Origin of the sequence: Mesorhizobium sp. M0217 (genome assembly GCF_040321955.1) — a bacterium.
Lineage (GTDB): Bacteria > Pseudomonadota > Alphaproteobacteria > Rhizobiales > Rhizobiaceae > Mesorhizobium.
Genome location: NZ_JAMYSN010000012.1, coordinates 1 through 110,636, shown reverse-complemented (window position 1 = coordinate 110,636; position 110,636 = coordinate 1). Strand labels below are relative to the sequence as shown.

General features: G+C 62.1%; 114 protein-coding genes, 2 tRNA genes and 2 pseudogenes (1 of these 118 running past the window's edge). 57 read left to right on the top strand and 61 right to left on the bottom strand.

The genetic code is table 11. The annotated features are described in order from the left end of the window. The 3 genes in view from NKJ18_RS19805 to NKJ18_RS19795 are tightly spaced (at most 4 nt apart) and all read right to left on the bottom strand, a layout consistent with a single transcriptional unit that may run on beyond the window. A protein-coding gene (locus NKJ18_RS19805) for a vWA domain-containing protein (protein ID WP_023690177.1) crosses the window boundary here: on the bottom strand, window positions 1-187 show its 5' end (the start). 1,079 nt of this gene lie to the left of the window's left edge; only the first 187 of its 1,266 coding nucleotides appear in the window; its start codon is at window positions 185-187; its stop codon lies off the left edge, out of view. Between the two features lie 4 nt (window positions 188-191). Beyond that, on the bottom strand, window positions 192-1,121 hold the full coding sequence (locus NKJ18_RS19800) for an AAA family ATPase (protein ID WP_023690178.1): 930 nt from the start codon (window positions 1,119-1,121) through the stop codon (window positions 192-194). Then, window positions 1,118-1,645, bottom strand: coding sequence for a flavin reductase (locus tag NKJ18_RS19795; protein ID WP_023690179.1), 528 nt, complete (start codon window positions 1,643-1,645; stop codon window positions 1,118-1,120). The genes NKJ18_RS19800 and NKJ18_RS19795 overlap by 4 nt, the downstream gene beginning before the upstream one ends. 180 nt (window positions 1,646-1,825) lie before the next feature. On the opposite strand from NKJ18_RS19795, the gene NKJ18_RS19790 reads away from it, so the two are divergent. Both NKJ18_RS19790 and NKJ18_RS19785 read left to right on the top strand, forming a co-directional pair. Further along, window positions 1,826-2,896 carry a branched-chain amino acid ABC transporter substrate-binding protein gene (locus NKJ18_RS19790; RefSeq protein WP_023690180.1) on the top strand — a complete coding sequence of 357 codons (1,071 nt, stop codon included), beginning with the start codon at window positions 1,826-1,828 and terminating at the stop codon, window positions 2,894-2,896. Then, window positions 2,896-3,915: a P1 family peptidase gene (locus tag NKJ18_RS19785; RefSeq protein ID WP_023694138.1), complete on the top strand. Its 1,020-nt coding sequence runs from the start codon at window positions 2,896-2,898 to the stop codon at window positions 3,913-3,915. The genes NKJ18_RS19790 and NKJ18_RS19785 overlap by 1 nt, the downstream gene beginning before the upstream one ends. Before the next feature lie 7 nt (window positions 3,916-3,922). Here the strand turns inward: NKJ18_RS19785 and NKJ18_RS19780 are convergent, their stop codons facing one another. Beyond that, a complete protein-coding gene (locus NKJ18_RS19780) occupies window positions 3,923-4,177 on the bottom strand; it encodes a DUF2171 domain-containing protein (RefSeq protein WP_023669083.1) in 255 nt (84 codons plus the stop codon). A 137-nt stretch (window positions 4,178-4,314) separates the two neighbouring features. Here NKJ18_RS19780 and NKJ18_RS19775 point away from each other — a divergent pair, with 137 nt between their 5' ends. From NKJ18_RS19775 to NKJ18_RS19760, 4 genes are read left to right on the top strand one after another with little or no spacing between them, the layout of a single operon-like run. Next, complete coding sequence (locus NKJ18_RS19775) at window positions 4,315-5,040, top strand: DUF2259 domain-containing protein (protein WP_352759311.1); 726 nt, start codon at window positions 4,315-4,317, stop codon at window positions 5,038-5,040. 56 nt (window positions 5,041-5,096) lie between these two features. After that, window positions 5,097-5,561 carry a hypothetical protein gene (locus tag NKJ18_RS19770; RefSeq protein ID WP_352759359.1) on the top strand — a complete coding sequence of 155 codons (465 nt, stop codon included), beginning with the start codon at window positions 5,097-5,099 and terminating at the stop codon, window positions 5,559-5,561. 59 nt (window positions 5,562-5,620) lie between these two features. Further along, the gene (gene purB / locus NKJ18_RS19765) at window positions 5,621-6,922 is read left to right on the top strand and encodes an adenylosuccinate lyase (protein WP_023734535.1); all 1,302 of its coding nucleotides are present in this window, start codon (window positions 5,621-5,623) and stop codon (window positions 6,920-6,922) included. A gap of 8 nt (window positions 6,923-6,930) precedes the next feature. Continuing rightward, entirely contained in the window at window positions 6,931-7,659 is a 729-nt protein-coding gene (locus NKJ18_RS19760; protein ID WP_352759309.1) for a metallophosphoesterase family protein, read from the top strand. Between the two features lie 14 nt (window positions 7,660-7,673). Here NKJ18_RS19760 and NKJ18_RS19755 read toward each other — a convergent pair whose 3' ends face one another. Next, complete coding sequence (locus tag NKJ18_RS19755; RefSeq protein WP_352759307.1) at window positions 7,674-8,489, bottom strand: VOC family protein; 816 nt, start codon at window positions 8,487-8,489, stop codon at window positions 7,674-7,676. A 194-nt stretch (window positions 8,490-8,683) separates the two neighbouring features. On the opposite strand from NKJ18_RS19755, the gene NKJ18_RS19750 reads away from it, so the two are divergent. Next, window positions 8,684-9,238: an RBBP9/YdeN family alpha/beta hydrolase gene (locus NKJ18_RS19750; protein WP_023669089.1), complete on the top strand. Its 555-nt coding sequence runs from the start codon at window positions 8,684-8,686 to the stop codon at window positions 9,236-9,238. A gap of 19 nt (window positions 9,239-9,257) precedes the next feature. Here NKJ18_RS19750 and NKJ18_RS19745 read toward each other — a convergent pair whose 3' ends face one another. After that, the gene (locus NKJ18_RS19745) at window positions 9,258-10,031 is read right to left on the bottom strand and encodes an HpcH/HpaI aldolase family protein (RefSeq protein ID WP_352759305.1); all 774 of its coding nucleotides are present in this window, start codon (window positions 10,029-10,031) and stop codon (window positions 9,258-9,260) included. Window positions 10,032-10,158: 127 nt separating this feature from the next. Then, entirely contained in the window at window positions 10,159-10,479 is a 321-nt protein-coding gene (locus NKJ18_RS19740) for a DUF1476 domain-containing protein (protein WP_023669091.1), read from the bottom strand. Between the two features lie 275 nt (window positions 10,480-10,754). Here NKJ18_RS19740 and purC point away from each other — a divergent pair, with 275 nt between their 5' ends. The 5 genes from purC (at window position 10,755) to NKJ18_RS19715 (ending at window position 13,651) form a co-directional block, all read left to right on the top strand. Beyond that, window positions 10,755-11,549 (top strand): phosphoribosylaminoimidazolesuccinocarboxamide synthase, encoded by a 795-nt coding sequence (gene purC, locus NKJ18_RS19735; protein WP_013532127.1) that lies wholly within the window; start codon window positions 10,755-10,757, stop codon window positions 11,547-11,549. 88 nt (window positions 11,550-11,637) lie between these two features. Continuing rightward, window positions 11,638-11,880, top strand: a complete 243-nt coding sequence (purS, locus tag NKJ18_RS19730) for a phosphoribosylformylglycinamidine synthase subunit PurS (RefSeq protein WP_023669092.1) — start codon at window positions 11,638-11,640, stop codon at window positions 11,878-11,880. A 1-nt stretch (window position 11,881) separates the two neighbouring features. Then, a complete protein-coding gene (gene purQ, locus NKJ18_RS19725; protein ID WP_023684888.1) occupies window positions 11,882-12,550 on the top strand; it encodes a phosphoribosylformylglycinamidine synthase subunit PurQ in 669 nt (222 codons plus the stop codon). A gap of 41 nt (window positions 12,551-12,591) precedes the next feature. After that, window positions 12,592-13,002: a hypothetical protein gene (locus tag NKJ18_RS19720; protein WP_023669094.1), complete on the top strand. Its 411-nt coding sequence runs from the start codon at window positions 12,592-12,594 to the stop codon at window positions 13,000-13,002. A gap of 4 nt (window positions 13,003-13,006) precedes the next feature. Continuing rightward, the gene (locus NKJ18_RS19715; protein ID WP_352759358.1) at window positions 13,007-13,651 is read left to right on the top strand and encodes a Pr6Pr family membrane protein; all 645 of its coding nucleotides are present in this window, start codon (window positions 13,007-13,009) and stop codon (window positions 13,649-13,651) included. Between the two features lie 15 nt (window positions 13,652-13,666). Here NKJ18_RS19715 and NKJ18_RS19710 read toward each other — a convergent pair whose 3' ends face one another. Then, window positions 13,667-13,906 (bottom strand): DUF1127 domain-containing protein, encoded by a 240-nt coding sequence (locus NKJ18_RS19710; RefSeq protein WP_023706460.1) that lies wholly within the window; start codon window positions 13,904-13,906, stop codon window positions 13,667-13,669. 93 nt (window positions 13,907-13,999) lie between these two features. Here NKJ18_RS19710 and NKJ18_RS19705 point away from each other — a divergent pair, with 93 nt between their 5' ends. After that, a complete protein-coding gene (locus tag NKJ18_RS19705) occupies window positions 14,000-15,412 on the top strand; it encodes an aminotransferase-like domain-containing protein (RefSeq protein ID WP_023684885.1) in 1,413 nt (470 codons plus the stop codon). 42 nt (window positions 15,413-15,454) lie between these two features. Here the strand turns inward: NKJ18_RS19705 and NKJ18_RS19700 are convergent, their stop codons facing one another. Beyond that, the gene (locus NKJ18_RS19700) at window positions 15,455-15,619 is read right to left on the bottom strand and encodes a hypothetical protein (protein WP_023669098.1); all 165 of its coding nucleotides are present in this window, start codon (window positions 15,617-15,619) and stop codon (window positions 15,455-15,457) included. Window positions 15,620-15,808: 189 nt separating this feature from the next. Here NKJ18_RS19700 and purL point away from each other — a divergent pair, with 189 nt between their 5' ends. The 3 genes from purL to NKJ18_RS19685 all read left to right on the top strand — a co-directional run bounded on the left by purL (window position 15,809) and on the right by NKJ18_RS19685 (window position 19,003). Continuing rightward, entirely contained in the window at window positions 15,809-18,040 is a 2,232-nt protein-coding gene (gene purL, locus NKJ18_RS19695; protein ID WP_352759303.1) for a phosphoribosylformylglycinamidine synthase subunit PurL, read from the top strand. Continuing rightward, window positions 18,037-18,561, top strand: a complete 525-nt coding sequence (locus NKJ18_RS19690) for a hypothetical protein (RefSeq protein ID WP_352759300.1) — start codon at window positions 18,037-18,039, stop codon at window positions 18,559-18,561. Before purL ends, NKJ18_RS19690 begins: the two co-directional genes overlap by 4 nt. Window positions 18,562-18,769: 208 nt before the next feature. Continuing rightward, the gene (locus NKJ18_RS19685; protein ID WP_010909092.1) at window positions 18,770-19,003 is read left to right on the top strand and encodes a BolA/IbaG family iron-sulfur metabolism protein; all 234 of its coding nucleotides are present in this window, start codon (window positions 18,770-18,772) and stop codon (window positions 19,001-19,003) included. Window positions 19,004-19,015: 12 nt separating this feature from the next. Here the strand turns inward: NKJ18_RS19685 and NKJ18_RS19680 are convergent, their stop codons facing one another. Next, window positions 19,016-19,864, bottom strand: a complete 849-nt coding sequence (locus tag NKJ18_RS19680; protein WP_352759298.1) for a phosphodiester glycosidase family protein — start codon at window positions 19,862-19,864, stop codon at window positions 19,016-19,018. Window positions 19,865-20,008: 144 nt separating this feature from the next. Here NKJ18_RS19680 and grxD point away from each other — a divergent pair, with 144 nt between their 5' ends. Together grxD and NKJ18_RS19670 are read left to right on the top strand one after the other, a co-directional pair. Continuing rightward, complete coding sequence (grxD, locus tag NKJ18_RS19675) at window positions 20,009-20,344, top strand: Grx4 family monothiol glutaredoxin (protein ID WP_023669102.1); 336 nt, start codon at window positions 20,009-20,011, stop codon at window positions 20,342-20,344. Window positions 20,345-20,461: 117 nt separating this feature from the next. Further along, the gene (locus NKJ18_RS19670) at window positions 20,462-21,730 is read left to right on the top strand and encodes a multidrug effflux MFS transporter (protein ID WP_023684881.1); all 1,269 of its coding nucleotides are present in this window, start codon (window positions 20,462-20,464) and stop codon (window positions 21,728-21,730) included. 57 nt (window positions 21,731-21,787) lie between these two features. Here NKJ18_RS19670 and NKJ18_RS33030 read toward each other — a convergent pair whose 3' ends face one another. The 4 genes from NKJ18_RS33030 to rpsD form a co-directional block, all read right to left on the bottom strand. Next, a complete protein-coding gene (locus NKJ18_RS33030; protein ID WP_502906168.1) occupies window positions 21,788-22,198 on the bottom strand; it encodes a UCP034077 family protein in 411 nt (136 codons plus the stop codon). An 85-nt stretch (window positions 22,199-22,283) separates the two neighbouring features. Continuing rightward, complete coding sequence (locus NKJ18_RS19660) at window positions 22,284-23,111, bottom strand: inositol monophosphatase family protein (RefSeq protein WP_352759293.1); 828 nt, start codon at window positions 23,109-23,111, stop codon at window positions 22,284-22,286. Continuing rightward, a complete protein-coding gene (gene ttcA / locus NKJ18_RS19655; RefSeq protein WP_352759291.1) occupies window positions 23,101-23,988 on the bottom strand; it encodes a tRNA 2-thiocytidine(32) synthetase TtcA in 888 nt (295 codons plus the stop codon). Before ttcA ends, NKJ18_RS19660 begins: the two co-directional genes overlap by 11 nt. A 107-nt stretch (window positions 23,989-24,095) precedes the next feature. Beyond that, window positions 24,096-24,713 carry a 30S ribosomal protein S4 gene (gene rpsD / locus NKJ18_RS19650; RefSeq protein ID WP_023669107.1) on the bottom strand — a complete coding sequence of 206 codons (618 nt, stop codon included), beginning with the start codon at window positions 24,711-24,713 and terminating at the stop codon, window positions 24,096-24,098. 385 nt (window positions 24,714-25,098) lie between these two features. Between rpsD and NKJ18_RS19645 the strand changes: the two genes are divergently transcribed. Further along, on the top strand, window positions 25,099-25,299 hold the full coding sequence (locus NKJ18_RS19645) for a hypothetical protein (protein ID WP_023690200.1): 201 nt from the start codon (window positions 25,099-25,101) through the stop codon (window positions 25,297-25,299). Window positions 25,300-25,381: 82 nt separating this feature from the next. Here NKJ18_RS19645 and NKJ18_RS19640 read toward each other — a convergent pair whose 3' ends face one another. Then, entirely contained in the window at window positions 25,382-25,570 is a 189-nt protein-coding gene (locus NKJ18_RS19640) for a DUF3008 family protein (RefSeq protein ID WP_023684876.1), read from the bottom strand. Window positions 25,571-25,732: 162 nt separating this feature from the next. On the opposite strand from NKJ18_RS19640, the gene NKJ18_RS19635 reads away from it, so the two are divergent. Then, the gene (locus NKJ18_RS19635) at window positions 25,733-27,115 is read left to right on the top strand and encodes an RNB domain-containing ribonuclease (protein ID WP_352759288.1); all 1,383 of its coding nucleotides are present in this window, start codon (window positions 25,733-25,735) and stop codon (window positions 27,113-27,115) included. A gap of 82 nt (window positions 27,116-27,197) precedes the next feature. On the opposite strand, the gene murI is transcribed toward NKJ18_RS19635, so the two are convergent. The 3 genes from murI to NKJ18_RS19620 form a co-directional block, all read right to left on the bottom strand. After that, window positions 27,198-27,986 carry a glutamate racemase gene (gene murI / locus NKJ18_RS19630; RefSeq protein WP_352759286.1) on the bottom strand — a complete coding sequence of 263 codons (789 nt, stop codon included), beginning with the start codon at window positions 27,984-27,986 and terminating at the stop codon, window positions 27,198-27,200. A 146-nt stretch (window positions 27,987-28,132) separates the two neighbouring features. Next, on the bottom strand, window positions 28,133-28,741 hold the full coding sequence (locus NKJ18_RS19625; protein WP_352759283.1) for a DUF805 domain-containing protein: 609 nt from the start codon (window positions 28,739-28,741) through the stop codon (window positions 28,133-28,135). A gap of 81 nt (window positions 28,742-28,822) precedes the next feature. Then, window positions 28,823-29,671, bottom strand: coding sequence for an RNA methyltransferase (locus NKJ18_RS19620; protein WP_027049525.1), 849 nt, complete (start codon window positions 29,669-29,671; stop codon window positions 28,823-28,825). A 216-nt stretch (window positions 29,672-29,887) separates the two neighbouring features. On the opposite strand from NKJ18_RS19620, the gene NKJ18_RS19615 reads away from it, so the two are divergent. From NKJ18_RS19615 to NKJ18_RS19605, 3 genes are read left to right on the top strand one after another with little or no spacing between them, the layout of a single operon-like run. Next, entirely contained in the window at window positions 29,888-31,099 is a 1,212-nt protein-coding gene (locus tag NKJ18_RS19615; RefSeq protein ID WP_023669114.1) for an NADP-dependent isocitrate dehydrogenase, read from the top strand. 10 nt (window positions 31,100-31,109) lie between these two features. Next, on the top strand, window positions 31,110-31,724 hold the full coding sequence (locus NKJ18_RS19610; protein ID WP_352759280.1) for a glutathione S-transferase family protein: 615 nt from the start codon (window positions 31,110-31,112) through the stop codon (window positions 31,722-31,724). 14 nt (window positions 31,725-31,738) lie between these two features. Further along, window positions 31,739-32,320, top strand: coding sequence for a demethoxyubiquinone hydroxylase family protein (locus NKJ18_RS19605; RefSeq protein WP_023716003.1), 582 nt, complete (start codon window positions 31,739-31,741; stop codon window positions 32,318-32,320). 117 nt (window positions 32,321-32,437) lie between these two features. On the opposite strand, the gene alaS is transcribed toward NKJ18_RS19605, so the two are convergent. Together alaS and recA are read right to left on the bottom strand one after the other, a co-directional pair. Next, window positions 32,438-35,104 carry an alanine--tRNA ligase gene (gene alaS, locus NKJ18_RS19600; protein ID WP_352759355.1) on the bottom strand — a complete coding sequence of 889 codons (2,667 nt, stop codon included), beginning with the start codon at window positions 35,102-35,104 and terminating at the stop codon, window positions 32,438-32,440. 271 nt (window positions 35,105-35,375) lie between these two features. Continuing rightward, window positions 35,376-36,479: a recombinase RecA gene (gene recA, locus NKJ18_RS19595; protein ID WP_023669117.1), complete on the bottom strand. Its 1,104-nt coding sequence runs from the start codon at window positions 36,477-36,479 to the stop codon at window positions 35,376-35,378. Window positions 36,480-36,761: 282 nt separating this feature from the next. On the opposite strand from recA, the gene NKJ18_RS19590 reads away from it, so the two are divergent. Then, the gene (locus tag NKJ18_RS19590; RefSeq protein ID WP_023750770.1) at window positions 36,762-37,706 is read left to right on the top strand and encodes a carbohydrate kinase family protein; all 945 of its coding nucleotides are present in this window, start codon (window positions 36,762-36,764) and stop codon (window positions 37,704-37,706) included. Between the two features lie 70 nt (window positions 37,707-37,776). Continuing rightward, window positions 37,777-38,694 carry a pseudouridine-5'-phosphate glycosidase gene (locus tag NKJ18_RS19585; protein ID WP_352759276.1) on the top strand — a complete coding sequence of 306 codons (918 nt, stop codon included), beginning with the start codon at window positions 37,777-37,779 and terminating at the stop codon, window positions 38,692-38,694. A 203-nt stretch (window positions 38,695-38,897) separates the two neighbouring features. Here NKJ18_RS19585 and NKJ18_RS19580 read toward each other — a convergent pair whose 3' ends face one another. Further along, on the bottom strand, window positions 38,898-39,221 hold the full coding sequence (locus tag NKJ18_RS19580; RefSeq protein WP_023669120.1) for a TfoX/Sxy family protein: 324 nt from the start codon (window positions 39,219-39,221) through the stop codon (window positions 38,898-38,900). Between the two features lie 83 nt (window positions 39,222-39,304). Between NKJ18_RS19580 and NKJ18_RS19575 the strand changes: the two genes are divergently transcribed. Continuing rightward, complete coding sequence (locus NKJ18_RS19575; RefSeq protein ID WP_023697559.1) at window positions 39,305-39,802, top strand: GFA family protein; 498 nt, start codon at window positions 39,305-39,307, stop codon at window positions 39,800-39,802. A 149-nt stretch (window positions 39,803-39,951) separates the two neighbouring features. Here the strand turns inward: NKJ18_RS19575 and sufA are convergent, their stop codons facing one another. The 7 genes from sufA to NKJ18_RS19540 form a co-directional block, all read right to left on the bottom strand. Next, window positions 39,952-40,332 carry a Fe-S cluster assembly scaffold SufA gene (gene sufA / locus NKJ18_RS19570; protein WP_013532156.1) on the bottom strand — a complete coding sequence of 127 codons (381 nt, stop codon included), beginning with the start codon at window positions 40,330-40,332 and terminating at the stop codon, window positions 39,952-39,954. 105 nt (window positions 40,333-40,437) lie between these two features. Next, window positions 40,438-40,824 (bottom strand): SUF system Fe-S cluster assembly protein, encoded by a 387-nt coding sequence (locus NKJ18_RS19565; protein ID WP_023684865.1) that lies wholly within the window; start codon window positions 40,822-40,824, stop codon window positions 40,438-40,440. Between the two features lie 21 nt (window positions 40,825-40,845). Continuing rightward, window positions 40,846-42,087: a cysteine desulfurase gene (locus NKJ18_RS19560; RefSeq protein WP_352759275.1), complete on the bottom strand. Its 1,242-nt coding sequence runs from the start codon at window positions 42,085-42,087 to the stop codon at window positions 40,846-40,848. Window positions 42,088-42,215: 128 nt separating this feature from the next. Continuing rightward, the gene (sufD, locus tag NKJ18_RS19555) at window positions 42,216-43,484 is read right to left on the bottom strand and encodes a Fe-S cluster assembly protein SufD (protein WP_023734520.1); all 1,269 of its coding nucleotides are present in this window, start codon (window positions 43,482-43,484) and stop codon (window positions 42,216-42,218) included. A 40-nt stretch (window positions 43,485-43,524) separates the two neighbouring features. Next, a complete protein-coding gene (gene sufC / locus NKJ18_RS19550) occupies window positions 43,525-44,280 on the bottom strand; it encodes a Fe-S cluster assembly ATPase SufC (protein WP_023734519.1) in 756 nt (251 codons plus the stop codon). Window positions 44,281-44,309: 29 nt separating this feature from the next. Beyond that, window positions 44,310-45,827 (bottom strand): Fe-S cluster assembly protein SufB, encoded by a 1,518-nt coding sequence (gene sufB, locus NKJ18_RS19545; RefSeq protein ID WP_023706434.1) that lies wholly within the window; start codon window positions 45,825-45,827, stop codon window positions 44,310-44,312. 187 nt (window positions 45,828-46,014) lie between these two features. Continuing rightward, complete coding sequence (locus tag NKJ18_RS19540; RefSeq protein ID WP_352759270.1) at window positions 46,015-47,178, bottom strand: cysteine desulfurase family protein; 1,164 nt, start codon at window positions 47,176-47,178, stop codon at window positions 46,015-46,017. Between the two features lie 256 nt (window positions 47,179-47,434). Here NKJ18_RS19540 and NKJ18_RS19535 point away from each other — a divergent pair, with 256 nt between their 5' ends. Together NKJ18_RS19535 and NKJ18_RS19530 are read left to right on the top strand one after the other, a co-directional pair. Further along, a complete protein-coding gene (locus NKJ18_RS19535; RefSeq protein WP_023669128.1) occupies window positions 47,435-48,109 on the top strand; it encodes an alpha/beta hydrolase in 675 nt (224 codons plus the stop codon). Window positions 48,110-48,321: 212 nt separating this feature from the next. After that, window positions 48,322-48,969, top strand: coding sequence for an FMN-binding negative transcriptional regulator (locus NKJ18_RS19530; RefSeq protein WP_023697554.1), 648 nt, complete (start codon window positions 48,322-48,324; stop codon window positions 48,967-48,969). Between the two features lie 38 nt (window positions 48,970-49,007). On the opposite strand, the gene NKJ18_RS19525 is transcribed toward NKJ18_RS19530, so the two are convergent. From NKJ18_RS19525 to NKJ18_RS19510, 4 genes are all read right to left on the bottom strand, one after another. Next, window positions 49,008-49,739 (bottom strand): phosphatase PAP2 family protein, encoded by a 732-nt coding sequence (locus tag NKJ18_RS19525; protein ID WP_352518850.1) that lies wholly within the window; start codon window positions 49,737-49,739, stop codon window positions 49,008-49,010. A gap of 195 nt (window positions 49,740-49,934) precedes the next feature. After that, entirely contained in the window at window positions 49,935-51,578 is a 1,644-nt protein-coding gene (locus tag NKJ18_RS19520) for an ArnT family glycosyltransferase (protein ID WP_352518851.1), read from the bottom strand. A gap of 58 nt (window positions 51,579-51,636) precedes the next feature. After that, complete coding sequence (locus NKJ18_RS19515) at window positions 51,637-51,969, bottom strand: lipid-A-disaccharide synthase N-terminal domain-containing protein (protein WP_023669132.1); 333 nt, start codon at window positions 51,967-51,969, stop codon at window positions 51,637-51,639. Then, on the bottom strand, window positions 51,962-52,696 hold the full coding sequence (locus NKJ18_RS19510) for a glycosyltransferase family 2 protein (RefSeq protein ID WP_023669133.1): 735 nt from the start codon (window positions 52,694-52,696) through the stop codon (window positions 51,962-51,964). The genes NKJ18_RS19515 and NKJ18_RS19510 overlap by 8 nt, the downstream gene beginning before the upstream one ends. Window positions 52,697-52,950: 254 nt before the next feature. On the opposite strand from NKJ18_RS19510, the gene tyrS reads away from it, so the two are divergent. Then, window positions 52,951-54,204, top strand: a complete 1,254-nt coding sequence (tyrS, locus tag NKJ18_RS19505) for a tyrosine--tRNA ligase (protein ID WP_023669134.1) — start codon at window positions 52,951-52,953, stop codon at window positions 54,202-54,204. A 17-nt stretch (window positions 54,205-54,221) separates the two neighbouring features. On the opposite strand, the gene NKJ18_RS19500 is transcribed toward tyrS, so the two are convergent. After that, on the bottom strand, window positions 54,222-57,608 hold the full coding sequence (locus NKJ18_RS19500; protein WP_352759266.1) for a YhdP family protein: 3,387 nt from the start codon (window positions 57,606-57,608) through the stop codon (window positions 54,222-54,224). Between the two features lie 184 nt (window positions 57,609-57,792). Here NKJ18_RS19500 and NKJ18_RS19495 point away from each other — a divergent pair, with 184 nt between their 5' ends. Beyond that, on the top strand, window positions 57,793-58,260 hold the full coding sequence (locus tag NKJ18_RS19495; protein WP_023684851.1) for a peroxiredoxin: 468 nt from the start codon (window positions 57,793-57,795) through the stop codon (window positions 58,258-58,260). Window positions 58,261-58,422: 162 nt separating this feature from the next. Next, on the top strand, window positions 58,423-59,706 hold the full coding sequence (locus NKJ18_RS19490; protein ID WP_352759262.1) for a M23 family metallopeptidase: 1,284 nt from the start codon (window positions 58,423-58,425) through the stop codon (window positions 59,704-59,706). Between the two features lie 69 nt (window positions 59,707-59,775). Here NKJ18_RS19490 and NKJ18_RS19485 read toward each other — a convergent pair whose 3' ends face one another. Further along, a complete protein-coding gene (locus NKJ18_RS19485; RefSeq protein WP_031251405.1) occupies window positions 59,776-59,961 on the bottom strand; it encodes a hypothetical protein in 186 nt (61 codons plus the stop codon). A gap of 59 nt (window positions 59,962-60,020) precedes the next feature. Then, the gene (locus NKJ18_RS19480; protein WP_352759261.1) at window positions 60,021-61,202 is read right to left on the bottom strand and encodes a M24 family metallopeptidase; all 1,182 of its coding nucleotides are present in this window, start codon (window positions 61,200-61,202) and stop codon (window positions 60,021-60,023) included. Between the two features lie 212 nt (window positions 61,203-61,414). Between NKJ18_RS19480 and NKJ18_RS19475 the strand changes: the two genes are divergently transcribed. The 5 genes from NKJ18_RS19475 (at window position 61,415) to NKJ18_RS19455 (ending at window position 66,381) form a co-directional block, all read left to right on the top strand. Beyond that, window positions 61,415-62,581 carry an ROK family transcriptional regulator gene (locus tag NKJ18_RS19475; protein WP_352759259.1) on the top strand — a complete coding sequence of 389 codons (1,167 nt, stop codon included), beginning with the start codon at window positions 61,415-61,417 and terminating at the stop codon, window positions 62,579-62,581. Beyond that, window positions 62,578-63,342: an ATP-binding cassette domain-containing protein gene (locus NKJ18_RS19470; protein ID WP_352759257.1), complete on the top strand. Its 765-nt coding sequence runs from the start codon at window positions 62,578-62,580 to the stop codon at window positions 63,340-63,342. Before NKJ18_RS19475 ends, NKJ18_RS19470 begins: the two co-directional genes overlap by 4 nt. Window positions 63,343-63,383: 41 nt before the next feature. Further along, window positions 63,384-64,424, top strand: a complete 1,041-nt coding sequence (locus NKJ18_RS19465) for a sugar ABC transporter substrate-binding protein (RefSeq protein WP_023684845.1) — start codon at window positions 63,384-63,386, stop codon at window positions 64,422-64,424. 160 nt (window positions 64,425-64,584) lie between these two features. Then, the gene (locus tag NKJ18_RS19460) at window positions 64,585-65,580 is read left to right on the top strand and encodes an ABC transporter permease (protein WP_352624528.1); all 996 of its coding nucleotides are present in this window, start codon (window positions 64,585-64,587) and stop codon (window positions 65,578-65,580) included. A gap of 30 nt (window positions 65,581-65,610) precedes the next feature. Further along, window positions 65,611-66,381, top strand: a complete 771-nt coding sequence (locus tag NKJ18_RS19455; protein ID WP_352759254.1) for an SDR family oxidoreductase — start codon at window positions 65,611-65,613, stop codon at window positions 66,379-66,381. On the opposite strand, the gene NKJ18_RS19450 is transcribed toward NKJ18_RS19455, so the two are convergent. Then, window positions 66,382-67,203: a M15 family metallopeptidase gene (locus tag NKJ18_RS19450; RefSeq protein ID WP_198020703.1), complete on the bottom strand. Its 822-nt coding sequence runs from the start codon at window positions 67,201-67,203 to the stop codon at window positions 66,382-66,384. An 87-nt stretch (window positions 67,204-67,290) separates the two neighbouring features. Between NKJ18_RS19450 and NKJ18_RS19445 the strand changes: the two genes are divergently transcribed. Then, window positions 67,291-67,854 (top strand): hypothetical protein, encoded by a 564-nt coding sequence (locus NKJ18_RS19445; RefSeq protein ID WP_031203220.1) that lies wholly within the window; start codon window positions 67,291-67,293, stop codon window positions 67,852-67,854. A 530-nt stretch (window positions 67,855-68,384) separates the two neighbouring features. Further along, complete coding sequence (locus NKJ18_RS19440; RefSeq protein WP_352520240.1) at window positions 68,385-69,245, top strand: toll/interleukin-1 receptor domain-containing protein; 861 nt, start codon at window positions 68,385-68,387, stop codon at window positions 69,243-69,245. Between the two features lie 42 nt (window positions 69,246-69,287). On the opposite strand, the gene NKJ18_RS19435 is transcribed toward NKJ18_RS19440, so the two are convergent. Then, window positions 69,288-69,363 (bottom strand) — tRNA-Val (locus NKJ18_RS19435). Window positions 69,364-69,581: 218 nt separating this feature from the next. Between NKJ18_RS19435 and NKJ18_RS19430 the strand changes: the two genes are divergently transcribed. Next, window positions 69,582-69,658, top strand: a tRNA-Asp gene (locus NKJ18_RS19430). Window positions 69,659-69,703: 45 nt separating this feature from the next. Here NKJ18_RS19430 and NKJ18_RS19425 read toward each other — a convergent pair. Both NKJ18_RS19425 and NKJ18_RS19420 read right to left on the bottom strand, forming a co-directional pair. Next, window positions 69,704-70,891, bottom strand: a complete 1,188-nt coding sequence (locus tag NKJ18_RS19425) for a site-specific integrase (RefSeq protein ID WP_050589311.1) — start codon at window positions 70,889-70,891, stop codon at window positions 69,704-69,706. Further along, window positions 70,884-71,174: a hypothetical protein gene (locus NKJ18_RS19420; protein WP_023731498.1), complete on the bottom strand. Its 291-nt coding sequence runs from the start codon at window positions 71,172-71,174 to the stop codon at window positions 70,884-70,886. The genes NKJ18_RS19425 and NKJ18_RS19420 overlap by 8 nt, the downstream gene beginning before the upstream one ends. Before the next feature lie 1,388 nt (window positions 71,175-72,562). Here NKJ18_RS19420 and NKJ18_RS19415 point away from each other — a divergent pair. The 4 genes from NKJ18_RS19415 to NKJ18_RS19400 all read left to right on the top strand — a co-directional run bounded on the left by NKJ18_RS19415 (window position 72,563) and on the right by NKJ18_RS19400 (window position 75,000). After that, window positions 72,563-72,790 (top strand): hypothetical protein, encoded by a 228-nt coding sequence (locus NKJ18_RS19415; protein WP_023713545.1) that lies wholly within the window; start codon window positions 72,563-72,565, stop codon window positions 72,788-72,790. Between the two features lie 642 nt (window positions 72,791-73,432). After that, window positions 73,433-73,699 (top strand): hypothetical protein, encoded by a 267-nt coding sequence (locus tag NKJ18_RS19410; RefSeq protein ID WP_155923348.1) that lies wholly within the window; start codon window positions 73,433-73,435, stop codon window positions 73,697-73,699. Between the two features lie 383 nt (window positions 73,700-74,082). Continuing rightward, the gene (locus tag NKJ18_RS19405) at window positions 74,083-74,382 is read left to right on the top strand and encodes a DUF1236 domain-containing protein (protein ID WP_023669226.1); all 300 of its coding nucleotides are present in this window, start codon (window positions 74,083-74,085) and stop codon (window positions 74,380-74,382) included. 324 nt (window positions 74,383-74,706) lie between these two features. Continuing rightward, window positions 74,707-75,000: a helix-turn-helix domain-containing protein gene (locus NKJ18_RS19400; RefSeq protein ID WP_081726963.1), complete on the top strand. Its 294-nt coding sequence runs from the start codon at window positions 74,707-74,709 to the stop codon at window positions 74,998-75,000. Between the two features lie 1,243 nt (window positions 75,001-76,243). On the opposite strand, the gene NKJ18_RS19395 is transcribed toward NKJ18_RS19400, so the two are convergent. From NKJ18_RS19395 to NKJ18_RS19365, 6 genes and pseudogenes are all read right to left on the bottom strand, one after another. After that, window positions 76,244-76,489 carry a hypothetical protein gene (locus NKJ18_RS19395; RefSeq protein ID WP_023723634.1) on the bottom strand — a complete coding sequence of 82 codons (246 nt, stop codon included), beginning with the start codon at window positions 76,487-76,489 and terminating at the stop codon, window positions 76,244-76,246. Window positions 76,490-76,587: 98 nt separating this feature from the next. Next, entirely contained in the window at window positions 76,588-76,776 is a 189-nt protein-coding gene (locus NKJ18_RS19390) for a hypothetical protein (RefSeq protein WP_023699951.1), read from the bottom strand. A 134-nt stretch (window positions 76,777-76,910) separates the two neighbouring features. Continuing rightward, a pseudogene (locus NKJ18_RS33025) lies at window positions 76,911-77,623 on the bottom strand (HoxN/HupN/NixA family nickel/cobalt transporter). 39 nt (window positions 77,624-77,662) lie between these two features. Further along, window positions 77,663-78,694: a cation diffusion facilitator family transporter gene (locus NKJ18_RS19375; RefSeq protein WP_502906167.1), complete on the bottom strand. Its 1,032-nt coding sequence runs from the start codon at window positions 78,692-78,694 to the stop codon at window positions 77,663-77,665. Further along, window positions 78,691-78,951, bottom strand: a complete 261-nt coding sequence (locus NKJ18_RS19370) for a metal-sensing transcriptional repressor (RefSeq protein WP_023684828.1) — start codon at window positions 78,949-78,951, stop codon at window positions 78,691-78,693. Before NKJ18_RS19370 ends, NKJ18_RS19375 begins: the two co-directional genes overlap by 4 nt. Window positions 78,952-79,921: 970 nt before the next feature. Further along, window positions 79,922-80,860 carry a LysR family transcriptional regulator gene (locus NKJ18_RS19365; protein WP_023825138.1) on the bottom strand — a complete coding sequence of 313 codons (939 nt, stop codon included), beginning with the start codon at window positions 80,858-80,860 and terminating at the stop codon, window positions 79,922-79,924. 269 nt (window positions 80,861-81,129) lie between these two features. On the opposite strand from NKJ18_RS19365, the gene NKJ18_RS19360 reads away from it, so the two are divergent. From NKJ18_RS19360 to NKJ18_RS19345, 4 genes are all read left to right on the top strand, one after another. Further along, window positions 81,130-81,789, top strand: coding sequence for an ABC transporter permease (locus NKJ18_RS19360; RefSeq protein WP_023683618.1), 660 nt, complete (start codon window positions 81,130-81,132; stop codon window positions 81,787-81,789). A gap of 12 nt (window positions 81,790-81,801) precedes the next feature. Beyond that, a complete protein-coding gene (locus tag NKJ18_RS19355) occupies window positions 81,802-82,551 on the top strand; it encodes an ABC transporter permease (RefSeq protein WP_023825140.1) in 750 nt (249 codons plus the stop codon). Window positions 82,552-82,601: 50 nt separating this feature from the next. Further along, on the top strand, window positions 82,602-83,450 hold the full coding sequence (locus tag NKJ18_RS19350; protein WP_023829978.1) for a transporter substrate-binding domain-containing protein: 849 nt from the start codon (window positions 82,602-82,604) through the stop codon (window positions 83,448-83,450). Between the two features lie 74 nt (window positions 83,451-83,524). Next, window positions 83,525-84,778, top strand: coding sequence for a CapA family protein (locus NKJ18_RS19345; protein ID WP_023731779.1), 1,254 nt, complete (start codon window positions 83,525-83,527; stop codon window positions 84,776-84,778). Window positions 84,779-84,794: 16 nt separating this feature from the next. Here NKJ18_RS19345 and NKJ18_RS19340 read toward each other — a convergent pair whose 3' ends face one another. Beyond that, the gene (locus tag NKJ18_RS19340; protein ID WP_245260152.1) at window positions 84,795-85,307 is read right to left on the bottom strand and encodes a helix-turn-helix domain-containing protein; all 513 of its coding nucleotides are present in this window, start codon (window positions 85,305-85,307) and stop codon (window positions 84,795-84,797) included. A 165-nt stretch (window positions 85,308-85,472) separates the two neighbouring features. On the opposite strand from NKJ18_RS19340, the gene NKJ18_RS19335 reads away from it, so the two are divergent. Then, window positions 85,473-85,709, top strand: coding sequence for a helix-turn-helix domain-containing protein (locus NKJ18_RS19335; RefSeq protein ID WP_023716174.1), 237 nt, complete (start codon window positions 85,473-85,475; stop codon window positions 85,707-85,709). A gap of 276 nt (window positions 85,710-85,985) precedes the next feature. Next, window positions 85,986-86,231, top strand: coding sequence for a hypothetical protein (locus NKJ18_RS19330; protein ID WP_023804518.1), 246 nt, complete (start codon window positions 85,986-85,988; stop codon window positions 86,229-86,231). A 204-nt stretch (window positions 86,232-86,435) separates the two neighbouring features. On the opposite strand, the gene NKJ18_RS19325 is transcribed toward NKJ18_RS19330, so the two are convergent. Genes NKJ18_RS19325 through NKJ18_RS19290 form a run of 8 tightly spaced genes read right to left on the bottom strand, consistent with a single transcriptional unit; the run spans window position 86,436 to window position 95,189 of the window. Continuing rightward, window positions 86,436-87,512: an ABC transporter ATP-binding protein gene (locus NKJ18_RS19325; protein WP_023825142.1), complete on the bottom strand. Its 1,077-nt coding sequence runs from the start codon at window positions 87,510-87,512 to the stop codon at window positions 86,436-86,438. Beyond that, window positions 87,509-88,309 (bottom strand): ABC transporter permease, encoded by an 801-nt coding sequence (locus tag NKJ18_RS19320; protein ID WP_352759246.1) that lies wholly within the window; start codon window positions 88,307-88,309, stop codon window positions 87,509-87,511. Before NKJ18_RS19320 ends, NKJ18_RS19325 begins: the two co-directional genes overlap by 4 nt. Window position 88,310: 1 nt before the next feature. After that, a complete protein-coding gene (locus NKJ18_RS19315; protein WP_023825144.1) occupies window positions 88,311-89,171 on the bottom strand; it encodes an ABC transporter permease in 861 nt (286 codons plus the stop codon). Window positions 89,172-89,230: 59 nt separating this feature from the next. Further along, window positions 89,231-90,235 (bottom strand): ABC transporter substrate-binding protein, encoded by a 1,005-nt coding sequence (locus NKJ18_RS19310; RefSeq protein ID WP_023816752.1) that lies wholly within the window; start codon window positions 90,233-90,235, stop codon window positions 89,231-89,233. A 60-nt stretch (window positions 90,236-90,295) separates the two neighbouring features. After that, window positions 90,296-91,765: an aldehyde dehydrogenase gene (locus tag NKJ18_RS19305; RefSeq protein ID WP_023825145.1), complete on the bottom strand. Its 1,470-nt coding sequence runs from the start codon at window positions 91,763-91,765 to the stop codon at window positions 90,296-90,298. Between the two features lie 10 nt (window positions 91,766-91,775). Further along, window positions 91,776-92,813, bottom strand: a complete 1,038-nt coding sequence (locus tag NKJ18_RS19300; RefSeq protein ID WP_023697483.1) for an LLM class flavin-dependent oxidoreductase — start codon at window positions 92,811-92,813, stop codon at window positions 91,776-91,778. Next, entirely contained in the window at window positions 92,810-94,609 is a 1,800-nt protein-coding gene (locus NKJ18_RS19295) for an alpha/beta fold hydrolase (protein WP_023716180.1), read from the bottom strand. The genes NKJ18_RS19300 and NKJ18_RS19295 overlap by 4 nt, the downstream gene beginning before the upstream one ends. After that, entirely contained in the window at window positions 94,602-95,189 is a 588-nt protein-coding gene (locus NKJ18_RS19290) for an amino acid synthesis family protein (RefSeq protein ID WP_023716181.1), read from the bottom strand. Before NKJ18_RS19290 ends, NKJ18_RS19295 begins: the two co-directional genes overlap by 8 nt. A 133-nt stretch (window positions 95,190-95,322) precedes the next feature. On the opposite strand from NKJ18_RS19290, the gene NKJ18_RS19285 reads away from it, so the two are divergent. Beyond that, on the top strand, window positions 95,323-95,994 hold the full coding sequence (locus NKJ18_RS19285) for a GntR family transcriptional regulator (RefSeq protein ID WP_023816749.1): 672 nt from the start codon (window positions 95,323-95,325) through the stop codon (window positions 95,992-95,994). 460 nt (window positions 95,995-96,454) lie between these two features. Here the strand turns inward: NKJ18_RS19285 and NKJ18_RS19280 are convergent, their stop codons facing one another. Beyond that, window positions 96,455-96,829: a hypothetical protein gene (locus tag NKJ18_RS19280; RefSeq protein ID WP_155923349.1), complete on the bottom strand. Its 375-nt coding sequence runs from the start codon at window positions 96,827-96,829 to the stop codon at window positions 96,455-96,457. Window positions 96,830-97,020: 191 nt separating this feature from the next. On the opposite strand from NKJ18_RS19280, the gene NKJ18_RS19275 reads away from it, so the two are divergent. Then, window positions 97,021-98,463 carry a LuxR C-terminal-related transcriptional regulator gene (locus NKJ18_RS19275; protein WP_023716184.1) on the top strand — a complete coding sequence of 481 codons (1,443 nt, stop codon included), beginning with the start codon at window positions 97,021-97,023 and terminating at the stop codon, window positions 98,461-98,463. Window positions 98,464-98,646: 183 nt separating this feature from the next. Here the strand turns inward: NKJ18_RS19275 and NKJ18_RS19270 are convergent, their stop codons facing one another. After that, window positions 98,647-99,354: a winged helix-turn-helix transcriptional regulator gene (locus NKJ18_RS19270; protein WP_023825148.1), complete on the bottom strand. Its 708-nt coding sequence runs from the start codon at window positions 99,352-99,354 to the stop codon at window positions 98,647-98,649. Window positions 99,355-99,507: 153 nt separating this feature from the next. On the opposite strand from NKJ18_RS19270, the gene NKJ18_RS19265 reads away from it, so the two are divergent. Beyond that, window positions 99,508-99,786, top strand: a complete 279-nt coding sequence (locus NKJ18_RS19265; RefSeq protein WP_023716186.1) for a YjiS-like domain-containing protein — start codon at window positions 99,508-99,510, stop codon at window positions 99,784-99,786. Between the two features lie 279 nt (window positions 99,787-100,065). On the opposite strand, the gene NKJ18_RS19260 is transcribed toward NKJ18_RS19265, so the two are convergent. Both NKJ18_RS19260 and NKJ18_RS19255 read right to left on the bottom strand, forming a co-directional pair. Further along, on the bottom strand, window positions 100,066-101,838 hold the full coding sequence (locus tag NKJ18_RS19260) for an adenylate/guanylate cyclase domain-containing protein (protein WP_023716187.1): 1,773 nt from the start codon (window positions 101,836-101,838) through the stop codon (window positions 100,066-100,068). A 270-nt stretch (window positions 101,839-102,108) separates the two neighbouring features. Beyond that, window positions 102,109-102,306, bottom strand: coding sequence for an RraA family protein (locus NKJ18_RS19255; RefSeq protein WP_196813640.1), 198 nt, complete (start codon window positions 102,304-102,306; stop codon window positions 102,109-102,111). A 1,014-nt stretch (window positions 102,307-103,320) separates the two neighbouring features. Here NKJ18_RS19255 and NKJ18_RS19250 point away from each other — a divergent pair. Together NKJ18_RS19250 and NKJ18_RS19245 are read left to right on the top strand one after the other, a co-directional pair. Further along, a complete protein-coding gene (locus NKJ18_RS19250; RefSeq protein WP_023829984.1) occupies window positions 103,321-104,793 on the top strand; it encodes a winged helix-turn-helix domain-containing protein in 1,473 nt (490 codons plus the stop codon). Window positions 104,794-104,988: 195 nt separating this feature from the next. Then, the gene (locus NKJ18_RS19245; protein ID WP_023825152.1) at window positions 104,989-105,111 is read left to right on the top strand and encodes a hypothetical protein; all 123 of its coding nucleotides are present in this window, start codon (window positions 104,989-104,991) and stop codon (window positions 105,109-105,111) included. Window positions 105,112-105,408: 297 nt separating this feature from the next. Here NKJ18_RS19245 and NKJ18_RS19240 read toward each other — a convergent pair whose 3' ends face one another. Further along, window positions 105,409-106,413, bottom strand: coding sequence for a GlxA family transcriptional regulator (locus NKJ18_RS19240; protein WP_245260153.1), 1,005 nt, complete (start codon window positions 106,411-106,413; stop codon window positions 105,409-105,411). A 113-nt stretch (window positions 106,414-106,526) separates the two neighbouring features. On the opposite strand from NKJ18_RS19240, the gene NKJ18_RS19235 reads away from it, so the two are divergent. After that, window positions 106,527-107,933, top strand: a complete 1,407-nt coding sequence (locus NKJ18_RS19235; protein ID WP_352445470.1) for an FAD-binding oxidoreductase — start codon at window positions 106,527-106,529, stop codon at window positions 107,931-107,933. A gap of 263 nt (window positions 107,934-108,196) precedes the next feature. On the opposite strand, the gene NKJ18_RS19230 is transcribed toward NKJ18_RS19235, so the two are convergent. Together NKJ18_RS19230 and NKJ18_RS19225 are read right to left on the bottom strand one after the other, a co-directional pair. Further along, window positions 108,197-108,583 carry a hypothetical protein gene (locus NKJ18_RS19230; RefSeq protein WP_023825155.1) on the bottom strand — a complete coding sequence of 129 codons (387 nt, stop codon included), beginning with the start codon at window positions 108,581-108,583 and terminating at the stop codon, window positions 108,197-108,199. A 34-nt stretch (window positions 108,584-108,617) separates the two neighbouring features. Then, window positions 108,618-108,947: a MoaF-related domain-containing protein gene (locus NKJ18_RS19225; protein ID WP_023699226.1), complete on the bottom strand. Its 330-nt coding sequence runs from the start codon at window positions 108,945-108,947 to the stop codon at window positions 108,618-108,620. Between the two features lie 166 nt (window positions 108,948-109,113). Between NKJ18_RS19225 and NKJ18_RS19220 the strand changes: the two are divergent. Together NKJ18_RS19220 and NKJ18_RS19215 are read left to right on the top strand one after the other, a co-directional pair. Beyond that, window positions 109,114-109,251 (top strand): annotated as a pseudogene (locus NKJ18_RS19220) (LacI family DNA-binding transcriptional regulator); the annotation flags it as partial. 36 nt (window positions 109,252-109,287) lie between these two features. Then, complete coding sequence (locus NKJ18_RS19215) at window positions 109,288-110,169, top strand: substrate-binding domain-containing protein (protein WP_352624698.1); 882 nt, start codon at window positions 109,288-109,290, stop codon at window positions 110,167-110,169. Window positions 110,170-110,636: the final 467 nt, after the last annotated feature.

The window sequence follows — 110,636 nt, the reverse complement described above, 5'->3', positions numbered from 1 at the left end:
AATCGTCGCGCGAACCGATGCCGGCTGCCAGCACCGCCTCGATCCCATCCTTGACCGAAGCCGGCCCGACCCGCATGCCGGATTTGCGCAAGGTGCGGGCGAAATAGACGATGTTGTCGGCGATGCGCCCGTCTTCCGTCGCCTCTCTGGGGTCGGTCTCTTTGGGGTAAGCACCCGGCGCCTTCACTGCCCTACTCCGCAGCCGCCAGTTCGGCCTTGACCTCATCGAGGATGCGCCGGCCCTCGCCCGCGCCGATGCGGGCAATGTCGTCCTGGTATTTCAACAAAACGCCGATCGTGTCGGAGACGGTTTCGGGATCGAGCGCCACCTTGTCGAGTTCGGTCAGCGCGCCGGCCCAGTCGATGGTTTCGGCGACACCCGGCGCCTTGAACAGCTCGACCCGGCGCAGCTTCTGGATGAACGACACCACTTCCGCGGAAAGTCGGCTGTTGGCCTGCGGCACCTTGCGGCGCACGATCTCCAGCTCGCGCTCGGCATTGGGATAGTCGACCCAGTGATAGAGGCAGCGCCGCTTCAGCGCGTCGTGGATTTCGCGGGTGCGGTTGGTGGTGATGATGACGATCGGCGGCTCCTCCGCCTTGATGGTGCCGAGCTCAGGCACCGTCACCTGGAAGTCGGACAGGATTTCGAGCAGGAATGCTTCGAAAGCCTCGTCGGTGCGGTCGAGCTCATCGATCAGGAACACCGGGGCCGCACCCGCCATGCCGGTCAGCGCATCGAGCACCGGGCGGCGGATCAGGTATTTTTCGGAAAAGACATTGCGCTCCATGTCGGAGCGGTCGACCGAGCCTGCCGCCTCCTCCATGCGGATCTCTATCATCTGCGCGGCGTAATTCCACTCATAGACAGCGGACGAGACGTCGAGCCCTTCATAGCATTGCAGGCGGATCAGCCGGCGGCCGAGTGCCTGCGCCAGCACCTTGGCGATCTCGGTCTTGCCGACGCCGGCCTCCCCTTCAAGGAACAGCGGCCGCTGCATGCGCAGGGACAGGAACAGCACCGTTGCCAGCGAGCGGTCCGCGACGTAGTCCGCGCTGGTCAGGAGATCGAGCGTTTCGTCGATCGTCCGCGGCTCGGGGCGCGGTTTCAGCTCGGTCATTCTTTCTCCGTTGCCGCCTCTGCTCCGCTCTGCAGCACGTGGTAGTCGCGGGCGTGGTAGATCAGCGGCCGCAAATTATCGCCCATGCGCAGGCCTGTCACCTTGCCAAAAAGCACACGATGGGTGGCGAGATCCTTGGTGTCGATCAATTCGCAGTCGAAAACCGCAAGAGCGCCCTTCAGGGTAGGCGCGCCCGTCGATATGACATCCCACTCGCCAAGCGCGAAACGCTCATCGGCCGACAGCCCGGTCAGGCCTGAAAACGCCACCGATAGGGGCTGCTGGTGCGAAGCCAGCGTGTTCAGCGCAAACCGGCCGTTTTGCACGAACAGCTCGTTCTTGGCATTCTCGCGGTTGAGACAGACGAGAACCGTCGGCGGCGTGTCCGACACCGAACAGGCGGCAATCACCGTCGTGCCGCGTTTGCCGGCGGGCCCGTCGGTGGTAACCACATGGACGTGGCCGGCAAAATGCGCCATCGCGTCGCGATAGGCCTGAGGCCCTATGTCGTTCAACTTCAACACCGATGATTTTCCATAAGCGGGAATCCAAGCGTTATATATGGCGGCACACAATAGGCCACAAGCGAAGTGGTTGACGCCAATCCGCAAATTCCCGTGTTGCGCCTGGGGCGGGCAGCCTTTAGGTCTTGGCGGAAGAGACGCTGGAAGCATGCGACCGGCACGGAGGAATTCGTCGTCAGAATGCGACCCCCAACAGCTGTAATAGCGGCACTGCTCTGGCTGCTGCCGGCAAGCGCCGGCGCGCAGACTTTGCTTGTCGGCGTCGCCGCACCCCTGTCCGGTCCGTCGGCGATCCTGGGCAAGCAGATTGAGGCGGGTGCTGCCCTGGCAGCAGAAGCCAACGGCGCCGAGATCAGGACGGTCGACGATGCCTGCACAGCCGATGGCGGCGCCGCCGCCGCGAGGGAGTTCGCGGCGGCGAAGGTCAAGGTCGTCGTCGGCTTCCTCTGCACCGAGGCGATCCATGCGGCGCTGCCGATCCTCAAGGACGCTGACATACCGGTCATCACCGTTGGCGTGCGCACCGAAAGCCTGACCGATCGCCGCGCCAAAACCGGCTGGCCGGTCTATCGGCTGGGGCCGCGCGGCGATGACGAGCGCAATGCGGTGGCCGCCATCCTGACCCGGCTGTGGCAGAGCGAATTGTTCGCCATCGTCGATGACGGCACCATCTATGGCCGCGAAATCGCCGAGACGCTGCGCGCCGCAGCGGAGCAGGCAGCGCTGAAGCCGGTCTTCACAGACACGTTCCGGCCGCAGCTCGACAACCAGATCGGGCTGATCGGGCGGCTGAAGAAGGCGGGCGCCACGCATGTCTTTGCCGGTGGCGACGGCGACGACATCGCCATTATGGGCCGCGACGCCGGCCAGCTCGAGGCCGGCATTGTCTTTGCCGGCGGCGAGAATTTGCGCACGCCACCCGGCGATGTGCCTTACGCCGTCGGCACGCTGATGATCGCGCCGCCGGAATGGGCCGATGTCGCCGATCCCAAGGTGCTGGCGGCGTTTACGGCCAAAAACATCGCGCCGGATGGCTATGCCTTGCCGGCCTATGCGGCGGTGGAGATTGCCAAGGCGGCCTCGGCCGCGCCCGAGACCTCGGGCAAGGGGCTGGCCGACGCGCTAACCGGGAACGATTTCACCACCGCGATCGGCCCGCTGCGGTTCGACGACAAAGGCGATCTGAGCCAAAACCTCTATCGCGCCTTCCGCTTCGACGGGACGCGTTTCGTGCCGGCGGAGACGAACTGATGTTTCGCACCGGGCCGCGCAATCTGATCACCGATGTCGCCGGCCTGCGCGTCGGCAACGCGTCGGACGCCAGGCTGAAATCGGGCGTCACCACCGTATTGTGCGACGAACCGGCGGTCGGTGGCGTGCAGATCCTCGGCGGCGCGCCGGGCACGCGCGAGACCGACCTGCTCGAACCGCACAATTCCATCGAGGCGGTTCATGCCGTCGTGCTGTCGGGCGGCTCGGCCTTCGGCCTCGACGCCGCCTCCGGCGTTCAGGCAGCGCTGCGCGAAAAAGGCATTGGCGTCGATGTTGGCGGCTTTCGCGTGCCGATCGTGCCGGCGGCGATCCTGTTCGACCTGCGCAATGGCGGCGACAAGGATTGGGGCCGTTATCCTCCCTACCGCGACCTCGGCTACGAAGCCGCCCAGGCGGCAACAGTCGACTTTCCGCTCGGCACAATCGGCGCCGGCACCGGGGCGCTGAGTTCCGGGCTGAAGGGCGGCCTTGGCTCTGCCTCGACTGTGCTCGACAGCGGCGTCACCATCGGCGCACTCGCCGCCGCCAACCCGACCGGCTCGGTAACGATCGCGCGGACCCGCTATTTCTGGGCGGCGCCCTTCGAGATCGGCGATGAGTTCGGCGGGCTTGGCTATCCCTCGCCAATGCCGGACGATGCCAGGCGGATCCTGTTGAAATACCGCGACAAGCGTGTCGGTGGACAAGCCGAGGCCGGTGGCAACACCACCATCGCCGTCATCGCCACCGACGCCGTGCTGACCAAGGCGGCAGCCAAGCGGCTGGCCATTTCAGCGCATGACGGCTTCGTGCGCGCCATCTGGCCCGTGCACACGCCGGCTGACGGCGATCTGGTGTTCGCGCTGGCGACGGGGAAGAGCGGCATAGAACTCAGCGCCGACGATGCCGTCGATTTCTTTGCCGCCGCCGGCGCCACCATGGCGCGCGCCATCAGCCGCGGCATCCATGCCGCGACGCCGGCCGATGGCGATCTGTTTCCGGTGTGGTCGTCGCGCTGACTTTCAGTCAGGTCGGGTCGGACTCCTCTTCCTCGAAGCTGACCGCGACATCCGAATTCGCCGACAGCCACACTTTCTGGCCCTCGACCTCGGCAAGCAGGCTCAAGGGAATGTAGTGGTGATGCCCCTGATGGGCGCCCTCGCCGCTGTCGGCCTTGGTCAACTTGATCCGCTCGCCATCGACCCTGTCGACGGTGCCGATGTGAACGCCGTCGGCGCCGACCACTTCCATATGCTCGCGAATCTTGCTGGCCTCAGTCATGGGGTGTTCTCCTTTTGAAAACGATCGACGATAACAAACAGAGGCGAAATTGGATGCATCGCCTTTTGAATAGCACGATGTTTTGACTGTCTCGTGATAGGGAACGATCGAACCACGGCAGGCGGAGCGGAACCCCGATGCGAAATCTCGTCCTGATTGGCGTTTGCCTGCTGGTCCATCTGGCATCCGCCATGGCCGCCCGAGCGGGCGATGTCGCCGAGCTTGAAATCCTCGGCTTCAGCAAGGATGGCAGCGTCTTCGCCTTCGAGGAATATGGTGTGGCAGACGGTTCGGGCTTTCCCTATGCCAATCGCTACTACGTCAACACCGCCGACGACACGTTCCTGAAGGGCACGCCAATCCGGGTCCGGCTGGAGGATGAGACCGCCTCGCTCGAGACGGCCCGTCAGCAAGCCAGGCAGAAGGGCGAAGCCGTCGTTGTGCAGGCCGAACTCACCGCAAACCGCGGCATCACCGCCGGCTTCAACCCGGTGACCGAATTGTCGGCCGACCCGTTCCGCATGGTGGTGAACCCACGGCCGATCTTTTCGCCGGTCGACCCGCCGCTGGAATTCCGGCTGGACGAGATCGGCATGAATGACACCGAAAGCTGCCAGAGCCAGGGCGAGGTCAACGGTTTTCGCCTGCTGCGGATCGAGGCCAGGGATGGCGGCCGGACCCATCTGCTGCATGAGGATAAATCGATCCCGAAAAGCCGTGGCTGCCCGAACGGCTACAGGATCGGCGCGGTGCAGACGTTCTCGATGGACAGCATCAGCGCCTATGCGGTGCTGATCGCAGTGCGCCAATACGGCTTCGAAGGACCGGATTTTCGCTGGATCGCCGTGACCGGACGCCTGTGACATCGCTCGATCAATCCAGTTGGCGCAAGCGCGCCGGAAATCGCGTCAGCCGCGCCATACCATCGACGGGCGCGGCGCTTGTCGGCGCCTTGCTGTGGGCGATGGCCATGGGCGCCAGCGCGCTGACCGGCCTTTGGCTCGACAATTGGGAGACCCCGGAAAAGATCCGCTTCGTCGCCCTGCTGTTTGCGACCGGCGCGGCATTGGCCTTTCCCGTCGGGTTGTTCGCGGCGCGGCTGGTCTCGCCCGACCGGCACTGGGAGGTGGCTTTCGCCGCCGCCTTCGTCTGCCTGCTTGCCACGACGCTCGCCTTCACCGGCGGGTTGTTTGCGCTGCAATACCGCTCCTATTATGCCGAATGGCACGCGGAGGCCTTCACCGCCCGGTGGGCGTTCGAACTGGTCTTCACCTCGCTGACGGCGCTCTACCAGTTCGTGGTGCTGGGTATCAGGCTCTATTTTCCGCTCGGATTCATCGCGCTTGCCGCCGCCAGCGCGTGGTTTGCACGCCAGCAGCGTTGAGCATTCGGTCCGCCTCTGATAGGAGGCGCACTTAACCACCGACATATCAGGACTGACGGATGATCCCTCGCTATTCCCGGCCGGAAATGGTCGCCATCTGGTCGCCGGAAACCCGCTTCCGCATCTGGTTCGAAATCGAGGCCCATGCCTGCGATGCGCTGGCTGAGCTCGGCGTCATCCCCAGGGAAGCCGCCAAGACCATCTGGGAAAAGGGCAATGCGGCAAAATTTGACGTCGGCAAGATCGACGAGATCGAGGCCGTGACCAAGCACGACGTCATCGCCTTCCTCACCCATCTCGCCGAATTCGTCGGGCCGGATGCGCGTTTCATCCACCAGGGCATGACCTCGTCGGATGTTCTCGACACCTGCCTTGCGGTGCAACTCGGCCGCGCCAGCGATATCCTGCTGGCCGACCTCGACGGCCTGCTCGCCGCGCTGAAGCGCCGGGCCTTCGAGCACAAGGACACCGTCACAATCGGCCGCAGCCACGGCATTCATGCCGAGCCGACCACGTTCGGCGTCAAGCTGGCGCAGGCCTATGCCGAGTTCTCACGCTGCCGCGAGCGGCTGGTGCACGCGCGAGAGGATATTGCCACCTGCGCTATCTCGGGCGCGATCGGCACCTTCGCCAACATCGATCCCTATGTCGAAGAGCATGTGGCGAAAAAGCTTGGGCTGAAGCCGGAGCCGGTGTCGACGCAGGTCATCCCTCGCGACCGCCATGCCATGTTCTTTGCCACGCTCGGCGTCATCGCCTCGTCGGTCGAGCGGCTGGCGACCGAGATCCGCCATCTGCAGCGCACCGAGGTGCTGGAAGCGGAAGAGTATTTTTCGCCGGGCCAGAAGGGCTCGTCGGCAATGCCGCACAAGCGCAACCCGGTGCTGACCGAAAACCTCACCGGCCTTGCCCGCATGGTGCGCTCCATGGCGCTGCCGGCGATGGAGAATGTGGCGCTCTGGCACGAGCGCGACATTTCGCATTCCTCGGTCGAGCGCATGATCGGCCCGGACGCCACGATAACACTCGATTTCGCGCTGTCGCGGTTGACCGGCGTCATCGACAAATTGCTGGTCTATCCCGACAACATGCTGAAGAACATGAACAAGTTCCGTGGCCTTGTGCATTCGCAGCGCGTGCTTTTGGCGCTGACGCAAGCCGGCGTCAGCCGCGAGGACGCCTACCGCCTGGTGCAGCGCAACGCCATGAAGGTATGGGAACATGGCGCTGACTTCCTTGAGGAATTGTTGGCCGACAAGGAAGTCACCGCAGCGCTGCCCGAAGCCGAGATCCGCGAGAAATTCGACCTGGGCTATCACACCAAGCATGTCGATACGATCTTCAAGCGGGTTTTCGGATAGGATCTTCCATGCGGCTGGCTGTCCTTTCCGACATCCATGGGAATCTGTGCGCGCTTGAGGCGGTTCATGCGCAGATCAAAGACGCTTCTCCCGACATAATCGTCAATCTGGGCGATTGTCTTTCCGGGCCGCTATGGCCTGAAGAAACCGCGCAATATCTGATGGCGCAGAATTGGCCGACCGTGTGCGGCAATCACGACCGTGTGCTGATCGAGCCGCCTGCTTCCGGGTTGGAAGACGTCGATGCTTTCACCCACCAACGCCTCTCTGAGACATCCCTGACCTGGCTCTCGGCCTTGCCGGTCACCCTGTCGCCTGCCCCGGACATCCTGCTTTGCCATGGCAGCCCCAGTGACGACGACGTGTTCCTGCTCGAGGAAGGCGGAGGCAGCCACTTCCACCCCTCCAATGAAAAGCAGATCAGGCACAAGCTGGGCAGCGCCGGCGCCGGGCTGACCTTGTGCGGCCATACACATACGCCGCGCGTTGTGCGCTTGTCGGACAACCGGACAATCCTCAATCCGGGCAGCGTCGGCGTCCAGGCATTCCCCGGCCTGACCGTGACCGGCAGTCCGCATGCCCGCTACGCCCTCGCTACGCGCAAGGACGGACAATGGTCGTTCAGCCATCACGTTGTCAATTATGACTGGACCGAGGCGTCCACCCGCGCGACAGCCACCGGCTTCGACAGCTGGGCGCATGGGCTGCTGACGGGCTACGCCGCCAATTCCTTGTAAGACCGAGCAGACGCTCAGCCTGGGGCGCCTGGCAAGGTGCGGATCACCGTGCCCCACGGATCTTCCCGTGTGATGTCAGCGGTTGTCTTGTCCGAGCGCATCTCGACCCAGGCCAGCCCTGAGCGGGACGGATCGCGGCGCCCGGCGCCGGCGCTGTGCCACGAATTGCCACCGATATGATGGTGGTAGCCTCCCGACGACAGGAACACCGCCTGCCCCCCATGCTTAGCGACCGTGTCGAAGCCAAATTCGTCGTGCCACCAGGCCTCGGCATCTTCCGGCCGGCCGACGCGCAGATGGACATGGCCGATAATGCTGTTTTGCGGCGCGCCCTGCCAGCCGGCGTCACCGGCCGGCACGCTGCCAACCACGGCGGCCAGATTCAGCCGCTCGGTCGCCATGGCGATCTTGTCGCCGTTCCACTTCCACTCCTGCGGCAGACGGTCCCTATAGATTTCAATGCCGTTGCCTTCGGGGTCGGTCAGGTACAAAGCCTCGCTGACCAGATGGTCGGAGGCGCCCTCGATGCGGATCTTGTTGGCGGCGGCATGGTTTATCCAACGGCCGAGATCGGCGCGGCTGGGCAGAAGGAAAGCGGTGTGGAAAAGGCCGGCGCTACGCGGATCGTCGGGCTTGGCCGCTGCGTCAGGCTCGATGACCAGCAGCGGGCGCTCGGCAGCGCCCAGCGTGATGGCGCCATCGGCGCGGCTCAATTCCTGCAGGCCGACAACAGCCCGGTAGTAATCGGCAAGTCCTTCGGCGTCGCGCGCCTTCAGGCCCACGCGTGACACGCTGACGGGGGTCGTCGCGGCAAAAGGCAGTTCGCTCATAAAACTCTCCGTTCAGCGCATTATCCCAGGCCGCGCCACCAGTCTATTCTGTTGTCCATCTCTTCATGCCTCAAATCGTCGATCCTGATCGTTCACACAAGATGGAAAGAATCGAACAGGTTGTTCACGATTGTGATGCACCGCATGCGTCAGCGCGGGTTGCACGAGACACGGCCGCTCGCTATCTCAGCGCCATGAAAGTCAAAGACGCAGATATTCTGATCGTGCCGGGCTACACCAATTCCGGCCCCGAACACTGGCAGACACGCTGGCAGTCGAAACTGTCGACGGCGCGCCGGGTCGAGCAGGCGGAGTGGTCGAAGCCGGTGCGCGAGGACTGGACGGCGAGCGTGGCGAACGCTGTCAACGAGGCCGAGCGGCCGGTGGTGATCGTTGCCCATTCCCTGGGCGTGGCGGCCGCGGTGCAGGCCATTCCGCAGTTCAGGAAGCCGGTCGCCGGTGCGTTCTTTGTCGCGCCGCCCGACGTCGCCAACCCGGAGATAAGGCCGCGTCACCTGATGACCTTTGGCCCCTATGCACGCGAACCGCTGCCCTTCCCGTCCATCGTCATCGCCAGCCGCAACGATCCGTTCTGCGCCTTCGAGGTTGCCGAGGACATTGCCGGCGCCTGGGGTTCGCTGTTCATCGATGCCGGCGAAACCGGTCACCTCAATGAGGATGCCGGCTTCGGCCCTTGGCCGGAAGGGTCGATGACCTTCGCCAAGTTCCTGACCGACCTCAAGGCCTGACCGGGCAAGGCACAACGCCTCAGCCCTTTATCGAATCGTTCATGCTTTTGATGAGTGTCTTTGCGCCGAGCGAAATCAGCGCATGGTCCGAGCCCATCGCCAGCAGCCGGTAGCCCATCGCCACGACGCGGCCGGCAATCGCCGGCTCAACGACGTAGATCGCCGCATGCTTGCCCGCCTTGCGCGTCCGCTCGGCGATGGAGGCGACGGTTTCCATCATGCTTTCCAGCGTCGAATTGACGGTGGCGCCATTCGACCAGGCGATGGAGAAATCCGATGGGCCGAGAAAGATGCCGTCAATGCCCGGCGCGTCGAGGATGCCGTCCAGCGCATCGAGTGCGGCGCGCGTTTCGACCATGGCAAAGGCCATGGTGCGTTGATTGGTGTCGCGCAGCCATTCGGCGTGGTCGCCTTTGCCATGGCGCGGAAAAGCATAGGTCGGGCCCCAGGAGCGCTCGCCCATCGGCGGATATTTCATCGCCGCGGCAAAGAGTTTTGCATCGGCCACCGAATTCACCATCGGTGCAATCACCGCCTCGGCACCGAAATCGAGGGCGCGGCTGGCCATGTCGAAGCGGCCGACCGGAATGCGCACCAGCGCCGGCTTGTTGGCGGCCAGCACCGGCACCAGGCCGCGCAAGACCGAGTCTTCGTGGTGTCCGCCATGCTGCATGTCGAGCGTGACGGCGTCAAAACCCTGCTTGGCGATGATTTCGACCGTCAAAGCGTCCGGAACGCCGGACCAGGCGGTGAACAGCGTTTCATCCGCCGCCAGGCGTGACTTCAGGGACATGGGTGCTTTCCTCGTTGGGTAGAGCCTTGTAACAGGCCTACGCACAGTTTCAGCCGGAAAAGGCTGAAAAGGCAAAGAAAAACCGCCCGGCTGGACCGGGCGGTCGATTGGTCCAGCGCTACTCGCTCTAGGTGTTCTTGATCTGCTCGATCGCCTGCGCCATCAGTTCGTCCATGGTGCGGCGGATCTGGTGATCCGACTGGTCGACGCCGGCGGCGTCGAAATCCTTGCGGATCTTGCGGAATACGTCGTGATCGCCAGCTTCCTCGATGTCGGAAACCACAACTTCCTTGGCATAGGCGTCGGCGTCAGTGCCGGACTTGCCCAGCTTTTCGGCTGCCCACAGGCCAAGCGCCTTGTTGCGGCGTGCCGAAGCCTTGAAGCGAAGTTCTTCGTCGAAGGCGAATTTGCGCTCAAAACCCTCTTCGCGGTCTTTCATGCTGCTCATGGCTTCCCTCCGATGAAATCGATTCGCGTTGGTGATGGATATGTGTGCTGCCGCAGCACAAACCAAAAGGGCGCGGGCCGGTCAATATGCTACATCGCTTGCTGCGCTGCGGCATTTCATTCCTGAAAGCGGTCGATGGAAAGGATTTGCCGATTGAGCAAACGCTGTGATTGGGATAGACCCGGCATTGAACCCCACCCGTCGCCGCACCAATTTAGGCAGACGGACAGGAACTGGTCGCTTGCCGCCTGCCCGCAAATCCAGAGAAAAATCAGATGAAAAATCGCCGCCGCATTTATGAAGGCAAGGCCAAGATCCTCTATGAGGGACCGGAACCGGGCACACTTATCCAGTTCTTCAAGGATGATGCGACCGCATTCAACAAGAAGAAACATGAGGTCATCGACGGCAAGGGTGTGCTCAACAACCGCATTTCCGAGTACATCTTCAACCATCTGAACCGCATGGGCATTCCGACCCACTTCATCCGCCGGCTCAACATGCGCGAGCAGTTGATCAAGGAAGTCGAGATCATTCCGCTCGAAGTGGTGGTGCGCAATGTCGCCGCCGGCTCGCTGTCCAAGCGCCTCGGCATCGAGGAAGGCACCGTTCTGCCGCGCTCGATCATCGAATTCTATTATAAGGCCGATGCGCTCGACGATCCGATGGTGTCGGAAGAGCACATCACCGCTTTCGGCTGGGCAAGCCCGCAGGAGATCGACGACGTCATGGCGCTGGCCATCCGCGTCAACGACTTCCTCTCCGGCCTGTTCATGGGTGTCGGCATCCAACTCGTGGATTTCAAGATCGAATGCGGCCGCCTGTTCGAGGGCGACATGATGCGCATCGTCGTTGCCGACGAGATCTCGCCGGATTCGTGCCGGCTGTGGGACGTGGCAACGCAGGACAAGCTCGACAAGGACCGTTTCCGCCGCGATATGGGCGGCCTCGTCGAAGCCTATCAGGAAGTTGCCCGCCGCCTTGGCATCATGAACGAGAACGAGCCGCCGCGCCCGACCGGCCCGGTGCTCGTCGCCTCGACCGATGGCCTCAAAGGCAAGCCGCACTAAGTCTTCATTTCTTGACGCAATTCCGGACGGAAAACCGCTTCACACTTTTCCTGGAATTGCTAAGTCTTCGAACAGGAACCTGTCCAGCATGATCAAGGCCCGCATCACCGTCACCCTCAAGAACGGCGTGCTCGACCCGCAGGGAAAAGCCATAGAGCACGCTCTGTCCGGACTGGGGTTCGGCGGCGTCGGCCAGGTGCGGCAGGGCAAGGTCTTCGACCTCGAGCTCTCAGAGACCGACAAGGCCAAGGCTGAAGCCGATCTGAAAGCCATGTGCGACAAGCTGCTGGCGAATACGGTGATCGAGAATTACGCGGTGGAGATCGCTTGATATGAAATCAGCTGTCGTTCTTCTCCCCGGCCTCAACCGCGACCGCGACATGATTGCGGCGCTGACCAAGATTTCCGGGCAGGCGCCGGCGACCGTCTGGCAGACCGACACCGAAATCCCCGATGTCGACCTGATCGCCATTCCCGGCGGCTTCTCCTTCGGCGATTATCTGCGCTGCGGCGCGATTGCCGCGCGGATGCCGGTGATGCGGGCAGTCGCTGAAAAGGCCGCCAAGGGCGTCATGGTCATTGGCGTCTGCAACGGATTCCAGATTCTGGTCGAGGCCGGCCTGCTGCCCGGCGCGCTGATGCGCAATGCTTCGCTGAAATTCGTTTGCCGTGAGGTGAAGCTGCAGATCGCCAACGCCAACACCATGTTCACCCGCCGCTATCAGCCGGGCCAAATCATCCGCACGCCGGTTGCGCATCATGACGGCAATTATTTCGCCGATGCCGACACGCTTGCGCGCCTCGAGGGCGAAGGACAGGTTGTGTTCCGCTATGCCGAAGGCACCAATCCCAATGGCTCGATCAACGACATTGCCGGCATCATCAGCGAGAAGGGCAATGTGCTCGGCCTGATGCCGCATCCGGAAAACCTGATCGAGGCCGCGCATGGCGGAAGCGACGGCCGGGCGCTGTTCGAAGGCGCACTCGGCATCGCCGCCTGATATCTCTTCGAATTCCTTTCAAAACGCGAAGGCGGTTGACCATGAGACTGACGATTGTTCGCCTAGGTCCCCTGGCTGCTGCCGGCTTGGCGTTGGCGTCCTGCCAGTCCAGCCCGAAGAGCGCGCCGGTCCCCACGGGCAAGAGCGCTTCGCTGCTGGCCATGGAACAGGTAGCGATATCGGCCCACAAATGCTGGATCGCCAGCAAGGATCCCGCCTTCAAATCCTATCAGATGGCCAATGAGCTGAATTCGTTCAGCGGCACGCCCCGCTTCCTGCTGGTGCCGGCCAAGCATTATGGCGGCAAGCCGCTGCTGGTCGTCCAGGCGCAAGGCAATTCCAGCCGCGTCGACGTGTTCGGTCCGCTGATGGACGATCCGCTCGGCGCGCGCATCGGATCCGACATTGCGCGCTGGCAAACGGGCAACCCCTCCTGCAACGCGGCCGCCTGACGCCATGGGCCGCTTCCTGCAGTTTGCGGGATTGATCATCGGTCTGGCCGGGCTTGTCCTGCAAGCGTGCATCACCATCCCGGCATCGATGGAAACCGGCCGCAGTTTTCTCGGCTCCATCGTCTTTCTGTTCAGCTTCTTCACCATCCTGACCAACATCGGTGCAGTGCTGGTCCATGTCTCGCTGCTGTCGCCTTCGGGCTACGCCTGGCTGCCGGCCTTTGCCGGGCCGCGGATGCGGGCGGGCGTGGCGGCTTCCATCGCCCTGGTCTTCATCGTCTACGCGACAGTTCTGGCGCAGCTCTGGCAGCCGCAGCGGCTGTTCCTGCTCTGTGACGTGCTGCTGCACTATGTGACGCCGGTGCTGTTCGTGCTGTGGTGGCTTGTTGCAGGCGCTGACGGCAGGACACGCTGGAGCGACATTTCGTGGTGGATGGCCTTTCCGATCCCCTATCTCGCCTATGCGCTGGCGCGCGCACCGATCGCAGGCGAAGTGCCCTACCCGTTCCTCGACGTTGCGAAAAACGGCGCGGCCAGCGTCGCCCTTGCGGCGCTGGCCGTCACCGGTGTTTTCCTGGTGCTGTGCATCCTCGCCGTGCTTGCCGATAGGGGCGTCTCACGCCTCAGGGCTCCGCGCACCCGTCGTTGACGAACCGGCTCCGGGTCAGTCCCAGAGCCGTCGGATCCCTTCACGGTAGGCGTCGCCACGCGAAACACCGATATCCCTGAGCTGCTCGTCGGTCATTTCCAGCAAGGCCAGGCGGCCGCGACGGCGCTCGATCAACGCTTCGATCCATCGCGCCAGCGATCTGACCACATGCACGATCCGGCCGACAAAGCCTCGCCGGCTGGACGGCCCGACCAATTCAATGCCCGCGCAGCGGATTGTCTCGATTGTATCCATTGTTTTTCTGCCAACCTTGCAAATTGTACCCATCTTGGTACGGTTCTGATATGCATTGACACCCGATCTGGTGCAATATACAGAATTGTCACCATGACAAATTGGCTCCCTGACCTCACCATCGGTTCCGGCCCGCTTTACCAGCGCCTTGCCGACAGCATCGAGTCGGACATCGACAAGGGCGTTATCGATGCCGGGGCAAAATTGCCGCCGCAGCGCGATCTCGCCTATGACATCGGCACGACGGTCGGCACGATCGGCCGGGCCTATCAGCTGCTGCGCGAACGCGGGCTGGTGAGCGGCGAAGTCGGACGCGGGACCTATGTGCTGGCGCAGCAATCGGAAGCGGCGTCACCCGAATTCGCCGAGCCGGCCGTGCAAGGCACGCGCTATGTCGATGCACCGCCCGGCAAGCTGCGTTTCGACAGCACTGCCGCGCCCGACATCGGCCAGGGCGCCATTGTCGCTGACATGCTCTCGCGCACGGTGCAGGATCACCCGCACGAGATTTCGAGCTACACCAGGGATTTTCCGGAGCGCTGGTTCGAGGCCGGCGCCCGCTGGCTGTCGCGCAATTCGTTCCGTCCGGCGGCCGACACCATCGTTCCCACGCTTGGCACACATGCCGCGGTGATGGCGGCGATTGCGGCACTGACCACACCGGGCGACTATGTCGCCTTCGAGCACCTCACCTATTCGCAGATCGCCCGCAGCGCCGGGCTGATCGGGCGGCGCATAGCACTGGTGGCATCGGACGAAGAAGGCCTCGATCCCGAGGATTTCGAACGCGTCTGCGCGCAAAAGCACCCGAAGATGATCTTCCTGATGCCGACGGTGCAGAACCCGACGCTGGCGATCCTGTCGGTTTCGCGCCGCGAGGCGATCGCTCGTGTCGCGCGCGCGTACAATGTCATCGTCATCGAGGACGATCTCTATGGCGGCCTGACCGAAGATCCGACGCCGCTCATCGCCGAATATGCACCCGAGCGCACCATTGTCGCCGGCGGTCTGTCGAAATCGGTCGCGGCAGGTGTTCGCGGCGGCTGGCTCTCCTGCCCGCCCGCCTATCGCCATCGCATCCGCGTCGCCCACAAGATGATGACCGGCGGGATGCCGTTCCTGCTGGCGGAGGTGAATGCGCGGCTGGTGCTGTCTGGGCAGGCTGGCGATATCCGCAAACGCAGCATTGCCGAAATTGCCGCCCGCATCGCCATCGTGCGCGAGACACTGGCGGGTTTCGCCTTCAAGTCACACGGCAGCGTGCCCTTCGTCTGGCTGACGCTGCCCGATCCCTGGCTGTCCGGCACGTTCAGGAGCGCATGCCTCGAAAATGGCGTGCTCCTCGACGACGAGGACGAGTTCAAGGCGGGGCGTTCCGAGCAGGTTTTTCACGGCGTGCGTTTCGGCGTCTCGCAGCCAAGGCGGCGCGAGGACATCACCGGCGGCGTCGCGGTGATCCGGCGGCTGCTGGAGGAAGGCCGCGCCGGCTACGACAGTTCGTCCTGAATCGTTGGCGCCAAACCGTGCCCCTGCGTACCGATCTCAGGTTCAGCCTTCTGCCTTGAAGTTTTTGGCTTCCTTCGCGCCCTTGTCCTTGCCGTGCTTCTCGGCCAGGTCCTTGGCCTGCTTGGGCGAAACGTCGGTGGTCTCGGCAATATGCATGGCCTCCTTGTCGGAGAGGCGATTGTCTTTCTTGCCTTGCTTGGTGGCCATGTCGAAATCTCCTGATTGGTTTGAGGCCTAACGGCCGGGATGCCATAGCGTTCCCCAGCGGCTCCCCGCTACCATCGTCGCCCTGTGGTTTTCCGGCGTTTTTCGTCATCCAATGGGGTGTATCACGCCAAAGCTTGCGATATGAGGGGACTCAAATTCCCCTCTCCCCATGGACACAAATCGCCGCCCATGACCATTTCCAATTCCGTGCCGATCACTCCCGAACTCATCGCCGCCCACGGGCTCAAGCCCGACGAATACCAGCGCATCCTCGACCTGGTCGGGCGCGAACCGAGCTTTACCGAACTCGGCATCTTCTCGGCGATGTGGAATGAGCACTGCTCTTACAAATCCTCGAAGAAATGGTTGCGCACGCTGCCGACCACAGGGCCGCAGGTCATCCAGGGTCCGGGCGAGAATGCCGGCGTGGTCGACATCGGCGACGGCGACTGCGTCGTCTTCAAGATGGAGAGCCACAACCATCCCTCCTACATCGAGCCTTACCAGGGTGCGGCGACCGGCGTCGGCGGCATATTGCGCGATGTCTTCACCATGGGCGCGCGGCCGATTGCGGCGATGAACGCTTTGCGCTTCGGCGCACCGGACCATCCCAAGACCAGGCACCTGGTCAGCGGCGTGGTTTCCGGCGTCGGCGGCTACGGCAATGCGTTCGGCGTGCCGACGGTCGGCGGCGAGGTCAATTTCGACGCCCGCTACAACGGCAACATCCTGGTCAACGCCTTTGCCGCGGGCCTCGCCAAGACCGATGCGATCTTCCTGTCGGAAGCCAAGGGCGTCGGCCTGCCGGTCGTCTATCTCGGCGCCAAGACCGGCCGCGACGGCGTCGGCGGCGCCACGATGGCCTCGGCCGAGTTCGACGACAAGATCGACGAGAAGCGCCCGACCGTGCAGGTCGGCGATCCCTTCACCGAAAAATGCCTGCTCGAAGCCTGTCTTGAGCTGATGGCGTCTGGCGCCGTTATCGCCATCCAGGACATGGGGGCGGCCGGCCTCACCTGTTCGGCGGTCGAGATGGGCGCCAAGGGCGACCTCGGCATCGAGCTTCACCTCGACCAGGTGCCGGTGCGCGAAGAGCGCATGAGCGCCTATGAGATGATGCTGTCCGAGAGCCAGGAGCGCATGCTGATGGTGCTGCGCCCCGAGAAGGAAAAGGAAGCCGAGGCGATCTTCCACAAATGGGGCCTCGACTTCGCCATAGTCGGCAAGACCACCGACGATCTGCGCTTCCGCGTCATTCACCAGGGTGACGAGGTCGCCAATCTGCCGATCAAGGACCTTGGCGACAAGGCGCCGGAATATGACCGCCCCTGGGTCGAGCCGAAGAAGCCTGCGGCGCTTGACGCCGGCGATGCGCCGAAGGCCGATGTCGCCGATGCGCTGTTGAAACTGCTCGGCGGGCCGGACCTGTCGTCGCGCCGCTGGGTGTGGGAGCAGTACGACACGCTGATCCAGGGCAATTCGCTGCAGCTTCCAGGCGGCGACGCCGGCGTGGTGCGCGTCGAAGGCCATCCGACCAAGGCGCTCGCCTTCTCCTCCGACGTGACGCCGCGCTATTGCGAGGCCGACCCGTATGAAGGCGGCAAGCAGGCGGTGGCCGAATGCTGGCGCAACCTTACCGCCACCGGCGCGCTGCCGCTGGCGGCCACCGACAACCTCAATTTCGGCAATCCGGAACGGCCCGAGATCATGGGCCAGCTGGTCGGCGCGGTGAAAGGCATTGGCGATGCCTGCCGGGCGCTCGGGTTCCCGATCGTGTCGGGCAATGTCTCGCTCTACAATGAAACCAATGGCCAAGGTATCCTGCCGACGCCGACCATCGGCGGCGTGGGGCTGATTGCCGACTGGTCGAAGATGACCCGTATCGGCTTTGCCGCCGAGGGCCAGATGATCCTGCTGGTCGGCGCGCCCCCAAGCTGGGGCAGCCATCTCGGCCAGTCCGCCTATTTCAGAGACATTCACGGTCGGACCGACGGGCCGCCGCCACCCGTCGACCTCGCCCATGAAAAGCGCGTCGGCGACCACGTGCGCGCGCTGATCGCGTCGGGCGTCGTCACCGCGGCGCATGACCTTTCCGATGGCGGCCTGGCGATAGCGCTGGCCGAAATGGCAATGGCGTCCGGCATCGGCGCCACCATTCCAGGCCTTGCCGGCACCGACCCGATCCCGGTCTGGTTCGGCGAGGACCAGGGCCGTTATCTCCTGACGCTGTCGGTCGATCCGCAAAGCAAGGAGTGGGACGCCATCCGCGAGGAACAGAGCAAGCTCGGCATCTTCGCGCCATGGATCGGCTCGACCGGCGGAAGTGAGCTGAAGCTAGGCGATGCCAGGGCGATCCCGGTCAGCGAATTGACCGCCGCCCACGAAGGCTGGTTCCCTGGCTTTATGGACAAGGCCAGTTGACCAGCCTGGCTGCCCGGACGCTGATCGCAGTCGTCTTCTGGCCGTCGCTGTTCTTCTTCTGGTTCCTCGGCCCGTTTGTTTTCTTCCTGCTGTCGACGACCTCGAGCGAGGTTTGTCCGCTGTTGGAACGGCGTGAGCAGTTCCTTGAGGCAGCCAACGGCACGCTTCTGATGCTGGTCCTGCAGAACCTTCTTTATGCGGTTCCGATCATCTGCCTGGTACTTTGGAGCCGGCTTTTGCCGGACCCGGCGCGCGCAAGGCATGTCGTCACCTGCATCAAGCTTTTTGCTGTCGCAGCGATCATAGGGGCGCTGTGGGAATACGGCTCATCGCTTGTCTGCGACGGCTACGGCCAACCATTCTTCTCGCCCTTGTGGCAGATGACGAGCTATCTTCCCATCGTCAGCCTGGTGATCAACATTCCGCTCTATGTGCTGGTGTTCAGCCTTGGCCGGGGGTTCTCGACCCGCGACGACATCACCGAGGATGGTGTGGTCCACCCGCCGCAGGATGACCGCTAGATCGTGATGAGATTTGGTTGAAATCTGATCATGATCTAGCCTTTTGATGGAGCATGATCTTTTCCAAAAACCGGAACCCACTTTTTAGGATCATGCTCTAGGCCTCGCGTCTGGGATAGAACGGCTTCAATCCGAACCAGAAAGGCTTTAGGCTTACGGCCGAGTCACTTCGTACAAGCTGCCTAGCCGCCCAGAACAGGATTTTGCCATGGCAATGGATGCCCACGACATCGAAAAACTGATCAAGGACGGCATTCCGGACGCCAAGGTGACGATCCGCGACCTCGCCGGTGACGGCGATCACTATGCAGCCGAAGTGGTGGCCGAAAGCTTCCGCGGAAAGAGCCGCGTCCAGCAGCACCAAATGGTCTATGATGCGCTGAAGGGCAATATGGGCGGCGTGCTGCACGCGCTGGCCCTGCAGACCAGCGTGCCGGACTGAAGCCAGACTGGCCTAATGTTTCTGCGGCTGCTTCGCCGACACTGACGTGATCGGCTTCGCCGACACTGAGATGATCGGGCCCGCCGGGTATTTTCCGCCGACGATCATTCTTTTCCCATCCGACAGCGCGGAGACCGCGCCGTCGAGGAACAGCGCGTTGCGGCATTGTAGCGCGTCGCGAAACAGCCGCGCAAAGCTGCCGAAACTGACCTCAGACCGCGAGATCACCTGCAAAACGGTGTTTTCATCGCGCACGCCGACGCCGTTGCGGATGTAGCGCGAGGTTCCGTTCGGCTCGAAGCGTGGGTGAATCTTGCCATCGATCACCAGCATCGGGCCGGACTGCGTGGCGAAGGCAACATCGCGTTTGGTGACCGCATAGGCGTTGCTTTCCATGACAGCCGCCTTGCCGTCATTGCCCACCAGAAAGACGCCGTTCGGTTTCAGGAAGAAATTGCCTTCGCCGTCGGCAAGATTGAGCCGTGACTTTTCGCTGCCGTCCTCGACCAGCAGGCCGACCGGCGACAAATCCTCGTGATACATGCCGCCATTCATGGCGAGCAGCACCGGCCTCCCCTCGCCCGCAACCGCCTTGTCGAAGGCTTCGAGCGAACCAAAAGGCTTGCCATCGGCGCCGGCGTGGAAAACACCGATGCTGTCGGCGCGAAGATCGATCTCGCAAACGACATAGGTCACCGCCTCGAAGGCGACATTCCGGCAAGGCGCGGGCAGGTCACCGCCAATGACCAGCGGCGGCGGCTCCGGGCGTCTCGGCCACCAGACAACGGCAATCGCCGCCAGCAGGATGGCGATCGAAGGGCGGCGCCATATCGTCTTTTCATCATGTTCCGAAGGCTGCAATCGGCTCGGATGCTTGGCCCAAGACAGGCGATCCTTTGCGCCATTTCCGCGACGGCGGCGCAAACATCTTGTTTCGGCCCATCTATGGGTTTATTTGATGGCTATGCTTCGAGCCTGACTCCCACAGGCGTGAAAGGATATCTCATGAGCGGCATCAACGACTACATCGACAGCGAAGTGAAGGGCAACGACGTCGTCCTTTTCATGAAGGGCACGCCCGGTTTTCCGCAGTGCGGCTTTTCCGGCCAGGTCGTCCAGATCCTCGATTACATCGGAGCCGACTATAAGGGCGTCGACGTGCTGACCTCGGCCGAACTGCGCCAAGGCATCAAGGAATATTCGAACTGGCCGACGATCCCGCAGCTTTACGTCAAGGGCGAATTCGTCGGCGGCTGCGACATCATCCGCGAAATGTTCCAGGCAGGCGAGTTGCAGACGTTGCTCGTCGACAAGGGCGTCAGCGTCAAAGCGACAGCCTGATTCTGAGTTGAGACGGGGCAGCCCCGCCCCGGCAAAATGTTACCTCCCCTATCGGAGTGAGGACGAACTTATGCGCCGGCATGCCGGCGCATATTCGTTTTGAAGATCGGACCCGCCGTGGACCAGCCAGCAAAAGCGCCGCAACAGGCACGCAAATTGCCTATTCCGCGCTGGGAATTCATCGCGCTGTGCGCGGCACTGATGGCGTTGAACTCGCTGGCCATCGACATCATGCTGCCGGCGCTACAGCAGATCGGCGCCACGCTCGGCGTCGAAAATGAAAACCACCGCCAATATGTGATCACCGCCTATATATTGGGCTTCGGTGGCGGACAGCTTTTCTTCGGACCGATCTCGGACCGGTTCGGGCGCCGCGCGCCGCTCGTTGCCGGGCTGGCGATCTATGTCGTGGCGGCGGCAGCTGCCGCCATCGCCCCGTCATTCGCCGTCCTGCTGCTGTGCCGGCTGGTGCAAGGCATCGGTGCGGCGGCGACCCGCGTCATCGCCGTCTCGATCGTGCGCGACACGTTCGACGGTCGGCGCATGGCCGAGGTGATGTCTCTGATCTTCATGGTGTTCATGGCCATCCCGGTGATCGCGCCTGGGATCGGCCAGTTCATCATGCTGTTCGCAACATGGCACTGGATCTTCGTCACCATGGCCGTCGGAGCGCTGATCGTGTCGGCGTGGTCGCTGCTGCGGCTGCCGGAGACGCTGCATCCGGAGTACCGCCGGCCGCTGACAGTCTCATCCGTCGTCGGTGGCTTCCGCATCGTGCTCACCAACCGAATGGCGCTTTGCTACGCCTTTGCCAGCACCTTCATTTTCGCCGCCATGTTCGGCTTCATCGCCTCCGCACAGCAGATCTATGTCGACATTTTTCATGTCGGCGAATTGTTTCCTGTCATCTTCGCGGGTGTCGCCGGCGTTCTCGCTTTTTCGAACTACCTCAACTCGCGCCTGGTCGGCCGCATCGGCATGCGCCGCCTGTCGCAGAGCGCACTGCTGTTGTTCCTGGTGATCAGCCTTGCCTGGCTCACCGTTTCGCTTCAAATGAAGATGCCACTCTGGCTGTTCATCACCTTCTTCGCCAGTGCGATGCTCCCGTTCGGCGCGCTCGGCGCCAATTTCAACGCGCTCGCGATGGAGCCGCTCGGCCAACTGGCGGGCACCGCGTCGTCCATCCTGGGCTTCATGCAGACTTTTCTCGGCGGCATCCTCGGCACGCTGATCGGCCAGGCCTTCAACGGCACGGTGACGCCGCTTGCCGCCGGCTTCTGCTCCGTCTCGGTCGCGGCCCTCCTGATGATCCTGATCGCCGAGCGCGGCAAGATGTTCCAGCCGCACAACCCACCCATTTCAGGGCACGTCACCGACCTGCATTGAGCGACGCGCCTTGACATTGTTAGTCTCAAAACCGCATCCACCTTTATGCGACGCGTTTCAGGATGCGCCGCCAATCACTGCCGTGAAACGAGGGAACAGCGGGCGCCCTGCGATGGCGCCACCCATGCTGTCCGACAGCGGCATCGGCAGAGCCTTGTCGAGCGCTTCGAGCACGGACGTGACAAAGACCCGGTTGAGCGAGGCATCATCTCCCATATGGGAGAAAGTGGCGCGCGGTTTGCCCATCAGCGTGCCGTTTTTGCGAATTGAGAAACTCAGCGTCAGGGTCATGCCAGCACTTCCAGGCGGCGGCTGCCAACAGGCAAAGATCGCGGAAAACATCTCGTCTATGGTATCGACGGGATCGCGCCTGCCGCACGCGCGTTCCTGCGATCTTGCCTCAGTGGCGCCAGCGGCGGCCAAGGCAAGTGCAAGCGCCGTTGCAACAATTGCGGACCGATGTTTCATTTCGCAGCTTCCGACTTCGCGAGAGATTGGACACTATAACAGAGCCAATATACTTGACGAAAGCCTCTACCAGCAGTTGGGCCGATTATTGCGCCCAGAGTTCCCTGCGCAACTCCTGCCAGCTTTCCTTGTCCGGGGCGACAAGAATGCCGCCGTCGATATGCGAGGGCAGATAGGCGCTGCCGTCGATCCGCGCGGTGTAGCCGCCGGCCTCGGCGTGGATCAGCACACCGACCAGATGGTCCCACGGCATCAGTTTGTTGTAGACGACGAAATGGGCATGGCCGCTGGCCAGAAGACGGTATTCATGTGCCGCGCAGCGATAGCCGAACTGCGACAGGGTCTTGGTCTGGTTGCGCGCCAGGAGCGAGCGTTGCGGTTCCGCCAGATATTGCCAGGAGACGGAGCCGGTCATCTGCGAGATCGGCACGGCATCGGCGACATGCACCGTCTCCAGCGCGCCATGCGCATGGCGGATATGGCTGCCGGCGCCCTTGGCGCCGATCAGCCAGTCCCGGCCTACGGGGTCATGGATGATACCGGCGACGGTTTCGCCCTTGACGACGACGCTCAGCATGACGCCGAACAGCGGCACGCCGGAGGCGAAGTTGAACGTGCCGTCGACCGGGTCGACGACGAAGGCGAGGTCGGCATCGCCGAGCCCTTCGAGCAGGGCCGGATTGTCGGAACAGGCTTCCTCGCCGACGATCATCGCCGTGGGATAGCGCTCGCGCAGCCTGGCCGTGATCAGCCGCTCAGCGTTGATGTCGGCCTCGGTCACGAGGTCGGCAGCCGAGGTCTTCTGTCTGATGTCGCCCTCGCCCAGCCGGCGAAAGCGTGGCATGATTTCGGCCTTGGCTGCATCGGCGAGAAGCTCGGCCAGCCAGTCGATCGCTTGGTCGTCAAATATCATCGGAAATGTCTTGTCCTGTGCTGAGGCTGCCATTGAGGGCGGCAAAGTCGAACAGCTTTCTGTCGAGCAGATGCGACGGCCTGGTGTTGGACAGCGCGCGCAGCATCGTATCCTTGCGGCCCGGCATGCGCTTTTCCATATCGTCCAGCATCGCCTTCATGGCGTTGCGCTGCAGGCCTTCCTGGCTGCCGCAGAGATCGCAGGGAATGATCGGGAATTTCATCGCGGCGGCGAATTTCTCCAGATCGACCTCGGCGCAGTAGCTCAGCGGCCGCAGCACCATGATGTCACCGTCGTCATTGAGCAGCTTTGGCGGCATGGCGGCAAGGCGGCCGCCATGGAATAGATTCATGAAGAAGGTTTCGAGAATGTCCTCGCGGTGGTGGCCGAGCACCAGCGCCGAACAGCCCTCCTCGCGCGCGATGCGATAGAGATGGCCGCGCCGCAGCCGCGAGCACAGCGAGCAATAGGTGCTGCCCTGAGGCAGCTTGTCGGTGACCACCGAATAGGTGTCCTGATACTCGATGCGATGGGGAATGCGATGCGCATCGAGGTAATCGGGCAAAATGTGCTTCGGGAAATTCGGCTGGCCCTGGTCGAGATTGCAGGCCAGCAGCTCGACCGGCAGCAGCCCGCGCCATTTGAGATCGAGCAGCACGGCGAGCAGGCCGTAGGAATCCTTGCCGCCGGACAAGGCCACCAGCCAGCGGTCGCCGGGCCTCGCCATGGCGAAATCCTCGACCGCCTGACGGGTTAACCGCAACAGCCGCTTGCGCAGTTTGTTGAACTCGACGGAAGACGGCACGTCGGCAAACAGCGGATGGAAGCCGCCTTCAGCAATCGGTTCAACTGTTTCGATGTCTGCCAGCATGTTCATGGCTTGTCGCTTTCCATAGCCGAGAGTGCCGGATTAGCGGACATGGCCGACAAAGAAAAGGCCGCCTCGACGGGCGGCCCTTTCCGGTATCGCAGAAAAGCGATCGCTCAGCGCGAATAGAATTCGACGACCAGGTTCGGCTCCATCTGCACGGCGAACGGAACATCGGCCAGGCCGGGGATGCGCGAGAAGGTCGCGACCATCTTGTTGTGATCGACTTCGATATAGTCCGGCACGTCGCGCTCGGCGAGGCCGACCGCTTCCAGCACGATGACCAGCTGCTTCGACTTTTCGCGCACTTCGACGACATCGCCCGGCTTGCAACGGTACGAGCCGATGTTGACGCGCTTGCCGTTGACGTTGACGTGGCCGTGGTTGACGAACTGGCGAGCCGCGAAAATGGTCGGCACGAACTTGGAGCGGTAGACGACCGCGTCGAGACGCGACTCGAGCAGGCCGATCAGGTTCTCGGAGGTGTCGCCCTTGCGGCGATCAGCCTCTTCATAGACCTTGCGGAACTGCTTTTCGGAGACATCACCATAGTGACCCTTCAGCTTCTGCTTGGCGCGCAGCTGCAGGCCGAAATCGGAAAGCTTGCCCTTGCGGCGCTGGCCGTGCTGGCCGGGGCCGTATTCACGCTTGTTGACCGGGGACTTCGGGCGGCCCCAGATGTTTTCGCCGAGACGGCGGTCGATCTTGTACTTCGCGGATTCGCGCTTGCTCATCGCATTCCCTTTCAAAACAAACCACCCGGAACCTCATGGTCCGGGTGAAGGAAACGCGCCCTCCTCTGGCCTCCGTTTTCGAGGCCTGACAGGGTTTTCCCACGCAACGCGGCGGAAACCCACGGGACACGTCAGTCTAGACAAGGCCCAGGAAACGATAAACCTGCTTTCCCGGGCTTGCCATGCAAAAGAAACAACCGGGCATTGCGGCCCGGTGTTGGTGGGCTCGTTAAACGGAGATTTGAGCAGAGTCAAGCGCGTCGCTGGCGCTGGGCCCGGCAACCATATCACGTCTTTTGCGTTGAGTGCCGTGCCGGATGCGGCGGGAGGTTGTTGCGCCGACGGCATTTAGGAAGGGACTGGAGCCAAAGGAGCCCGAAGTCGCATGAAGAAGTTTTTCCTCTCGTTGGTCGGTGCAGCCGTCCTGGCCGGGACGATGTCGATCGCCGTGCCCGAGCCAGCGATGGCCAAGCATTGGCAGGGCCACAAGCATCGTCAGACCTGCCATGTCGTGGTGAAGAAGAAGGTCATCTGGCGGCATGGCCACAAGAAGGTCATCCGCTACAAGGTGAAGCGCTGCTGGTGACGTCAGGAGTTTCGGGCTTGGCCTGAATCGAAGAAGCCCGTGGTTTCGGCCACGGGCTTTGTTATCGACTCGGTTCAAGGTTTCAGTCTGCCGATTTCTTCTCCGGCAGGCCTTTGCGCTTGGTCTCTGCGAATTCCTCGAGCTGCTTTTCGCTCATCGAATTGTACATCGACTTCGACGCGCCTTGAAGTTCGCTCTTCCTGGTCTCGCCGCGCTTGGCCGACAGGGCTGCGCCAGCGGCCTTTTGCTGTGCTTTTGAGGTTGCAGGCATATCGGCTCCTCCTTTGCTGCCAGAGGAAGAAACGTTGCGCTCCGGCGACGGTTCCAGCGCTGGCGGTCAACTTCCGTTCCGCGCTCATGCCAGCCCATGGTCGGCCGGCACTGCCGGCAAAACCACCTTCCCGTGCCCGCAACGCCGGTGTAGGACGGCGCCATGAAATCGTTGAACGATCCCTCGCAGGCACTCGCTACCGGCCTCGCGAAAATCCGCACCGAGTTCCATGTGCCGGAGGGATTTCCCCCTGATGTAATGGCCATGGCACAGACGGCGGCCAGGCGCGTGCCCGACCAGCATGCCGAGCGCACGGCGATGCCCTTCGTGACGCTCGATCCCGCGGCTTCCACCGATCTTGACCAAGCGTTTTCGATCGAAGCGAGCGGTAGCGACCTTCTGTTGCACTATGCGATTGCCGACGTAGCCTGGTTCGTCGCGGACGGCGACGCGGTGGATCGCGAAGCCTGGGCGCGGGGCGAAACCCTGTATTTGCCGGACGGCAAGGCCGGGCTCTATCCCCGGGTGATTGCCGAGGGCGCCGCGAGCTTGCTGCCCGGCGGTCCGCGTCCGGCTGTCATCTTCACGGTCCGGATCGCCGACGACGGAGCGGTAAGGCTGGATGGCGCGGAGCGGGCAATCATTCAAAGCCGCGCCAAGCTCGCCTATGACAGCGTGCAGGCCGCCGACGTCCCAGTCGGCTTCGCCGAAATCGCGCGGCGCATGGCGGCGGCCGAAGAGCGTCGTGGTGCTTCGCGCGTCGACCCGCCCGAGCAGGAGGTGGAACAGCTTGCCGATGGCACGTTCCAGCTTGCGTTCAGACCGCTGCTGCAATCCGAGCAAGACAACGCAGCACTTTCGCTGGCCGCCAACATGGCGATTGCCGACGTCATGCTGGCACACCGGACCGGCTTGTTCCGGGTGATGGCGCCGCCCGATGCTTCCAAAGTACAAAGACTGCGCAGCGCGGCACGGGCCTTAGGCCTGTCCTGGCCTCCTTCGACCAGCCTGTCCGACTATCAGCGAACCCTCGATCCGACCAACATGCAACAGGCAGCGCTGATGCTGGAAATCCGCCGCGCCGGCTCCGGTGCGTCCTACCAACCCTATGAAGAAGGCGTTGTCCCCTGGCACGAGGCGATGGCCGCGACCTATGCCCACGCCACTGCGCCCCTGAGGCGGCTGGCCGATCGCTACGTCGTGCGCTGCGTGCTGGCCATCGCCAACGGCCAGCCGGTGCCGCAAGCCGTTACCGAGGCGTTTTCCAGACTGCCGAAGGTGATGGGCCGCGCAGGCGCCCGCGCCTCGCAGATCAACCACGCGGCCATCGACCTTGCCGAGGCGGTGATGCTGAGGGGGCGCGTGGGTGAAACATTCAAGGCCGTCGTCACCGACGTCGGTGATCAGCGTGTGCGCGTTCAGCTCTCGGACATGCCTGTCGTTGCGAATGTGAAGGCCTCGGGGTTCAGGCAGGGCGATGGCCTGACGCTAAGGCTTGTTTCGGCCGATCCGGATCGGCGCGTCATTGTCTTCGAGCCTGCCTAAAGCGCGTCGGCGACGCGCTTTAGTTTTTTCGCTTATGGATGTCGTTGTCCCAAGACCGCTGCGCACTTTTGGGCGAAATGCATTAGCGCGCGCTCAATCCAAAACCCTGCATCAGCCGGCTGGTGGCGAAGTCCGCCTTTCCCGAGGTAAAGACGGCGATGTCGGGCTCGCTTTGCGGCAATGGCCCGTCGACAGCCGGAAGCAGCGACAGAGCGCGCCGCGCAATCGCCTCGGCCGGGTCGATCCAGTCGACCGGCCAGGGCGCGGTCTTGCGCATGCGATTGGCCAGGAACGGATAGTGCGTGCAGGCGAGCACGACGATGTCCGTGCGCAAATCGTCATGCTGGACAAAACACGGTGCGATCTCGGCACGCACGGCCTCCTCGTCGACAAAGCCCTCGCGCATGTAGGCCTCGGCCAGTCCGGCGAGATTGTTACTGCCGACCAGCCGGACATGGCATTTCTGCGCCCATTTGCCGATCAGGTCGCGCGTGTACTGGCGCTTCACCGTGCCCGGCGTCGCCAGCACCGAGACCAGCCCGGACCGGGTGCGCTCGGCAGCCGGCTTGATTGCCGGCACCGTGCCGACAAAGGGATGGCCAGGGAATTTTTCCCGCAACGCATCGATCACCAGCGTCGAAGCGGTATTGCAGGCGACGACCGAAATTTCCGGATCAAAACGGTCGAGCAGCTTGGCGAAGAGCTCGACTATATGGGCCTGCAGCGCCGGCTCTTCCCACGCGCCGTAGGGAAAGGCCTTGTCATCGGCGACGTAGACGAAGCGCCGGTCGGGCATCAGCACGCGCGCTTCGCGCAGCACGGTCAATCCTCCAACGCCGGAATCAAACATCAGGATCGGACGGTGGCTCATTGATATCGGACCATGAAAGAGGCTGGATCAGAAGGCTTGGCGGTCATTGGCCAATGCCGTTCTATCTGCAACCATCATGGCCTTGAAGTGGCGAATGTTAGCAACTTCCATGCAAAGCCGGCGAAGACGACCTTGCCTCGGTTGCTCTAGAGCCCGCGCTTGCCGAAGCCGGCGGGCCGCGGACGGCCCAGAGGCTGGGCGGACGGCACCGAGCGCGTGGCCGGTGTGGCGTTGCGCATAGAAGACTGTGCCGTGCTGCTGGCCGTCCGGCCGGATGCCGCAGGCATGGGCGTATCGCCATCGAAATCGAAAACCGATGTCAGTTCGTCGATATTGATGCCCGCCACCGGCTTAGCCATCAGAATCGTGCACCAAAGGCCAAAGATCGACAGCGCAAGCAGGTTCAAACCGCTGGACGTGCTTTCCGGATTGTTGAAATCGATGACCAGCAGCGTGCCTGCCTGCAGAAAGGCGTAGATGGCGCAGAACACGATGTAGGACCACAGGATCCAGGCTTTGCCGTTGGCGTCGCGGCTGCGTCGCCAGGCGATGTTGGCACGCATGACCACAGCCAGGAGGGAAACGATCAGAACCGCGCCTGCCATGCCTTGCCGCGATGGACCGGGCGCCGAGTTGACCAGCCCCTCAAAGCCGATCGTGCCAACGATGCACAGCACAGCAAGAACGGCCTCGAGCAGGGCTACGCCGAGCGAATAGAAGAAGAAGCGCATACGGCCGATTTTGGACGTGAACATTTGCCACCCCACCGTTTTGACAACAATGGACGAGAGGCAAATAAAATTCGGTTACTTCAGCCGTTCGAAGCTTAGCGATTTCTAATCTTCTTTGTCTGCCTGGCGTTTTCGCGCAGCGGCCGGCAAACGCCTTGGATCGTCTCCCGGCGAGCCGTCACCGCGCGGCATGGCCGGCGAAAACCGGTCGAGCGACGAGATGATGCCACGCAGCACTTTCAGTTCCGGCTCGGCGAAACCGGCGCGCGTCAAGACGGCGCGCAGATTGTCGACCATCTTGGGTTTCTTGGGCGCCGGGCGGAAATAACCGCGCGCTTCGAGCGCGCCTTCGAGATAGGCAAACAGGCCGTGCAACTCTTCCTTGCTCGCCGGCTTCATTTCAGGACTGGAGAAATTAGTCGCCGTCTCGTCCTCCAGGCCGGATTTCATCCATTCATAGGACATCAACAGCACGGCCTGGGCGATGTTGAGCGACGAAAAGCCGGGAACGACCGGGAAGGTGACGATCTCGTCGGCCAGCCCGACCTCGTCATTGTAGAGCCCAAAACGCTCGCGGCCGAACAAGATGCCGGTGCGCAGGCCGGCCATCTGACGCGCCCTGAGCGCCCTGCCCGCCTCGACCGGACCACGCACGGGTTTGAAGCCGTCGCGCTCGCGCGCCGTGGTGGCGAAGACAAAATTGAGGTCGGCGACGGCGGACGCCAGGTCGCCGAACACTGTTACGGCATCGATGACATGGTCGGCGCGGCTGGCGGCGGCGCGCGCCTTCTCGCTCGGCCAGCCGTCACGCGGGTTGACTAGTCTCAGTTCGGCAAGGCCGAAATTGGCCATGGCGCGCGCGACCATGCCGATATTCTCGCCAAGCTGCGGCTCGACCAGGATGATCGCCGGGGCGGCGGCGGATGCGTTTTCAGGATGATCGGCGGCGGACATGGTCTCAATGAACTGCTGTTTGCGGCATTTCAGCGTTCCCTGCCACATCCGCTCGGCAAAATGAAGCTTTTGCAAACACCGGTCGCGGCACAGACGACCCATTCTGCACGGATGGTCGTTTGCGCGGCCAAATAGGCTTTGATATACGCTCCGCATACCCGGCCGAAGCCATGCGGGCGAGGCCGTTTTGTTCCCCAAAAGCGAGGCATTCTTTTCATGGCGAAGATCAAGGTGGCGAACCCGGTCGTCGAGCTCGACGGCGACGAGATGACCCGCATCATCTGGCAGTTCATCAAGGACAAGCTGATCCACCCTTATCTCGACCTGAAGCTCGAATATTACGACCTCGGCGTCGAGCACCGCGACGCCACCAACGACCAGGTGACCATCGATTCGGCCAATGCCATCAAGAAATGGGGCGTCGGCGTGAAATGCGCGACGATCACGCCCGACGAGCAGCGCGTCGAGGAATTCAAGCTGAAGAAGATGTGGAAGTCGCCGAACGGCACCATCCGTAACATTCTCGGCGGCACCATTTTCCGCGAACCGATCATCATGAAGAACGTGCCGCGTCTGGTGCCGGGATGGACCAAGCCCATCATCGTCGGCCGTCATGCTTTCGGCGACCAGTATCGCGCCACCGACTTCCGCTTCCCCGGCAAGGGCAAGCTGACCATCAAGTTCGTCGGCGAGGACGGCAAGGTGATCGAGCATGACGTGTACGACGCACCCGGCGCCGGCGTTGCCATGGCGATGTACAATCTCGACGACTCCATCCGGGAATTCGCCCGCGCCTCGCTGAATTACGGCCTGCTGCGCAACTATCCGGTTTATCTCTCGACCAAGAACACCATCCTCAAAGCCTATGATGGCCGCTTCAAGGACATTTTCCAGGAGGTCTACGAGGCTGAATTCGAGGCCGAGTTCAAGGCGAAGAAGCTGTGGTACGAGCACCGGCTGATCGACGACATGGTGGCCTCCGCCCTGAAATGGTCTGGCGGCTACGTCTGGGCCTGCAAGAATTATGACGGCGACGTCCAGTCCGACACGGTGGCGCAAGGTTTTGGCTCGCTCGGCCTGATGACCTCCGTGCTGATGACGCCGGACGGCAAGACGGTGGAAGCGGAGGCCGCGCACGGCACCGTGACGCGCCACTATCGCCAGCACCAGAAGGGCGAGGAAACCTCGACCAATTCGATCGCCTCGATCTTCGCCTGGACGCGCGGCCTCGCCCACCGCGCCAAGCTCGACGACAATGCCGAGTTGAAGCGGTTTGCCGACACGCTGGAGAAGGTCTGCATCCAGACGGTTGAGAGCGGCTTCATGACCAAGGACCTGTCGCTCTTGATCGGTCCCGACCAACCATGGCTGTCGACCACCGGCTTCCTCGACAAGATCGACGAGAATTTGCAGAAGGCGATGGCGTAAGCCGGCAGCCATGGCCAAGCCGGTCGTCTACGGGGCGGACTACAGCGTCTATATGCGCATCGTCCGCCTCGTGCTGGCGGAAAAAGGCATCGACTACGACCTTGTGCCGGTCGATGTCTTTGCCGCCGAGGGCGCTCCCGCCTGGTACTTCGAGCATCACCCTTTCGGCCGCATTCCGGCCTTCGAGCATGACGGGTTTCGCCTGTTCGAAACCAGCGCGATCGCCCGCTATGTCGACGAGGCGTTCGACGGCCCGGCACTGCAGCCAAGAGACGCCCGCACCCGCGCAACGATGAACCAGATCATCGGCATGCTCGACGCCTATGCCTACAGGTCGATGGTCTGGGACGTCGCCGTCGAGCGGCTTGAGAAGGAAGCGCCAGACGAGGCACTGGTCGCCAACGGGCTGCGCCAGGCGGAAACGGTGCTGCGGGTGCTCACCGCACTCAAGCCTCCCGGGCCGTGGCTGCTCGGCGACCAGCTGACGCTGGTCGACCTGCATGCGGCATCCATCATCGCCTATTTCGTCAAGGTCGCCGACGGGCAAAAGCTGCTTGCGGCGTTCGCCGACATCCAGGCCTGGTGGGAGGGCATCGCAAAACGTCCGAGCCTGGCGGCGGGCTGATATGGGTTCGGGCCATGGCTGACCCATCTCGCCAGGACGCGCTCACCGTCGCCAGAATTGTCAGGGTCAACCACGCCGGTGAGTTCGGTGCGATCAGGATCTATTCGGCGCAGATTCTTGTCGCCAGGCGCTTATGGCCGGATTGCGTGCCATCCTTGTCGGAGATGCTCGGGCACGAGCGCACGCATTGGGCTGCGTTCCGCGCCGCCATGCCGGCGCGGCGGTCGCGACCGTGCCGGGTAATGCAGTTCTGGAGCTGGGGTGGCTGGGTGCTGGGTTTTGTCACCGCCCTGCTCGGTCCGCAAGGCATCTGGGCCTGCACGGCGGCGGTTGAAGCGGCGGTGCATCGCCATCTGGACGATCAGCTGTTTTTCCTCGCCAATCGCGACCACGACTTGCACGGCATCATCCTGGCGATCCGCGAGGAAGAGCTCGCCCATCTCCATCACGCCGAAGAGCAGCTGAAATCGTCCGGCCCGGCGCTGAACTTTTTACGGTCGCTGATTTCGATCGCCACGGACGTGCTGATCTGGCTGTCCACCTGGGGCGATTCCAGCAGAATGACGCGCGCCCTGAAAGCGGCGAAAAAGAACTAGCTAGACGGACCGTCTAAGAGCTGATTGCCGGCTTGCCACTATCAGCCACAGAATGGCAAGCACGGCGGCGAAGGCCGGAAAGCCGCACACAAAACCAGATAAGGCATAGGGTGGCTTTCAGGCTGCCTCCAGCGCCGCCCTCACCGCGGCGATCGCATCATTGGCCTTCGAGGCGTCCGGGCCGCCGGCTTGCGCCATGTCGGGCCGTCCGCCACCGCCCTGCCCGCCCAATGCGGCCGAGGCAACGCGCACAAGATCGACAGCGCTGAAGCGGCCGACGAGATCGTCCGTCACGGCGACCACGACGCTTGCCTTGTTGTCTTCGCCCGCACCGACGAAGACGACGACGCCTGAGCCGAGCGAAGTCTTGCCGGCATCGGCCAGCGGCTTCAAATCCTTCGGCGACACGCCGGAAACCGCTTTGCCGAGGAAGCCGATACCGGCGACGGTTTCGGTGGTGGCCGGAGCATCGGCCGCGGCACCACCGCCCAGCGCGAGTTTCTTGCGCGCTTCGCTCAGCTCCTTCTCGAGCTTCTTGCGCTCCTCGAGCAGCGTCTCGACACGCGCCGGCACGTCGGCCGGCGAGATCTTCAGCACAGCCGCCGTCGCCTTCAGGCGCCTGTCCTGCTCGTCGAGATATTTTCGTGCGGCTTCGCCGGTCAGCGCCTCGATGCGGCGCACGCCGGCGGCGACTGCGCTGTCGGAGACGACACGGACCAGGCCGATATCGCCGGTCGCCCGGACATGGGTGCCGCCACAAAGTTCGACGGAATAGGGTCTATTGGCCTTGGCGCCATGCACGCCGGTGCCCATCGAGACGACACGCACCTCGTCGCCGTATTTTTCGCCGAACAGCGCCATGGCGCCTTCGGCGATGGCGTCGTCGACCGACATCAGCCGCGTCGTCACCGGGCTGTTCTGGACGACGATTTCGTTGGCCATGCGCTCGACCTCTTCGAGATCTTCGGCCGAGATCGGCTTGTTGTGCGAGATGTCGAAGCGCAGGCGCTCGGGCGCGACCAGCGATCCTTTCTGCGCGACATGGGTGCCCAGCACCTCGCGCAGCGCCTCATGGATCAGATGCGTTGCCGAATGGTTGGCACGCAGCCGGGTGCGGCGCGCATGGTCAACCTTCAGCTCGACGGCTGCACCTGGCTTGACCGTGCCGTTCGTCACCTTGCCCAGATGCACGAACAGGCCGTCGGCCTTTTTCTGCGTGTCGGAAACCTCGATCGAGAAACCTTCGCCGGAGATGATGCCGGTGTCGCCCATCTGGCCGCCCGACTCGCCATAGAACGGCGTCTGGTTGACGACCACCGCCACCACGTCGCCCTTGCCGGCGCTATCGACTGTCTTGCCGTCCTTGACCAGGGCCTGGATGAGGCCTTCCGCCTGTTCGGTCTCGTAACCGAGGAATTCGGTGGCGCCGGCCTTCTCGCGTACAGAAAACCAGATGGTCTCGGTGGCCGCGTCGCCGGAGCCAGCCCAATGCTTGCGCGCTTCGGCCTTCTGCTGCTCCATCGCATGGGTGAAGCCGGCAAGGTCGACTGAGATGCTGCGCTGGCGCAGCGCGTCCTGCGTCAGATCAAGCGGGAAGCCATAAGTGTCGTAGAGCTTGAAGGCGGTCTCGCCGTCCAGCATGTCACCGGCATGAAGCGTCTCCGTGGCCTCCGAGAGCAGGCCGAGGCCACGCAGCAGCGTCTTGCGGAAGCGTGTCTCCTCGAGCTTCAGCGTCTCGGTAATCAGCTGTTCGCCGCGCAGCAGTTCGGGATAGGCCTGGCCCATCTCACGCACCAGCGCCGGCACCAGCTTCCACATCAACGGCTCCTTGGCGCCGAGCAACTGCGCATGGCGCATGGCGCGGCGCATGATGCGGCGCAGCACATAGCCGCGGCCTTCGTTCGACGGCAGCACGCCATCGGCCACCAGGAAGGAGGACGAGCGCAGATGGTCGGCAATGACGCGGAAGGAGGCGACCGTCTCCTTGTCCGGGCCCTGCCCGAGCGCTGACGAGGCCGCATCGATCAGATGACGGAACAGGTCGGTCTCGAAGACGCTCTCCACCCCTTGCAGGATGGAGGCCATGCGCTCCAGGCCCATGCCGGTGTCGATCGACGGCCGCGGCAGGTCGATGCGCTCATCCCTGGTGACCTGCTCATATTGCATGAACACCAGGTTCCAGAATTCAAGGAAGCGGTCGCCGTCCTCCTCCGGGCTGCCGGGAGGGCCGCCCCAGATGTGCTCGCCACGGTCGATGAAGATTTCCGAGCACGGCCCGCACGGTCCGGTGTCGCCCATCGCCCAGAAATTGTCGGAGGTCGGGATGCGGATGATGCGGTCATCGGAGAAACCGGCGATCTTCTTCCAGAAGCCGGCCGCCTCGTCATCGGTGTGATAGACGGTGACCAGCAGCTTGTCCTTGTTCAGCCCGAACTCCTTGGTGATCAGGTTCCAGGCCAGTTCGATGGCGCGCTCCTTGAAATAGTCGCCGAAGGAGAAATTGCCGAGCATTTCGAAGAAGGTCAGATGGCGCGCGGTGTAGCCGACATTGTCGAGGTCGTTGTGCTTGCCGCCGGCGCGCACGCTTTTCTGCGCAGTGGTGGCGCGCGAATAGGACCGCTTCTCCAGGCCGGTGAAGACGTTCTTGAACTGCACCATGCCGGCATTGGTGAACATCAGCGTCGGGTCGTTGCGCGGCACCAGCGGGCTCGAGGCCACGACCTCGTGGCCCTCCTTGCGGAAATAGTCGAGGAATGTCGACCGGATCTCGTTCACGCCACTCATGACTGCTGCCTTTTCGCGAAAACCGCCGGCGCGGCCGGCGGACACTGGTCTCTGCTTTTTAGAAGATCGACTTGGCCTTTTAGCGGGCACGCCCCACCCTGTCCAGAAACACGGAATTGGGCCAATCCGGCAACTGCCAAGCCGGCTTCACGCTGCCCAAAAACGAAAACCGCCGGCGCGAAGGCCAGCGGTTTGAAACGCAATACTAAAGAACTCGGTTACTTAAGCATCGGATAATAGACTGGATTTATGGCCGAACTCTGGCCGTGCCCTACATGGCGCCGGATTCTTCCTCGAAGCCGTCGTCGCTTTCGCCGCGCTCGGGGCCGCCATTTTCAAGAAATTTCTCGGCGATCAGCCCGGCATTCTGCCGCAGCGCAAGTTCGATCTCGCGCGCCGTGTCGGGATTGTCGCGCAGGAACAGTTTGGCGTTTTCGCGACCCTGGCCGAGACGCTGCGAATTGTAGGAGAACCAGGCGCCCGACTTCTCGACCACGCCGGCCTTGACGCCGAGATCGACCAGTTCGCCGGTCTTGGAGACGCCCTCGCCATACATGATGTCGAACTCGACCACCTTGAAGGGCGGCGCCAGCTTGTTCTTGACGACCTTGACGCGGGTCTGGTTGCCGACGACCTCGTCGCGGTCCTTGACCGAGCCGATGCGGCGGATGTCGAGGCGCACCGAAGCGTAGAATTTCAGCGCGTTGCCGCCGGTCGTGGTTTCGGGCGAACCGAACATGACGCCGATCTTCATGCGGATCTGGTTGATGAAGATGACCATGGTGTTGGAGCGCGAGATCGAGGCGGTCAGCTTGCGCAGCGCCTGGCTCATCAGACGCGCCTGAAGACCGGGCAGAGAATCGCCCATCTCGCCTTCGATTTCGGCGCGCGGCGTCAGCGCCGCCACCGAATCGACGACCAGCACGTCGATGGCGCCTGAACGCACCAGCGTGTCGCATATTTCCAGCGCCTGCTCGCCGGTGTCCGGCTGCGAGATCAAGAGGTTTTCCAGATCGACGCCGAGCTTGCGGGCATAGACCGGATCGAGTGCGTGCTCGGCATCGACGAAGGCGCAGATACCGCCTTTCTTCTGGGCTTCGGCAACTGTGTGCAGCGCCAGTGTCGTCTTGCCCGAGCTTTCCGGCCCGTAGATCTCGACGATGCGGCCGCGCGGCAGGCCGCCGACGCCAAGCGCGATGTCGAGGCCCAGCGATCCGGTCGGCACGGTTTCGATCTCGACGACCTGCTCGTTGGCGCCAAGCCGCATGATCGAGCCCTTGCCGAAGGCGCGCTCGATTTGCGACAGCGCCGCGTCCAGAGCCTTTGATTTGTCCACCGCTTTGTCCTCTACAAGCCGCAAAGAATTCTGAGCCATGATACATCACCCCTTGGTCGTCAATGAAGGCCGGACAATCCGTAATCCCTGCCCATTTTGTACTACTTTTGTTCTCGTTTGGCAAGAGGGGTCAAATATCTGAAAAGCAATCTTTATCCGGATCTGTTCTTTTTTTGTCTCATGGTTTCGTTTCCGGATGTATCCACCATTGGGCCAGATGCTCCGGCTGTTTCGATCGGCCGAATCGCCGGCTCGCCTGCGAAGCTCCGTCGCACAGCCTAGCGCTTGTCCGGTTCGAAAAACAAAGGTCATATCGCCGGCATGGTGAAATCAGCAAAGATACTGGCGGTGGGCGGCGCCCATATCGATCGCCGCGGCCAGGTGTCGGGCACGTACGTGCCCGCGGCGTCCAACCCCGGCACGATGCGCGAGGATGTCGGCGGCGGCGTCTTCAACGCGCTGCGCAGCCTGGTGCGGCGCGGCGTCTCGGCCTCGCTTTTGTCGGTGCGCGGCGGCGATGCCTCGGCCGAGACGGTTGCGCGCGCCATCGCCGACTCCGGCATTGCCGACCTGTCGGCGGTTTTCCTCGACCGCACGACGCCGAGCTACACCGCGCTGATCGACAGGGATGGCGAGCTGATCACCGGCTTTGCCGACATGGCGCTCTACGATTTGGCGTTCCCCAAGCAGATCCGCCGCTCCAAGGTGCGCGAGGTGGTCGCCGAGGCCGATGCGGTGCTCTGCGACGCCAATCTGCCATCAACGGCGCTGGAGCGGCTGGTGGGGGTCGCCGCCGGCAAGCCGGTGTTCGCCATTGCCATTTCGCCGGCCAAGGTGGTGCGGCTGATACCGGTGCTGAAGGAACTCGCGCAGGTCTTCATGAACCGGCGCGAGGCCATGGTGCTGGCCGGCGTCGATGCCAATGCCACCGAGCGCGAGACCGTCGACGGACTGCGCTGCAGCGGCCTCACCAGTGGCGTGGTGACGGCGGGCGACGGGCCGGTGCTGGGATTCGACGAAGCCGGCGCCTTCTCTATCCTGCCGCCGGCGCCGAGAAAAGTCGCCGACGTCACCGGCGCCGGCGACGCGCTGGCCGGCGCCACCATCGCTGCCCTGCTGCGCGGCCTGGCATTGCGCCAGGCCCTCCGCGAAGGCGTTGCCGCGGCGACGCTCGCCATCGAAAGTTCGGATGCCGTGCCGGCCTTCACCGCCGCGACCTTCACCGAGGCACTGGCTCTTGTGCCCGACGCGCAGGAAATGGCATGAGGGCGGCCAATTGCCATTGCCGGAGCGCGACGTCCAAGCGGACGCGCGGATCTCCGGATCGGAGACCATCATGACACCGCAAAGCGCCCGCCCCTTGATCGACCTCCACGCGCCCGTGGCCGAGGCGCTCGCCGCTGGCCGCCCGGTCGTGGCGCTGGAGAGCACCATCATCACCCATGGCATGCCTTACCCCGACAATGGCGCCATGGCCGCCAATGTCGAAAAGATAATCCTGGACAATGGCGCGGTGCCGGCGACGATCGCCGTGGTCGCCGGCCGCATCAAGATCGGACTGTCCGACGGCGAGCGCGAGTCGCTGGCCATGACCGGCGATGCCATGAAGCTGTCGCGCGCCGATCTCGGCTTTGCGGTGGCGCAAGGCCGCACCGGCGGCACCACGGTCGCCGCCACCATGATCGCCGCTGACATGGTCGGGATAAAGGTGTTCGCCACCGGCGGCATTGGCGGCGTCCACAAGGGCGCGGAAAAGAGCTTCGACATCTCGGCCGATCTCGACGAGTTGGCGCGCACGCCGGTCATCGTCGTCTCGGCCGGCGCCAAGGCGATCCTCGACATCGAAAAGACGCTTGAAGTGCTGGAGACGCGCGGCGTGCCGGTGATTGGCCATGGCTGCGAGACGATGCCGGCCTTCTGGTCGCGGCATTCGCCGTTCCGCGCGCCGCTGACCCTGCACAGACCGGAAGAGATCGCGCATTTCTACAAGACCAGGGCGGCACTTGGCCTGGTCGGCGGCATGCTGATCGCCAACCCGGTGCCGCAGGACGATGAAATTCCGGCCGACGAGATGGCCGGCTATATCGAGGCCGCGCAGAAGGCGGCGGAAGTGCAGAATGTGACCGGAAAGGCGGTGACGCCGTTCCTGTTGGGCAAAATCCTCGAACTGACCGGCGGCCGGAGCTTGAAGACCAACATCGCGCTGGTCGAGAACAATGCGCGGTTGGCGGCGAAGATTGCGACGGCGCTGTAGGATCGCCTACGTCGGCGGGACAGCACCCCCCTCTGGCCTGCCGGCCATCTCCCCCGCAAGGAGGGAGATTAACAGCTTAGCCGCAGGCTCCCATTTTCAACGTTGGTGATTGGCGAAGGCCAATGTGACAACTGATCTCCCCCCTTGCGGGGGAGATGTCCGGCAGGACAGAGGGGGGTGGGAAGAAACGCGGCGGTCCCGGTTCACTTCCCCGCCCTTCGTCCCGCCTCATACGCCCGGCGCGCCCACACCCTCATCTCGTCAGGATCATCAAACGCGTCGTCGGGAATGCTCCAGTACGGCATCGCGACCAGCTTGCCGTGGCGGGTGCCGGTATAGGTCCATTGCTTGCAGCCGGCGGCTTCGAAGTCGGGCGCGCTTTGCTCGTCAGCCTTGAGCAGCAATTCGCCGCGCAGCACGATAGCGACGATGACGCCGTCGAAATAGATACCCTTGCCGCCGAACAGTTTTCGGATACTGACCGGGCCGAGGCCTTCGAACAGCTCTTCGATGCGTTCATTGTCCATGCCGCAATCATGTCACCGGGCTTGCCATGGCTGCAACCAAAAACCATGCTGGCAAGTTGAGAGCCATCCGTCGGAGTTCTGTCATGCCGCTGCTGCTCAAGGGATCCTGCCGCTGCGATGCCGTCCATTTCGAGGTGGAGAGCAACACGCCGGTGCCGTTCATGCTGTGCTACTGCTCGATCTGCCGCAAGCAGCAGGGCGGCGGCGGCTTCGCCATCAATCTCGGCGCCGATTACAAGACGCTGAAAATCAAGGGCAAGCGCAATCTCGGCGTCTACCAGGCCGAGATCGCGGACGACGAGCATCCAAAGTGTGAGATTTCGACGGGCGAGCGCAATTTCTGCAAGAAGTGCGGTTCGGCGCTCTGGCTCTACGATCCGACATGGCCGGACCTGGTCCACCCCTTCGCCTCGGCAATCGACAGCGAGTTGCCGAAGCCGCCGGAGAAGGTGCATCTGATGTTGAAATACAAGGCGAGTTGGGTCGAGCCGGTGATCGGCAAGAAGGACAAGGTCTTCGACGTCTATCCCGAGGAATCGATCGCCGACTGGCACAAGCGGACGAAGATGTGGGTGAAGTAAGCAGGGAGGCGCGGAGCGCGACTTCCGATGGTCAGCGCTGCCCCTCATCCGGCCCTTCGGGCCGTTCGTCATTCGAAAAGCCAAGCAATTGGCTTTTCGCCCGCTGCGTGGACCATTCCTCACCTCCCCGTGAACGGGGAGAAGGAAGATCAGGCCGAAGCGCGCGCCTCAGCCAGCGCCTTCAGGTCGGCGGGCTTCAGTTCGACGGATTCGCCGCAGCCGCAGGCCGAACTCTGGTTCGGGTTGTGGAAGGTGAAGCCGGTGCGCAGCGTCGTCTGCTCGAAATCCATCTCGGTGCCGAACAGGAAAAGGGCAGCCTCGGGCGCGACATAGACATGCGCGCCGTCGCGTTCGATATGGTCGTCCTTGGTATTGGGCTCGGTCACCAGGTCGACCGTGTATTCCATGCCGGCGCAGCCGCCCTTCTTGATGCCGAGGCGAATGCCATGCGCATTGTCGCGCGTGGCGACGATCTCGCGCACCCGGTCGGCGGCCTTTTCGGTCATCGTGATGACGGCGAAGCGTCCCATTCTTTTTCCTCTTCCATTCCATGCAGGTTCAAGGCCTGCCGAATGATTCCTCACCTAAAATGGTGAAGTTTTACCACTGGTGCAAGTGCACCAACCTCAGTCAACCTAGTACCAGCCCACCGCCACCTGCGCCTCTTCCGACATGCGGTCGGGCGACCAGGGCGGGTCGAAGGTCATGTTGACCTCGACGCCGGAGACGCCTTCGACGGCGCCGACGGCGTTTTCCACCCAGCCGGGCATTTCGCCGGCCACCGGACAGCCGGGCGCGGTCAGCGTCATGTCGATCTTGACCGCGCGGTTGTCCTCGATGTCGATCTTGTAGATGAGGCCGAGCTCATAGATGTCGGCCGGTATTTCCGGGTCATAGACCGTCTTCAGCGCCGAGACGATGTCGTCGGTCAGCCGCGCCAGCTCGTCGGCGGGAATTGCCGAGGCGGAAACCACCGGATTGACGGCCGCTTCCGGCGCGGTGGTGTGGCTCGCATCATCCATGGTCGTCATCCAAAGAACCTGTCACCCGAAGAACTTGCGCGCTTTTTCCAGCGCATCGGCCAAAGCGTCGACTTCGGCCCTGGTATTATACATGCCGAACGATGCCCTGCATGTGGAGGTTACGCCAAAGCGTTTCAACAGCGGCTGGGCGCAATGGGTGCCCGCGCGGACGGCAACACCTTGCCTGTCTATCACCATCGACACGTCATGGGCATGAATGCCCTGCAATTCGAAGGAAATGATGGCGCCCTTGTCCGGCGCGTCGCCGAAGATGCGCAGCGAGTTGATGGCGCGCAGCCGCTCGTGCGCGTAGGTCTTGAGGTCGGCCTCGTGCGCGGCGATGCGCTCGCGGCCGATCTTTTCCATGTATTCCAATGCTGTACCCAGCCCGATCGCCTGGACGATCGGCGGCGTGCCGGCCTCGAAGCGGTGCGGCGGCTCGTTGTAGGTGACGACGTCTTCCGTCACTTCCTCGATCATCTCGCCGCCGCCCATGAAAGGGCGCATGGCCGAGAGAATATCCTTCTTGCCGTAAAGCACGCCGATGCCGGACGGCCCGTAAACCTTGTGACCGGTGAAGACGAAGAAGTCGCAATCCAGATCCTGCACGTCGATCGGCATGTGCACGGCGCTCTGGCTGCCGTCGACAAGTACGGGAATTCCACGCGAATGCGCGATGCGCACGATCTCCTTGATCGGGGTTACCGTGCCCAGCGCGTTCGACATATGCGTGATGGCGACGAGCTTGGTCTTGTCGGTCAGCCGCTTTTCGAATTCCTCGATGTGGAAGATGCCGAGATCGTCGACCGGCACCCAGACCAGCTTGGCGCCCTGCCGCTCCCGGATGAAATGCCACGGCACGATGTTGGAGTGGTGCTCCATGATCGACAGCACGATCTCGTCGCCCGCGCCGATATTGGGCATGCCATAGCCGTAAGCCACGGTGTTGATCGCCGCGGTCGTGTTCGAGGTGAAGACGATGTTGTCGGTGCTTGGCGCATTGAGGAAACGGCGCACCGTCTCGCGTGCCTTCTCATAAGCGTCGGTTGCGGCATTCGACAGGAAATGCAGGCCGCGATGCACGTTGGCGTATTCCTGGGAATAGGCGTGCTGGATCGTATCCAGCACCACCTGCGGCTTCTGCGCCGAGGCGCCATTGTCGAGATAGACCAGCGGTTTGCCGTAGACTTCGCGCGACAGGATCGGGAAGTCGCGGCGGATCGCCTCGACGTCGTATGGGGTTGTTTCGATCTTCTGGTCCATTACAAGCTCTCTTGAGGCACCGCCTCACTTCGTCACCCCTCACTCGACCGAGCTTCGCTCGGCCACCGCCCGGGGCGAGTCACTTGCCTCGCCCGTCCTTCGGACCCACAAGGGGAGAAGGGGAGGCGCTACCCATGCGCCACGAACCAGTCGTCCAGCCTTGTTTCCAGGGCCTCGACGATGGTTTCGTCGTCCAGTTCCTCGATCACTTCGGCGACGAACGCCTTGACCAGCAGGCCACGGGCGCTCTTCTCGTCGATGCCGCGAGCCATCAGGTAGAACAGATGGTTGTGGTCGATCTCGGTAACGGTCGCGCCGTGGCCGCAGATGACGTCGTCGGCGAAGATTTCCAGCTCCGGCTTGGTCGAGAACTCGCCATCGTCCGACAAAAGCAGCGTGTTGCAGGCCATCTTGGCGTTGGTCTTCTGCGCGTATTGGTGGACGTTGATGCGGCCCTGGAAGACGCCGCGCGCCTTGCCGGTCACGACATTGCGGATCACTTCCGTCGATGTCGTGTGCGGCACGGCATGGTCGAGCACCATTGTCACGTCGGTGTGGGTGTCGCCGGCCAGAAGGTTGATGCCGCGCAATTTGAAGTCGGCGCCTTCGCCCGTGGTCTTCACCACGATCTCCTGGCGCACAAGCTTGCCGCCGGCATTCATGAAGAACAGCGTCAGCTTCGAATTCTTGCCGAGATGCGCCTTGAACTGCGCCAGATGGGTGGCCGTTTCCGGCTGTTCCTGGATGATCAGCCAGGTCACCTCGGCGCCCTCGCCCAACACCAGCTGGCTGACGGAGCTGGCCAGAGCCGCGCCCTCGCCCGCCTGACGCTCGACGATCGCAGCCTTGGCGCCGGCGCCGACACGCACGGGAAAGCGCACATGGGTCTGTCCGCCGGCTTGCAGGTTCTGCAATTCGATCGGCTTCTCCAGTGCTGCGCCATCGGCGACGTCGACCAAATAGCCGTCGGCGACGAAAGCAGTGTTCAGCGCGCCGATGGCGTCATCGCTGCCATAGGGGTCGAGGCCGGGCGCAATCGAGCCGTCGGTCAGCTTTTCCGACAGGCGCTGGATCGTCACGCCCTCGATCGCGGGGAATTTCGCACTCGAGACGCCGTTCAGAACCGCCAGCACGGCGGAACCTTCGACGATGGGCGTTAGCGTTTTGGCGGCGGCCGTCGGATCGAATGCCGGCACCGCGGTCAACAGCCGGCGCAGGTCAGTGTAATGCCAGGATTCGATGCGCCGCGTCGGCAGCCCGTGCTTGATCGCCTCGATGGCGTCGTCGCGCTTCAGCATCACCGCACCGTCGCCCGGCAGCAGCGACAGCCGCTCGCCGAAAGCGTCGATCAACGCCGTTTCAGCCTGGGTGCGCTGGGGTGTCGAATGCATGTTCATAAGCTTGGCCCTGTCTTTTGGTACAAAATGACCTGGCATCTCACGCGGCTTCGCCGATCACGCCGGCATAGCCATTGGCTTCGAGATCGAGCGCCAGCGACTTGTCGCCGGACTTGATCACCTGGCCCTTGTATAGGACGTGCACGCTATCGGGCACGATGTGCTCGAGCAGGCGCTGGTAGTGAGTGATGACGATGATGGCGCGGTCGGGCGAGCGCAGCGCGTTGACGCCGTCCGAGACGATCTTCAGCGCATCGATATCGAGGCCGGAATCGGTCTCGTCGAGCACGCAAAGTTTCGGCTCCAGCAGCTTCATCTGCAGGATCTCGGCCCGCTTCTTCTCGCCGCCGGAGAAGCCGACATTGAGCGGCCGCTTCAGCATCGCCATGTCCATCGAGAGCGAGGCTGCCGCCTCCTTCACCCGCTTCAGGAATTCCGGAATTTTCAGCGGTTCCTCGCCGCGCGCCTTGCGCTGCTCGTTCATCGCCACTTTCAGGAATTCCATGGTCGCGACCCCAGGTATCTCCATCGGATACTGGAAGGCGAGAAAAATGCCCGCGGTGGCGCGCTCGGCCGGATCCATTTCGAGGATCGACTGGCCGTTATAGAGGATGTCGCCTTCGGTGACCTCATAATCCTCGCGGCCGGCGAGGATGTAGGACAGCGTCGATTTGCCCGAGCCGTTCGGCCCCATGATGGCGGCGACCTCGCCGGCTTTCACCGTCAGGTTCAGGCCGCGGATGATCTCGGTGCCGTCATCGACGATGCGGGCATGCAGATTCTTGATCTCAAGCATTTTTTCTTTCCTGGATATATATTGTCCGGTCAGCCGACCGAGCCCTCGAGGCTGATGCCGATAAGCTTCTGCGCTTCGACCGCGAACTCCATCGGCAGCTGCTGGATGACATCCTTGACGAAGCCGTTGACGATCAGCGCGATCGCCTCTTCCTCGGGAATGCCGCGCTGCATGACGTAGAATTTCTGGTCCTCGGAAATCTTCGACGTCGTCGCTTCGTGCTCGAACTGCGCCGTCGAATTCTTGGCTTCCATGTAGGGCACGGTGTGGGCGCCGCACTGGTCGCCGATCAGGAGACTATCGCAATTGGTGAAGTTGCGGGCGTTGGTCGCCTTGCGATGCGCCGAGACCTGGCCGCGATAGGTGTTCTGCGAGAAGCCGGCGGCAATGCCCTTGGAGATGATGCGGCTCGACGTGTTCTTGCCGAGATGGATCATCTTGGTGCCGCTATCGACCTGCTGGTAGCCGTTCGACACGGCGATCGAATAGAACTCGCCGGAGGAATCGTCGCCGCGCAGGATGCAGCTCGGATATTTCCAGGTGATCGCCGAACCGGTCTCGACCTGTGTCCACGAGATCTTCGAACGGTGGCCGCGGCAGTCGCCGCGCTTGGTGACGAAATTGTAGATGCCGCCCTTGCCCTCGGCATCGCCGGGGTACCAGTTCTGCACCGTCGAATATTTGATCTCGGCATCGTCGAGCGCCACCAGTTCGACGACGGCGGCATGCAGCTGGTTCTCGTCGCGCTGCGGCGCCGTGCAGCCTTCGAGATAGGAGACGTAAGCCCCCTCCTCGGCGATGATCAGCGTGCGCTCGAACTGGCCGGTGTTCTTCTCGTTCATGCGGAAATAGGTCGACAGCTCCATCGGGCAGCGCACGCCCTTGGGCACGAAGACGAACGAGCCGTCGGTGAAGACAGCCGAATTCAGCGTGGCGTAGAAATTGTCGGAGGTCGGCACGACCGAGCCGAGATATTTCTGGACCAGCTCCGGATGCTCGCGGATGGCCTCCGAGATCGAGCAGAAGATGACGCCGGCCTGCGCCAGCTCCTTCTTGAACGTGGTGACGACGGAAACGGAATCGAACACCGCGTCGACCGCGACACGGCCCGATTTGTAGACGTTGTCGCTGGGCTCCTCGAGATCGGAGACGTCGGTCTTCTGCACGCCGGCGAGGATTTCTTGTTCCCGCAGCGGAATGCCGAGCTTCTCGTAGACCTTCAACAGCTCGGGATCGACGTCGCTCAGCGAGGTCGGGCCGGGCGTGCTCTTGGGCGCCGCGTAGTAATAGAGGTCCTGAAAATCGATCTTCGGATAATGGACGCGCGCCCAGGTCGGCTCTTCCAGCGTCAGCCAGCGCCGATATGCTTCCAGACGCCATTCCAGCATCCAGGACGGTTCATCCTTCTTGGCCGAGATGAAGCGAATAATGTCTTCGCTCAGGCCCTTGGGGGCCTTGTCCATCGCGATCTCTGTCTGGAATCCGTATTTGTACTGGTCGACGTCGATCTTTCGGACCCGATCGATCGTGTCCTGCACAGCAGGCATAAGCGTTCTCCATCCACGCCGGGGTCAAGGCCCGACAGTTTTCAAACTATGGCATCGCCAGGGCTGCCCATGAGGCGCAGAAGGCGGCGTAAGTTTCATATAGTGCGTCTCGGCCGGGAATTCACCTGGCCACTTGCAAACGCACGGCTCTACCAGGCCGCGAGGGCCTGAATTCTTTGTCGCCGCCTCAGGCGGCTTGTTCCCTGCCCGCCCGGCGCTGGGCAATACCAGCCAGCGCAGCACGGAACAGTTCGATATCCCCGGCACTCGTTGCGTGGCCGATGGACACGCGCAAAGCGCCGAGGCTGTCGCCGTAACCCATGGCTTTCAGCACATGGCTCGGCCCGACCTTGCCCGACGAACAGGCCGATCCCGCCGACAGCGCCACGCCAGCCAGATCGAACGCGATCTGCGCCGTCTCGGCCTTGATGCCGGGAATAGCGAAGAATGTCGTATTGGCAAGCCTTGGCGCGCCGGTTCCGAAGATTTCTGCGTCCGGCACCAGCGTTTTGAGTGTTTTCTCGACCTCGCCGCGGCGTTGCGCGATCGCTTCGACGTCTTTCAGTCCAGCCAAAGCCTGCCGCGCCGCGGCGCCAAAGCCGGCGATGGCCGCCAGGTTTTCGGTGCCGCCGCGATGGCCCTTTTCCTGGCCGCCGCCATTGATCAGCGGCTTCGGCATCATCAGATCGGCTGCCGCAACGACGGCGCCGACACCCTTGGGGCCGCCGATCTTGTGCGAAGACAGAATCAAATAGTCGGCGTAAGCCGCTGACATATCGATTGGAACACGGCCCGCAGCCTGCACCGCGTCGACCACCAGAATGCCGCCCGCCGCCTTGACGATCGCGGCGATGGCTTCAATGGGCTGGATGACGCCGGTCTCGTTGTTGGCCGCATGGATCGCGACCAACGGCAGGCCTTCGGCCTTGTGATGCGCGGCCAGAGCGGCTGTCAGATGAGCGAGCACAGCGATACCATCGGCGTCGACGCCGATCCGCGAAACCTGTGTTGCCGGGAAGCGGCCGCCGTTCAACAGGCAAGGGTGGTCGGCCTCGCACACATAGAGCCGGCTCATGCGCACCGTGCCACGGCCCATCTGCCAATCCGGCGTCAGCAGCGTCGATGCGGCTTCCGTCGCGCCCGAGGTGAAGACGACATGCTCGGCCTTGGCGCCGACAAGTGCTGCCACATCACGCCGGGCAGTGTCGATCAGGCGCCGCGCCGCGCGCCCCTCGGCATGCACCGACGACGGATTGGCGACGAGATCGAGCGCGGCAATCATCGCCTCGCGCGCCTCGGCAATGAGCGGCGCGCTGGCATTGTAGTCGAGATAGGCGCGTGCTGCGGCCATTTTCACCCAATCGATCCCGTCAAGACCCTTTCCGCAAGGATAGCGCGTTATTTCCTTGAAATTGCAAGGCAAGACGTCCTATTTACGCGGCTTGCGGCGAGGATGGCCGGGCCGTCACGGCTGGCTATCCAGTTTTGAACAATTCTAAACTAGCTTCTAAGAAGACGCTTGCCCTGCGTCAAGGCCCGGAAGGGCTGGGGCTAGAGTAAAGAGTTGTTCCGGGCGCCGCGCATTCGTATGCCATTTGGAGTAGTTCATGCCTGAGGTCATTTTCACCGGTCCGGCCGGCCGCCTGGAGGGCCGCTACCAGCCTTCCAAGGAGAAGAGCGCGCCGATTGCCATCGTGTTGCATCCGCATCCGCAATTCGGCGGCACGATGAACAACAAGATCGTCTATGACCTCTTCTACATGTTCCAGAAGCGCGATTTCACCACGCTTCGCTTCAACTTCCGCGGCATCGGCCGCAGCCAGGGCGAATTCGACCACGGCACCGGCGAATTGTCGGATGCCGCCGCAGCGCTCGACTGGGTGCAGTCGCTGCATCCGGATTCCAAGAGCTGCTGGGTGGCCGGTTATTCCTTCGGCTCCTGGATCGGCATGCAGCTTCTGATGCGCCGGCCCGAGATCGAGGGCTTCATCTCGATCGCGCCGCAGCCCAACACCTATGATTTCTCGTTCCTGGCGCCCTGCCCGTCATCGGGTCTGATCATCCATGGCGATGCCGACAAGGTGGCGCCGCCCAAGGATGTGCAGGGCCTGGTCGACAAGCTGCACACGCAAAAGGGCATCACCATCACGCAGAAGACCTTGCCAGGCGCCAACCACTTCTTCGCCAACGACGCCGATCTGCTGCTCGAGGAATGCGCCGACTATCTCGACCGACGGCTGGCCGGCGAATTGTCCGATCCGCGGCCGAAGCGGCTGCGCTAAGAGCAATTCCAGGAAAAGTGTAAACGGGTTTTCCGTCCGGAATTGCGTCAAAACAAAAACTCCCGGTCCGATGCCGTCACAGTCGTGCCCATCATGGGCGCGACAATGCCATTTCGGCTGATCCAAACGGTGAAGCCAGCCTGACATGTGGCGCGGCTCGGCTGAACGGTGCACAATGCCGGTTCAGCCAGCGCAAGAAGGCATGACCGATCATGTACCAGCCTCCCCATTTCCAGGAAACGCGGCCGGACGTCCTGCACGGGCTGATCCGGACGCATCCGCTGGGGTTGCTGATCTCCAACGGCGCCGATGGCCCGGTCGCCAATGCCATTCCCTTCCTGCTTGATGCCGAGGTTGGGCCGAATGGCCGGCTGCGCGCCCATCTGGCCAGGGCCAACCCGCAATGGCGTCAGCTGGCCGACAATCCGACATCGCCGGTGCTGGTCGTCTTCCAGGGCGCCGACGCCTACGTGACGCCGTCCTGGTACGAGACCAAGCGCGAGACCGGCAAGGTCGTGCCGACCTGGAACTACGCCATTGTCCAGGTGCGAGGAACGGTCAGAGTGATCGAGGATTCCGCCTGGATCGCACAGCAGATCACCGAGCTGACGCTGTCACAGGAAGGCGCCCGCGAGGCACCCTGGGCGGTGACCGATGCGCCGCCGACCTTCATCCAGTCGCAGATCAAGGGCATCATCGGGCTTGAGATCGAGATCGCCGAAATCAGCGGCAAGTGGAAAGTCAGCCAGAACCGGCCCGTCGCCGACCGCGTCGGTGTCGCCGAAGGGCTGGAGAAGGAAGCCGCCGGCGCGCCTGACATGGCTCGGCTGGTGCGGAGCTGGGGTGGCATCGACAGCTAGCTGGGGTGGTCTTAGATGGTTCCAAAGGCGTCAGCAATTCAGTTGCTTGCCGGCGCTGCTCCAATGCGGAAATTCGTCTGTCTCGGCGCATCGTTTTGGTTTGGTTTGCGAGCCCGACGGAATAGGCGGAACGTAGTTTTTGCCACCGGCAACCCCGACGCCGTGTAGCGGAAGATACATCCCAGCCGGCCAAGCACCATCGCGCAAACGATGGCAACAGCACAGCCAAGGCCGAAGCCGGCGACAGTGTCGCTCGGATAGTGCGCGCCGATAAAGATCCGGGTCGATGCGACCGACAAGGTTGCAGCCAGCAGCACCCATCTGCGCTGGGGCAACAACAGCAGTGCAATGCCGAAAATGACGCCCATGGTCGTGGCATGGCCGGACGGGAAGCTGGCAAAGCGCGCCTCCAAGGAAAAAGGATGCAGCGACAGATCGCCGAGCTTGTCGAAATTCATCGGCCTGGCTCTGCCCACGCCATATTTCAGCACGTTGACGACCATGGCCGAGAGTGCGATCGAACCCAGCACCATGAAAGCAAAGCAGGTCCAGTTGTAGAAGGTCATCCGCGCGCGCCGGGAAAGGCTGCGCCAATCCGTCAGATTCGCGGCAATCAGCACCAGTACCGACGGGACAAGATACCAGCCGCCTAGGCCGAAGAAGGTAAAAAACTCGGCGATGCGGAAGACATTGGTCGAGCCTAAAGCCCACTGCCTCGCCATGGTGCCCGCAAGATGGTCGAAACGGAGCGACACCGCGACCGTCAGCAAAAGCCAGGCCACAACCCAGACCGACCACAGGATTTTCGGGTAGCGCGCCGGGCGCGTCGCCAGGCGATGCCGTACAATCCCGAAAGTGTCGCGGAAATTAGCGACAGACTGCCGGAGCATGGCAGGCAAAGCGGCACGCGCCGGCGATGGCGACTTCATCAACATGCGGAGCTCGGCGCGATCATTGAAGAGCTATCAGTTCGCCACACGGTACAGGCCGAGCGACAATTTATCACCTGACGAATAGTTGATGCCGTCGATTTCAGCGACGCGGCTGGCCTTCTTGCCTTGCCCTGCCAGCAGGTCATCCAGCCGTTTTTCATCGCCGACCGGCGCCAGGCCCAAAGCGCAGGCCGGATCGCCAAGCAGATGTTGCGCAACCCCATCGACATCGGTCAGTACCGTCTTTGTGCCCACCAGAAATACCAGGCTCGGTTCGTGATATTGCGCGGAGGCGAGCACGCTCATCTCACAGGGACGATCGGCGCGAACCGCAGCCTCGATTTCCCGGCTCATCCAAATCGGTTTCAGTGACGGCACGATGACACCGAACAGCAGGGCGTAGGTTATACCGGCGCAAACCGCAGCCCCGCCGATGCGGACCAGCGGCACCAGCTTCTGGCGCGAAACAGCGAGGTAGCCGGCGCCCAATGCTGCCGCGGCGGCCGGAACGCTCCACCATAAAAATGTCTTCATGAGATAGATCGGCGCACCGACGCAAAGCACGGCGAGACCGACTGTCACCAGAACGGTGCCGAATGCGGTCGCCCACCACAGCCATGTCTGCCAGCGCCTGAGCGGCGCATTTGCCTCTTGCGGTGTCAGCGTCAAAAGCCAGCCGATGAGCAGGGCCATGCCGGGATAGGCCGGCAGCACATAATGCGGCAGTTTCGTCGGGATCAATTCGAAGACCAGCCAGAACGGAATGTACCAGGCGAGGCAGAAACGCAGGCGCGGATCGTCGCGCAATCGGTTGAGCGCCTGCAGTCCGGCGCCGAGCGCCACAAGGCCGAACGGCCACATGAACAGGCAATAGGTCAGCACGTAGAAGCCCGGCGGAACGCCGTGCGACTCCTCGCCTTGCGCGACCTTGCCGAGCATATCCTTGCCGACGGCCTGCTGCAGGAAGGCGCCGTTGCTCTTCCAGGTGATAAGGGCGAGCCAGGGCAGCACGATCAACAGCACCAGAATCAGCCCACGCCCGGCTTTCAGCCTCGCCAGCCAGCGCCAGTCGCGCTCGAAGGCAACCAGCGTGAGCACCGTCAGCGCCGACAGCAGCGGTGCAATCGGCCCCTTGATGAGGATCGCCGCGCCCTGCGCAGCCCAGAAAATCCACGGCAGATGGCCGGCGACCGGCTCGTTGCGGCGCGATGCCAGATAAATCTGCGCCAGCGCGCCTTGCGCCAGAACGCAGCAGGCAAGCAGCATCGCGTCGGTCTTGGCGTCGCGGCCTTCGAAGGCGGTGGCGAAAATCGCCGCCATGACCAGGCCGGCGGCAAGACCGGCATTGGCGCCGAACAGATTGGCCCCGGTCCAGGCGATTGCGACGACGGCGATGGCGATGCCCAGCGCCGAGACCAGCCGGTAAATCCAGATCGGCGCCTGTGCCCCCTGGCCGCTCAGCGTCACCGCCGCCGATTGCAGCCAGTAGATGCCGATCGGCTTTTGGTAACGCGACGCGTCCTGGAAGCGGATGTCGACATAGTCGCCGGTCTCCGTCATCTGCTTGGTCGCCTGGACGAAGCGCGGCTCGTCGCGGTCGAGCGGCGGCATAGAGGCCAGTCCCGACGCCGTCATCATCAGGCTGAACAGGAAGAGAAAGATGTAGTTCCTGCTCATTTCGACACCGGACAGACTGGTCAACACCGGACAGACTGGATTTGGCGGGACTGGTGGCTCAGTCGACCTTGGTCATCGCCGCCTTGCGCTCATTGGCGATGAGCCATAAATTTCTGACATAGATCACCATGCCCATGGCCTGGCCGGCGATGAACACCGGATCCTCACGCTGGATGGCGTAGACCAGCAGCAGCCCGCCGCCGAACAGCGAGAAGAACCAGAAAGCGATCGGCACGACGCTGCGCTTGGCCTTTTCCGAAGCGATCCACTGTACCAGGAAGCGCATGGTGAAGAAGAACTGGGCAACGAAGCCGAGCAGAACCCAGGCGTCGAACTGCTTGACGAAAACCTGGTGCAGCCAGGTCGCCAATTCCTGAAACACGTTAGCCATGCGTGATTTCCTCTACCTTTGGCATTCTGCGGCGCCGGCGCCGAAGCCACCAGACGCCGGCGAGATCGAGCGCGCCCTGCAGGCCGCGATCGAAGATGCCGTAATTCGACTTGCCGTGGCGGCGGGAGCGGTCGACGACGTCGCAATGGACGACGCGGTAGCCTTCCTGGATGACAAGCGCCGGAACGAAACGATGCGTACCGTCGAAAAACGGCAGTTTGCGCAAGATATCGGTGTGGATCGCCTTCAGGCCGCAGCCGGTGTCGCGGGTGTCGTCATGCAGGATCGCGCCGCGCAGCCAGTTGGCGAAACGCGATGCCAATTGCTTGATCTTGCTGTCGCGGCGCTTCAACCGCTGCCCCTGCGCGGCGCCGAAATCGGGCCCTGCCCGACGCAGCGCATCGACCAGCACGGGGATATATTGCGGGTCGTTCTGGCCGTCGCCGTCGATGGTGGCGACGATCGAGCCGCGCGCCGCCCAAGCGCCCGAGCGCACCGAAAGCGACTGGCCGGCGGATTTTTCGTGCCGAAGCTGCCGAAGCGGAAACGGACGTGTGGCGGCTTCAGCGGCAAGCACCGAAGCGGTGTCGTCAGTCGAACCGTCATTGACGACGATGATTTCGAAGTCGCGCCCGGTCATCGCCGCCTCGATCTCGTCGATCAGCAGCGGCAGGTTCGCCGCCTCGTTGCGGCAGGGAATGACGATGGATATCAATGCGTCCGGCATATCGCGTCGGGCTCTGTCACAAGATATGGCATTCGGTGGATGCCGTGCGGTGCCGTTCCAGCGGATCGAACCCGTTGGCGCGGCGCCTCATTACGCCAGCCGACAGGATGAAGCAAGCATGCGCGGCAGTGCAGAATAGGCTCTCCATGCCGGCGCAAAATCGGAAACCACTTTTGCTTGACGCGCTTGGATGCTAAACGCCCGCGTTCAGGCCATGCCGGGCCGTTCGGACCCGGCGCTTTCAGGAAGAAACAATGCCCGCCTTCAAGTCCGATTTCCTGCGCGTCATGAGCGAGCGCGGCTTCATCCACCAGATTTCGGATGAGACCGGGCTGGATCAACTTTTCGCGAAGGAAACCGTGACCGCCTATGTCGGCTACGACGCCACGGCGACCAGCCTGCACATCGGCAATCTGATATCGGCGACCATGCTCTACTGGATGCAGGAGACCGGCCACCGGCCGATCGCACTGATGGGCGGCGGCACCTCGATGATCGGCGACCCGTCCTTCCGTGACGACCAGCGCAGCCTTTTGACGCCCGAGGCGATCGCCACCAACATCGAGGGCATCAAGCGAATTTTTGGCCGCATCCTGCGCTTCGGCGACACTGGCAACGACGCCATCATGGTCAACAATGCCGACTGGCTGATGAAGCTCAACTATGTCGAGTTCCTGCGCGATGTCGGCCGCCACTTTTCGGTCAACCGGATGCTGACCTTCGACAGCGTCAGGCTGCGGCTCGAGCGCGAACAGTCGCTGTCCTTCCTCGAATTCAACTACATGATCCTGCAAGGCTATGATTTCGTCGAGCTCAGCCGCCGCCACGACTGCCGGCTGCAGATGGGCGGTTCGGACCAGTGGGGCAACATCATCAACGGCGTCGATCTCGGCCACCGCATGGGCACGCCGCAGCTTTATGCGCTGACCACGCCGCTGCTGACGACATCGTCGGGCGCCAAGATGGGCAAATCGGCCAAGGGCGCGGTGTGGCTGAACGGCGACCTCTTCTCGCCCTATGATTTCTGGCAATACTGGCGCAACACCGAGGATGCCGACGTCGAGCGCTTCCTGAAGATCTTCACCCGGCTGCCGCTTTCGGAGATCGCGCGGTTGGCCGCCCTTGGCGGCTCGGAGATCAACGAGGCCAAGAAGGTGCTGGCCACAGAAACCACGGCCATCGTGCACGGCCGCGAGGCGGCGCTCGCGGCCGAGGAAACCGCGCGCAAGACGTTCGAGGAAGGCGTGACGGCCGAAACCCTGCCGAGCGTCGAGGTGGATGGCGCAGCGCTGGAAGCTGGCATCGGCATCCTGTCGCTGCTGGTCACCGCGGGCCTTGCCGGGTCGAACGGCGAGGCGCGCCGGCATATCCAGGGCGGCGCCGTGCGCCTCAACGACCAGCCGGTGGCGGACGACCGGCGGATGGTGACGCCTCAGGATTTGAGTCCGGAAAACGTCGCAAAGCTTTCAGTGGGCAAGAAAAAGCACGTGCTTGTGCGGCCTGCCTGAGCCGTCTTCTGGGATCCTCAGCGATACTCGAAGATCGACCGGAAAATGCCCGGCGCGATTACCGATAGCGGGTTGATGTCCAGCACCGGCTTGTTGGCGTTGCCCTTAAGCCGGTAGGTGACGCCGATCAGGCCTCGGTCGCGGCCGTTGCCGAGCAGAACGCCGACCAACGGCAACTCGCCGAAGATGCGGTTGAGGCCATAGGCCGGCATGAAGGTTCCGGTCATGTCCATATTGTTGTTCTGGTCGTAGAGCGTGCCTTGGAAGGTGGTGCCGATGCGCGGGCCGCGCAGCACGCCATTCGCCAATTTCAAATAGCCCGACCCCTTGTCGATCTCGGTAAAGCCGCGCTCGAACTTTACCCGCGATGTGTCGATCTTGCCCTTGACCGCTTCGTTCAGGCTGCGGCTGTCGCCGGCTGGCGTAGTCGATACGATGGACGCAAGCTTCGGTTCATTGACGATGAAGAAGTTGCTCGAATCGACCTGTCCCCGCATCGGGCCGTCGGCTGCGCCGCTGAGCGCCAGCGTGATCGATCCGCCTTCCATATGCTCGTAGATGTTGAGGAAGCGCAATATGGCGCCTGCGTCGGCCGACTTCATGGTGAGCGCGCGAGCACCATTGCCTGCCGTATTGCTGATGGTGATGGCGGCGCCGGAACTTGCCGCGGCGCTGACCTTGAGCCTGTTCACCCTGGAGCCGGCGGCACTGTAGTCGAGCTTCAAATTGGACAGGACCTCGTCATGGAACCCGCTTAGCGAATTGACGTCGGCGCTAACCGAAACCGCGTCCGTGCCGGTGGTTTTGGTGGCGGTATCGACATCGGAGGTGAACTGCTTGATCAGCGAGCGGGCATCGAGCGCGTTGCCGCTGACATCGACTGCGAAGCCCTTGCCCGACCGCTTCACCGTCACGGCGACATCGTCGCCCCGGTTCAAGGCGACTTTGCTGAAGCGGGCCGAAGACAGCGCGCCCTTGACCAGGACGACATCGCCTTCGACCGAAAAGCTCTTTCCGTCGAGGTCGAAGTCAGACAGCGTCGTGGTATCGCCGGACTTGCTCATGGTAAAAGTGGCATTGGCGGCAATGCCCGGCCCCTTGCTCCAGCCTGCCCAGGGAATGTCCAGCCTGGCGCTCGTCAGGTCAACGTCGACGTTCTGGCTGCCGCCTTCGCCGCTCTTGTCGATTGCCACCTTGATGGTGCCGGAAATCAGCGGCGACAGGCCAGGCATGGCGATGGCGCGCGTCTTGTCGTCGAGCACAAGCGCCACCTTGCGGCTGCGCGGCGGCCCGCCATCCCTGAGCGGCTCAACCAGATCGAGCTCGGCTGGAATGCCGTTCAGCCGCGCCTTGGCAGAGATCACCGCCTTGTCAGGCCCGACTTCGATCGATCCGTCGGCATCGGTCACCATCTGGCCTTCGAACGGCTTGGCGAGCGACAGGTCCTTGTAGTCGAGCGATACCAGCCAATCGAGCTTCGACGTGTCGACGCCGGATTGCAACGGAATGTCGGCCTTGACGTGGCCGGTCACCGTGCCCGACAGGTCGTCCGGCAAGATGCCGACATGGCGCATGGCGTTGATCGGTTCGTAGGAGGCAAGTTCGGCGATGGCCGGCGCCTCACCGGCGACGTCGATGTCGAGCGCGCCGATCACCGGCGGGTGGTTTGCCGCCTTTACCGACAGTGTGCCATTGCTTGCCGCCACGGTGCGGCCGCTCGGCATATAGACGCTGCCCGACGACAGCGCGACGTCGACGTCGTTGCCGTGGAAGGAAACGACGCCGACGGCATCGCGTATCGGCGGGATGCGGCCGGCGGTGTCGAAACGCGAGCCCTCGACCTGGAAGCGGCCGAACACCTCGTCGGCCGAAAGCGGCACGCCGTTGCCGAGACGCCCCGGCACGACCTGGAACTGCAGGCTGGCATCGACGACGCGGCCGCCAAACAGGTTCTGCAGCACCCACAGCCGCGCGTTCTTGGCCGAGAACCAGGGCCACAATTGCTTGACGTGCGAGACCGCCATGTCGTGGACGTTGAGCGACACCGAGATACCCGGCGGTCCGTTGTCGATGAAGGAAACCGCAGCGGTTCCCAGCACTTCGCTCCCCGATCCCGACCTGATGCCGATCTGGTCGGCGACAAGCTTGCGGCTCTTGATCTGATAGACGCCGGCGATGCGGGCGAAGAAATTCAGCGCCGGCTCGGGCGATTCCGAAGGCGCCAGCGTCGAGCCGTCGCTGGTCAGGTCGTAACGATAGGAAGGCTCCTCGCCGGCCGCGCCGGTCGACGGCTTTGGCCCGATCGAGCCGGCGAAATTGAACGCCGAGCGCCCGGTCTTTAGAACCAGCCTGCCGACATCGATCTTGTTGGAGCCGGAGACAAGGGCGGCGTCGACATCGACATCGGCCGGCAACAGCCCGCGTGTGCCGAGGTCGAGCACCGAGCCGGTTAGCGACAGCGAGCCCGTCAGCCGCGAATCGGTCTCGCCCGAGCCTTCGGATCCCGTGAGCTTCAAAGCCATAGCGCCGGTTCGCCCGCCGGCCGCTGGCGTGGTCTCCGCGACATCCGCCATGTCGATGGCGGCGTTCAAGGCGGTGACGCGCATCGAGCTCGTATCGCGGGTGGCGGTGGCCGTGACGGTGAGCGCGCGGCCATCGACATCCGCCTCGGACGAGAACTCCATGCTGCCGGGGCCTGACTGCAGCACCGTCGCGTTGGCGATCGTTACCAGCTTGACCGATCCGGCCTCGGGCAGCTCGAACGCGACATTTCTAAGATCGATGCGGCGCATCGAATCCTCGCGCACGGCATCGAGTGCACGATTGACGTCACTGAAGACGGCGGCGGCCAGTTTTTCCGGATCGATGAGACCGTCTTGATTGCGCAGGCGCGCTGTCCAGTCACCACCCGACGGCATTGCCGCGGTGACGATATGGGCGTCGGAAATCCTGGCGCTGGTCAGCCGAACCTCGCCCGAAAGCAGCGGGATCAACCGGATGCCGAAGCGGACGCGCCCGGCATCGGCCATCGGCTTGCCGTCGGCCGTCTCGACGCTGACATCCTTGACCTGCAGCGCAATGAAGCTCGATCCGTCAAGTGTCAGGCTGGCAGGACCGACGGCGACTTTGACGTCGAAACCGGCCAGTTTCTCGATCGCCGTTTCGGCTTCCAACCGCAGCCGTTCGCTGCCGATGCCGGTGGCGCCGATGACGTAGACGGCGGCCGCTGCCAGCAGCACAAGGGCTCCAATGCCGGCAAACAGCCGGGCAAGGATGCGAAAGCCGCGGCCGATCCGTGCCTTGCCGAGCGGCGGCACGCGGCAAGCGGACGGGAAAGCCCCCAGGTCGGTGATCTCGTCACGCCTGAACCGGATTTTCTCGTGCTGCGGTTCTTCCTGATCCACGCAATTTTCCGTTGTGCGAATTCGATCGTGGACGAATCCCCGCCCGACACTATAACGACGCAGGCTAGAGCATGATGCCGAAAAGTGTGAGGCGGTTTTCTCGGACAAACGGTTTCCGTTTGTCCAGACATCATGCTCTATCTCTTTGATTTATGGCCGCGTAACCTCAAACAAGGGCATCGATATGGCTGATCTCGACATTGGCGACGTTGCGCCGCAATTCGATCTTCCGCGCGACGGCGGCGGCTCACTCAGCCTTGCCTCGATGCGGGGGAAGCCTGTTGTACTTTATTTCTATCCGCAGGACGACACCACAAGTTGTACCAATGAGGCGATCAGCTTTTCGCAGCTGAAGCCGGAGTTCGAAAAGGCCGGCGCCGTGGTGATCGGCCTGTCGCCGGACAGCGTGAAGAAGCACGACAAGTTCAAAACGAAATACGATCTCACCGTCGACCTGGTTGCCGACGAGGAGCGCAAGGTGATCGAGGCCTACAATCTATGGGTCGAGAAGACGATGTATGGCCGCAACTATATGGGCGTCGAGCGGGCGACGTTCCTGATCGGCAAGGACGGGCGGATCGCCGGGATCTGGCGCAAGGTCCGGGTGAAAGGCCATGCCGAAGCAGTGCTGGAGGCGGTCCGCGCGCTCTGAGGCGCCACCGATCTGGCCAACGCCGCGCAGTGCATTGGGGCATAAGACATATGCGGGTGGCTGACACCGTTGGCCACTAGCGCGCCCGCGAACGGCAAAACTTTGTTAACCCTAATAATGTGTAATCGGGCTTCGTTGGTGTCGTAACGAAAGCTTGGTCCCGTGAACCTAACCGGTCAGTCAGCGGTCTTCGGCAGGCGCAAGGAGCCGCATACGGTCATCATTGCGCGGGGCAATGAAATACGGCATTTCACCATCCGGCCGTGGCTCGTCGCCTTTCTCGGCTCGGCACTGGCGGCGATCGCCATCGGCTATCTCTTGGCGACCTCCTATCTCGTACTGCGCGACGATCTGATCGGCGCCACCACGGCCCGGCAGGCGCGCATGCAGCAGGCCTATGAAGATCGCATTTCCGCATTGCGCGCGCAGGTCGACCGCATCACCAGCCGCCAGCTTCTCGACCAAAAACTGATGGAAACCAAGGTCAGCGAATTGATCGAGCGGCAGAGCCAGCTCAGCCAGCGCCATGGCCGCCTCGGCCCGATTCTCGAGCGGGCCGAAAACGAAGTCGGGACGCCGCCAACCGCTGATGCCGCAGCGACAACAAAACCCGACGAACATGCCGAACTGACTGGCGGCGAGCCACTCGCCTATTCGGTCGCCAGCCTTGGTTCGGGCGACACCAGGCCATTCTCGCTGTGGTCGACACGTTCCGATCCGCTGCCCAGCGAAACGGCTGCGGACCGCGCCGACAAATTGTTCGTCTCGATCAATGATTCACTGAAGGCTATCGAGAGCCAGCAACTCACCCGAATCGAAACCCTGGCCGACAACGCCTACAAGAACGCCGATGCCATCAGCCAGGCGCTGGAAGCGGCCGGTCTGCCGGTCGACAGCGATTTCGGCAAAAACGAAAGCGATGTCGGCGGACCGCTGATCCCGCTTGACAGCTCGATGATGTTCGACAGCAAGGTCAAGGAACTGGACGAGGCGCTGGATACGCTCGACCAGTTGAAGAAAGAGGCGCGGCGGCTGCCGCTCGCCAACCCGGCGCCGGGCCACTCCGTCACCAGCCCGTTCGGCGTGCGCACTGACCCCATCCTCGGCACCGCTGCCCTGCACTCGGGCATGGATTTCCGCGCGCCGGTCGGCATGGCAGCCAAGGTCACGGCGGCCGGAATCGTTACCAAGGCCGGCTGGAACGGCGGCTATGGCCGCATGGTCGAGGTCGATCACGGCAACGGCTTTGCCACGCGCTACGGCCATCTGAGCGAGATCGACGTTGCCGTCGGCCAAAAACTCGCGGCCGGCGACATCATCGGCAAGACTGGCAGCAGCGGCCGCTCGACCGGCCCGCACCTGCACTACGAGGTCCGCCACAATGGCGAAGCCATCGACCCGCTGCTCTTCCTGACCGTCGGCAAGAAGGTCGAACAGTATTTGTAAGGTCAAGCCAGGCTGGTTGCTGCCCAACTTCGCCGCGCCCTGCCCGCTGGGCCGCAGGCATGCATCACCTTATCGCCACATTGCGATTGACGGCCTCCCGGAGCCGACAATATCGACGGCCAGGCCGTAGCGGGCGACGTCGCGGATGTCTGATATCCCCTGCCCGGCCAGCATCGGCCTGAGATAAGCTCCCGTCCCAATCTTGCGGTTCGATAATTCGGGATGGCGGTGCAGATGACGGCGGATCTCGACCATCCGATCGAGAATTCCGGCATCGATGCGGGGGCGCGGCACCGCCCGGTGCTGCCGACCGGTCAGGATTTGACATGGATGTCTCGCGGGAATTTGGTCAGCGTCTCATGGCCGGTCTCGGTCACCAGAATGGTCTCGCTGATCTCGATGCCCCAGCCATCCATCCACATGCCAAGAATGGAGTGCAGGACGTTGCCGGGTTGCAGCGCGGTCTTGTCGCCGGGCCGCAGGCTGATCGTGTGCTCGCCCCAATCCGGGGGATAAGCGACGCCGATGGAGTAGCCGATGCGCGATTCCTTCTTCAGCCCGTAGCGCTGGATAACCTTGCGCCATGCGGCCTCGACCGCTTCGGCTGTGGTCCCCGGCCTGACCGCGTCGAGCACCGCATCCATGCCTTCGATCACCGCCTTTGCGGTGTCGGAGACACGGGCCGGCGTCTTGCCGAGCTGCATCGTTCGGGCGAGGCCTGCGGCATATCGGCGGCAAACGCCGGCGAGTTCGAGCGCGATCGTCTCGTCCTTGCCGAACCTCCGGTCGCTCCACATGATGTGCGGAGCCGATGCATTCTCGCCGCCGAGGATCGTCGGCGGGAGTGCCGTGATGTCGCCGGCGAAGTCTGGACTGCCGGCAATCTGCGCCGCCTGGATCGCGGCAATCGCATCGCATTCGCGCACGCCTGGCGCGATGACTTCGAAGGCCCGCGCGACAGCTGCTTCAGCCAAGGTCGACGCCTTGCGCAGGTAGGCGATTTCCGGCGCGGATTTCACGGCGCGGATCCAGTTCACCAGGAGATCGGCGTCGTGCCATTTCGCATTGGGCAGGCCGGCGACCAGCCGGGCATGCGCCTTCGGCGAGAAATAATAGGCTTCGAGCTCGACGCCGATATGTCTCGCGCCCCAGCCCTTGGCGACGATGCAGGCCGCTATCCAGTCCATCGGATGGCGATCAGCGCGCTGCACGTGGTCCTCGGGGAAGCCGACCACATTCTCCGGCTTCATCCAGGCCGTCAGCAAGCCGCCTGCCGCATCCATGGCGCGGCCGATCCAGACCGGCTCGGCCTCGTTTTCGATCGGGACAAGCACGACCTGCGGCGTGTAGAACGACCAGCCGTCATAGCCGGTGATGTAATGCTGGTTGGCGACATCGTTGACGACCAGCAGTTCCAGCCGACGCGCCGCCATCTCGGCGCGGATCTTCTTGAGCCGCCGCTGGTACTCATCGCGCGCAAAAGGAAATTCGATCATCGGTTTTCCTGCTGGATCACTGGTCGGGCGAGCCCCGCGCCCGCCTGACGTCATTCACCATTGCGGTGGTTTCAGCCCGGCTGCAATCGGCCAGCGCGGCGCATGGGACAGGTCCTGCACCGCGTCTGGGAACCATTCCGAATTATTTTTGAATTCCATTTGACTGAATAAATTGCCTGTGCAAGTCTTAGCCTTCCTAAAGGGCGCGGGACATGGCACTGCGGGGAACCAATCAGGAGTTCGGGCGGCCTTACAACCGGCGCATCGTGCTGGAGTCCATCCGCCTTCACGGTCCCATAGCTCGCGGCGACATTGCCAGCCGGGTCGGCCTCACCGTCCAGACCGTATCGACCATCGTTCGCGAGCTCGAAGAGCATGGCTATCTGTTGTCGCTGCGCGAAGAGCCGCGCGGCCGCGGATTGCCGCCGGCGACGCTCAGGATCAACCCCGAGGGCGGCTATGCCGTCGGGGTCCACCTCACCCCGATGGGCATCGACGCGGCGCTGATCAACCTCAGCGGCGATGTCATCGAGAGCACACACCGCGAGGCGCCGCATGCCACGCCCGACCATGCCTTCGAGCTGATCGGCGCGATGGTGCCGGAATTGACCGCGCTGCGGCCCGGCGGCCGCGTGCTTGGCATCGGCATGGCACTGCCCGGGCCGTTCGGCGTGGAATCGATGAGCTTCGTCGGCCCGACGACCATGGCCGGCTGGAAGGATGTCGCGCTGCCGGAACGGCTGGCGGCGTCGACCGGGCTGCCGGCCTTCTTCGAGACCGACATGGCGGCGGCGGCCATGGGCGAACGGCTTTACGGTCTCGGCTCCGGTTATTCCGAATACTACTACCTCTATTTCGGCGTCGGCCTCGGCGGCGTCATCGTCCATGACGGCGCGGTGATGCGCGGCGCCTGGGGCAATGCCGGCGAAATCGGACACATCCCTGCCGTTCCCGGCGGCGAACCTTGTCCATGCGGCAACAGCGGCTGCCTCGAACGGTATCTCTCGCTCGAAGCACGTCGCCGCCGCAACGTCAGCGACGCCGCCTGGGTGGCCGAGATCGCGCCGATCTTCCGCAACGCCATCGTCACCATAGAGAATGTGTTCGACCCGGAAACCGTCATCCTCGGCGGGCTTGCGCCCACCGACCTGCTCGAAACGCTGGTCGGCGCGGCGGGACAGCTTCCCAATTCGGTCTCGGCGCGGCGCGACCGCAAGACACCGCGCGTGACGGTGGCGACCGGCGGCAAGCATTCGGTGCTGCGCGGCGCTGCCGCATTGGCCGTTTCGGGCGTGCTGTCGCCGCGCTTCGGCCAGATGTTCATTGCCGAGCGCGAGCGCCGGTCCGACCTCATGCACAGCAAGGGAGTGGCGGCATGACCGAACCGCTGCTGGTACTCGAAAACGTCACCAAGAATTACGGCGCCATCCACGCGCTGAGGGGCATCAGCTTCTCGATCGGCAAGGGCGAAGTCGTGGCGCTGCTCGGCGATAACGGCGCCGGCAAGTCGACACTGGTCAAGATCATCGCCGGCGGCCTCGAACCGAGTTCCGGCCGCATGTTGTTCGAGGGCAAGGAGTTTCTGGCGAAGACGCCGGCCGAGGCCAAGGCTGCCGGCATCGAGACCGTCTACCAGGACCTGTCGCTCTGCACCAATGTCGACGTCGTCGCCAATTTCTTCATGGGCCGCGAAATCACCCGCAAGGTTCTCGGTGTCCCCATCCTCGACGAGCGCGCCATGGAGGCCGTCGTCGGCAAGGCGCTGGCCAGTGCCGGCACCCGCATCCCGGCGCTGCGCACCAATGTCGAGCACCTCTCGGGCGGTCAGCGCCAGGCTATCGAGCTCAACCGCTTCGTGCATTGGGGCGGCAAGCTGGTGCTGCTGGACGAGCCGTTCGCGGCACTCGGTGTCGAGCAGACCAGGCGCGGTCTCGAGATGATCCGCCAGGTGGCCAACCAGGGCATCGGCGTCGTCATCATCACCCACATCATGCAACAGGCTTTTCAGGTCGCCGACCGGATCGTGGTGATCCGGCAAGGCGTCGTGGCCGGCGATGTCGCGCGCAACAAAACAAGTCCCGATGCGGTGATCAACATGATCACCGGTGAGACGCTTGCCGGTGCCGGACCGGCAAGTTGAGGGACAAAAGAGGGGTCCGGTATAAAAGAGGAGCGAACGACATGAAGCGAATACTTGTTCTTGTCTTCGGTATCCTGGCACTGGCTCTTGCCTCGCTCACGCCGGCAATGTCCCAGACCAAGGGCACCGTCTATTATATGGTCCCGACCCTGCTCGATGAATTCCAGACCGGCTCGGTGAGCGCGCTGGAGCTGTTCCTCAAGCAGGTCGGCTATGAGGTGAAAACACTCAACGCCGACAACAAGACCGACGCGCAGCAATCGCAGATGAACGACGTCATTGCGCTGAAGCCGGCGGCGATCATCCTGGCCGCCGTCGATTTCAACGCGCTGAAGCCGTCCATCGAAGCGGCGCGTGCCGCCGGCATCCCGGTGGTCGAGTTCGACCGCCAGATCACCTCGACCCCGTCCGATTTCACCTCGGTGGCGGGCACGGTCGAGATCGGCTACGTCGCGGCCGAGCAGGCGCAAAAGCTTCTGACCGCCAAGAACGGTTCGGTGAAGGGCAAGATCCTGCAGGTGCTCGGCGATCCCGGCGATCCCTACACGCTCGACATCCAGAAGGGTTTCGAGGAGAAGTTGAAGGCATTTCCTGACGTCAAGATCATCTCGCTGCCGGCCATGCAATGGGAAGCCAGCAACGCCGGCACGATCGTTGCCGACCAGATGCTCGCCAACCCCGACATCGACCTGATCTTCAGCCATGCCGCGCACCTCTCGGTTGCAGCCGTCGCCTCGCTCGAGGCCGCCGGCAAGAAGCCGGGCGACGTCATGCTGATGAGCTCGAACGGCGCTCCGGTCGGTCTCGACCTGATCCGCAAGGGCTGGCTCAATGTCGAAGTCGAGCAACCGCTCTACGCGCAGGCCGCAGCCGTCGCCATGTTCATGGACAAGATCGCCGGCAAGCAGGAAATCAAGCCTGGCGAGTATGACGTGCTCGGCTTGAAGTCGACCGTGACCAAGGAGAGCTGGGGCCCCAACATCAAGATCCCGGGCGCCGCCATCACCAAGGAAAACGTCGACAATCCGGCCTTCTGGGGCAACCAGAAGCCGCCGACGGACACGATCAAGTCTGTCGAATAGTAGCCTAGCGAAGCGCTCCGGGCCATTGCGGCCCGGAGCCTGCCCATTCACGACGCCGCGTCCCAGGACACCGTGGCGAACCTAAACCCGCGCCTGAACCCGACGAAATCGAGTTGATTTCTCAGCCTGATTTTCTCGGGAGCGCCAACCGGATCAGCCCATGAACCCGCGCAGCCGCAAAGCCCTGGAGTTCGTCCTCGACAACCTCGTCTGGTTCATGCTGATCTTTGTGCTGGTTGTCTTTTCCATCTTCGTCCCGAACTACTTCCAGCTCGGCATCTTCGCCAACATCATCGAGGCCTCGAGCGTTCTCGGCGTGATGTCGATCGGCCTGTCGCTGGTCATCATTGCCGGCCATATGGACCTGTCGGTGGAATCGGTGGCCGCGCTCAGCGCCATGGCCGTCGGCATCCTGTTCTGCTCATCGGGCATCGGCATGGGCATACAGCTCAATCCGCAATGGCTGATGGTTCCGGTTTCGCTGCTCGTTGCGCTCGCCGTCGGCGGCCTCATCGGCGTCTTCAACGGCTATCTCGTGGTCAAGGTGAAGATGAGCGCCTTCATCATCACGCTGGCGTCCTACATCTGGGTGCGCGGCCTGGTTCTGGTGATTTCCGGCGGCCGCTCGGCACAGGATCTGGCGCCGGCCATCCGCTGGTTCGGCATCCAGCGGCTGGCGGGCCTGCCGCTGACCGCCTGGATCGCCGTCGCCTGTTTCGTCCTGTTCTCGCTGATCATGGCCAAGACGCCGTTCGGCCGCCACCTCGTGATGATCGGCGGTAACGAGACCGCGACCTTCCGCGCCGGCATCCGCGTCAACCGCAATCTGATCATCGCCTTCGTACTTGCCGGCGCCATTGCCGGCCTCGCCGGCTGGCTGCTCGCCATCCGCACCTCGGGCGCCACCGCCAATCTCGGCACCGGGCTGTTGTTCAACGCCTTTGCCGCCGTCGTCATCGGCGGCGTCAGCCTGAAAGGCGGCGTCGGCACCTTGCCCGGGGTCTATGCCGGCGTGCTTTTGCTCTCCTCCATCAACACGGCGATCAACCTGATGGGCCTGCCGGCCAACTTCACCCAGGTCATCCACGGCCTGCTTGTGCTCGCCGCCGTGCTGCTCGACGCCTTCAAGCAAACCATTCGCCAAAGACTGGCATAAGAGGACAGCTGGCATGATGGGAGAACTGGCATGACCGGACGGCTTCAAGACAAGGTCGCGCTGATCATCGGCAGCGCGCGCGGCATCGGCAAGGGCATCGCCCAGCGCTTTGCCGAAGAAGGCGCAAGACTGGTCCTGGCCGACAGCGAGGCCGAGGCCGGCCAGGCGACCGCCCGCGAGCTTGGCGCCGCCTTCATCCGCACCGACATCTCGCAAATTGCCGACGCAGAAGCCGCGGTGGCGCTGGCATTAAGCCGCCACAGTCGCCTCGACATCGTCGTGCAGAATGCCGGCATCTATCCCTGGCAGCTCATCGAGAACACCAGCCCGGACGACTGGGACCGGGTGATGGCGGTCAATCTGCGCGGCACCTTCAATGCCACGCTGGCGGCGCTGGCGCCGATGAAGGCGCAAGGTTACGGGCGTATGCTCTACACCTCGTCGATCACCGGCCCGCATGTCACCAGCCCCGGCCATGGCCACTACGCCGCCAGCAAGGCCGGCATCAACGGCTTCATCCGATCGGCGGCGCTGGAATTCTGCGGCTACGGCATCACCGTCAACGGCGTCGAGCCCGGCAACATCCTGACCGAAGCGATCGAGCTGCATCGGGGCGCCGCCTACATCAAGAACATGGAGGATTCGGTCCCGCTCGGACGCCTCGGCAGTCCGCGCGACGTCGCCAACGCCTTCCTGTTCCTCGCCTCCGACGATGCCAGCTACATCACCGGCACCACCATCGTCGTCGACGGCGGCCAGTTGCTGCCCGAAGGCAAGGATTTCCGGCTGCTGCCGCCGTGATCAGCCGGATTTCTTGTACAGCAGCAACTCAGGCCGGTACTCGAAGTGCATGGTGTCGTAGTGATACCAGCGCCCGCCCCAGATGAAGCCGTTTTTCTCGAACAATTCCACGATTTCCAGCGGAATCCGGTTCTTGAAGGGAATGTGGGCCTTCGGGTTGGTTTTGTTCCTGTTGTTGTACCAATAGTCGGAGAAGCCGACATTGATATCGAAGGCCGCTCCGAACGAGTGAACGCTCAACCGGTCGGTGCCGGCGATCGGCCGCCAGACAAAGCCGCCGCCGGGCTTGAGCCCGTAACGGCTCAGTTCCGCGGGCATCGCCTCAAGCGCAGCGGAGACCTTGCCCAGCCGGTCGTTGATGCCGAAAATCCTGGTGACCTGCACGGTCTTCTCGCCGAGCTTCGGCAACCATTTGACGTTGGCGATGTGCTTGCCCACCTCGGCGGCACTTGCCCCGTAGAGCTTCTCGAAGAAAGGTTCATTGCGGATACGGCCGGGATCGAAATCCTCCGCCGGGACCAGCGCGCCCTCGGCTGCTCTGGGATAGACGTAGCGAAACATGTCTTCGATGTCGGGGCTCTCAAGCAGCGCGTCGGCGTCGCGCGCCTTGTCGTCGTTCCACACCATGGTGGTGCCGTCGGTCCAGGTCAGGACATTGCCCGAAATGGTGAAAAGGCCGGGATAGGCCTTGAGCAAGGCTGCCTTGGCGGCGGGCTGGTCGACGCCGTCGCCCACATTCCCCGCATAGGCGAAGCGCCCAATACCAGAGATTGCCAATGCCAATAGCAGCTGTAACATCAGCCGCCGTGGATGGTCGATCATTGTGCTGCCTCCGCGAGGGCTTTCATTCATCGTGCATTTAACAAGGCAGCTGTACCATGCTGGTCGAATCGAACGGGAGACAAAATCATGTCAAAAACCTTCACTGCTTTGATCCGGATGACGTTTACATTCATTTGCCTGGTCGGCCTGGCCTCGTCAGTTTCTATCCTTTTCCCCGCCACCGCGTCGGCCCAGCGCATGCAGAAATGCGCCGATGAAGGCGGCACGTGCCGCCTGCCCTACCCCTCGGAAGTGGTCTACGGCGCGCGCGGCCAGACCACCTCCCGCTTCTTCGATCGTCGTTCCGTGCCTTGCTCGAATCGCGTCTTCGGCGACCCGGCGCCCGGCCGCGACAAGGCCTGCTATATTGCGAGGCGCGATAGCGGTAATGATTATGGTGACAACGACGACGACAATTACGGCAATGATGACAATTACGGCGATAATGATTACGGCCAGGGCCGCGGCAGATGGGTGGCCTGCGCCTCGGAGGGGCGGTTCTGCGAGTTCCGTGGCCGCAAAGTGGTGAGATACGGGGCGCGTGGCCAGTACGTCCAGGGCGTATTCAGGAACGGCGTCACATGCAGCGTCGACGCCTTTGGCGAGGATCCCATCCGCCGCGTGAAGAAGAACTGCTACGTCAAGCGATAGGCTAGCGCGCCAGGAAAGAACGGCGGGTGCGGCTCATTGCGGCCGCGCCCGGCATTCGGGATATGCGGGCCGGATATGGTGGGCGATGACGGGCTCGAACCGCCGACATCTTCGCTGAGAACGCTATAGTCAACTCGACCGCTGTGAACCCTTATCGCGGCACGGTGACACGGCACCTACGCCGATATCGAAGCCGTATGCGAACAACGTCGACAAGTACACGCTTGCCCGCATCTGCGAGCCGAAACAGGAAGAAGTGGCGGAGCCGATCGTCGCGGGCGTGGGTCGAACTTGCTCTGCAGCTGCCATCCAGACGGAAGACATTTGTGTATATTCCGCTTTGGCGACGCGCCGTAATGGCCTCTTGTACTTAGTCCACCGTGCGACGCGAAGGGCCGGTGCATGTGTCCTCTGGCGAGACATGAAACGGACTGCACCCGCAGTAATGGCCAGTCTATCGCCAGACTAGCTGCGAGGTCACCGCTCATGCTATTTTGGGGCCGTCTCGTTGATGTGGGAAGAGGCAGGCCTTGCTTGGCGACGTATTCATCAACTACCGACGGCAGACCGATTCCGGCGTGGCGGGCCGCGTCTACGATAATCTGAACCGCGCGCTTCCTGATGCATCCATCTTCATGGACGTCGACAAGCTCAACCCCGGCGATGACTTTGAGGTGGCGCTTGCTCGCAGTTTGGCCAGCTGCAAAATCATGCTGGCGATCGTGGGGCCGCAGTGGGCCGCGCTTGCCGATGAGCAGGGCCAGGTTCGGCTGGAGTCCCCCGACGACTTCGTGCGCAAGGAGATCCGTACGGCACTCCAGGCTGGGGTGCGCGTCATCCCCGTGCTCGTCAACGGCGCCAGCATGCCAAAGAAAAGCGCCTTGCCACCCGATCTGCAGGACCTGGCCAAGCGTCAAGCCATGGAGGTCCGCCACGAGCGCTTCAACGACGATATGGCGGCGATTGCGTCGGCGATAGCGAAGCCAGCGGCGCGGCGGCCGAGGCTCTGGCTGCTGCACGGGCTGGTCGCGATGATCGCGCTCGGCATCGGCGGGACAACGGTGGCGTTGTGGCCGAGGCCCTCCCCTTTGCCGTCGCCTATCGAGCCCGCAGCGATCGAGGCCAAAGGGTGCAAGGAAGGATTCGTCTGGCGATCGGCGATCTTCGGCGACAGCGTGTGCGTGAGTCCTGCCGACTACGGCGAGGTGCAGGCGCAGAATGCCAATGCCCGCAACAATCGTTCGCCGACCGGCGGACCTTACGGCGACAGCACCTGCCGCGACGGCTACGTCTGGCGTGAAGCGTTCGAGAGCGACTTGGTCTGCGTCACCCCTTTCGAACGCGACAAGGCCAGGAAGCAGAATGCCGACAACGCATACAACCGGATATGAGACCGTAACTCCGGGCAAGCACCGATTTATCAAGAAATTGAGTGGTGGGCGATGACGGGCTCGAACCGCCGACATCTTCGGTGTAAACGAAGCGCTCTACCAACTGAGCTAATCGCCCGCTCCGGCCGGACCTTTAAGCGGTCGCAACCGGCTTCGCAAGGCCAAATGAGCAGCTGCTAGCTTAGCCGCACAGTGGTTTTCGCGGGCAAAGTGCCGCCCGTCAAAAAACCTTCTCCTGTTTGCGTTTATGCTGTCCAGCTGCGCTTGACACCCGGTGGCGAACCCCTTATCCACCGCCCCAACGACGAACACGGCTGACACGTGCTCGTCCAATGCGCGGGTGTAGCTCAGTTGGTTAGAGTGCCGGCCTGTCACGCCGGAGGTCGCGGGTTCGAGCCCCGTCACTCGCGCCATTCATTTCAAGGGGTTAGCTACCGCCCCTTGAAAAGTTTCAACTCTCATTCTCCGGAGAGTTTCAACTTTCTGTATTCGTTCCGTTCCAGGCCAAGCAGCTTTCTGCCTTTGCGGCGGCTGGCATCGGCTGAGCGGACGGCGGCCAGATTGACCGGCATATAGGTCTTCTGCAGCGCCTTGTTCCCGTCGATCGAATTGCCCATCTTGGCCGAGATTGCCTCGACCGACGCGCCTCCGGCATTCGCCTCGACCGCGCCGGAACGCCGCATGTCCATCAGCCGCCGCTTCTCCGATGTCCCGAATACCAGCGTGCGCAGATCGGCAAAGTCGTCGACCAGAGAATCCTTCGTGTAAGGCACGCCGGCGCGCGGCCGGCCGCCCTTCAGGCCCGGCGCGAAACCGCGCGAGCGAAAGATCGGCGCATCGTCAAGCAGGGTGACGCCTAGTGATTCGACATAGGCCAGCACCAGGCGCTGCGTGCGTGACGACAGCGTGCCGAAAGCCGCCTCGCCACTCTTGCTGCGTGCAATCAGAAAACCCCATTCCTGTGCTGTCTGCATTGCCTGCGCCGGTTTGAGCGTGCGCACGTCGACGGGTGAGAAGCTCGTGTCCCACGCAACGGCGATGATGCAGGCCAGTCCGCGGTAGCCGGCGCGCCAGGCGCCCTTGACCATGCGCACCGCCTCGCCTGCCGTCCAGGTCTGGTGGCGCGGTGGTGGCGTCTGGCGGCGGATCGCCTGCGATGGGTCGGAGCCGGGCGGGCATAGCTTCATGCCGGCCATGACATTATAGAGCGAACGCCACGTCTTTACGGCACGGTAGGCGATGTCGACACCTTTGACCCGCAGCAGACGGCCATACCAGTCGTCGAGCAGCTCGAGGGTGATGTCGGCTGGCGGCAGGTCGGCGAAGTACGGCTCGATGAAGGTCCAACCGCGCTCCCAATCCTCGCGGGTGCGCGGTGGCTTGCGCTTCCATGCATCCATGCGGCGATAGCGTGCAAAGGCGTCTCCGATGGAATCCTTTGGCCATACATGCAGGCGCGACGGCTCCCTGCCCTTGCGGAGTTCCTGCCAGCGGTCTTCCCACTCCCGGGCTATCGTCCAAGCCTCAGGCCCGTCGATTCCACAGGAAATGCATCTGAAGCCAGCTTCGACCATCTTCGGCGTCGGCAGCCAGTAGCCGTATTTGCCCTTACGGATGACGTAGTGCTTCAACTTGATCTTACCCAAGGGTCGCCAGCCTCGCTCTTGCAATGTCAATGCTAGACTGCGCGCCGGATCCTGATCCTGCAAGACCCGAGCGTTGATCGAGCCAGGCGTCGATCGCAACCATGTCGTAGTTGCCGGTGATTGGGCAGGCCTTGGGAAAGCCTTGATCCTGCAACTCGGGCAGCAATTCCATGAATTCCCGCAGCGTCAGGTGGAGATAACGCGCCGCCTTGATCGCCGGCACCAGCCGTGGTTGTACCGGGAAGCGGATAGATGACGGTTGTAATGTGTGGGTTTGGCTCATGGCACCAAAACTCTATCCACCGTCCATCGGGCAGCGGATGGGCGCCTTGTGGTTGGGCGGGTGTGAATCTCGCCCGTGTAAGAACCTCCGCCGTATAGCATGAGATTTTCCTACTCCATGATCTCGTTATTCCTGCATCGAGGGGGAATGAGGCTTAGAATAGCGGCCTTTCTCCCCCATGCCTATTCATCCAATCCTTAATCGCAGAATCGGCAGCCACAGAGCGAGAATACTAGTAATCGGCGGCTTCGAAGCCGCTACGCCCGGCCAACCCAGCATCGCCATGACAGCGTCTGGCTTGTGCGTAGTCAGAATCGCACCCTGTGCTCTGGCGAAATCACCAGCCTTGAAACGGCACCCTCGTTTGGGGCGGCGGCCCGGCGTCTCGCCTGCGGCGTCGCCATGCTGACGCTCCTTCGGCGCCGGTTAGCTGATTTCACGGTCACGAACTTGCTTCGGCAACGAAATGGATTTCTTCCCGACTACGACGACTGACATGGAGATGCGCAGTTAGCGAGCATGAATGGTCTCTGCGAATTCCTCGGTCTCGATGAGCCAACGGCATGCGCGTCAGCATCGGCCCGGCATGGTCAGGATCGATCCAAGGTTCCCTTGCCATATCCGTCCAGTGGCCATCTCACGTCGTAACGGTCAGATCCTTGGCATGCCTTTTGGTCGCAGTGTTCGCCTCTGCCGGCAATGCGGAAGAGAGCGTTGGGAGCCCGGTAACCGCGACAGCCGCGGCGCTCGACGATCTCAAAGACGAAACCTTCGCTGTAAGTTGTAGAGCTGGAGCACGCTCTACACCGTGGATGGGGCAGCCGCGCTCGCTCCGAGACCATTAGGTCGAAATAGTCGTCGGCCTGTGGCTGAGACCCGATCGCGCTGTTTTACCGTTCGGGATCGGGACAATTGAGAGGCGAAAGCTGTGACAATGGAAAGCCCGCCACCGTGAGCCAGACCAGAAAACTCGTATTTTAGCACCGACGAAACAAAGCTCGCTATTCTGCGTTGAGGCTCGTCGAACAACGGAGCTTCACGAATGGATCCGGCAACTGCAGCTGTGATGATTTTGCTTTCTTGCAGTCCCGCCCAGGGAGTCTGCAAGCCACTCGATACATCACCGTCCATGTTCGGATCCCTTGACACATGCCAGTTGGCGTTATCCGTGAGGCTCGAGGGCGCTCCCAACGGGGAGATCGTGGGGCGATGCAGTTCGATCGATCCCTCCGCTACAGGTTCCGTTCCAGCCGGGTATAGCACGATTGTCGTCACGCGGGGCACAGGGGCGGGTGCGGTGAGCAGTCGCTACATCGTGCCACACAAAAACTGAAGCCAGCCACCGTCAGGCAGCCGGCTATTCATTCTCGACCGGACAATTAGAGGCCTTGCCCTCCCTCTATGAAGCCATACTCGGCATCGTTGGCTTCGCGCTCGTCGTCCGCTTCGCCATGGTCGTCGCCTTCCCTGTCATCGGTCCCGGTGACTTCGATGCCACCGGCCAGACAGGGTTCGAGATCCGGGTCGGGCTCTACGAAGTCGAGCAGCTACATCAGGCGTTCTTCATCTTCGATCGAGCGACCATGTCCGAAAGGCAGAGGTTCGTGGCTGGATAGCGAAGAATCGCACACGGCTTTCCTTCATTTGCATGGTCCGCAGAGATTAGCATTATCGCCTACTCTCATCTCGTCCGGCGTCGCTCCCTCAAAGCAGCGCCGGTAAGGCTCGGCGCCCTTCTTGGTTTCTCCCCGTATGTCAAAAGGAGGTCGCCGGGCCTTACCAGGCCCCGCTGCTCATCGCCTGCGGGGTGTCCTGATGGCTGAGCTTGGCCCCGTGGCCTAACGGCCAGAACCAAACGTTCCGAAAAGCCTTCCTAGGCTGGCGGCAGCCGAAGGGCTGCACAAGAGGGATCGTCAGACCGCTCCTGGCGCACCACAGCGACACCACCAAGCTGTAAGTCAGGTCCATCGGCCCTGCTGATGAGTGCCCTTGGACAGATGGATTGCGTTTGCCACGAAAAAGGAATCGTACCGGCCCGTTCTCAGCACGTCAGCCGGAACGGGCCATGGGCAGAAGCAGCCGACTAGCTAAAATCGCAAGACGATCGAAGGACCACGTCGGCGATAGCACCGGACCCGACGGCGCCCGTGTCGCCAGTAACTACGGCAGACTCTTCTCCAGCCCCGCCGGCGGCGGCGGCGCCGGTGGTAGTAATCTGGGTCGTAGTCTGGGTCGTAATCTTGGTCGTAGTAGCGCCGATGGTTGACCGGCTCCACTTCCGCGTGAGTACCTTCGTTGTCGAAGGCGTCTGGCGCGTCGAGTTCTTCGAGAATGCCGCTTTTGGCCGCTGGAACACCGGCCAATGCGTTGATAGGCCGGACCGCGCTTGCAAAGGCTGCTGCCCCTGCAACGCCAAATATCGCTGTCAAAAAGGATCGCCGATCCATAGTAAACCTCCCAAGTTACATGAGCTGAACGAAGCGCCCCGCCTGCTGAAGGAGCAGGCCCAGCGCACGGTAAAATAGAGGATTCGCCAGCCGCTCAAGCAACACGCGAATCCTATCAGCGCAGGAAGGGACCTGGCTGCGCCGATCCAAGACATGTCAGCTAAGGACGACCGCCATTACCAGAAAGGTAACGGCTGTTGCAAAAATCGGTGCGAGCAACCATCGCGCCTGGCCAACACTTTGATCCATTTGTTCTCTCCCGTTGTGGAGAACCAACAAGCTGAAGCCCTAATCCGTTCCGCCTGGTCCAAAGGTAAGACCATTGCGTTGTACGGTCGGACTTTAGACCAATCGGATTAGACAAAGGTGCGTAGGCGGGAACGTTTACCCCGGTTCAAAGTTGGTTGCCGGGCAGTGCGGGACGATGATCGTCGTGTGCCGGTCCTTGCAGGAGAGAAGATATGAAGATGCACTTCGTGAACACCGCCGCAGCCATGTTGCTCTTGGCGGGGATCGGCTCCGCCGCCGCTGACGACATTATCATCCAGCCGGAACAGGACACGGTCATCCGTGAGTATGTCAAGAAGCAGCCCTTGGCTTCGGTGAACCTTCCCGGCGTGGAATTGAACGTCGGGACAGCTCTGCCGGAAACTGTTGAGATCCACGAGGTCCCGAACGTCAAATACCGTTACGTGGTTGTCGACAACCGCACGGTCCTGGTCGATCCGGGCACCCGCAAGATCGTGAAAGTTTACGACTGAGATTTCGAACGAACCCACGCTCGCCACCCTTGGGTGGCGAGCGTGTGCATTCAAACGATACTCAGCCGGACAAATTCAAATTGCCACTCAGCTGGACAATGAACATGACGAACCCTGAACTCGAGAGGACGCAAGCCCTGGCTGCCCGCTTGGCTGATCTCCAAGCAAGAATGCAGGCAGCACGTCTTGTTGGAGCCGAGGTAACAACCGTCCGAAAGGTTGCAGCCACAATCGATGACGGCTTGCGACAGGCCGGCCTCACACCGTTAGAAATCGCAGAAGGTCAAGAGGAACAGTTTAGCGTTACTAAATGTTCGACTGGCTATGGACAGCCGAACCTTCCTCTCAGCAGATCAAGTCAGAGCAGCACGAGCCCTACTGAACTGGCCGCGTGTGCGACTTGCCGCCAAGGCCAATCTTAGCGAAATGGTGATCAGCGATCTTGAGAACGGATTCAGGAAGCCGCGTCCCCACAACATCGCCGCCATCCGCAAAGCGTTTGAGGATGCCGGAATCGTTTTCACCGTCCAAGGCACTCCATCGCTAGCCCGCTCAGAAGGTGATAGCGGCCTAGCCGCCGATAATAGACGGTGGCGGGGCCGGGAGAAAAAAGGATAGCGGGGAAAAGCCCGTGTACCCACTGCACCCGATCTCTAAAGCGGCCGCTAACAAGGGCGGTTGTTCACTGACTTTGTGCTGGCGCTCACCTTTCTAAGGTGCCGCTCGAATATGGCCAGCTTCTCTTGGTAGCCGATCCGCACTCTGGACCTGCAACTATCGCATTTGAAACCGGCAATCGTTTCAGCCAGGATCCCCTTCTCACCATAGCGCGTGAACAGGAGGGGCATTGGAATTCTAAAGGTACGTCGCGCAGTTCATTTGATAGAGGCGCTGTGCATGTTCTCCTCAGCGGCACGGCCACTGCAACAAAGTAGAAGGAGAAATGTTTCCGGCTTCGGCCATTTACGCGGAGCAATCAGACCTAAGTCCAAATGCTGAAGGGGGCAGGCAAGCTGTTCCTTGCCCTTCGATCCGGATCGTCTCCGTGGCCTCACCATACTCGGCCGTAGCTCAAAGGCTCGTATCACCGGCCAGAACGCGCAGTTCATCCAGTGGAATGGGACAGGACCGGCAAAGCCTCGCGACCGAACTTCTCGAGATTAGACGGATCCGTTGGCCTTCCGCAGAGGCCATGGCATAAGATTCGAGCTCGATCAGCTGTCTTCCTTGCCCTTCTCTATAACGCGGACCAGCCATTCTCAGCAGGCTTCGGCCACTCCACACTGTCTGAGTTTGTGTTCTGAACTGTGCCGCCCATCGCAGTTCCCTCCACCTCCAATAGGCTAATTACGGATTATAAGACCTGGGGAATCGATCTTTCAAGGTGGAATCCGCATTAGCGCTGGATGTTGCATCGCGGCGCGGAGGGGTTTTATTAGCTCCCCCTCATCTTGACGCTGGCGCCGGCTGCTCCAAAGTCTTGGGCATGGCTCGGGGAACTATCAAAGTTGGCGACGAGGTCGCAGTCACGGCGATTGTGCGCGGCCGCGTGACGCCCGATCGCATAAGCGTGACGATCCCCTCCTACGACTTCCCGCATTCTGTTGTCGATTCGACTTCGAAGGCTGTAATTGGCCAGCATATGGAATTGATCGGCCCTGTCACACGCATCGACGGGGACAAGGTAACCGTCAGCCTCCATTGGTGACTGTCGACGCCGAGCACGTGCGCCTGGTCGAAAGCCACGTGGCGCTTCCGCGAGCGCGAAAAAGGCCGCTCGTTGACAAAGTTTAACTTGCCTGCCCACCCAAGGAACGGCCAGTGAAACTTTACCCATCACATCGGCTCTGGTCGCCTCCCGCTAGCTGCCGGCGCGTTGCGATATCGGCGCAGTAGACGGGTTGGCATTTTCCGAACTTTCCGCCATGTCGTCGCGATGACGTTGACGAAGGCGCTTCAGCAGATCGCGTGAGGCTTGAATCGCCCTGCGCGATTGATCCATGTTCTGGCGAAACGTGGCGCGTTCCTCCATGGACTTCTGCCACTTCAGCAAGGTGGCCGTAGTCGCAGTAGCGGCTTGAGCGATTTCTATGGGCGTTGCAACCATCGCATCCTCCCAAAAAGGCAATGGTAAACGCAATCTCTATAGGCCCAACGAAGCCCTTTCTTCAATCAAAAACGACCATACGGCATACGGCAAAATGGCTATTCGGCGGGCCGCTCGACGGCGGCTTCGTCGACCTCGGCTTCCATCTCGTCTTTGACGGTCTTGGTCTTACCAAAACCAGCCATCGCCACACCGTCAAAGCCCTGCAGCCACGCATCGGCATGTTCCTGCCAGTAAGCTGGCGCCTCACGCTCCTTGCCATCCTTGCGCGCTTGGGCGCCGTACATCCAGGCGTAGGTGGCGCGCTATTTCTTAGGCACGGCCATTTCCATCATCCTCCCAGAAATCCAGCAGCCTTGCGTGCCGCAGCTTCTCATCGCCTTTTCCTAAGAAAGGAGAGGGTCTGTGGACAGCTGTGGCTCTATCCGGCTGTAAGTTGCCAGACCGCTACGCTGGCGAGGGCAAGGCCCGCTGCGCCTTCGATTGCTCGCGATATGGTATCGAACAGCCGTGGCCTGCTGTCGAAAAAATGCACCAGGCGCTCCCGAAACAACATCGACAGTACCGCCACGCTGGACAGCGTTAGGGCCACGCCCACCATCATGGTGATTGCGAACAGAATTCCAGCTCCCGGCACCCCTCTGGAAATCGCGAAGGTCATGACAAAAAGGGTCAGCGGGCACGGAATCAAACCGGCCATGACTCCAACGGCTCGCCCTCATGCTTGTGATGGTGGCCGTGGCTCACCGAACGCCAAAGCATCCAGACGCCGATCAGCCCGAGCAGACCGCGACTCACACCCTCAAGCAGTGGTGCGCGTCCAACGCTGCCCAATGCAATCGAGACGAGCGGCAGGGAGAATACGGCGATCAGCACCGCTGTCGCCACGTGAGTGAAGGACAGCGTAATCGACACCAGGAGGCCGCGCGAAACCTTCGCATCCGAACCTGCAAGGTAAGTCGCCAAGACAGCCTTACTGTGGCCGGGCGTCAGAGCATGTGCCGCACCGAACAGGAGGCCCATCGGCAGAAAGGCAAGGAACGCAAGCCAATCACCGCCAACTGACAGCAGCTTTATCTGATCTGCGAGCGCCAGGTATATGGAGCGCTGAAATTCGACAAGCGCCTGGAACATCAGCCGAGACCGGCAAAAGCGAGTGGTTTCCGGCAGTTGTCAGTGCTGGTGGCCGTGATGTTCGCCCTGATCATGAGAGTGCGGATGCTCGTGCTCACCTTGGTCGGTCGAAAACCGGATGTTGGCAGCTGCGAGCGCCGGCATGTGTTCGAACAGTTCGTTCTCCAGCGCCGCCGTGATCTTGTTTGCCTCTGAGAGAGGCAAGGTTCCGTCGGCTGCAATAGCGATGTCGGCATGCAACTTGTGGCCAATCCAGCGGGCCTTGGCGTCGACAACGCGAGCACCCTGCACATGCGCAGCGGCATGCTGAATTTCGGCCATCACGCCCGGCTCGACGCCGTCGAGCATGCGGGTGAGCACTGAGCGCGCCGATTGCCAGACGATACTGAATATAGCGACCGTGATGAGAAGCCCGATGATCGGGTCGGCCAGTGGAAATCCGAGCCAGACGCCCATGGCGCCGATGACCACTGCAAGGCTGGTAAGCCCGTCGGTGCGGGCATGGTAGCCGTCGGCGACGAGCGCCGCACTGTTGATTTCCCTGCCGATACGGATGCGAAACACCGCGACGGCCTCATTCCCGAGGAAGCCGACAATGCCCGCCGCGGTCAGCCAACCGAGATGAGTCACTGCCTGCGGACTGACCAGGCGCTCGATAGCCTGGTACCCGGCGACGATGGCGCTGAACAGAATGATCAGCACGATAATGATACCGGCCAGATCCTCTACCCTGCCAAGGCCGTAGCTGAAGGTCCGTGACGGCTTGCGTCGTGCCAGCATGAATGCGATCCAGAGCGGAATGGCGGTTGTGGCGTCGCCTATGTTGTGGATCGTATCGGCCAACAGCGCCACGCTGCGTGACACCAACACCACGGCCATCTGCAATGCCGCCGTCATGGCCAAGATGACGAACGACCATTTGATGGCCCAGATGCCGCGGTCAGTGGTTGCAATCGTTGCGTCGATGACCCCGTGCGTATGGCCGTGCGAGCCATCGTCATGAGCATGCGCGTCATGATCATGTGACCCGAAGCCGAACCAATCCAAGACGCGTGCGCCGATACTGGTCATAGGTATTTCGCCAGTTGCTTGAGCTCTGCCAGCGAGTTGCCTCCCGCTTCCGTGTCGATCAGACAATGTTCGATATGATCGTGGATCAGTTCTCGCTTTGCGCTGCTGATGGCGCTCTCCACTGCATGGAGTTGCTGCGCCAGGTCCAGGCAGGATCGCTGCGCCTCGAACATGCCAAGCACGGATGCAAGATGCCCCTGTGCGCGCTTTAAGCGCTTCACGATAGCCGGATGAGAACTATGGATGCCTTCGGACATGCCCACCGGTATCCCCCCAGGGAGGATGCGTCAAGTATGATGTGAGCGCAGATCGGCTCTTGATCAGCCACCCCGCAGAGCGTGTATCCATGGCGCTGAATGGTTCCGGAAATTGGAATCTGGGCTTGAAAGGGCTGGCCCCTGTGCAATACAGGAACCAGCCATTAAACCTACCAACTCAATGAACCGTCCAACTTTATGGGGTCAGTTCACGACCGGGCCTTTCTTTGCGTGGTGAAACTGAAGAAGCCCGTCGGTCGGATCAGCGGGCTTTGTGATGGATGGCCCGCGCCTGCTTCCGAGGCTGCGCGGGCCGACCATGACGAGTGAGGGACGCATCTTGGTCACCGGCCGGACCGCTGAAGAACGAGCCGGGTGTGACCGAACTGCCTTGGAGCGGGAATGTTCCCGGCTGACGCAAAAAGCCCGCCAGCATGAGCCGGCGGGCAATCGATCTGGAGTAGCTGGACTCATCCAGCATAGTTCAACGACGGCGGAAGGTTCGGTAGCAACCCGCGCTCGTCGCTCCCCAAGGATCCAGGGAGCGGCGAGTTGTTGCCCTGCGAGCGCGACACAGAAACTTCGCCGCGTGAAAGGACGGCGTGGAGCGCGCAAGCTCTGCAACAAGCTGCCAGCGCTCTGGGAGGTCTGTCCGCTTTTCGGATTGCCAGTGCCAGTCCAGACCAGCACCCTGCCTGGTGAGCGTAATCCCGCAATTGCCTGCGCTTAAGGCGGCGTAGGGCCGCCCATTGGGCGAGACTGGACTTCTAGACTGGAAGCCACCAATTCCTGCACCGCTTCGGGAACGGCCAACGGCACCATCTGCGCCGGATAGGGGCCGTCGATCCAGCCGTTCGCGGAGCGCTCGCTATCAGTTTGGCCGTTCAGGCTAGCCATTCGCGCCACTTCGCAGAAAGCCTCCCGGTTGGGCCTTATGCGGCACGTCCCAACCGAAATAAACCATGGCCGGCTAGGACGACGTCTTGAGAAACTGTTGCTCTCTCGTCGGCGTCTTCGAAAACGCTGTGATTATCGCCTCGAGCGATACATTCAAGGCGTTGGAAAAGGTCCTGCCCCTCTGCCAAATCGCCACGTAGTGATAGAGCGCGGACGGTTCCACTGGCCTTACTCCCAGCTGAAACGCCGCGTACTCACGTGCGATGATCTCGTTTGTGATCGAAATGCCCAGGCCAGCCGAAACGTATCCGGCTTCGTGACCGTTGCAATCGAATTCCACCAGTATGTCCGGCTCAACGCCGGCGAAGCGCAAGGCATTGAAGTTCATCTGGTGGGCGGCAAACTGGGGATCGATATCGACGATCGTTTCGCCTGCCAGGTCTTGCGCCTCAATACAGGTCTGTTTTGAAAAGCGGTGGTCGGGATGAAAAATGCATACGTTTCGTGCCGACCCAAGCGGCGCCCATTCAAACAAGCCTGGATCCAGAGGCAGTCTCGAAATTCCAAGATCGGCGCGGCCGGCCAGGATGTGTTCGCCGATCTGCTCGTAGCTTCCAGAAATCGACCGGACATTCGAAGCGGTCTTTGAGCGGATAATCGCCACGACCTTGGGCAAGGTCACGAAACCGAAAACAGAGGGCGCGGCAATCGCAATCCGCTGCTTTTCCTCGTTCTTCATAGCGAAGATCGACGCGTCCAGGCGATCCAGCGACGTCAGGGCCAGTTCTACGTTTCGCAGGAGTTCCCAGGCTTCCTGCAAGGGGACGATGCGGTTGGCTGATCTCTTGAAGAGTGTGATGCCGAGCGTGGTCTCAAGCTGCTTCACATGTTGACTGACGGCCGGCTGGCTTATCCCGAGCGCAGCCGCCGCCCGCCTAGTCGAACCGGCCCGCAACACTTCCCGGAAGACCTTCAGCTGACGGAGCTTGAGGTCGCTCTGCAACAACTCCATTCCCTGCGCGCCTTTCCCTGATAACCACCCGGCGGCAGACAACGCCAACCTGGGGAGCAACGAACTGCCTCAGTATATAACGACGCGTTATAGATAAAATAATAAAAGTTATAGATTGAGTGTGTAATTTTAAGCGTTAGAATTGGCCAGTATCTCAAATTAACTGCACATTAGAAATATAACAACTCGCAACCTTGGGTTATATGGCTTGGTCTCGGCAATAAAGACCGGCGTATCCTGCGGCAATTGCGAGCCGAGGAAAGCGCCCCATGGGTGGTTTTACTACTCAGTTTGTTGTCGCACTTACCGTGACCATAAGCCTGGCTCTTGTCAGCGGCTGCCTGGGTACGGCATTCGGGCTGTTTTTGGCGATTTCGAAGGGCACGGCAAAGCCGCGCCTCAACGCGGTCGTGGCCGCCTACACCACAGTCGTCCGTGGTGTACCAGAACTTCTCGTTATCCTGCTCATCTACTTCGGCGGAACCACGCTCGCCAGTAAGATCGCCGGCCGGTATGTCGAGGTGAACGCATTCACCGCAGGGGTTATCGCGCTCTCGGTCATTTTCAGCGGTTATGCGACCGAAGTGTTTCGCGGCGCGATTGCGGCAGTGCCAGCGGGCCAAACCGAAGCGGCAAAGTCGCTTGGGCTGAACGCCTGGCAGCGCTGGATGTTCGTCATCGGTCCGCAGATGCTGCGGCTGGCGCTGCCTGCCTATGGCAATCTCTGGATTTCGCTCTTCAAGGATACCGCACTGGTTTCGATCGTCGGCCTGACCGACATCATGCGCGTTGCGTATGTGGGGGCCGGATCCTTGCGCGCACCATTGACCTTCTACCTTGCGGCCTCCGCTCTCTATCTGTCGCTGACCACCGTCACGTTGCTGTCGATCCGGCTGACTGAGCGGCGCTATCCGGCTCTCGGCCGGTAGGAGGGAAGGCCCATGAACCTCGGCTTGATATTTGACGCACTGGTTGTCTTGCCCTCGGGCATCGGTCTTACATTGATCCTGACGGTGTTGTCGCTGACGGCCGGATTTCTTCTGTCCGTGCCGCTGGCCTTCATGCGCGCTTTCGGACGCCCCGGCCTCTCGCTCGCAGTGCTCTCATACACCTATGTGATCCGCGGAACGCCGATGCTTGTTCAGCTCTTCCTGCTCTATTACGGCCTCGCTCAGATCGAGGCGGTGCGGGCCAGCATCTTCTGGGTGATCCTGCGCGACCCCTTTTGGTGCGCCCTTCTGACATTTTCGCTGAACAGCGCGGCACACACCACCGAAATCCTGTGCCGTGGTCTCCAGTCCGTGCCTAAGGGTGTCACCGAGGCGGCCACGTCTCTGGGCTTGAAACGCTTCCAGATCGCTCGCCTGGTCACCTTCCCGATCGCTTTCAGGATATCGCTCCCGGCCTACGGCAACGAGATCGTCGGGATGATCAAGGGCTCGTCCCTGGCCAGCACCGTGACGCTTCTCGAGATCACCGGGATGGCGAGACAGATGGTGTCGACCACGTTCGCGCCGTACGAGATCTTCGTCGTCGCCGGAGCGATCTACCTATCGCTCACCTCGATCGCGGTGAAAGCGATCCAGTTGCTGGAGCGATGGCTCTCGGCCGACGGCCATCCGGTGCGTCGACGAAAGGCGCGATTGCGCCCCGCCCTACCTGATCCAGAGATCACGACGCCCCTGCCCTGACGCCGCAGGTTCTGGGCTCCCTCCATCACAAACCAAAGAAGAGGTGCATCATGCGCATACCCCTGGCTATTGCTGTTTCTGTCGCATCCCTGATGTCGGCATTCCCCGCTGGCGCCGAAAGCGCGCGCGTCATATCGATCGCCTCCGAAGGCGCCTCGCCTCCCTGGGACAGCACCGACGCGAACGGTCAACTCTATGGCTACGATATCGATGTCGGACTGGAACTGTGCCGTCGCATCGAGATCAAATGTACCTTCGTCCCGCAGGATTGGGACGGGATCATCCCGGCACTGCTTGTCGGCAAGTTCGACGTCATCATGTCCGGCATGGCGATCACGGAAAAACGCAAGCAGTCGATCGCGTTCTCGATCCCCTACGCCACCGGCTTCAACCAGTTCGTTGTGCGCAAGGACCTGGGCCTCGACGCCGGCGACATCAAGCAGAAGGTCAACCTTTCGACCATCGGCGACAAGGAAAAGGCGACCATCGAGCGCCTCAGATCGACACTCGCCGGCAGGGCGATCGGGGCCCTGCGCTCGTCGAATTCGGAAGCAGTGGTGAAGGAAATGCTGGGCGATGTCGTGACCATCCGCAGTTATGACAGCCAGGACAACATGAAGCTCGATCTTGCTGCAGGTCGCATCGACGGCGGTCTGGCCGACTATTTCACGTGGCGAGATTTTCTGGAGACGCCTTCCGGCTCGGATGTGGTGTTTTTCGGCCCTGAACTGAATGGCGGGCTCTGGGGGCCGGGCGTCGGCGCAGGTCTGCGCAAAGACGATACGGAGTTGCTCGCCAGGTTCAACGCGGCCATCGACGCGGCCACCAAGGATGGGACGATCAAGGCGCTGAGCCTGAAATGGTTCAAAAGCGATATCTCGCCTGCAGTCGCGCAATAGGCAGCAACCGACTTCGACATTGACGTGGCGCCGGTCGGAATGCCAGCGCCCTCCCCTCCTTCAAGGCGAGCCCCATGAAAGACCAGTTCTGCGCGGTCGTTACCGGCCAATCCCTGATCAAGCACGATATCCGTGACATCAAAGACGAACGCTTCATCGCGGTTACGGACTTCCTGCGACAAGGCGACGTCGTCTTCACCAACTTCGAGTCGACGATCCTGGGCAAGCACGGCGGGTGGCCGACCAAGGGCAAATACTTCGGATATTCCAGGGCTGAAGTGCTCGACGCATTGCAGGCGAACGGTTTCAACGCGCTTGCGCTCGCAAACAACCACGCCTTCGATCTCGGCGTTGGCGGCATCCTGTCGACGCTGGAGGAGGTGGAAGCGCGGGGCTTCCTCCATGCCGGCATCGGGGCCGACGAGACGGATGCGAGGAAACCGGGCCGCCGCCAGCTGGGCGCGCGCGAGGTCGCACTTCTTGCGATGGATGCAGGCCCTGGCCCGACCAACATGTATGCCGAAGACCGTACGGCCTTCCGGCCGGCTCGGCCGGGCGTCAATCGCCTGAGCACCGTTCGCAAGATGGGGGTGCCGGACGGACATTTCAGCAGACTGGCAAGGCTGGGCGCCCATTTGCAAAGCTCCCCGTTTGAACTGGCCAACTATGCGCAACCGGAGGACCCGGTAGAGGTGGCAGCCGGCAAGGAGATCAATTTCTACGGCACCGTGTTCACGCAAGCCGCCGATTTCGGCCGCCTCATCGAAGTCGACCAGCAGAGCGCAGCCATCCATCTGTCCGCCATCCGGCACGCCGCGGCACAAGGCGATTTCGTCATTGCCTATCTGCACCACCATCATTGGGAACCAGGTTGGCAGAACGTGCCGCGCTGGGTGCAGGCCTTTGCCAGGATGTGCATCGACGCCGGCGCCAACCTGTTCGTCAGCCACGGTGCTCCGGTGCTGCAGGCAGTGGAAATCTACAATGGCTCGCCGATCTTCTACGGCCTCGGAAATTTCCTTTTCCACGTCCACCCGAAGGAAACCGAATGGGATCCACCGGAAGTCTGGCAAAGCATCGTCGCGGCCTGCCGCTATGATGGGAGCGGAAACCTCGCAGGAATAGACCTCCTGCCCGTCGTGATCGGCGCGAAAGCTCAGTCTCTCGGATCAGCAACGGGCAGATTGGTACCCGTCGCCGTCGCTGGAAGCGCGGCGCGAGACATCCTCGAGGGATTCGCGACCCGATCGCGGGCGTTCGGCGTCGAAATCGAAGTGTCCCCGACTTGCGGCCGCATCGCCCTGCCCGCTGCACGAAAATTCGGCTGACGGCCCGACCGACCGCTCACACCGTCTTGCATTCCGCCGGCGGGGACTCGCCGCCCGTCTCGCTATCTGCCTTTGTGTCTAGCTGGGCCAGTTCTTCTCCTAACGCCGCGATCAGGGACGAGACGCGACCGCGCACACGCGGCGGAAGTTTCACTAGCCCTTCAATCAGTCGCCGACCCTCCGCGCTGGCAATGAAATCCAGGCGCTCATCGACCGGCAGGGGCCGCGCCTCGACGCGGGTTTCATCGTTTCCCGGCAGGCCTTCAAAGAAGCGGCCGACAGGAACGCCGAGCGAACTGGCGATCTCGTAGAGCATCGACGCGCTCACGCGATTGCGCGCGTTCTCGTATTTCTGCAGCTGCTGGAAACTGATGCCGATGGATCGGGCAAGCTGGGCTTGCGATACGTCCGATTGGACGCGAACCGTCGCAATCTGCCTGCCGACATGCTGATCGGCGGGATGCGGGTCGCTTTCGATCTTCGGCTTCGGCCCCGTCCGAAGGAGGACTGAGCGTTGCGGTTTCAACAAGGCCTTTCGATCCTCCATTAGTCAGCCGGACAGAGAGTCTGTCGCCACGCGCCGGGCTCTCCGCACCGATGTGATCTGCAGGTCGACTCGCCATTTTATATACCTTATGGGGTGCAAAATGACCCTATTGGTGGCAAAGAAAATCTGCCTGCCGATTGTGGCCTCATGGTCAGTCCACGACAGATTCGAGCCGCACGAGCTTTGCTTGGTTGGTCGCAGCAGGAGCTTGCGGACAAGGCAATCGTGTCGCTGAACGCTCTGACCCGGTTGGAAAACGGCAAGGTAGATTCCCGGATCAGCACTTTGCAGGCCATTGAGGCGGCCCTGATAAAGGCGGGTGTCGAATTCTTATCCGCTGGTCAAAAGGGTGAAGGTGTTCGGCTCTTAGATCCTCAGGCTTGAATGTCCCGTTGGCGGAAGGACAGGTTCTCGCAGCTGCAACCGCCACAACTACCCTCCGGCGGGTGACGAGAGGCAAAGTCGTGGTATTGTCGGAATCAGCCATGATCCGAGTTTCCTGAAGCTTGGTTGTGGTCAGGCTGGGATGACTCCCCGACGCACGTCCTCAGCCGAGTCCAAATGTGAGCCCCTGCTCCTATGAAACTTTGGAAGCAGAAAAACTATGTGAGCGATTTCATATCACATGAGCCATAAGTGATCAACTTGAAATTAGATGATATGAAAGAAATTATGGGCGCCCAGATCAGAGGAGCGCGAGGATTAATACGTTGGAGTGCCGAAGATTTGGCCGATGCGGCGAGCGTGGGAGTAGCCACAGTTAGGCGCGCAGAAGCTGCGGATGGCGTCCCTCCAATCACAATAGCAAATCGGAATGCGATCCGTGGTGCCCTGGAAAGGGCGGGCATCGAGTTCATTTCGGAAAACGGCGGTGGCGCTGGCGTGCGCTTGGCCAAACGGCAATAGCGAACAACGCGCAGCTTCGAGCGATCGTCTAAATCTCATCGCCGACGTCCCGCTTGCTTTTTGCACTAGGTGCGGCCATCCGCACAGGTGACATTGAACGACTGAAAAGGGGCCGAAAGGGGACTGTCAGCTTCTAAGCACGAATTTTCACAAGCGGACTTTCATGCCGCAATGGAATCGACCTGACAGGGCGCAATCCAAGCCCTAGCCAGGGAACAGGAATGCCGAGGCAGGATCGAAGAAAATGCGTTGACCCGGTGCGATGGCGCTGTCCGCTTCCTCTGCATCGGAGGTTGGCCTGACGTCGATATCTTCTCCGGCCGCCGTGCGCGCCACGATGCGCCGGCGGTCGCCGAAGAAGGCGGTATCGACGATCTCGACGCCGAGTGCTGCGCTCGCTGGCCCGGGCGTCAGGCGGAAGGCTTCGGGGCGTACCATCAGGCGCACCTTTTGACCTTGACCAAAGGATGTTGTCGTCTTTACGCCGGTCACGATCGAGCCGTCGGCCAGGCGGACCGTCGACGCGCCACCTGCGGTTAGCAGATGCTCGGCCGGCAGGAAATTCGAGTTGCCGATGAAGCCGGCGACAAACTCGCTCGCCGGCCGGAGGTAAAGATCCTCACCGGTGCCGATCTGTTCGATACGGCCTTCCCTGAACAGAGCGATGCGATCCGAAAGATGCAGCGCCTCCTCCTGGTCATGCGTGACATAGAGGATCGTGACGCCTGTCTCGCGGTGGATGCGGCGGATCTCGGCCTGGATCTCCTGGCGCAACTTCTTGTCGAGTGCCGACAGCGGTTCGTCCATCAAGAGGATCGGTGGGTCGTAGGCCAGCGCGCGTGCAAGCGCCACGCGCTGCTGCTGGCCGCCAGACAGCGCGCCCGGATGGCGGTCGGCGAAGTTTTCGAGGCGCACCAGCGCCAGCATGTCGGCAACCTTGCGCTTGACCTCACCGTCGGGCCGGCGGCGCACGCGCAGCGGAAAGGCGACGTTCTCGGCGACGCTCAGATGCGGAAAAAGGGTGTAGCGCTGGAACACCATGCCGATGTTGCGCTTGTGCGACGGCACCGAAAGCAGCGATCTGTCCTCCAGGAGCACATCGCCCGAGCTCGGATCCTGGAAACCGGCGATGGCGTACAGCGTGGTCGACTTGCCGGAGCCCGACGGGCCGAGGAACGTCAGGAACTCGCCCTTGGGCACATCGATGGTGACGTCGTGGACGGCGACGAAGGCACCGAACGTCTTTCTTACTGCGCGTATGGACAGGAAGGGAGGGATCATCTGGACAATTTTCTGCGAAGGAGTGCGGTCACGATCATCAGGCACAAGGTCAAGCCGACAAGCAGGCTGGAGGCGGCGGCGACGACCGGGCTGAGGTCGGCGCGCAGGCTGCCCCAGATTTTCACCGGCAAGGTTTGCAAGCTCGGGCTCGCCATGAAGATCGCCACCACGACCTCGTCCCATGAGGCCAGGAAAGAGAAGATCGCCGCCGAGAAGATGCCGATCCTGATCGACGGCAAGGTGATCCTAAGCCTCGCCTGCAGCGGGCTGGCGCCGCAGACGATGGCCGCGTCCTCGATGGATTTGTCAAAACCCTCGAGCGCGGCCGTGATCGGAATGATGGCGAAAGGCAGCGCCAAGATGGTGTGGGCGATGACGAAGCCGACCGTGGTGCCGGCAAGGCCGATGCGCAGGAAGAAGGCGTAGATGGCGATGGCGAAAACGACCACCGGCAGCACCATCGGCGTCAACAGCAAGCCGCGCAGGACCTGGCGTCCGCGAAACTCACCCCTGACCAGGCTGAAGGAGGCGAACAGGCCGATGATGACGGCGAGGATAGCGGCCATGGCGGCAATTCGGGCACTGGTCAGAGCGGCATCGATCCAGGTCGGGTCGCCCAGTAATTGCTGATACCATTTCAGCGTCCAGCCGGGTGGCGGAAAGGCCAGCCAGCGCGACGAGCCGAATGACAGGAGCACGATGACGACCACCGGCAGCAGCAGGAAAGCCGTGACGGCCGCCGTGAAGCCGCCAAGCACCATCCGCAGCCATCCGAGCCGTTCATAGTCGAGCAGCATGTCAGGTCCCTCCCCCGGCGCGCCTGGCCCCAACCAGGCGAAACTGGATCGCGTAGAGCGCCATGGTGACGGCAAGCAGGACAAAGGCGGCCGCACTGCCGAGCCCCCAGTTGAGCAGCGACTGCACCGTCTGGGCGATCATCTCGGCCAGCATCATGTTCGATGTGCCACCGAGCAGGGCCGGGGTGACGAAGTAGCCAAGCGACATGACGAAGACCATCAGGCCGCCAGCAGCGACGCCGGGAAGCGACAGCGGCAACATGATGCGGCGGAAGGCCTCGAACGCGCTTGCGCCGCAAAGGGCTGCCGCGCGCAGCGTCATCGGGTCTATCGACCTCAGTGTGCCGACCAGCGGCAGGATCATGAAGGGCAGCATGATGTAGACCATGCCGATGGTGACGCCGGCCAGATTGTTGATGAGCGGCAGCGGTTCGTGAATGATGCCCAGGCCCATCAGTGCCCGGTTAATGACACCGGTGCGCTGCAGCAGCACCATCCACGCATAGGTGCGGGTAAGAAGGTTCGTCCACATAGACAGGATGATGATGCCGAAGACGATCGAGCCCAGGGCGGGCGGCATGATCGCCAGCATCCAGGCGACGGGGAACGCCACCAGGATGGTGACGGCGGTTACGACCGATGCAACCAGGAAGGTGTTGAGGAACACCCGCACATAGGTGCCGCTGCCGAACAGCGCCGCGTAGTTCTGTAAGCCCGGTTCGGGATCGGTGACGCTGCGCAGCAGCAGGGCGACCACCGGCACGATAAAGAACAGCCCGACCAGGAGCAGGGCCGGCAAGGCGCTGCCACTGCCGGTCGGCAGGCCGACGATCGAGCCGCGTCTAGGAGAATTTCCTTGCATCGAGCGGTCCTGTCTCGAAACGGGGCGCGCAAGCCGCGCCCCGTCGGTCTGCAACGGCGTTACTTGGTCTGCCAGGCATACCAGCGCGTCGCGATCTCGTCGCGATGCTCGGCCCAGTAGTTCATGTCCAGGTTGATCTGGCCCTCGACATGGGCATCTGGCAGGGCCTTGACGGAATCGGCCGGCATCTCCGCCTTGGCCTTGGTGTTGATGGGCGCATAGCCGCTTGCTTCGGCGAATTTCGCTTGGCCGGTCGGGCTGGTGGCGGCGGCAAGGAACTTCATCGCGCTGGCCTTGTTCTTGGTACCCTTCGGCACGACGAGCACGTCGGCGGCGGTGAGGTTCTGGTTCCAGGAGACGCCGACATCGGTGCCGTCCTGCTGAAGGGCGAAGACGCGCCCGTTCCACAATTGCCCGAAGGCGGCCTCGCCCGAGGCGATCAACTGCTGCGACTCGGCGCCGCCGCCCCACCAGACGATGTCGGACTTGATGGTGTCGAGCTTCTTGAAGGCACGGTCGAGGTCGAGCGGATAGAGCTTGTCCGCCGGCACGCCGTCGGCCAGCAGAGCGATCTCGATCACGCCCGGCGCCGACCATTTGTAGAAGGTCCGCTTGCCGGGAAACTTCTTGGTGTCGAACATGTCGGCCCAGCCGGCCGGTTCGCTCGCGACCGCGCCCTTGTTCCAGGCGAGCACGAAGGAATAGTAGAAGCTGCCGACGGCATGCTCATTGCTGAAGCGCGGGTCGAGATCGGTCTTGGGCACGACCGCATAGTCGATCGGCTCGAGCAGTCCGTCCTTGGCGGCCTTGATGGCGAAATCCATCTCCACGTCGACGACATCCCAGGTGACGTTGCCGGCGTCGACCATGGCCTTGAGCTTGCCGTAGTCGGTCGGTCCATCCTGCAAAACCTTGATGCTGGAGCTGGCCTCGAAGGGGGCGGCCCAGGACTTGGTCTGCGCCTCCTGCGTGGTGCCGCCCCAGCTGGTGAACGCCATCTCATCGGCCTTGGCGGCTGTCGCCGCGAGCAGTCCGGCCAGCAGGCCGGTCAAAATCAATTTCATTGTCATTCTCCTCTGTTGGTCTGTTCTTGTTTTTCTCAGTGCACCTGCGTCCTGCGCAACTCAGCGCATGACGAAGGGATCGGGGATCGGCTCGTCCGAGGTGTTGATCCATACGGATTTCGAGCGCGTGTAGTCTCTGATGGCGTCGAGACCGCCTTCGCGGCCGAGGCCCGACAGACCGTAGCCGCCGAACGGAACGAGCGGCGATACGGCGCGATAGGTGTTGACCCAGACAACGCCGGCATGGATGTCGCGCGCCATGCGATGCGCCTTGCCGAGATTGCTGGTGAACACGCCGGAAGCCAGGCCGAACGGAGTGTCATTGGCGAGTGCCAGCGCCTGCGCTTCGCTGTCGAAGGCAAGCACGCTGAGCACCGGTCCGAACAATTCCTCCCGCACGCAGGGCAGGTCGCTGCCGCCGGCATCGATGATGGTCGGTGCGTAGTAGAAGCCGCTGCCGACTGGCCGTGTTCCACCGGTGACCAGCATGCCGCCCGCGGTGAGGCTTTCCGCGACAACCTTCTCGATCCAGTCGCGCTGCCGCAGCGTGGCGAGCGGACCCATTTCGGTCGCCGGATCCTGCGGATCGCCGATGCGAATCGCCTCGGCCTTGCGCTTCAGGCGAGCGAGGAATTCATCCTTCACCGAACGTTCAACCAGCAGCCGCGAGCCGGCGACGCAGCTCTGGCCGGTCGCCGCGAAAATGCCGGCGACCACCGCATTGGCGGCACTGTCGAGGTCGGCGTCGGCAAAGACGACGACCGGGCTTTTGCCACCGAGTTCGAGCGTGGTGTAGGCAAGGTTTTCCGCCGTGTTCCTGACGACGGCGCGCGCCGTCGACGGACCGCCGGTGAAGGCGACGCGCGAAACCAGCGGATGGCTGGTCAGGCGCCGGCCGCAATCATGGCCAAAGCCGGTGAGGATGTTGACGACACCGGCTGGAAAGCCGGCCTCATGAACCAATTCGGCAAAGGCAAGCAGCGGCGCCGGCCCATCTTCGGAGGCCTTGAGCACGATGGTGCAGCCGGCGGCGAGCGCCGGGCCGAGCTTGACGGCCGAGAGGAAGAGCTGCGAATTCCACGGCACCACCGCGGCAACGACGCCGATCGGTTCGCTGCGTATGGTGACGTCGAGATCCGCCTTGTCAACAGGCACATGCGTGCCTTCATGCTTGTCGGCAAGCCCGCCATAATAGCGGTAGTAGTCGCCGACATAGGCGATCTGGGCGCGGGTTTCGCGGATGATCTTGCCGGTGTCGCGCGTCTCGAGTTCTGCAAGGCGCCCGACATTGGCGGCGACGAGGTCGCCGAGCTTGACCAGCAGTTTTCCACGCGCTGTCGCAGTCATCCTTCGCCATAGGTCTGAGCGCAGTGCGCGGTGCGCCGCCCCGACGGCACGGTCGACATCGGCTTCGCTCGCCGCCGGCATCCTGGCCCAGGCCGTCCCGGCCGATGGGTCGACGCTGTCGAACGTGGCGGACGGCTCGTCGAAGCGGCCGTCGATGAAGTTCCTGAAAACAGCGTCGGTCATGGGCTCGCGATCAGAGGAAGGCCGGCATCACCCGGTCGATGAACAATTGCAGCGATTTCATCTTGCGCTGGTGCGAAAGGCCGCTGTCGATCCAGATCGAATACTGGTCGTAGCCGAGCGCCTCATAAGCCTTCAGCCGGGCGATGACCTCATCAGCCTCGCCAATTACCAGGTTCTGCCTGATCTTGTCCGGCGCGTATTGCGGCATGGCGGCGATCTCATCCGCCGTCAGCGGCTCCAATATGCCTTGATGCACCGGCTTCTTGTTCTGGAACCAGGCGCCGAACTGGCAGTAGAAAGTCGACAGGTCCTGGGTGAGGCGATCGGCATCGGTCGCGTCTTCGGCGACGAAGGTGTGCATCAAAAGCATGATTTCCGGTCTTTCGATCTCGGGATGCGCGGTGCAGGCGCCGTTAAAGCGCTGCATCAGGCTGGTCACCTCGTGATCGCCGGAAGCCAGCGGCGTCACCTGGACCTTGCAGCCATTGGCGACGGCGAAATCATGCGAATTCGGGTCGCGGGCCGCCACCCAGATCGGCGGGTAGGGTTTCTGCAGCGGCTTGGGCGAGGAGGTGGTGGCCGGGAATTGCCAGAACTCGCCGGAGAGTTCGAAGTCGCCGTCCCAGAGGCCGCGGATCGCCGGTATGATCTCGCGCATGCGCTGGCCGGCCCCCCAGGCGTCGAGGCCTGGAAAGATGCGCTGATATTCATAGCTGTAGGCGCCGCGCGCGATGCCGATGTCGAGCCGGCCGCCGCTGATTACGTCGGCCATCGCGGCTTCGCCGGCAAGCTTGATCGGGTGCCAGAAGGGCGCGATCACGGTTCCGGTACCGAGGCGGATGCGGCTGGTCTTGGCGGCGAGATAGGCGATGTTGATGAAGGGGTTCGGCGAGATGGTGAATTCCATGCCGTGATGCTCGCCGATCCAGGCGGTCTCGAACCCTGCCTGCTCGGCCAGCAGGACCAGTTCTTCTAGCTCGGTCACAAGCTCGGAATGCGGCTTGGCCAGGTCCGATCGTTCCATGTGCACGAAGAGCGAGAATTTCATCGCTGGTCACCTGTATTGACGGCGGAAGCGCCGGCGCTGGCGAGCGGCCGGACCTCGCCTTCGACATTGTTGCCGACATAGACACCGAATGCATCCACCGAGCATTCCCTGACATAGCGCGCGAGCATCGAGCGGATGGCCGGATCGGCGATCTTCAATCCTTCGATCGCGTCGATCTCGATCAGCCGGATGCCGCGATCGCTGGAAGCGGGCACGTCGAACGTGCCACGATAGTAGACATGCGTGCGTGAAACAGTTCCGGCATCGTCCCAGACGGCGAAAAGGAAGCCGAGCTGAGCCTCAATGGCCTTTGCCACAAGCAACCCTCGGAGGCTATTGCCATCGCCCGCCGAGCCCAATCCCCGGCCACGCGGCAGTTCAAAACCGTCCGCGGTTTCCACGAACAGGATCCGGCCGCCATTTTCGAGGATGGCGCCAACATCGGTGCCGGGTTGGGTTGCGGCGAGCGCGTCCTGGCTGAGGCCGGGTGCGACATAGGCGCCGCGGCAATAGCCGAGCGGCTGCGAGGAATTGTGCTGGAAATCGCGGACGCGCCCAATGAGGATCGAATGATCGCCGGCCTCGACCAGTCGCTCCATGTCACAGTCGAAGGACGCGACGGAGCCGTCCAGCACAGGGCTGCCGGTCCGTCCCGGCCGCCAGGCAACGGCGGCGAACTTGTCGGCCACTTTCGAGGCGAAGATGCCGGACGCTGCCTTTTGACCCTCGTTGAGAACGTTGATGGCGAAGCTCTTCGATGTCGCGAAGACGGGATGGCCAAGCGCCTTGTGTGCGATGCAGACCAGCACCAGCGGCGGATCGAGCGAGACCGAGGTGAAGGAGTTGGCGGTGAAGCCGCGCGGCTCGCCTTCGGGGCCGATCGTGGTGACGATGGTGACGCCGGTGAGGAAGGAGCCAAGCGCACGGCGGAATTCGCCGCTGTCGAACCCGGTATTCGCTTGCGCAGGGCCGTCTTGTTCGGTCGCTTCGTCCTCGGTGAGGAAGTCAACGATGCAGCGCGTGGTGAGGTCCGGTGCCGCGACCGCCATCATGTGCTTCTCACCCGGCAGTACCGTGCAGCGGCCATGCGGCGCCAGGCGTGCCATCGCGGCTGACATTGCCGGTGAAGAGTTCCTGTCCTCGGAGCCGGTCATGAACAGGGCCGGCACGGCCAGCGTCGGCAGGCGATCAGCATGATCGCCGTCGGCACGAGTGAACAGGCGATAGGTGCGGGCATAGCCTTCCGGGTCGACCGCGCTCAGTGCGGATGCCGTCTTCTGCGCTGCCGCTTCCAACTCGACCGGCACCGGATCGCCGAACCAGCGGGCGATGGTCCGTGCCGTGCCGGCCGTATCGCTGCGGCCGTTGAGCGCCACCGCGCGCTGGCGAACGGCTTCGGCCAGTTCAGGTGTACGCCGGAACACGGCATTCAGTGAAACGATGCGGCGGACGCGCTCCGGTGCGCGCAGCGCGAGTTCCTGAGCAACGAGTGCACCCATCGAGTGGCCGACGACGGATACCTTGTCGAGGCCGAGATGGTCGAGGAGGCGAATGGCTTGATCGGCATAATCGGCCAGTTCCGGATCTTGCGGTGGCAGCGGCGACTGACCATGGCCGAGCATGTCGATGGCGATCGCGTCGAAGCGGCCAGCCATGCGCTCGAGCTGCGGCTGCCAGATCGCAGCGTTCATGCCGACACCATGGATGAACAGCACTGGGGCACCGACACCGGCCCGGATGAAGCCGGTGCCGTCGGGCGCCGTGCCCTGTCGAGCCCATGCGGAAGCATCAGCCATGCACGTCCCCAAGCTCCTTGAGGTCCTGATAGCGGTCGCCGATGCGGTGATGCGGGCGACCGCCGATCGAAGCGCCAAGCGCGACCACCAGTTCGTCCGGCGCCGGCGCATCGCCGATCTGGAAATGCACGGTCAGGTAATGCGAGCGCCGTCCCTCGTCATTCTTATCCATTAGCGGGATCATGATCGGCGTGTTTGGCCCGCCGCGCAGATTGGTGAAGGCAAGATAGGTCTTGGCGCCGACGGCACGCCGATAATGATTGCCGAAATGGAGTGTGTGGATCAGCGCCGACGCATGCTCGATCTCGCCCGACGTACCGCAGATGGCGGCCTTGCCATAGCCCTCGATAGCCTCGCCGGAACCGGCGACGGCAACGATCTCGCGGGTCAGGATCTCCCCCAGCACCGGCGCACAGGCTCGGATTTGGGGCGACAGATCGTCGGTGAAGCCGCGACCGGCCCAGGGATTGGTCAGCACCGCGGCGACGCCGATAAGGCGCAGCGGCCGGGGGGTGGCCTTGCCGCCTTCGATCAGCGTGTTCTCGGTATAAGTCACGATCTTACGGATGGCGGTCTGCATTGGATTTCCTCGGGTAGGTGATACCTCGGGACGTCCAATCCCGCTGTCATCTTATGGTATACCATGCTATGGAGCGCCGAGTACCTTGTCAACCGGGCGTCGAATCTGTTTTGGTAGGGCGCAGGAGGCATACATGCCAGACGACACGCTTCGCATCGACCGCAGCGCCAAGACCTTGAGGACGCTGGCGCTGGAGCGCATGCGCGAAGCGATCATGGATTTCCATTTCCAGCCTGGCGAAAGGCTCGTCGAACGGCCGCTTTGCGACCAGCTCGGCGTCAGCCGTTCCGTCGTGCGTGAGGTTCTGCGGCAGCTGGAGGCAGAGGGGCTCGTGCAGATGATCCCTGGGCATGGGCCGGCCGTCGCCAGGCCGGACCTCGGCCGTACCGACGAGATCTACGAACTTCGGGCTCTGCTTGAAGGCATCGCGGCCCGAGCCTGTGCCCTGTCGGCCACCGGCGAGCAGTTGGCAAGGCTCGAAGGGGCGCTGGCGGATTTGTTCGATGCGTGGGCGTCGGCGACGCCGCCTGCGGTGATGCGGGCGACGACCAAATTCTACGAGGCGCTGTTCGAGGCCGCCGACAAGCGTGTCGCCTGGGAAATCGTCTCCGGGCTGAATGTCCGCATCAACCAGCTTCGTTCGATGACCATCGTCTCGACCAACCGGCGCGAAGCGGCGATCACCGAGATGAATGAGATCATGGATGCGATAAGGGCGCGCAAGCCCGATGAAGCGGAAGCGGCGGCACGGCGACATGTCGAATCGGCGTGGCAGATCGCTCGAGATAAACTTCGCCTGGTCTAGGTCCGCGTGAGCCTAGCCTATCCAACCCTTCGAAGCGCCTTGCAGAAAATGTCTGCTTCCCGGCAACGAACGACTGAGATGACCCGCAAAGCGGTCCGGCAGCTTCGGAGCCGTATCCGGACGGTCTGCTTCTAGGAAGCGCTCGTCGGTAAGCTGCCGTTCGAGTTCACGGTCATCGAGCGAAGTTTGCCTTGTCAACTGACGAATACGCTGCTTTGACGACCAAGTTTAGCGGGCGCTCTTACCGGCCGGCACCTTGACGGCTGGAACAGGGCCGGTAGCGGATCGGCAGCTTGTGGAGCCACGCAGCCGAAGAGCGGTCATTCCATGACGTTGTTTACAGCTCCAGGAGGAGTGTCACTCCTCCTCGAATAACAACCTGCCATTCGTCAACGCCTCCTTCCAACCTAGGGAGAACCGCCGGAAATCAGGCTGTCAGATTGCACACCGTCGCGTGGAGTCATTCATCGCGCCAGTATGGGTGGGAACAGCTGAATTGGCGCGAGCCAACCAGACGGCGTTTGGTCTCAGATATCGGTCCTGGGACGGGCAGATCATTCGCGGTCATGTTGGGTACGAAACTGTAACCCTGATCGACAAGCTGCAGTTTCAGCTCCGCCAGGTGGCGCCTGAATCCATTTTCGATGTAGCTGCGCGGATACCGCCATCCGTTCCTGCATGCTCGCACGAGAATGTCGGAATACAGTTCAGAGCTGGCAGCTTTCACCGCTTCTTCGGAAGTCAGTTTGCTGTTGGTTTGGGTACCTTCGGACAAGCATGGCCCCACCGACACCAAAAGCACCAGTATTACGGTCAAGACAGACAACTTTGTCATGGAGCCCTCCGTGTTCTGAATCGACCAGGCCTGCCAAGCAACCTGCCCTGCCGATCTGCAGAGACTAGGATGCTGACCCGTCGCATGGAATCGTGCAAATGCAGTGTTTTCGATATCACATCTGTAGTATTTCATCCTGATGTAAGGCCATCGGGTTCTGGCCGCAGGTCGGCAGCAAGGAAAATGGAACGATGCTTCGCGCCGTAGGCAATCCTCTCGCCGGCTTATCGGATCGGGAGTTGATGGTCGCGGCAAAGTTTGCGGAGGGAATGACGTATCGCGAAATCGGCGAAACACTTTTCATAGCGCCTACCACCGTTCGGACCCATCTTTCGGCCATTTATCGGAAGCTCGATGTTCGTAGTAAAGTGGCGCTTGCTGGGTTACTTGCCGATCACCGCCAGCAGGACCGCAGCCATGCACCACCCGGAAGTCTTTCGACCGATGAGCCGGGTCCGCCGGTCCTCGCAGTTCTCCCGTTCGACAATTTAAGCGGAGAAGAACGCTGGACTCGTATCGCTGATGGTTTGTCGGCGGACCTCATAGTTGATCTCTCTCGCTACCGGGACCTTGCGGTGATCGCCCGCCAAACAATGCTTTCCTACAAGGGACGGCATGTTGACGTGCGAGCTCTCGGACGAGAGTTGAATGCCGACTATGTGATCGAGGGAAGTTTTCAAGTGGACGGGCAGCGGGTGCGCATCCGCGTCCAACTCGTCGACGCCCACACAGGGGTCGATGTCTGGACGATGCGTTACGATCGTTCCGCGAACAACCTGTTTGCGATGCTGGACAGCGTGACCGAAAACGTCATCAATGTCCTTGCAACTTGCCACGGTCAGCTCGCCAATCTGCGACGCGATGCGGCTCGTCGGAAGGCTCCAGCAAGTTTGCAGGCCTATGACTGCTATCTGCTTGGGCTTGAGCAGAAGCACCTTTTCACCCGTGAGTCGAACAAGGAGGCGATACGGCTACTGGCGCGTGCGATCGAACTCGACCCGGGTCTAGCAAGAGCTTGGACCGCGCTGGCACTTGCGCATGCTGTGGAAGCTATCAACGGGTTTACCGACAACCTTTCCGGCTCGATCGAGAGCTGGAGCCAATGTGTCAAGCAAGCGCTGGCGCTCGATCCGTCCGACATTTACGCCCGCATAATGCTTGCCGATCTTCGGGCATTGCAGGGCGATGTCGAAGCTGCTGTCGAAGAACATGACCGAGTGTTGGTGGCTGCTCCAAATGACGCGGACTCACTTGCCTTTCTTGCGGGTAGCCTTGCTCTTGTTGGCAGCGACCCGAAGCGTGGCTACGAACTGGCCAAGCGAGCGGTCCGGCTAAATCCTTATGTTCCCTGGTATCATGGAATGCTCGCTCGATGCAGCTACGTTCTTGGCTTTTACCGTGAATCACTGGTCGCGCTACGTCAATCTGCGCCAGATTCGCCCGCCACCCTTCTGTTTCTGGCAATGGCTCATGCGATGCTCAATGAAACTCCTCAGGTCGCCAGGATCAATTCGCGACTGAAGGACGAGTTCCCGAATTTCACGGCTGAGGTGTTCATCAGAACCTATCCGGTTACCAATCCTGTCGCCATTGCTGCAATCAGAGAAGGCGCCCGTCGTGCGGGTTTGGCCTAGCTTCTTCACTCTGGTCACCTCAGAGGCGCATTGCTCCTCGGGCAGCATTGGGGCCGAATGCGGACCGGCGGCTTTCAGTGAGCAGCAATCAACAACGGACGATTGCACCATAGCTTTTGAGGCCAGCCAAATGGCTTTGTCGTCCTGGGCGGGTTGCATAAGGCTGCACTCCAAACATGGCTTTCAAGGAAGCTGGACGATTCCCTCAAGCGCCGCGTAGACCGAGATTCGAAGCCAACGGTCCATGCTTCGCGCGAGGCCGGGGTCGCCGATGAGGAAAAGGCCGCCCCTCTCTTTCTCACGCTCGATGCTGGAGCGGCCCTCCAGGATGGCTCCCAGCGAAACAACGCCGGTCTCGACGTAAAGATCGACGTCCCGGCCGGGGTCGAGCGCGCATAGCTCGGGCAAGTCTGAGCCTGGCTCGACCACAAACCAGTAATGGGGACACCTCGGTGGGGGATCGTCGCGGAAATGGAAGCGGATGACGGCGCGCCGCCGCGGCAGTTCAGCGAGGTCAATCTTTCGCCGCACGGCCCACATGAGGGTCGAAACATCCACGTCGGCGAGCGCGATCTCCGCCTCGATGTTGCATTGCGCCCATTCCGCCAGCGCGTTCATCGCCGGCTCGAGCCTTATCGACTTTTCGGTACGGAAATAGCTGATGGTGCCCGTCGCCTCGTCCTCGACGCGCTCGACCAGGCCCAACGCTTCCATTTCCTTGAGCCGCCTCGACAAGAGGGCGGACGAGACGTTGCCCACCCCCTTGCGAATGTCATTAAAGCGGGTCGAGCCGTTCCAGAGCTCGGTCAGGATTTGAATTGTCCAGCGTGGCTCCAGGAACTCGCAGGCGTGCGAGATCGGGCAGACCAGTCCGTAAGGCCGTCGCGTCATGGCTGACCGCTCCTTTGCCGCAGGTTAGGCCTTTCGGAGGTCTGAGGCCAGTTCACAATCTGAAGCGGAACGCTTCCGAAGCTGCCCTGGCGCCTTCTCGCCTTCTGCCGTCACGTGATCGCCATTCGCATTCCCGATCAACGGAGGTTCACCATGACTTGGCGTAACATGACGCAAACGACAATAGGCCAGACCGCACGGCGCTTGCCGGGCACTTTTCTTGACCCTCCGCTCGAACGCCTGCTGGCCCTTGTCCGTGAGTGGAGGACCCGCCGCAACATAGAGCGCGGGCTCGGTCACCTGTCCAACTTCCTTCTGCGGGACGTTGGCTTGACCGAAGCGGACGTCGAAGCAGCCTGCGCCGACAGCTTCGATAGGTCCGCCTCTCGCGCGCTCCAGAGTGCAGCGCAGAACCGCACGGGAAATTGGTGAGAAGGGAGAGCCCCGGGAGCGGAAGCCGTTTTGACGGCGGCAATTGATCAGCCGAACTCAGGGATCCCCAGTAGCGCCTTGGTTTCAGAGATCTAGCGCGCCGAAGCGATTCGAATGCATACTTCCAAGTGGTCGGCCGGCTCTTCGGATTCATCGTGAGGAACGTCTGCTGTTGGAAGAAACCCACCGAAGCTTTAACAACCGAGTTGAGGCGCTGAGCGCACGCTCGTGCGGTATAGTAGGTCCGATAGCGAGCTACGAGCACGGCACGATCCGCAACTATCGAAGCCCGGCAATTCGCAGCCCCTCTACATAGAGAGCCCGGTGCTTGTCGTGAACGATCGGATGAAACTTGTCTACCCATTGAAGGGATAGGGACGGTTGAAGGCGCTTGGCCTGCGAAAGCGCATGAACCGCGATGTCCATTTCACCGGCCATCCCAGCGGCCGCCGCGTACGTCCGCCATGCAGACCCAAAATGGGGCCGGAGTTCAACCGCGCGACATTCGCATTCGACCGCGTCTGCATATCGTCCAGCCATGAAATGACATAAGCCAAGGATGGAGAAATTCGCAGCATATGTGTGATCGCGAGGACTTAGCCTACCCGCGATTTCAAGATGGTCGAGCCCCTCGGCGGGCATGCCCCCATATCCGTAAGTTGAGCCCAGGATCGAATGCGCAAAGGCGAAGCTCGGGTTTAGCTCGATCGCTTCATTTAGTTCTCTCACAGCAGAGTCGAAGCCGCGCGAAATCATGTGGACAAACCCTGCCGCTAAATGCGTCCACGGGTCCTCGGGGTCGCCTTGGATTGCCCGCTGCGCGAGGGCGCGAGAGGTGGGCAGAATGTCTGCTGCGTTGGCCCATCCTGACAAAACGCGGGCCGCGTGAGCCCACGCCAACAGGCTGTTGGCGCGGGGATAGTCAGGATCGAGGTCCGTAGCCTGCTTCAGAAATCCCTGTGCAATCTCGATTTCCGTAGCCGAACTCCAGGTCCAGACATATGGCATCGCCTTCATGACGAATCCCCAAGCGTCAAGATTGGTGGGGGACCTGCTCTGAAAGCGTTGCTGTTCCGCCGTGTAGAGCCGCGGCTCGATCGTAGCGATGACACTTTCGGCAATCTGATCCTGAAGCGCGAAGAATTCCGACAATTCCACATCGTATCGTTCAGCCCACACTTGTACCCCGGTCGATGTGTCACTGACTTGCGCGCTTATCCGGAGTCGATGACCTGAGCGCCTTACACTTCCGTCCAGCACATACCGCACACCAAGCTCTCGACCGACTTGTTTTAAGTCGACCGCTTTTCCCTTGTAGGTGAACAAAGAGTTCCGGGCGGACACGAAGAGCCAACGAAGACGCGACAGCCGAGTAATAATGTCTTCGGCAAGGCCGTCGGCGAAGTATTCCTGTTCGGGGTCGCCGCCCATGTTCTGGAATGGCAAGACAGCAATCGAAGGGTTGTCGGGCAGCGCCAGCTGTTCGGAGGACCCGGCAGTCGCAGCCAGATCGGTTTTTGGGACCGTGTCGCGCATACATAGGCGATAGGTGCGCACCGGGCGTGCGATATTTTTGAGCTCTTTCTCGCCCAGATCGACAAATTCTTCCTTCAGTTTGTCGCGCACCTGTTCGTAAGCGGCGGCCGATAAACAGATGCCGTTCGGCTCAGCGATGCTTTCTAGACGGGAGGCAATATTGACACCATCTCCCATCAGATCGCCGTCGCTCTCCTCGACAACATCGCAGAGATGAATGCCGACGCGAAATTCAATGCGTCGCCCGGGCGGTAAGCCAGCGTTGCGCTCAATCATGCCGTTCTGCATTTCGATTGCACAGCGTACGGCGTCAACAACGCTCCGGAACTCTACGAGGGTGCCGTCACCCATAAGCTTCACAACGCGCCCATTGTGGACAGCGATGGTCGGATTGATGAGATCGCTCCGGAGCGCCCGTAGCCGCGCCAGCGTTTGATCTTCGTCCGACCCCGCCAACCGGCTGTATCCGACCACGTCGGCGACCAGGATCGCCGCAAGTTTCCGCGTCTGGCTCACTTTGCCCACTCCTGTCGACTAAGTGGCATAGCACAGATTACAAAATCCCGTTTTCGAAGGCGACGTTCGATAGGTGAATTCCGAGATAGCCTCAAACAAAGCAGCGCGGGATCTGATTGGAAGTGAATTACGGCAACCACGATCTGTTGGCGAGGCGGACCTTAGGTGCCGTTGAAAATTTTCAGTCAACGAAGCGCGTCCTGTCAGACTTGATGATGACCTCGGCGAAATCGGGCGAGACCTTGCCGCACCAGGCCATCAAGAGTTTTCTCACCGCCCTGATACGGTGAGCCGCGCCAGCACCGTTTCAGCCTCGAGGCGAGGCACCACGGCGATACCATCGCGGTCGCCGACCAGTATGTCTCCCCGCGAGATGGTCATTCCTCCCAGTACCACCGGGAACCCGGCCGTGCCTGGACCATTGCGCGCCGGCGAGTTCGCGACGATCCCGGCACAGTAAACCGGCACCCGCCCGCCTCGATCCCGACAACATCGCGCACGAGGCCGGCGCACCCCTTGTTTCGCACCATGCCAAGGACGAGATCCTCAGTGACCGCCGCACCAGCAAAGCTGTCGGTGGCCGCAACGATGATATCGGCCAGTATCGCAGTACCTGGCGAGAGTGCCTTAATCCCTGGTGCAACGCCCCTCGCCCGCCCATGGCGTCTAGGACTAGGCTCACGGGCAAGCCGGAAAAGGCACTGATGATCTCTGCCGCAGGCCGTTCGAAACGGCTTTTGATGGTGAGCAGCGGTGGGTCTTCAATCATGTGGCGGCCTCACACCCTGAACGAACGAAAGACGAGCTGCAGCGGGATATTTGCGGTTCCTCAAAGGCGCTGCCGCAACTTCCATGCCCTTGAGAGATATCGAAGGCGAGGATCTTCGCTCTGGGGGCGAGGTGAAGTTCAAGCACCTGGCAGCTGAATTCCTCGCCATCGTAAAGAGCTGCGCGTCGTCGATCGCATCGAGGCAGCGACCCAAGGCGCCTCGCCGAGAGTGGAAGACGAGGAATAGTTCGCCCGATTCGCGTGATCGCATTTCGCGATAGCCGCCGGCGAGCCAGTCATTGGCTTCTCGGCGCCGGCCGATCTGTACTCCAGCGACCAGGTTTCAGAAAAGTTTCAGAATTTCGCCGGTACGCACCGCTCCACATGCGCCATGATCCCTACAATCTAGGGAGTGGCCATCATGGAAAACGACGTCGAAAGGCTCCGCATACGGCAAGAGCTTTACGAGTTGTACTTCAGTGGGGTCAACAGCTTGGCCTGCGCGCCAATGCCCGGCACCTTCTTCGAACTTCTAGAGTTGGGCGCCCTGGCTCGCCATGAACCCGTGCCTGAGGGAGCAGAACCTGCGGCTGCGGCAAAGGTCTTGACCGTAAGCGCGGATGGCCCCTGTATGTCGACGAGCCCGGCTCGGTTTGGCAGAGCGCTTCTGAATGTCGCATACAGAATCAGGGAGCATAGCAATCGGCGAGTGCGTGTTTGACACTTCGCGCGGCTTGCTGTTGCGCCAGGGTCATCCCGTCAAACTTCGTCCCAAGACATTTGCACTCCTGAGCCATCTCGTTGGAAAAACAGGGCACGTCGTCAGCAAGTCGGAGCTGATGGAGTCCGTCTGGCCTGGGCTGTTTGTAACCGAAGACTCGCTCACCCAAGGCGTGCGCGAGTTGCGCAAGGCGCTGCGCGATGACTCACAAAGTATAATTCGCACCGTCTCAGGCCGCGGCTACCTCCTTTCACCGCTTGGCGCGCCGGCGAGGCCGCCGTCCGACCTGCCTTCTGTAGCGGTGCTGCGCTTCACTAATGAAGGCGATGCGACCGACACGCCTCTGGTCGATGGTTTTGCCGAGGACATTGTCAACGCTCTGGCGCGATTTCGCACTGCTGTTGTCCTGGCGCGCAACTCAAGCTTTTCCTTTGCGTCGGAGGACCCCGGCAACTGGACCGAGGTCGGCAGGAGACTCGGGGCAACCTTCCTGGTTCGGGGACGCATGGGCCTTCGCGACGGCACCGTACGGGTGGCGATCAACCTCATCGAAGCGGCAAACGGCGCGGTCTTGTGGGGCGAGAAGTTCACAGCATCGGGCTCAGCTGTTTTTGACATGCAGGAAGAGATCGCGCTGCGTGTGACGAACCGTCTTGTCGCACGGCTCGACGATGCGGGCTTGACGCGCGCCCGTCCAAAGCCTCCAGCAAGCCTGGCGGCCTATGAGCTTCTTCTCAAGGGGCTGGTGCATTTGCGTGGCTACGGCGCCGACGATAATCAGGCAGCACGGAACTACTTTGCTGCGGCCGTCACCAAGGATACGCATTATGCGCTCGCGCGCTCATACCTTGCATTTGCCGACCTGATTATCGGCGATTATGGAATGGCTCCTCCGGAGGTGCTGGCCGACATAGTAGAGCAAGCCCGCTTCGCGGTAGGACTCGCACCAGAGGAGCCTCGCTGCCATCGGATTCTTGCCCAAGCACTGCTGTGCACGCGCACATACGATGCCGCCGAGCGGCACTTTCGAAGATCCTATGACCTCAATCCCTTCGATGCGGACACGATCGCGCAGATCGGCTATCTGCTTGCCATCAGGGGCAAGCCTTTCGAAGCCCTGACCTGGATCGACAAGGCGGTTCAGATCAATCCGATACATCCAGACTGGTATCATTCCGACCGTGCATTCGCCCAATACGCGGCGGGAGACTACAAGGGAGCCGTTGTCAGTTGGTCGATGTTGCCCATGACTTCGGCCGTAAGGCTCACATGGCTGGCGGCGGCACAGGCGAAGTTGGGCAACCAGGACGCGGTATCGCGGCTCGTTTCGGAACTCAAGCGTATCGCGCCATCCTACACTCCACTGGAGTCGATCCGGGCCAGCATGCTTTACGAGCATGAATCTGACGCTGACCATCTTCTCGACGGAGTCGCGAAAGCGCTGATGATGTGGAGCGCCGCCTGAACTGTTTGGTTACCGGCCGGACTGGCGGAGCTTTGGGCAACGTTGAAACATTACGACACCGATGTGTCGGATGGTTTGCATTCAAAGGTTTTTGCGACGCTATCTGAGAGCTCTCGTCGGTGATCGCGGGAGGAACTATGGAATCGCCCGAGCATGCTTTCGAAATCATCCGCTACAAGAAATTGGACCGTCCGCGTGCCGGCCTATAGCAACACGCTGACCTTCGCTTTCGAGGCAGAAAGCTACGCACGCTCCTATGCGGATGGCCAGGCTTTCCGCCTTAGCGTCGAGGTGGCTGAGCGCAAGAAGTGTGCGTGAAGGGGGCCTACAATCCTGGTCGTTTCGCCCCAGACGGCTGAACCCGACGATGTCCGCCACCAGGATTGCCGCAATCTTAGGGCGCTTCGGTCATTTCTGCTGCCAAAACCGCCACAAGCTTTCGTTCTGGGCGCGCCACGATCCCCTCCGGCCCTACACTTGGGTTTGCTCTAACGTGGCACCCCTGCCTACGCGCAACCAGCCACCAGAGTCCGCTTCAATCGGCGGCAGAGCTCGGCCCAATGGCCGAATTGCGGCGCATAGCGGAATATGGCATCGCGCCTCGACGGTTGAGATTCAACCGCGGCTCAGAACTCGCCGGAGAGCACTGAAACGAATGCGATATTGCGCCGGCGTCAGCCCGACCTTGCGGCGGAAGAGACGCCCGAAAAAACTCGCATCCTCGTAGCCGACTTCATTGGCCACCCCCTCGACCGCCAGGTCGCCGGTCTCCAGCAGTTCCTTGGCCGCTTCGAGCCGGAGCGCGTGGATGTAGTCGATTGTCTTCATGTCCGTGGCCCTTGCGAAGCGGCGCACGAAGGAGCGCTCGGACAGGCCTGACAGCTTGGTCATGGCGGTGACGGGCGAAGGGGTCCGGTAGTTGCGTTCGGCCCATTTCTGGCAGCGGTTGATCACCGCGTCGTCGGTCTGGCGAAAGCGCATCAGCGCTGCGAAGGGCTGCTGGCCCATGTCGTGCCACTGCAGCATGTAGACCTTGGCGACCTCCATCGCCTCCCTGAGGCTGACGAAGCGCGCGATCAGATAGAGGGCGAGATCCTGCCAGCTTGAGCCGCCCCCGGCCATGACGATGCGCTGGGCCTCGCCGCTCAGCACGAGCGACTGGCCCGGCTTCACCTTCACGCCGGGATAGTTGTTCGTGAGCGTCTCGACATAGCCCCAGTGAATGGTGGCCTCGCGATTGTCGAGCAGCCCGGCCTCACCGAGCAGCACCGCGCCCGAACATGCGCTGGCCAGCATGGCGCCGTCGTCATGCGCTCGCTTCAGCCACGCGGCTTCGGCGTCATACTGCCCGGCAACGCTTTCGCCCGGATTGACGAAGAAATCTGGAATACAGACGATGTCGGGTGGCGGGCAATCGGCAAGGCTGTGATCTGGGCGCACCCAGATGCCGTTTGCCGCGCGAAACGGGCTGCCGTCCCCGGCAACCACATAGGGCCGCATGCGTGGCGTGCCCGCGGCTCCGCTGGTGATGAACAGGAAATCCCTGCCGGGCGAGGAAAACAAGTCGAACATGCCGTAGATCGTGGAGGCGGTAGCCTCCGGAGCGGCAAGGATCGCCACATTCAATGGTCTCGCCTGTTCAACCATGGCAGAAATGACCGCCTTCCAGCATTTTCGACTTTAGCGGCCGTGCCCGCGCCGCGCTAGCGTGTGTCAAACGAGGAGACCGCTACATGGCCGCCACCGCTACCCTTGCACAATCGAGCATCGATAGCTTCCGTTCCATCTTGTGCGGCGAGGTGCTGGAGCCGTCGAACCTGTCCTATGACGCGACGCGGGTCGTTTGGAACGGCATGATCGACCGCCGTCCCGCGCTCATCGCGCGCTGCCGGAGTGCTGCCGATGTCGTGGCGTCGGTGAATTTCGGGCGCGAGCATCGGTTAGCGATCGCGATCCGCTCGGGTGGCCACAATGTTGCAGGCTACGCCGTCTGCGAAGGCGGCCTGATGATCGACATGTCGCTGATGAAGGGCGTGCGGGTCGCGTCCGGCCTCGACCGTGCCCTCGTCGAGGGCGGCGCGACCTGGGCCGATGTCGATGCGGCCACCACCCCGTTTGGCCGCGCCACGCCGGGCGGTCTCATCTCGGCGACGGGCGTTGCCGGCCTGACGCTTTCCGGTGGCATCGGCTGGCTGCGCGGCAGCCACGGCCTCAGCGTCGATAATCTTCTGGCCGCCGATCTGGTGACCGCCGATGGCCGGCTCATCCATGCCGACGCGACGCAGAACCCGGATCTCTTCTGGGCGCTACGCGGCGGCGGCGGCAATTTCGGCGTGGTGACGAGCTTCGAGTTCAAGCTGCACCCGATCGAACCGGAGCTGATGTTATGCGGTCCGGCCTATCCCGAGGAGCGCGCCAACGAGATCATTCCGCTCTGGCGCGACTTCATGCAGACCGCACCCGACCGCCTGAGCGGCCTGGCCGAGTTCTCCACCCTGCCCGACGACCCCTCGATTCCCGAGCATGCAAGGGGCCGGCGCGTCCTGGCGCTCGCGCATGTCTATGACGGACCGGCCGACGAGGGCGAACGGGTCGTGGCGCCGTTGCGCAGTTTTGGGGAACCGCTCGTCGATTTCAGCGGCCGCATGCCATATCGCACCATCCAGTCGCTCTATGACGGGCTGTTCCCGAAAGGCCGCGACCGCTGCTACTGGAAATCCACTTACCTCTCGCGCCTCGACGACGAGGTCGTCGGGGAGACCACTGCTTGGATGGCGAAGCGCCCCTCCGAAATGACCTTCGCCTCGATCTGGAAGTTCGGCGGTTTCGTCCAGCGCGTTGCAGCCGATGAGACTGCCTTCGGCGACCGCTCCATGCCCTTCATGCTCAGCCTCGACGCCATCTGGCCAGGCGCTAACGAGGACGATGCGAACATCGGCTGGGTACGCAGCTTCTGGCAGGACATGCAGCGCTACTCGACCGGCCGCCTCTATCTGAACTTCCCCGGCCATGGCGAAGGATCGGATCTCGTCCGCCACGCCTTCGGCGCTGAGGCTTACGCGCGGCTCGCCAAGATCAAGCACAGATACGATCCGGACAATCTGTTCCGCCTCAACCAGAACATCCTGCCAATGCGCTGACGCACAATCAAAATCGGGTGTACGGTGCGACCCTCGTCTCGCCGTGGGAGCTTTGATCGCGCTGAGTCGCGAGCGACGACCAGCGTGGTCGCCGCGATGCCCGCTTTCAATCAGTGGCAAATCTGTCCGCAACGGCTGAGATGAAGCGCAAAGCTGTCGGGCAACCTTGGGGACCGCAAGCCAACTGGCAGCTTTAAGGCTTCAATCCGTCAGAAGTGGACGTTCAGCGTGCGCGAGTTCCGGTGGCCAGGATCACGTCTGCTTTATGACTTCATCTCGACACGGATACCATGCAGGGTCTTGCTCGAAGCGTTGAGCACGCGACCCGCTGGTTGGGCGGCCATATGCACCACGAGACAGCCTTGACCGTCCCATGCCTGAACCGCCTGGATGACATCTCGATTGGGCGGCATCATGGTTCCATCCGGCGCGAAGTCGTGGATAGGGCCTTCCACCTCATCGAACACGAATACTGAAGGCCAGCGGTGGTGATGTGTCGGCTCTTCCTCGTCGGGCTTGAGGATTACCTCAAGCACACGTAGCCGGTCATTCTCAAACAACACCTTATGGTTTCCGGGAGCCGCGATAACGGCGTCAAGCTTTGGATCCCACTGCGTAGGATCGGTATGGTCGATCACCTTGGTAGTCATGGCGTAATTCTCCTCTCAGATAGACAGGCGGCCCTCACGCCGTCGTCACTGGTTGAATTGTGCCTTGGGCGCAGAACTGCTGCCCGTCCGCCAGTCGCGCATAGTTATGAACGATCTGGTTCTCGTGATCTTGAACCTGCACGACGAAGTTGCCGCCTTGCTCGGTCCAACTCATGATGAAAAGTCCGGGTCGAACGCCGGTCAGATTGCTCTGAACCACCTCGTCGATCTCGGTAGCGCCGATCGTCGCCTGCACCCGCAATTCGGTCGGCGACAGGACCGTCAACCTCGGTACGAACTGTCCGAATGAGCAATCAAAAGTCTTTCCGACGAGCGAGGTCGGAGCACCATTGGTCGTAGCCATCCTAATCCTCCTTGATGATTTTCGAAATCAGCTCGGCCGATGCTCGGGACAGATGCCGAACTGCTACTTTCAATTTTTGGAGCGCTCCAAGTGCAAGTTCCAACATTTTGGACCTAGCGTCAAGAAAAAACTTGGAGCGCTCCAAGAAATTGTCTAATTGAGGGAAATGAACGCTTCTAAAATGCCTACGCTCGCCGATGTCGGCCGGCTCGCTGGAGTCTCCCGCGGCACCGTCTCCAACGTATTCAACCATCCGGATCTGGTGCGATCCGATCTGCGCCAGCGCGTCGAGGCCGCGGCGCGTCAGCTTGGTTATGATGGCCCCGACCCGAGGGGACGCGTGCTGCGCGACGGCAAGTTCAACGCCATAGGCCTGATCCCCCCGGGCGCATACGCCATTGCCGATATGATCAGGAGCCCATATCTGCGCGAGCTGGTGCTTGGCGTTTCGCTTGCTTGTGACGAGGCTGGAGCGACATTGAGTTTGGTCAATGGTACGGACGAGACACGCACTTCCACCATTCGAGAGGCCTTGGTGGACGGCTTCATTCTGGGCCACAGCGCGGACATCGAGTTGATCGCGTCTTTACGGCGCCGGCGGCTGCCCTTCGTCATCCTCGAGAGCGATGCCGGTCCGGACGTCAATTCTATCCGGATAGACGGCAGGAGCGGGGCGCTGGCGGCCATCAGGCATCTGGCTGCTCTTGGACATCGGCGTTTTGCAATCCTTTCCATTCGGCGCACATCGGGGTCACCCATCGTCCATTTGCCTGGCAATTCCCCGCGCGCTATCTCTGCCGGTTTTCAACTCGATCAGGAGAGACTTTTCGGCTTCGCCCAGGGTTTGGCTGAGCTCGGTCTGTCAATCGACAATGTCCCGATCATCGAGACGACCCCAGGTGAGCCTTCGGCCGGAGCGGTCGTATTCGACCGGGCTCCGCAAGCAACGGCGATCTTGACTATGTCGGACTGGCAGGCAATCACCGTCCTGGACGAAGCGCGTCGGCGCAATATCAAGATACCCGAACACATGTCTGTCGTCGGCTTCGATGGCACTGCGGAGTCTTCGCGCACCACGCCCCCGCTCACGACAGTGGCTCAAGACATTGTCGGGAAGGGGAGACTTGCCGCCACGACGGTGTTTGCAAACGGCGCCCCGAGCCAGGTGATCATACCGGTCGAACTCTTGGTCCGCGGCTCGACCGCCCGACCACGCGGTTAGGCCGGTCACCTCATACTAGTCGTGACGCACAGTGCGCACTGCGAACTCCAGCGTGGTCGCCGTCAACGTCTGCTTTCAGAAGGTATCAAAGGTGGCTGCAACGGCCGAGATCAGGCGCATTGCTGACCGGCAGCCTTGGGGCCGGGACCAGTAAGTCCGCTTGTGGCCAGTTAAGAACGACAGAGGCCGATCTCGACCCACATCAGCCATGCGGCAACATCCGGTTTCGCACAAGGCTAAGCCATGAGGGCAATGTCTTCAAAACGACGTGGTTGCATTATCGCTGTCCAGTAGGCCAAGCATGCTCGCATTCGAAACGCCAGTCGAATACGCTCAGCGAAGCTTTGACCTAGGGAGGCAGGACAACCGCACATGGAGCGAAGGCTTACCGCGATCCTTGCTGCCGACGTGGTCGGCTACAGCACGCTCATGGGCGAGGATGAGGTCGGCACGCTCGAACGACTGAA

Coding starts and splice junctions, on each gene's coding strand:
- NKJ18_RS19800 (WP_023690178.1), bottom strand. CDS start 1,121: ATGACCGAGCTGAAACCGCGCCCCGAGCCGCGGACGATCGACGAAACG.
- NKJ18_RS19790 (WP_023690180.1), top strand. CDS start 1,826: ATGCGACCCCCAACAGCTGTAATAGCGGCACTGCTCTGGCTGCTGCCG.
- NKJ18_RS19785 (WP_023694138.1), top strand. CDS start 2,896: ATGTTTCGCACCGGGCCGCGCAATCTGATCACCGATGTCGCCGGCCTG.
- NKJ18_RS19780 (WP_023669083.1), bottom strand. CDS start 4,177: ATGACTGAGGCCAGCAAGATTCGCGAGCATATGGAAGTGGTCGGCGCC.
- NKJ18_RS19775 (WP_352759311.1), top strand. CDS start 4,315: ATGCGAAATCTCGTCCTGATTGGCGTTTGCCTGCTGGTCCATCTGGCA.
- purB (WP_023734535.1), top strand. CDS start 5,621: ATGATCCCTCGCTATTCCCGGCCGGAAATGGTCGCCATCTGGTCGCCG.
- NKJ18_RS19760 (WP_352759309.1), top strand. CDS start 6,931: ATGCGGCTGGCTGTCCTTTCCGACATCCATGGGAATCTGTGCGCGCTT.
- NKJ18_RS19755 (WP_352759307.1), bottom strand. CDS start 8,489: ATGAGCGAACTGCCTTTTGCCGCGACGACCCCCGTCAGCGTGTCACGC.
- NKJ18_RS19750 (WP_023669089.1), top strand. CDS start 8,684: ATGAAAGTCAAAGACGCAGATATTCTGATCGTGCCGGGCTACACCAAT.
- NKJ18_RS19745 (WP_352759305.1), bottom strand. CDS start 10,031: ATGTCCCTGAAGTCACGCCTGGCGGCGGATGAAACGCTGTTCACCGCC.
- NKJ18_RS19740 (WP_023669091.1), bottom strand. CDS start 10,479: ATGAGCAGCATGAAAGACCGCGAAGAGGGTTTTGAGCGCAAATTCGCC.
- purC (WP_013532127.1), top strand. CDS start 10,755: ATGAAAAATCGCCGCCGCATTTATGAAGGCAAGGCCAAGATCCTCTAT.
- purS (WP_023669092.1), top strand. CDS start 11,638: ATGATCAAGGCCCGCATCACCGTCACCCTCAAGAACGGCGTGCTCGAC.
- purQ (WP_023684888.1), top strand. CDS start 11,882: ATGAAATCAGCTGTCGTTCTTCTCCCCGGCCTCAACCGCGACCGCGAC.
- NKJ18_RS19720 (WP_023669094.1), top strand. CDS start 12,592: ATGAGACTGACGATTGTTCGCCTAGGTCCCCTGGCTGCTGCCGGCTTG.
- NKJ18_RS19715 (WP_352759358.1), top strand. CDS start 13,007: ATGGGCCGCTTCCTGCAGTTTGCGGGATTGATCATCGGTCTGGCCGGG.
- NKJ18_RS19710 (WP_023706460.1), bottom strand. CDS start 13,906: ATGGATACAATCGAGACAATCCGCTGCGCGGGCATTGAATTGGTCGGG.
- NKJ18_RS19705 (WP_023684885.1), top strand. CDS start 14,000: ATGACAAATTGGCTCCCTGACCTCACCATCGGTTCCGGCCCGCTTTAC.
- NKJ18_RS19700 (WP_023669098.1), bottom strand. CDS start 15,619: ATGGCCACCAAGCAAGGCAAGAAAGACAATCGCCTCTCCGACAAGGAG.
- purL (WP_352759303.1), top strand. CDS start 15,809: ATGACCATTTCCAATTCCGTGCCGATCACTCCCGAACTCATCGCCGCC.
- NKJ18_RS19685 (WP_010909092.1), top strand. CDS start 18,770: ATGGCAATGGATGCCCACGACATCGAAAAACTGATCAAGGACGGCATT.
- grxD (WP_023669102.1), top strand. CDS start 20,009: ATGAGCGGCATCAACGACTACATCGACAGCGAAGTGAAGGGCAACGAC.
- NKJ18_RS33030 (WP_502906168.1), bottom strand. CDS start 22,198: ATGAAACATCGGTCCGCAATTGTTGCAACGGCGCTTGCACTTGCCTTG.
- NKJ18_RS19660 (WP_352759293.1), bottom strand. CDS start 23,111: ATGATATTTGACGACCAAGCGATCGACTGGCTGGCCGAGCTTCTCGCC.
- ttcA (WP_352759291.1), bottom strand. CDS start 23,988: ATGAACATGCTGGCAGACATCGAAACAGTTGAACCGATTGCTGAAGGC.
- rpsD (WP_023669107.1), bottom strand. CDS start 24,713: ATGAGCAAGCGCGAATCCGCGAAGTACAAGATCGACCGCCGTCTCGGC.
- NKJ18_RS19645 (WP_023690200.1), top strand. CDS start 25,099: ATGAAGAAGTTTTTCCTCTCGTTGGTCGGTGCAGCCGTCCTGGCCGGG.
- NKJ18_RS19640 (WP_023684876.1), bottom strand. CDS start 25,570: ATGCCTGCAACCTCAAAAGCACAGCAAAAGGCCGCTGGCGCAGCCCTG.
- NKJ18_RS19635 (WP_352759288.1), top strand. CDS start 25,733: ATGAAATCGTTGAACGATCCCTCGCAGGCACTCGCTACCGGCCTCGCG.
- murI (WP_352759286.1), bottom strand. CDS start 27,986: ATGAGCCACCGTCCGATCCTGATGTTTGATTCCGGCGTTGGAGGATTG.
- NKJ18_RS19625 (WP_352759283.1), bottom strand. CDS start 28,741: ATGTTCACGTCCAAAATCGGCCGTATGCGCTTCTTCTTCTATTCGCTC.
- NKJ18_RS19620 (WP_027049525.1), bottom strand. CDS start 29,671: ATGTCCGCCGCCGATCATCCTGAAAACGCATCCGCCGCCGCCCCGGCG.
- NKJ18_RS19615 (WP_023669114.1), top strand. CDS start 29,888: ATGGCGAAGATCAAGGTGGCGAACCCGGTCGTCGAGCTCGACGGCGAC.
- NKJ18_RS19610 (WP_352759280.1), top strand. CDS start 31,110: ATGGCCAAGCCGGTCGTCTACGGGGCGGACTACAGCGTCTATATGCGC.
- NKJ18_RS19605 (WP_023716003.1), top strand. CDS start 31,739: ATGGCTGACCCATCTCGCCAGGACGCGCTCACCGTCGCCAGAATTGTC.
- alaS (WP_352759355.1), bottom strand. CDS start 35,104: ATGAGTGGCGTGAACGAGATCCGGTCGACATTCCTCGACTATTTCCGC.
- recA (WP_023669117.1), bottom strand. CDS start 36,479: ATGGCTCAGAATTCTTTGCGGCTTGTAGAGGACAAAGCGGTGGACAAA.
- NKJ18_RS19590 (WP_023750770.1), top strand. CDS start 36,762: ATGGTGAAATCAGCAAAGATACTGGCGGTGGGCGGCGCCCATATCGAT.
- NKJ18_RS19585 (WP_352759276.1), top strand. CDS start 37,777: ATGACACCGCAAAGCGCCCGCCCCTTGATCGACCTCCACGCGCCCGTG.
- NKJ18_RS19580 (WP_023669120.1), bottom strand. CDS start 39,221: ATGGACAATGAACGCATCGAAGAGCTGTTCGAAGGCCTCGGCCCGGTC.
- NKJ18_RS19575 (WP_023697559.1), top strand. CDS start 39,305: ATGCCGCTGCTGCTCAAGGGATCCTGCCGCTGCGATGCCGTCCATTTC.
- sufA (WP_013532156.1), bottom strand. CDS start 40,332: ATGGGACGCTTCGCCGTCATCACGATGACCGAAAAGGCCGCCGACCGG.
- NKJ18_RS19565 (WP_023684865.1), bottom strand. CDS start 40,824: ATGGATGATGCGAGCCACACCACCGCGCCGGAAGCGGCCGTCAATCCG.
- NKJ18_RS19560 (WP_352759275.1), bottom strand. CDS start 42,087: ATGGACCAGAAGATCGAAACAACCCCATACGACGTCGAGGCGATCCGC.
- sufD (WP_023734520.1), bottom strand. CDS start 43,484: ATGAACATGCATTCGACACCCCAGCGCACCCAGGCTGAAACGGCGTTG.
- sufC (WP_023734519.1), bottom strand. CDS start 44,280: ATGCTTGAGATCAAGAATCTGCATGCCCGCATCGTCGATGACGGCACC.
- sufB (WP_023706434.1), bottom strand. CDS start 45,827: ATGCCTGCTGTGCAGGACACGATCGATCGGGTCCGAAAGATCGACGTC.
- NKJ18_RS19540 (WP_352759270.1), bottom strand. CDS start 47,178: ATGGCCGCAGCACGCGCCTATCTCGACTACAATGCCAGCGCGCCGCTC.
- NKJ18_RS19535 (WP_023669128.1), top strand. CDS start 47,435: ATGCCTGAGGTCATTTTCACCGGTCCGGCCGGCCGCCTGGAGGGCCGC.
- NKJ18_RS19530 (WP_023697554.1), top strand. CDS start 48,322: ATGTACCAGCCTCCCCATTTCCAGGAAACGCGGCCGGACGTCCTGCAC.
- NKJ18_RS19520 (WP_352518851.1), bottom strand. CDS start 51,578: ATGAGCAGGAACTACATCTTTCTCTTCCTGTTCAGCCTGATGATGACG.
- NKJ18_RS19515 (WP_023669132.1), bottom strand. CDS start 51,969: ATGGCTAACGTGTTTCAGGAATTGGCGACCTGGCTGCACCAGGTTTTC.
- NKJ18_RS19510 (WP_023669133.1), bottom strand. CDS start 52,696: ATGCCGGACGCATTGATATCCATCGTCATTCCCTGCCGCAACGAGGCG.
- tyrS (WP_023669134.1), top strand. CDS start 52,951: ATGCCCGCCTTCAAGTCCGATTTCCTGCGCGTCATGAGCGAGCGCGGC.
- NKJ18_RS19495 (WP_023684851.1), top strand. CDS start 57,793: ATGGCTGATCTCGACATTGGCGACGTTGCGCCGCAATTCGATCTTCCG.
- NKJ18_RS19485 (WP_031251405.1), bottom strand. CDS start 59,961: ATGGTCGAGATCCGCCGTCATCTGCACCGCCATCCCGAATTATCGAAC.
- NKJ18_RS19480 (WP_352759261.1), bottom strand. CDS start 61,202: ATGATCGAATTTCCTTTTGCGCGCGATGAGTACCAGCGGCGGCTCAAG.
- NKJ18_RS19475 (WP_352759259.1), top strand. CDS start 61,415: ATGGCACTGCGGGGAACCAATCAGGAGTTCGGGCGGCCTTACAACCGG.
- NKJ18_RS19470 (WP_352759257.1), top strand. CDS start 62,578: ATGACCGAACCGCTGCTGGTACTCGAAAACGTCACCAAGAATTACGGC.
- NKJ18_RS19465 (WP_023684845.1), top strand. CDS start 63,384: ATGAAGCGAATACTTGTTCTTGTCTTCGGTATCCTGGCACTGGCTCTT.
- NKJ18_RS19460 (WP_352624528.1), top strand. CDS start 64,585: ATGAACCCGCGCAGCCGCAAAGCCCTGGAGTTCGTCCTCGACAACCTC.
- NKJ18_RS19455 (WP_352759254.1), top strand. CDS start 65,611: ATGACCGGACGGCTTCAAGACAAGGTCGCGCTGATCATCGGCAGCGCG.
- NKJ18_RS19450 (WP_198020703.1), bottom strand. CDS start 67,203: ATGATCGACCATCCACGGCGGCTGATGTTACAGCTGCTATTGGCATTG.
- NKJ18_RS19445 (WP_031203220.1), top strand. CDS start 67,291: ATGTCAAAAACCTTCACTGCTTTGATCCGGATGACGTTTACATTCATT.
- NKJ18_RS19420 (WP_023731498.1), bottom strand. CDS start 71,174: ATGAGCCAAACCCACACATTACAACCGTCATCTATCCGCTTCCCGGTA.
- NKJ18_RS19410 (WP_155923348.1), top strand. CDS start 73,433: ATGGTTGACCGGCTCCACTTCCGCGTGAGTACCTTCGTTGTCGAAGGC.
- NKJ18_RS19405 (WP_023669226.1), top strand. CDS start 74,083: ATGAAGATGCACTTCGTGAACACCGCCGCAGCCATGTTGCTCTTGGCG.
- NKJ18_RS19400 (WP_081726963.1), top strand. CDS start 74,707: ATGGACAGCCGAACCTTCCTCTCAGCAGATCAAGTCAGAGCAGCACGA.
- NKJ18_RS19395 (WP_023723634.1), bottom strand. CDS start 76,489: ATGGTTGCAACGCCCATAGAAATCGCTCAAGCCGCTACTGCGACTACG.
- NKJ18_RS19390 (WP_023699951.1), bottom strand. CDS start 76,776: ATGTACGGCGCCCAAGCGCGCAAGGATGGCAAGGAGCGTGAGGCGCCA.
- NKJ18_RS19375 (WP_502906167.1), bottom strand. CDS start 78,694: ATGACCAGTATCGGCGCACGCGTCTTGGATTGGTTCGGCTTCGGGTCA.
- NKJ18_RS19370 (WP_023684828.1), bottom strand. CDS start 78,951: ATGTCCGAAGGCATCCATAGTTCTCATCCGGCTATCGTGAAGCGCTTA.
- NKJ18_RS19365 (WP_023825138.1), bottom strand. CDS start 80,860: ATGGAGTTGTTGCAGAGCGACCTCAAGCTCCGTCAGCTGAAGGTCTTC.
- NKJ18_RS19360 (WP_023683618.1), top strand. CDS start 81,130: ATGGGTGGTTTTACTACTCAGTTTGTTGTCGCACTTACCGTGACCATA.
- NKJ18_RS19355 (WP_023825140.1), top strand. CDS start 81,802: ATGAACCTCGGCTTGATATTTGACGCACTGGTTGTCTTGCCCTCGGGC.
- NKJ18_RS19350 (WP_023829978.1), top strand. CDS start 82,602: ATGCGCATACCCCTGGCTATTGCTGTTTCTGTCGCATCCCTGATGTCG.
- NKJ18_RS19345 (WP_023731779.1), top strand. CDS start 83,525: ATGAAAGACCAGTTCTGCGCGGTCGTTACCGGCCAATCCCTGATCAAG.
- NKJ18_RS19335 (WP_023716174.1), top strand. CDS start 85,473: ATGGTCAGTCCACGACAGATTCGAGCCGCACGAGCTTTGCTTGGTTGG.
- NKJ18_RS19330 (WP_023804518.1), top strand. CDS start 85,986: ATGAAAGAAATTATGGGCGCCCAGATCAGAGGAGCGCGAGGATTAATA.
- NKJ18_RS19325 (WP_023825142.1), bottom strand. CDS start 87,512: ATGATCCCTCCCTTCCTGTCCATACGCGCAGTAAGAAAGACGTTCGGT.
- NKJ18_RS19320 (WP_352759246.1), bottom strand. CDS start 88,309: ATGCTGCTCGACTATGAACGGCTCGGATGGCTGCGGATGGTGCTTGGC.
- NKJ18_RS19315 (WP_023825144.1), bottom strand. CDS start 89,171: ATGCAAGGAAATTCTCCTAGACGCGGCTCGATCGTCGGCCTGCCGACC.
- NKJ18_RS19310 (WP_023816752.1), bottom strand. CDS start 90,235: ATGAAATTGATTTTGACCGGCCTGCTGGCCGGACTGCTCGCGGCGACA.
- NKJ18_RS19305 (WP_023825145.1), bottom strand. CDS start 91,765: ATGACCGACGCTGTTTTCAGGAACTTCATCGACGGCCGCTTCGACGAG.
- NKJ18_RS19300 (WP_023697483.1), bottom strand. CDS start 92,813: ATGAAATTCTCGCTCTTCGTGCACATGGAACGATCGGACCTGGCCAAG.
- NKJ18_RS19295 (WP_023716180.1), bottom strand. CDS start 94,609: ATGGCTGATGCTTCCGCATGGGCTCGACAGGGCACGGCGCCCGACGGC.
- NKJ18_RS19290 (WP_023716181.1), bottom strand. CDS start 95,189: ATGCAGACCGCCATCCGTAAGATCGTGACTTATACCGAGAACACGCTG.
- NKJ18_RS19285 (WP_023816749.1), top strand. CDS start 95,323: ATGCCAGACGACACGCTTCGCATCGACCGCAGCGCCAAGACCTTGAGG.
- NKJ18_RS19280 (WP_155923349.1), bottom strand. CDS start 96,829: ATGACAAAGTTGTCTGTCTTGACCGTAATACTGGTGCTTTTGGTGTCG.
- NKJ18_RS19275 (WP_023716184.1), top strand. CDS start 97,021: ATGCTTCGCGCCGTAGGCAATCCTCTCGCCGGCTTATCGGATCGGGAG.
- NKJ18_RS19270 (WP_023825148.1), bottom strand. CDS start 99,354: ATGACGCGACGGCCTTACGGACTGGTCTGCCCGATCTCGCACGCCTGC.
- NKJ18_RS19265 (WP_023716186.1), top strand. CDS start 99,508: ATGACTTGGCGTAACATGACGCAAACGACAATAGGCCAGACCGCACGG.
- NKJ18_RS19235 (WP_352445470.1), top strand. CDS start 106,527: ATGGCCGCCACCGCTACCCTTGCACAATCGAGCATCGATAGCTTCCGT.
- NKJ18_RS19230 (WP_023825155.1), bottom strand. CDS start 108,583: ATGACTACCAAGGTGATCGACCATACCGATCCTACGCAGTGGGATCCA.
- NKJ18_RS19225 (WP_023699226.1), bottom strand. CDS start 108,947: ATGGCTACGACCAATGGTGCTCCGACCTCGCTCGTCGGAAAGACTTTT.